Raw genomic sequence first — 112,273 nt, forward strand, 5'->3', positions numbered from 1 at the left:
CCCAATCAAAAACCTCAGATGCCCCCAGTCTCTCCCGAGCGTCTCCGCAGCTTCCACCGCGTCCCAGCACCTCAGCAGCGCCGGTGAAGGGCGTTCTAAGTATATCGCCCAGAAGCCGCAAGTGGAAAAATCAAAAAAACACAAAAAAACGCAAAAACAGTATTTTATCTTACTAAAACAAATGGTTACGAAGAGTATCCAGCCATTCAACCCGGAAGTCGCGGACACAGACCATCGCAAATCAGCGCCATGGATATGTTATTCACACTGTTACCCACAGACTCGCCTGCGAGTCAGGCTGAATCGGCTTGCCTAAACCGGATCAGGAATGATGTGACCGGCAGGCGCATGACCAGAAGGCCCAGAATAATAGCCAGGTAGACCAATGGCTCGATCTGAAACCCCTTCGCCAGCATCACATAATGAAGCGCGCCCAGAATTGCTGCTGGATAGACCAGACGATGCAATTTGCGCCAACGAGGCCCCAAACGGCGAACCGCCCAGTTGTTAGACGTGATTGCAAGCGGCAGTAACAATACAAAAGCAGCCATGCCCACCGTGATATAGGGCCGCTTGATAATGTCCGCCCAGATTTGGCTGGGAATCTGAACATCCAGAACCAGCCAGATCAACAGGTGCAATGCGACATAGGAAAATGTCAGTACACCTATCGCGCGGCGGAACTTCATCAGATTTAGGCCAGCGAAGCGACGCAAGGGCGAAATCGCGAGACCCAAAATCAGAAGCTGCAGCGCCAGTTCGCCAAACTCATGCTCGAGCGCCTCGATCGGCTCGACCCCGAGACCACCGGTCATGCCCTGATAAAACAACCAGGGCGCAGGCAGCGCGCCCAGCAGATAAACGGCCCAATTGGGAAGCCGCCGCAAGAGGTCGTTGAGCCGCCGCATCATCTCAGTAGTTCTTCGCCAGATCCATGCCTTCGTAAAGGCTGGCGACCTCATTTTCATATCCGTTGAACATCAGCGTCGGGATTCGCTTGGCAAACAGACCTCCGCCGATTTGACGTTCCGAAGCCTGCGACCAGCGGGGGTGATCCACATTGGGGTTCACATTGCTGTAGAACCCATATTCCCTAGGACCTGCCATGTTCCAACTTGTCGGAGGCTGGGTATCCGTCAAGGTAATCCGCACGATCGATTTGATCGATTTGAAGCCGTATTTCCACGGTACCACCAATCGCAAAGGCGCGCCGTTCTGGTTCGGGATGTCCCTGCCATAGATCCCAGTAGCCATAATGGTCAGCGGATGCATCGCCTCATCCAAACGCAGCCCTTCGCGATACGGCCAGTCGAGCACCGGATATGCGACACCCGGCATCTCATCGGGACGATAGGCGGTCTCAAACGCCACGTATTTCGCGCCGTCTTGAACGCCAGCCATGCCGAGTAGATCTGCCAGTTCAAACCCGTTCCAAGGTATCACCATTGACCAGGCCTCGACACAGCGGAACCGATAGATTCGCTCCTCGACCGTCATTTCAGACATGATGTCTTTGAAATCATAGTCACCGGGGCGTTCGACCAGACCGTCGATGGTGACACTCCAGGGCTCGGTCACCAGCGTGTGTGCATATTTCGCCGGATCATCCTTGCGAGTCCCGAACTCATAATAATTGTTGTAGGAAGTAATCTCTTCCCATGTATTCGGTTCAAGCGCCTCGGCCGCCGCTGGCCGCGCCAGACTCGCCAGCCCGACACCCGCCAAACCTGCCATGACCTGTCGCCGGTTCAGAAACGCCGCCCTTGGGGTGACGTCCGCATGCGTCAGTTTGTTGGTCCAGCGATGCGCCATTTGGTTCTCCGTTATCCATTAACCTCGAAACTGAGGTAAGGTCTGATAGCACAGAGCCAAGGAAACAGGCGTCACGATTGAGCGAACAGATTGTAACGAAAATTAGGTGGCTTGGGCGCGAGGATAACGGTCACCCGATGTTCAAGCCGACAACACGGTTTATTTCGCACCCAAGATTGACCGCCTGATAGGTCGGAAAGGGCAGCCGGGCCGAAGTTTCAATATCGCGCCGCACCCAGTCCTGCTCCTCTAATTGCTTGAGCGAGGACGACAATGCGCGATCCGTGATCACCCGAAGATCCGACCTGAGCCCGGAAAAGCGCCGAGGTTGGCGGGTCAGCGCCAGAATAGGAACCGTCCAGCTGCGGCGCAGTAGCTTCAATTCAGTATCATCCGGCACCAAGGCCATGATTTCTGCCGCTACTGTCGCCGCCTGAACCCCAGCTTTGGTCAAACGGAACTCAGGTCTTAAAGGGTGGCCGTGGCCCGGGTTCCGTTCAAGCAAACCAAGGCTGACCAGATGTTCAAGACTTGCCACAAATGCCGTCCGGCTTGCCCCGGTCGCGGCGAGCAATGGGGCCTGCCTGCCCGGAACCCCCTGGTGCAGCTGCGCAAGGATGTTCAGCGACCAGGCCCGGGAGGTAAGCTTGACAAGTAATTTTATGTCCATAAAATATATTTACTTTATTTTAGGACAAAAGGAAAGTTCCATGGCCCTCGTTTCCTTAGAAAACACCATCACTCTTGCCATTTCGGTCAAAGATCGCCACGCCAGCGCGCGCTGGTATAATGACAAGCTCGGGTTTGAGTTGATCCATCATATTGATGAGGCGGGTTGGAGCGAGATGCTCACCAAAACCGAAGGCGTCACCCTTGGTTTGGGCGAGCAGGCAGAACCAGCGCCCGGAAACACCGTTCCGGTCTTTGGTGTTGCTGATATCGCAAGCGCACGCGATGCTTTGGAAGGGGCCGGAGTTCGGTTTGACGGCGAAACCGAGACGATCGAGGGGATGGTCAGCACTGCCACATTTTACGACCCGGACGGCAACGCAATGATGCTGGCGCAGGATCTGACCGGGCAGGCCTGAACGCTCTTAGTCGCAATACAAGCCACCAATAAAAGACCCGCCTGGATGGCGGGTCTCTTCATTACCTGAGATTTAATGCACGACTGCATCATCCGGGCGCGGACGCTCGGACGTTCCCAGCCGGTCGCCGATGATCAAACCATCGGTTCCGGCGGTCACCGGAACGGTCTCACCATCCTTTATCTCACCGGCCAGCAGTGCTTCGGCCAACGGGTTCTGCAGGGCGCGTTGGATCACGCGTTTCAATGGGCGGGCACCGAAGACCGGATCATAGCCTTCGTTTGCCAGCCATTCCTTCGCGCCATCATCCAGTGCCAGCTCGATCTTGCGGGCGGCCAGACGTTTCTGCAGACGTGCCATCTGGATATCGACAATGCCATCCATATCGGCCCGCTTGAGCCGGTCAAAGATGATGGTCTCATCCAAACGGTTCAGGAATTCAGGCCGGAAATGAGCCCGGACCGCGTCCATGACATCCCGCCGCGCTTGCGCACTGTCAGCCCCTTCGGGCAACTGGCTGAGTGCCTGAGACCCAAGGTTCGACGTCAGGATGATCAGCGTCTGCTTGAAGTCGACGGTACGACCCTGACCATCGGTCAGGACGCCATCGTCCAGGACCTGCAGCAGCACGTTGAACACATCCGGGTGTGCCTTTTCGACCTCGTCAAACAGCACGACCTGATAGGGTCTGCGCCGCACGGCTTCGGTCAGCACACCACCTTCGTCATAGCCGACATAGCCCGGAGGGGCACCGATCAGACGGGCGACCGCATGTTTCTCCATGAACTCGGACATGTCGATGCGCACCATCGCGTTGTCGTCGTCGAACAGGAAGTTCGCCACGGCCTTGGTCAGCTCGGTCTTGCCCACGCCGGTCGGGCCGAGGAACAGGAACGAGCCCAATGGGCGGTTCTCGTCATTCAGACCGGCACGCGCACGGCGCACGGCGTTGGCAACGGCAGTGACCGCCGCATCCTGACCGATCACGCGGGAATGCAGATCGTCTTCCATCCGCAGCAGTTTCTCGCGCTCGCCTTCCAGCATTTTCGAGGTCGGGATACCGGTCCAGCGTTCGACCACCGACGCAATCTGTTCTGGGCGCACCGTTTCCTCGGCCATCATGGCGTTGCTTTCGGCGTTTTCGGCCTCGGTCAGCTTTTTCTCAAGCTCGGGGATGACGCCATAGGACAGCTCACCCGCTTTGGCGAGGTTGCCTTCGCGCTTGGCGATCTCCAGATCAGCGCGCGCCTTGTCGAGCTGTTCTTTCAGATCGCGCGCTCCGGCAAGCTTGTCACGTTCGGCCTGCCACTGGGCGGTCATCTCGGCGGATTTCTCCTGCAGATCAGCAAGGTCCTTTTGCAAGGTTTCTAGACGATCTTTTGATGCCGCATCATCCTCAAGCTTCAGCGCCTCTTCCTCGATCTGCATCTGCAGGATCTGACGATCCAGTTGATCGAGTTCCTCGGGCTTGGAATCCACCTCCATCCGCAAACGCGAAGCCGCTTCATCGACAAGGTCGATGGCTTTGTCAGGCAGGAAGCGGTCGGTGATGTAGCGATGCGACAGGGTCGCCGCCGACACGAGCGCCGAGTCCGAGATGCGCACACCGTGGTGCAGCTCGTACTTTTCCTTGATACCGCGCAGGATGCTGATCGTGTCCTCAACTGTCGGCTCAGTGACCATCACCGGCTGGAACCGGCGGGCGAGGGCTGCGTCTTTCTCGACGTATTTGCGGTACTCATCCAGCGTCGTCGCGCCGATACAATGCAACTCACCCCGGGCAAGCGCAGGCTTGATCAGGTTGGCGGCATCCATCGCACCGTCGGATTTACCTGCACCTACCAGCGTGTGCATCTCGTCGATGAACAGTATGATCTCACCGGCGGCTTCGGTCACTTCGGTCAGAACAGCCTTCAGTCGTTCTTCGAACTCACCGCGATATTTAGCACCGGCGATCAGCGCACCCATGTCGAGCGCGAGAAGCTTCTTGTCCTTCAATGATTCCGGCACATCACCATTGACGATGCGCAGGGCCATGCCCTCGGCAATCGCGGTCTTACCGACGCCGGGTTCACCAATCAGTACCGGATTGTTCTTGGTGCGGCGCGACAGAACCTGCATCGAACGGCGGATTTCCTCATCCCGCCCGATGATCGGGTCGATCTTGCCTTCGGCTGCAGCCTCGGTCAGGTCGCGCGCATATTTTTTAAGCGCGTCGTAGCCTTCTTCCGCCGATGCGGTGTCAGCAGTGCGGCCCTTGCGGATATCGTTGATCGCTTCGTTCAGTTTCTGGGCCGATACAGCACCGGCCTCCAAAGCCTCTTTGGCTTTGGATTTCACCATACACAGCGCCATCAGAACGCGTTCGACCGGCACAAAGCTGTCGCCCGCCTTGGTGGCGAGCTTCTCTGCCTCGTCCAAAACCTTGGCGGTCTGGCCGTCCATATAGATCTGGCTCGCGTCGCCGCTGACCTTCGGGATTTTGCCCATGGCCGCGTCCAACGCCTCAACCACGCGGTTCGGTGCGCCGCCAGCGCGTGTGATCAGGTTGCTGGCCAGCCCCTGATCATCGTCCATCAGTGCTTTCAAGATATGTGTGGGCTCCAGCCTTTGGTGCCCCTCGCGCAGCGCAATGGTCTGCGCGGCTTGCACGAAACCCCGTGCCCGCTCAGTGAACTTGTTCAAGTCCATAGCATTCTCCTTTTCTTAAGCGCCCCGTATTGATGCGCCCGCTTGGCGGCACGCGTCGGTCTGGGCCTCACATTCAATTTGGGAAATGTCTTTTCCCATTCAAGGGGCTAGAGCATATAAATCGGCGTCATCCGCGCGGAATAGAATAGACGGAATAACCGCCAGTTTCTCCCATCAATTCAGCGTTATACATTTCGACCAAAGATTGCTCGGCACTGCTGCCTGTGGGGCATGAAACCAGATCTGCTGTATGATCGAGGAAGTTGCCGGTATAGGCTGTTTCCCCGGTCAATTGACACCAGTCGTCTTCCGATCGGTACCCACGCACTAACAGAAGATTGTCATTGGTTGGAGCCGGCGCGACACCGGTTTCGGGCGGATCGCTTTGAGGCGCGTCTTCGCATGCGGCCAACATCAGTGCCACGCCAAGTACTATTACCTTTTTCATCATTTCTATCCCTGTTCTGAACGTCGGTACTTTAGCACATTGCGCAAAATAGTGAGTGATCTGCGTCACCTCGGGCTTCACACATGGACAGATCGCCCTGAACCCGTTAGGACGCAAACGTTTGCCAAAAAGGAGCGCCCCATGTCCGATGACCGCCTTATCGTAGCCCTCGACGTCCCAAACGCCCTGCAGGGTCTAGCCATGGCCGAGCGGCTGGGCGACTCGGTTTCGTTCTATAAGATCGGGCTGGGTATGTTGACTGGCGGCGGTCTGGCGTTGGCCAACGAGTTGAAACAGGATCACGGAAAGCGCATTTTCTTGGACATGAAGCTGTTCGATATCGGCAACACTGTAGAAAATGCAGTGCGTGGGTTGGCTCAGTTCGATCTGGACTTCTTGACGGTGCATGGTGATCCGCATGTCGTACGCGCCGCAAAGGAGGGCGCTGCAGGCAAGGACATGAAAATTCTGGCGGTAACCGTCCTAACATCACTGAACAGGGACGATCTGGATGCAAGCCTTCTGAAAGCGGGTGACGTGCAGGACCTCGTTGTAGAACGCGCGGCCAAGGCTTTCGAGGCCGGAGCTGATGGCGTAATCGCCAGCCCTCAGGAAGCCGCGCTAATCCGCGCCCTGCCCCAATCCGAAAGTCGTTTGATTGTAACCCCTGGGGTACGCCCTGCTGGTGCAGCTTTGGGCGACCAAAAGCGGGTCGCAACCCCGGCCAGTGCAATCGGCGATGGGGCCGATCATATCGTCGTGGGCCGCCCGATTTATCAGGCGGATGACCCCAAAGCCGCCGCACAAGCAGTTTTGAGCGAGTTAAATTCATTGACTCACCATTAGGCGAAAAGCCAAAAATTGCGGAAGGAACGGTGCTCAAGCAATTGACGTTAGGTCAATTTTTTGCGCCGCCGCGCCAAATCGTCCCTGTGCCCGAAAACACACATGAAAAACATGAGTTTTATGGCGTTCGGCTTGTGGCTATCGAAAAACGCCATTTTCGGCGATTCTACACACAAGACACTCCCCAACGGGCCATCTCTTCCTGAGGCTCGTTACCTCCCCCCGCAGGCGCGGGGGGTTTTCTTTCGAAGTCCCGTTCAAAGCTGCGCCGTTAAGTCCCGTTCAAAGCTGCGCCGTTTCCGACAAATAATCCCGAAGGCGATCTGCAAAATTTGGAATGGCCAACGGATTCGACAGATAATCCCGCGGACAAATCAGCCTCCACCCCTGCCCTTCGTCTCCAAAACGGATCAGGCCAACATCTTCCGGCGGGCGCAGGGCGACGTAGAACCAGCTTTGACCATATTGCCGTGACCAGACAAGATCGGTTGCGCACAGGCGCAGTCCAACCTCTTCATCTGTTTCACGCAACGCGCATTCGATCGGTGTTTCGCCTGGCTCTTTCCCGCCGCCTGGAAAATCGAGATGCCCTGGAAACGGAATATCTGATCGATCATCTCTTAGAATGACCAGCAGCTTGTGCCCCAGAAACAACGCTATTTTTGCCCGGGCGAAGTCCATCGGTCCTCTTTTTATCCTAATCCATTCGCGATACCTTTTAACCTATCGAATGTCTTGACCAATCCGCCGCTGGCCGGAAAGAAACTACATCATGCCCGCCATCTGTCGCGACTGCCTGAAGGAAACTAAGCAAGGGCCGCGCTGCCCAACTTGCAGCAGCCCGAGGGTCAAATCGCACCCAGAGCTGTTTGACCTGACGATCGCGCATATGGATTGCGATGCTTTTTATGCTTCGGTCGAAAAGCGCGACAATCCCGAACTTGTCGACAAGCCTGTGATCATTGGCGGCGGCAAGCGCGGGGTGGTTTCGACTGCCTGTTACGTGGCCCGCGTTCGCGGGGTACGTTCAGCCATGCCAATGTTCAAGGCGCTTCAACTATGCCCCGAAGCGGTGGTGATCAAACCGCGTATGTCGGTCTATGCCAGCGTCTCGCGCGAGATACGCACCATGATGGACGAGTTGACACCTGATGTTGAACCGCTGTCGTTGGATGAGGCGTTCATGGACCTATCCGGCACCGAGCGGCTGCATGGTGCACCGCCAGCGGTCATGCTTGCGCGTCTGGTCAAGAGGATGAAAGATGAGCTGGGCCTGACGGGATCGATTGGCTTGAGCCATAACAAGTTTCTGGCCAAGGTGGCCTCGGATCTCGACAAGCCTCGGGGTTTTTCAGTGATCGGCCAGGCCGAGACGGCTGATTTCCTGCATGACCGGCCGGTGCGATTAATCTGGGGAATTGGTCCGGCGGCGCAGGAATCTCTGGATCGCGCAGGGATTCGCACATTTTCTGATCTTCTGCGCTGGGATCAGGAGGCGCTGACAGCGCGGTTCGGATCAATGGGCTACCGTCTGTGGCATCTGGCGCGAGGGCAGGACAAACGGCGCGTATCGGCCCATGAGCCGATGAAGTCGATCAGTAATGAGACCACTTTTTTCGAGGATACCGCCAGTCTTGAAATTCTGGACGGGCATCTGTGGCGTATGTCTGAAAAGGTAGCCGACCGGGCCAAAGCCAAGGGATTGGCTGGGCGAGTGGTGACGCTGAAGCTGAAACAGGCCAACCACAAGATCATCACCCGGCGGATATCGCTACGCGATGCGACTCAGATAGCGGATCGGATTTATCGCACCGCTCGTGGGCTATTTGATCAGGTTGGCGATCAGGGTCCCTATCGCCTTTTGGGATGCGGCCTGTCTGACCTGTGCTCAGAGGATCAGGCCGATATCTCGGGCGACCTTCTGGATCCCGGTGCAGAACGCCGATCACAGGCCGAACGTGCGACGGACGAAATCCGGCGCCGTTTCGGCAGTGATGCAATCGTAAAAGGTCGTGCGCTGCGCTAGGTCTATTCGGCGGCAAGTGACATTGGATCGGACCCGATACTGGTGATCTGCGCGGTGACCTGCCGCAACACATCACGCAACGCCTCAAAGTTGCCGTTCGGCTGGATCGTTTCCTCGTTCATATAAAGTGACCGATCGATCTCGATTTGAACCGCATGCTGATGGCGGGCAGGTCGACCATAGGTCTGGGTGACGTAGGCCCCAGCAAAAGGCGTGTTGCGCGCCACATTCAGACCCGCGTCGGAAAAAGCGGCCTCGATCTGATCAACGATCACACCGGAAGCGGCCGCACCGAACCGATCGCCCAAAACGATTTCCGGTCGGGCCCGGCGCGAGCCGCCGGCCAGCGCCACCGCCTCGTGCGGCATCGAGTGGCAATCGATCAGAATGGCCTGCCCAAACATCTGATGCGATTCCGCCAGCAGAGATTTCAGACGAGTATGGTATGGACGCCAATAGGTATCGATCCGCAGGCGCGCCTCATCCATAGTCAGCTTGCCGCTGTAGATCGCCCTGCCGTTGGCGACCACGCGGGGAATCACCCCGAGGCCCGAAGTAACCCGCGGATTATGTCCGTGACGACGCGCACCCTGTATCAATGCGGGATCCAATTCATCAGAATTACGATTCAGGTCCAGATAGGCGCGCGGCATGGCCGCGGCGAGCAGCGGTGCACCGAATTCAGCGACTGAGGAAAAAAGCTGATCGACATACGCATCCTCAGAGGACCGAATCATATTGCGGTTCAAAACAGACCGCTTCAACAAAGACTCGGGATAGGTCCGACCGCTATGGGGCGAGGCAAATACCACGCAGGACGTACGCGTTGCGGGCATATCCAGAATATAGGCTGCATTGGTGGCGGCGTCGGGCATGGGCTCTCCGTTGTTCGCACTCAACATAGACCGTAAAATAGTTCTGCCAAACCCCTTGATCCCCCCAACGACTCCTTTTATAGACCCCGCTACCGGCGCGGGGTTCCGCGCCCCATTTCGTTATGGGGCAGGTCACGCAACGGTTTCATGGGCGGTTAGCTCAGCGGTAGAGCACTTCGTTGACATCGAAGGGGTCACAAGTTCGATCCTTGTACCGCCCACCATGAATTCATTGCTCTGGTCTTTCCGGGGCACCCGATTAACCCAGGCGCTGGCCACGTCTTTGATGAAGGCGCCGCAGATTGGAGACAGACCCATGAAGGTCAAGAACTCGCTCCGCTCGCTCAAGAACCGGCATCGTGATTGCCGGGTTGTGCGTCGCAAAGGCCGCGTCTACGTGATCAACAAGACGCAGCGCAAGTTCAAAGCTCGCCAGGGCTAAGGGCTGCACGAACCTAATTAGAAAAACCGCGCTTTCGAGCGCGGTTTTTTTATGCCCTGCTTCTAGCGCCCTTTCGTGTCGGCGGAAGTGCCGGAAATCGCTCCGAAAGTCCGGTTCTGAGATTTAGTATTGTTATGAGACGGTCTCGTGCTACGCTTTCCCTGTTTTTATGACGGGAGGTCGGGTTGGCCAACGATGATCTGGATACGCTATTAGGAACAACCCTGACCGAGATGGTGGCCGATATAGGCCGAAGCGTGGCCCAGGCCGCCGAACAACTTAGCCTGGATCAGTTGAACGCGCTGAAGAACTATCCTCAGGAACTGCGCGAGATGGGCATTCCGCCAGTCTTTTACCACATGCAGGATGTCGATGTAGAATTGAAGGTCGTCATGGAGATGACCAGCACCACAGAAGAAGGCAAACGCGGGATCATTGGCGCGTTTCTGTGTGGGCCAAAACTGACGCAAACAGATACGCTCGATGCGAGCAGCGCGTCGACCATGCGGATGCGGTTCGCGCCGGGACCGGTGGATGAAGGTGGTTCCGGTGGAGGGGTCGATGGCGACTAAAAAGGACAAGACCCCCAAAAAACATCCTATAGATGTGCGCATCACCGAACTGCCCGAGGCGTTCACCACACTGCTTCAGTCATTGGAAAACCGCCTGACCGCGCTGGAGGCGCGCGAGGTCGTGTTGCTGGAGACTATCCAAGACCTGCAAGACCAGATCGACGATCTGGAAGAAGGAGGCAGTGGCATGCTGATGGGCTCGGGTTCTCCGGTGGTGAACCCAATGGCCGGAGGCCAGAGCGGAATGGAGGTTGAAGACAAAGATACGCAGATCGTGGATGCGCAGGTTTTTTCGCAGGCCCTGGGCGAACAGATCCTTGCAGGATCCGACGGCAGCGACGATTTCACCATCGACAATGTCCAGGTCGAAGCCTTTGTTGGGCTTGGTCGGGATGGCAATAAAGCCCAGTTCGCTACAAACGCGAAGAAACAGGCGGTCAGCCAGAACGCAGCGAAGGTCTCGTTCTCGGTCAAAAGACGGTCCGCAACGAAGATTATTGATAGAGACTGAATTCACAAAGGAGATTGGAAATGAGTATCGGGCAGGAACTGCTAAACGTCCCTTTCGCGGAAATGGTTCAGAAACTGGCGATTTCCGTGGCAGAGTCGCAAACTGAATTGGATAGACATTCGACTGATATCGCCAAATACATGGCGGATCAGAAGATCCAGCTTCCCGATCTATCCAACCCCGATGGTCCCCCAAAGGAATTCAGCCTCGTGTCGATGGGTTTCCTGCCCGCGTTCTATGCGGTGCAAGAGGCCGAGATCGAGGTAAAGATGGCGATCTCGATGACCAAACAGACCGAGAAATCAGGCAGCGCATCGGTCAAAGGTGGCTGGGGCCCCGTGGCGGCGCAGGTCAACGCAAGTTATTCCTCGCGCTATGCCTATAATCAGGAAGGCGCAAGTAGGCTGTCAATCAAGCTGGCCCCAGCTGATCCGCCGGTCATGCTGCAGAAATACATGGAAGCGGTAACACAGGCGATGCTGACCAAAGAACCGGTGCTCAGCGACGATCCGGACCCCGAGCCGGCACCGTCACCCGTCCCACCGCAACCCGAAAGAAAACAAAGTAGGCGGCGTCAATCCTGAAGGGGCCGTCCGGCAAGGTAAGTTCAGCGACGCTTTGACCAACTAATTTTGTCGGATTTCCTTGCATCCCACCGAGAATCGTTTAATTGACCAAATCAGTCGGGTTAATCCCCGTCACGATTTTCAATGTTGGGACAAATGATGCTGAAATCCTCTACCTGCTTTGCCGCCACCCTGACGGCCCTGATCGCCACCTCTGCCGCAGCCGAGGGCGAGCTGAACCTGTATTCCTCGCGCCACTACGACACCGACGAACGCCTGTATTCCGACTTCGAAGAGGCCACCGGCATCACCATCAACCGCATCGAAGGCAAGGCCGACGAACTGATCGCGCGGATGGAAGCCGAAGGCGCAAACTCGCCCGCTGATATCTTGCTGACGGTCGACACTTCGCGTCTGGCGCGCGCCAAAAACGCAGGCATCCTGCAACCAGTCGAAAGTACGGTATTGGAGGAGCGTATCCCTTCGAACCTACAGGACGAAGACAATCAGTGGTACGGCTTTTCGCAGCGCGCGCGGATCATCTTCTTTGACAAAGCTGATGTCGCTAACCCGCCTGCAACTTATCTGGATCTGGCAAAGCCTGAGTATCAGGGGCTGGTTTGCATTCGCTCGTCCAGCAATACCTATAATCAGACGCTTTTGGCATCGATCATCACCAATCACGGTGTGGAAGAAGCCAGGAAATGGGCCGAAGGTATCGTTGCCAATATGGCACGCAAACCTCAGGGCGGTGACACCGACCAACTGCGCGGCATCGTATCGGGTGAGTGCGAGATTGCAGTTTCGAACTCATACTATTTCGCCCGCGCCATACGCAAAGACGTCAAAGACCTGAGCGCGGATATCGAGATGATCGGCGTGCAGTTCCCGGCACAGGACGCCGAAGGCGCGCATATGAACCTTTCGGGTGCGGGCGTCGCAGCTAACGCGCCGAACAAAGAGAACGCGATTAAGTTCCTAGAGTATCTCGCAAGCGATCAGGCACAGGTCTACTTCTCGAACGGAAACGATGAATTCCCCGCTGTCGAAGGCGTTGCGCTGGCTGAGAACGTGGCCGCTTTGGGGGAATTCAAAGCGGATAAGGTGAACCTATCAGAAGTCGCCAAAAACATCCCCGAGGCACAGAAGATCTTTAACGAAGTTGGTTGGAAGTAATCCAGTCCGATACCCGAGCAGCAAAAGGGCGCAGATTTCTGCGCCCTTTTTCTATTGTGTTTGAAGTAAAGCAAGGCAATAATCCCATATTCGTAACTGATTCCCATATGTGAGCCATGCTCGATACACTATCAAACCGCCTCGCTAAGCGTCTGAACGAGCTGCGCCAGGGTCATGGCTGGTCGCTTGAGCAGCTGGCAGACCAAAGTGGGATCAGCCGGGCGACTCTGTCGCGAATGGAAAACGGTGATGTCAGCCCTACCGCTGAAACGCTTGGCCGTTTATGCGCAGCATACGGCCTGCCCATGTCACGCCTGCTGATGATGGTCGAAGACAGTTTCGATCCCAAAGTACCTTTCGAGAAACAGCCTGAATGGCATGACCCCGAAAGCGGGTTTACCCGCCGTTCGGTTTCACCACCGGCGACTGGCCTCAGTGGGGAAGTAATGGAAGGTCATTTGCCCCCAGGTACTGTCATCACCTACGATACTCCGCCCAAGCCGGGACAGGAGCACCACCTGATCCTACTTGATGGAGGGCTAACGTTGACAGTGGACGGGATTGCCCATGCGCTCAGCGGCGGCGACTGCCTTCGCTATCACCTGTCGGGGCCAACGGAGTTCGAAACCGGGCCCAAACGCGGTGCGCGCTATCTGTTGGTGCTGATATGATTACGCGATTGCCACAGGAATATTTCGACGAAGCGCTTGAGGATCTGACCGATATCCTGCACCGCTGTGTCCATACCGGTGCCAGTATCGGGTTCATCCTGCCTTTTTCGCGGGACGATGCCCGCGCCTATTGGCGGGACCGGGTGCAGCCCGAACTCCGCGCGGAGACACTCGATCTGTTTGTCGCATATGGTGACGGACGCATTCTGGGCACGGTGCAACTGATCCCCGCCGCAATGCCAAACCAGCCACATCGCGCGGATGTGGCAAAGCTGCTGGTTCATCCGCAGGCTCGCCGTCGCGGTTTGGGTCGGTCGCTGATGGAGGCATTGCATGAGCGTGCTCGGGAATCGAAACGCACGATGCTGGTGCTGGACACCCGTAGCAGCGATCCTTCACGCTTGCTGTATCAGTCGATGGGTTTTCAGATTGCCGGAGAGATCCCGAACTATTGCCGAAACCCGTTTGAGGATCGGCTGGAGCCGACCACTTACATGTTCAAGGACGTCACCTAGCTGCCCGTCGCGCGCGCATTCGCGACAGAGCATTCGGCGATCCCCAAAGGTCCCGACATAGGTCTGCACCAAAGGCCTACAGCCGCGCGCCATCGACAGCAAAGGGCGCTCGTTGACCAAAGAATTTGATACCTCAAGCGCATCGGGATCCATCTAGAATCGAAGGAACTCCAGAGCTTCTCCGGCTGGCAGCTTCTCAGTTTCTGCCGGAATAATTACCAGACCATCGGCCTGTGCAAGAAGGGCAACGCGCCCGCTGTAAGACTCGGCCATCAGGCGCAATCGCGGTGCGCCATTCGGTGTACATCCGTCGATGCTTACCGGGCGGTACTCACGCCGCCCCGCGCGGCGTTGAAGAGGTTCTGCCAAAACCGCCTGCTCGGGGGTGCGTTTGTTCCGATGCAGACCGGCACGGCGTTCCATCATCCGCGCACCAATGATCTGCCACGTCACAAAGGCCGAAACCGGATTTCCCGGCAGGCCCACATAAAGCGCATCACCCCGACAACCGAACATGATCGGCTTGCCGGGTTTCATCGCCACTTTCATCACCTCGGTTTCGCCACCGATTTCACTGAACAGGCGCGGCATGTGGTCTTCGTCCCCGACCGAAACACCGCCCGTGGTGATGATCAGGTCCGAGCTATTACAGGCATCCCTCAAGACCTGCTTCAGCAGCACCGGATCATCTTCGACCGGGCCTCGGTCGGCTAGTTCGATCCAGGGTTTATCCAGCAAAGCCAACAGCATGTAGCGGTTCGAGTTGTAGATCTGTCCGGGGCCAAGCGCTTCACCCGGCTGGCGAAGCTCGCTACCGGTCGAGAAGATCGTGACCTTGAGCTTGCGATAAACCTTCACCTCGCCATAACCAGCCGAGGCCAACGCGGCGGCCTCACGCGCATTAATTTCACACCCGCGCCGCAGGATCGGGGCACCAGCTTTCAAATCCTCGCCCGCGCGACGGATATGCTGACCGGATTTTGGACGGCGGTTGAACCGGATGCGATCGGACTGAAACTCACAGTCTTCCTGCATTAATACCGCATCGAACTCGGACGGCACCGGCGCTCCTGTGAATATACGCAAGGCACTGCCATCCGGCGCATCGTGTGCGCCGCTATCGCCGGCGGCTATGCGACCGCCAACTAGCAGTTCGAACACAGGCCCCTCGCCCAGATCGGCGCTGCGAACGGCATAGCCGTCCATAGCCGAGTTATCGAAGGCGGGCATGTCTACCTTGCTGTCGCAATTCTCGGCCAGTATCCGGCCAATAGCCTGCACCAGCGGTAGTGTTTCGGTATCCGTGATGGGGTTGGTCACGGACAAACCGCGCCTTAGGGCGTCATCTACGGTCAGGTACATATGCGCATGGTGGTCGCAGGCACATCCATCAGCCATTTTGGGCCTCCATATACGCAAAGAGCTCTTCGAAACCGACCCGCTCGGCCTCTCCAAGTTTAGGTAGGTAGGCCTTGGCTTCTTCGAGATTCGAGCTTGGATCACCAACTACCAGCAGCATGACCATTCCATGACGCCCATGAACGCGGCAGCGGATGCCGTAGACTCCCTCTTTCTCGAAAGTCAGATCCAGTTCGGGTTTGCCCCGGATCTCGAAGACGCGCGCGCCCACGGGTATCATTCGAGGAATGGCAGTGACCGTGTGCCGCCCGGTCGAGCCTTTGAAACGCACAGTCTTCCCAGCGGGAACCTGCAGGAATTTGGGTTCGAACCGAAATGCATGCGCCGGAGTGTCGGCGTTCAGGTCGATGACCTGATGAACTACGGCAACCTCGGGGATCTCCTCGGCCAGTGCGACAGTACCAAAGGCCATTGCCCCCGTTAGAATCGCCGCGCCTAGTTTCAGCGAAATCGCCATCTATCCCTCCGGTTTCAGACCGCCCGGTGGGGGTCTCCCAACAGGTCGGCCAAAGCGCTGATCAACACCGGCCACTGGGCGCGGCGGTTCTCGTCGCGCAATCCGGCCAACAATTCGCGCCCAATGGACACCAAGGCAGGGGTGCTGTCATTGACATAGGTCACGATCCGTTGCTCAGGATTGGCCAGAAGGAAGGGTACGATGGCCGCACCTGCCTGATCCGGGGCCGTTTCAGACAAAAGCCGCATCGCCGCCTGCCGTACCGGGGCCGAGACATCGTCCAGCAAGCTGCGCGCCACATCGGCCGTCCCGTCCCAGCGGGTCAGAATCTGCATGGCGTCGATACGAAAGGCAGTATCTCCGGTTTTCAGCATTGCCCGCAATTTGCCCCGCAGCGCATCCTGCGGTGGCAGGTCAGCCCGTTGCAGCAGGTTCAGCGCCTGCAGGGACAGATTGGCATCGGTATGCGAAAGCCCCTGTGTGATCAGCTCGATCAAATGCGACTGGTTCAGTTCGGACCCGTTGCGCGCGACCGACAAGCCCAGTGCCGCCAGCGCCTGCGCAGCGATCTCGGTCTCGGGGTCCTGCGCGATCTGCGCCAGCATGATCTGCATACCTGTGACGTCGCCCAGCAGGCGGATGGCCGAAATGCGGGTCTCACGCTCCAAGGCTTCGGCATTGTCATCCAACGCCACGCGGCGGCGTTTGGGATGGCGGGTGGCCTTGACCAACAATGCCTGCTCGCGTGGCGTCAGGGGGCGCAGGTCATCATCCTCGGCCTCTTTCTTCATCTCTGCCGCGATAGCGTCATGGCCAAGGATCGCGCCGAGGCTGGAGGTAGGGCCGTTTTCACCACCGTCGGATACATCCAGCCCTGCCTCTTCCAGCGCGGCGATGTCGGTTTGCAGGGCCTCTTCCTCGTGCGCGTCTTCGACCACGCTCATCGGGGCGAGCGCGAAGGACAGCAGCAATTCGCGGCCCTGCTGCTGGTTCACATGCGGGCGGTCGGTGTCAGTAACAATCATCGCCAGCGAGGCCACGGCCTTCAGCCGCACCGACCGAAAAGGCGAGCGGCAGGCGCGCTGCAACCACTCTGCCGCCTCGAGCAAGGGCGAGGTCGCCAGCGCGTCTACGATCGCCCATTGCAGACGCTCGGCCTTGAGGTCATCGGTATCGACCGAAAACAGCGCGTTCAGCCGATCTGCCACCAGTTGCGGGGCCAACGCCGCCAGCAGGCCCAGCGCCTGCGCCGAGACCTCGGGCTGTTGTCCGGTTGCGAGGAAATCCAGCACCTGCCAGCGCAGGTCGTCTTGATCAACGATAGGCTGGCTGCGGTCCAGCCGGTCGATCAGCGCCAGTAGCACCTTGGCGCCGGGGTCGCGCATCATGCGGTCCAGCAGTTCGGGTTCGGAAAGGCCGGACTGGTTCAGCGCTGCGATGCGGATATCCTCGACCGCATCTGTCAGGGCGTGTTCGACAAGCACCGGGTCGTTCGGCATCAGCGCCTCATATGCGATCAGACGCACGGCCCCGTCCTTGTCGTTGGTGGCTTTGCGCAAGATGGCTTCGGCCTCGGGTCCTCCGATGGTGGCCAGTGTGCGCAGAGCGCGGTGACGCAGACGGCGGTTCGAGGATTGGGCGAACACACCCAAGGTCGGCACGGACGGCGTACCGATCTGGCCCAGCGCTTCGCAGGCCACATCCCCCAGTTCCTGCCCGTCTTCGTCCATCAGGGCCATGACAATGGGTTCAATCGCAGCCGCATCGCCCATGCGACCCAACGCTTTGATCGCCGCGATCTGAGTATCCAGCCAGTCGTCCCATTCATCCTGATGCAGCTCGTCCTCGTCCCACGTGATATCCTCGCCGCGTCCAGTGACGAGGGTGCGCAGGTACGGCATGGCCTCCTTGGCGTTCAGCTGTGCTAAGGCGGTGACGCAGGCCAGTTTCACCTCACCGCAGGGATCGTGGATCAAGTTTTCCAGCAGTTGCGGCGCGGCCTCCGTTACGCCCAGCGCGCCCAGCGCTTGGGCTGCGTCTTGACGGACGTCTTCGTCATCATCCAGCAGCGCCTCGACCAAGGCCGGGCTGTTGGCCGCCCCAATGGCGGCCAGAGCCTGAATGGCGCGCAGGCGGATCACGTCATAATCGGATTTTGCATAGTCGGAGAACAGGCTGGTGGCCTCGTCACGCAGGGCGGTATCGGAATGCATGTTCATATCAGGTCTGCCAGGTTTTGCGTTGGGACGGGTTGGGTGAATGTGGAAGACAGGTTTCCCAACCGAAGCCTGCCTTCCAGGTGGTCCCTTCTGCAGTGGGACCGGACCCGAGGGGCGGCATGGCGTCCGCCCCCCGGAAAAGCGTCAGGCGATATCGCGCGGCGCGAAGGACATCGTGCGGAACGAGGTCTTGTAGGGGCTCGGCCCCAGCTTGCGGACCTTGGCAACGCCCATCTTGTAGTTGTAGTTGCCGCTGATCCAGTCGACGATCCGGCCCTCAAGCGCGTTGGCGGGCTGCTGCATGTGCAGGAAGTCCATGTAAACGACGCTTTTCTTTATGGCGGGCGTGACCATTGCCACGGCTGTGATCGCCGCTTTGGTCAGTTCGATGTGCCCGTTCTCCATCAGTTTCGAGAACTGGAAGTCATCGCCTTCCACACCAAGCAGCGTGGTCTTGTTGCCCGGAACGCGTTCCGAATAGACCATCACATAGTCGCCGCTTTCGATGCCACGCTCGGCCGCATCGTCGGGGTGAATCTCGACCCAGTTCTCCGGCCAGCGTTGCACGATATACGGGCGGCGGCGGTCGTCGAAACCGGACTGCCAGCGTTCATTGATCCGACCGGATGTGGCCCACAACTCGCCTTCGTCCTTGTTGGGTTTCAGCCATTCCCAATAATCCGAGAACAGGCCCCACGGCGATTTCTGGATGTTGCACTTGCCGGTCTGGCTGTTGAAGTGCGTCAGCTTCTTGTTGAATACATCCGCACCAGCCGCACCGGTATCAGGCAGCGTGCGGGTTGTGTCATGCAGACGCTTGGTTTCAATCAGCGTGACACCGTCGGCATCCAGCATGACCGGGCATTGCACACCATCGGTGCCGAATTCTCGGACCTTCTGGTGCAGACCCTTGCCCTCTTTCTTTGCCAGACGGTGGACCGCGTGGAAGTCCTTGCGCGACCCACGCGTAAAGCGCACGGCCTCTTCGGCGACCTCGTTCGAGTTCTGCCAGTCGAACCCGTCAAAGCCCATCCGCTGTGCCAGTTGCGCAATGATCCACCAGTCGGGCTTGGCCGCACCGGGCGCATCATAGAACTTCTGGTACAGGCGCAGGCGGCGTTCGCCGTTGGCGCGCAGAAAGTCCTCTTCGCCCCAGGTCGCTGCAGGGAACACGATGTCGGCATAGCGGTTGCCGATCGGATCCTGCAGATAGATGTCCTGGTTGATGACCACCATACCGCCGCTGTCGGCGCGGGCCTTCAGCGTGTCGATCATTTCTTGCTTGTCGAAAGACGCAATCTGATGCGGGTTGCGGACGGTCAGTTCCTCGAACTTGTCAGCTAACTGTTGCGAACCACACATCGCCTGAATCCATGTGGTGCCGATCACATGGGCCATACGGGTATGACCTGCAATCAGATACCGGTCCGTATCCATGGCGCGGCGACGGCGACCCGGCAGTTTCTCGGGCGACTTGTTGCGCGGGTATTTCCCGCCCTTCACGCCGCCCCGCTGGTGACCACCGGCCCGGCCAATCACCTGACCCGGACGACCGCCACAGCCACAGATGATGCCCAGCGCGGATATCGCCTGTGTGTTGCCGGTGTTGTTCGACCAGTAGAACCCTTTCTCGATCATGACCGAGGTCTTGGGCCGGGTGCCATCCGCCTTGGGTTTGGCCAGCCATTCAGCAGCCGTATAGATCTTCTGCACGTCGATCTCGGCCATAGCGGCGGCGGTCTCAGGCGCGAATTCGTCCTGCGACAGCAGCCATTCTTTCCAATCCTCGAAGCCTTTGGTCTGGAACTTGCCCCACGTAGTGCGCCACTGCCATGGCGTGTTCCGGGTGCCCTGACCGAAGCCCGACGAGCTTTCCCACTTGTTGTTGACCCATTTCTTGATCCAGTCGCTGTCTTCCCAGCCATTTTCCACGATGACGCGGGCGATGGCGTTGACGACCAGCAGGTCGGTACCGGGCAGAACGTCGATATGCAGGCCACCCATCTTTTCAGCATGGGCCACACCGGCAGACCGGCGCGGGATCAAATAGATCTCTTTCTGACCGTTCTGCATCCCCTTCATCATCCACTGAGTATAGAGGATGGTCTTGGTCTCATAGGGGTCGGTACCGCAGACGAGCAGCGTTTCCGCATCCCGCCAGTCCTCATACGACGGGCCGAAATTGTCGAAACCCGCATCCCGGAAACCGGGGGTCGAGGTCACGTCGGACGGCGTGTCGTGGAAGGTGAAATTTGCGGTGTTGATATGGCGCAGCGCGTATTTCGAGATCGCATACGTGTTCTCGATATACTGATAGCTGAAGGTTTTTACGCCATAGGCATTGGTACCGTGCTTGGCGATCACGTGGTTGCCCACCTCAGCCGCAACATCCAGCGCCAGATCCCACGGAACCGGCATCAAGGTGCCATAGATCCGCATCAGCGGCGTCTTAAGGCGGTCGCGTGTTGGCGTCTGAGGGTTATAGCATTTCTGCGCGATACATCCGCCCCGCAAGGAACTGTCGCCGTCGGTGTTGACGTATTGCGTGTCCTTGTCAGGGATGATCACCACGTGGTGCGGCTGACCTTTGTGCAGTACGATATTGTGCTGGTTCGGCGCGACCCAGGCACCCAACGGTGCAACGGGGAAATCCTCGCCAAAGGCGTTCTCGTCCGCAGTTGGGCCACCGGGTTTGGCCGTCACGGGCCAGCGGTAGACTTTGTAACCACAAGCCACGATGCAGTAGTCGCAGGCGGTCGAGATGACCTCGGCCCCTTTGGGCGGCAGCGGGACGTTGGTTTCGGGTACGTAATACGGGGTTGCCATGATTCCGCTTCCCTTATGCAATGAGGTTGTCGTAACGGCCGTAGATCAGGCCGAACATGCCAACGGCGTAGATATCGTCACCATCCAGTTCCAAAAGGACCTGTGGCAACGATTGGTAGGCCTGCCCCGAGACGAGGATGCCGTGCCGTGTCACGTCATAGGTGGACAGGTGCAACGGGCACGGGCCCAGCACCTTATGTTCAGGCTTGTAGCTGTCATACATCGACCCGCCCTGATGGGTGCAGGTGAGGTTGAAGGCCACAACATCCTTTTGCGGACCAATGCCGCCGCCGCTTTCCACGCCGGTTTTCACAAGGATCGAGTCCGAATAGTCGCCCTCGTCCGGGTAGTAGAACTCGACCGGCACATCCTGTTCCAACTCGGAAAGTTTGCCGATCAGCTTGCGCGGATAGGTCGATACCAAAGCGGGCACCTGTTCCGCCTGGCCATGGCGGGTGGGCATGGTCACCATCACGGCAAAGGTGGTGGCACCCGAGGCGAACAGGAACTGGCGGCGGTTCACTGTGCAGGCCTTTTTGGCGTCGCCCGAACAGCTGCATCCGGTTGCGTTATGATCTTTCATGACGCTTACTCCTCTGCTGCCGCGGGAAGCGGCTGGTAATCCGGCAGATCAGGTTCTTCGACCAGAATCTCGTCACCGGACAGGGATTTCAGGAAGGCCACCAGATCCGCTTTTTCCTGATCATTCAGGCCAAGGGGTTGGATCAGCGGAGATTTATTGGCCGAGAACTCATTCTCGCCGCCGCCCTGGTTGTAGAACTCGACCACATCCTCAAGCGTCTCCAACATGCCGTTGTGCATGTAGGGTTCGGTATAGAGGGTATAGCGCAGGCTTGGCGTGCGGAACTTCCCCTTGTCGGCCTTTTCCTTGGTACGGAAATAGAAGCCGGGGTCGTCCTTGGTGTGGCGGTACATCTCTTCGGTCGAGCCTTTGGCATAAAGCTCATACCGGAAGGTGACTTGCGCCAGACCATCGTCCTGCCAACCGTCATAGGCGGGCACACCGGTGTTGTAGTATTTTTCATCCGACAGCAACGCACCGTTATGGCATTCGGAACACTGCGCCTTGCCGGTGAACAATTCCAGCCCGCGTTTCTGCTCGTCGGTCAGCGCCGCGTCATCCCCACGCAGATAATTGTCGAAGGGCGTGTCGGTCTGAACTATGGTCCGTTCAAACGCGGCGATGGCCCGCCATGCATTGCTGATACGCGGCCACTGATCGCCGAAGACATCGTTGAAGCGTTCGACATATTCGGGGACGAAGGCCAGGCGCGCCTCCATCATGTCGGCCTCACCGTTGCCGGCGACCGCACCGCCTGCGGCGGATTTGGCCTGGTTCTCAAGGCTTTTCGAGGAACCTGCCCAGAACAGCTTGCCGTAATAGGCCGAGTTCACGATGGTCTGGCTGTTGCGCCAGTGGGTCGTGCCCGGATAGCCGAACGAGATCGGTGCCTCGACGTCCCAGCCGACATCTGGCATGTGACAGGCCGAACAGGGCGTCGACGGATTCCCGCCAAGACGGGCATCAAAGAACAGCATCTTGCCCAGTTCGATCTTGGCGTCGGTTTGCGGGTTGTCCAGCGGGATCGGCGGCTCGCCCAGCGCCACCAGCGGCGAGTCTACATCGGGGTCTGCGCCACCGATGCCGGCCTCAATCTCCATGCTGGTTTCCGCAATCGCCTGTGCACCTAGGACGGCAAACAGGGCAGCGGTGGCGATTGTGCCTGAAAGGTAAGACTTTAGGTCTTTCATGGGTCCACTCCTCAGTTTGTCGCGTCTTGCCAGTTTTCGATCGGCGCATAATCCGTATCGATGTCCTCGGCGACGAAGTCCGGGCCGGTCAGCGGCTCACCAGACAGCGCCTTAAGGAAGGCCACCAGCTGTGCTTGTTCGGTCTCGCTGAGGCCAAGCGGCTTGATGCGCGGATCCTTGTTTTCATCTTCGCCACCACCGGCGTTGTAGAAGGCCACCACATCCTCGAGCGTCGCAATCGAGCCGTTATGCATAAATGGCGCGGTATAGATCAGCTCACGCAGCGTGGGGGTCATAAACGTGCCGAAGGTATCGGCGGTGTGAGTGCGGATATACGCACCGGGGTCGGCGCGCAGGTTCATGTAATTCTTGACGCCGAGGAACTTCATCATGGTCACAAAGGTGATGTGACGTTCCGGGGTCGCCCAGATATCGGGGTTGTCGCCCACGCCGATATTGTGCGGCAGATCATCCGTGAACCGCTCGCCCGAGTGGCAGGAATTGCAGCCGCTGGCATTGAACAGCTCATAGCCCGCCTTGGCGTCTTCCGACATCTCGCCGGAATCGAACGGCGCGCCGCGCGAAATTAACGTTTTCAGATATTCCGGGATGGCGTTACGGACCCCGCCGTTCGACGGCTCGCCAAATCCGGCGGCTTCGAACATCTCGACATAAACCGGATCTTGCTTGATGCGTTCCTGCATCAAACGCATATCCATGTTCATCGAGTATGTCTCGGTGATGCTTTCGCGGGTCGCGTCGTTGAGGTTGGTGCCAATGCGCCCGTCATGGAACCACGCGGCGCGCTTGGCGCTGTTAATCAGCGTCGGCACGTTGCGGAAATGCAGGCTGCCGGCATAGGCATCCGATAGGGCCTGCCCGTCGGTAAAGCCGTTTTCCGGCTGGTGGCAGCTGGCGCAGGACAGTTCGGTGTCGCCAGACAGGCGCGGGTCAAAAAACAAACGTTTGCCAAGTGCCGCCTTGGCTTGGTCGAACTCAATGGCTTCTACCGGGCCCGGCTGTTCCGCCTGGGCATGGTGAACCGGGAACGCAACACCCACCGACAGCAATGAAACTGTCGACAGTGCCGAGAACCACGTTCTGGCTTTGGTCATCATTTAAAAAGCCCTCATTATCCGCAAATCTGATCGCTCCGGTTAACCGGAGATCGACGAGGCGAATATTAGAGGGTCATGTATCGCGATGCCTTGATCGAGATTAAATCCGCAGAGAATTGGCGACGTAATCGTCGCTTATCTGAACCAAGGCCGCGACTGTCAGACGTCGATATCCAGAGCAAGCGCATGGATACGGGGGACTATATCCCCCAATGCCGTATGTACTGCGCGATGGCGGGCAACGCGGGATTGCCCCTCGAAAGCCGCCGAACGAATAAGGACGTTGAAATGACTCTCACCGCCCTCCTGATATCCAGCGTGACCACGATGGCTCTCGCTGTCGTCAACCACCTCCAGCTCACGCGGGTTAAATGCTGCCTGCAATCGTTCACGGATTTCGTCGGTCAAGCTCATTTTTATGCTCAACGGCAAATAAATTGCCGTCCCCCTCTTCTACTTTCGGCTGCTTAGATTAAACTGCTGCCTCCGAGTCGAAAAGATGCCTTCGTGAGGTTGTGCAGATGGTAAAGTCAGATCCCTTCGGATTCGATATGTCCGTGTCGAGCGCTAAGAAAAAGAAGCCGCGCGGCCGTCGGGGTATGTCAGGTGCGTCCGAAACTTCGGTGCGAATCTGTGATCATGAGGGCTGTGAAGAACCCGGTAAGTTTCGCGCGCCCAAAGCTCCGGACGTGCTGGATGATTTTTTCTGGTTCTGCCAGCAACATGTGCGCGAATATAACCAGAAGTGGAATTTCTTCGACGGCACCACCGAGGCCGAACTGAACGCGCAGCGTTCGAAGGACAAAGTGTGGGAGCGTGAGACCAAACCGATGGGCGATCCCGAGGCCCGTGCCTGGGCACGTCTGGGGATCGAGGACCCGCATCAGGTTCTAGGCGAAAACGCCACCAAAAATCCCGGCCGCGCCAATTCCGGCGGTCGACGCCTGCCGCCGACCGAGCGCCGCGCGATAGAGATCCTCGAAGCGCAAGATAGCTGGTCGAAGGCAGAGATTCGCAAAGCCTACAAGAAGCTGATCAAGGTGCTGCACCCGGATATGAACGGTGGTGACCGATCTCAGGAAGAGCAGTTGCAAGAGGTCGTCTGGGCCTGGGATCAGATCAAGGACAGCCGCAGCTTCAAGTAGTATCCAACGGATACGGGTCAGCAGCGTTCCGTCTCACGAATAGTGCTTGTTGCGGGACATCTTTCCGATTCCCGGGTTCATACTGTTCGTGGGATCGATCGACTTGTAGAAAGCTGCCAGATCGGGTTTGGCTGCATAGAGATGGCCAACATTATGTTCCGCCGGGTATTCAGCGCCGCGTTTGTCCAGCAACTTTAGCATTGCGGCCTTCAACGCGTTCGGGTCTGCGCCTTTCTTGACGATGTAATCCTGATGCAGAACATGACACATGAAGTGGCCATAGTAGAGCTTGCCGACCAGTTGATCCGCGATCTCAGCTGGCAAATCTTCGAACCAGTCGACATCATTGCGGCGCAGCGCGATATCAAGGGCGATGATATCTTCCACTTCGGCTGCATGAACCTTCATATAACGAATGGCTGCACCTGCGGCAGCAAAACGATGTAGCCCAGCGATCTTTGCCTCACGCAGGTCGCATTCAAAGAAATCCAGCTTGTCTTCGGCAGTCATGTCATTGAGTAGATCGCGCGCTTCATCGATACCGCCATCGCGCATTTTGAGTATGAGGTGATGCGGATACCGATCCCGATAGGCCCGCATCCGGCGCGGCAGGATATCGGGCCAAAGTCGCATCGCGAACTGCATGAATCGATCGGTAAAATTGCCGAGAACCGGTATGCCTTCCAAACGCGCGTCCACCGCGCCCTTCAGCGCAAAGAAAGTGGGCAAACGATCGGTGCCCAACTTGTCAATCATCACCATGGTGTCTTTGCCATAGCGGTCAGAGATATCGAATACCTCCTCATGCATGTATTCAGCGCTGACCGGCAGGGTTTTGAAGTCGGACAGGATGCGACGGCGCAATTCCGTGAATGCCTCGGTGTCATGCGCCCCGACGTAGAAAGTACGTTCTGCTTCGTTCTTGGCATATGTATCCAGCCGAACCGCAAAAACCGCCAGTTTACCCGCGCAGCCCGCTGCTTCGTATAGACGCGACTCATCAGCGTTAAAGCGTGCTGGCGTTTCAGCATCTACATTACGCACCCGACGGGCGTAATCGGTGTCAGAGGCTTTGCGATTGTCGGTCTCTATATCAGTTGCTGAGAAATCACCGTTCTGCAGTCGGGTCAGGATTTCTTCGGGTGTATCACCCAACTGCATGCCCAGATGATTGACCAACTCAAGCTCGCCGTCCTGAGTGATCCGCGCGTACAGTGACAGCTCGGTATAGGAGGGGCCGCGCTCGACCAGCGAACCGCCCGAGTTGTTGCACACCCCGCCAACGACTGAGGCACCGATGCACGAAGATCCGATCACCGAATGCGGCTGGCGCCCGATCGGGTCCAGCAGCTTTTCCAGCGCAAACAGAGTACTGCCCGGAAAGCTGATCACCTGTTTCCCGTCATTGATCAGATGCAGATCATCCATACGCCGCGTGTTGATCAGCACCACATCGCGATCATAGCTACCCTTGGGTGTGGACCCTTCGGTCAGGCCGGTATTGGCGGCCTGCATGATGACGATTTTATCGGCGGCAACACAGGCTTTCAGCACCTTCCATTGTTCCAGCAGCGTGACGGGTCGAACCACCGCCAGCGCATCGCCTTCGCCCGATCTGAATCCCCGGCGAAATCGCCGGGTGCCGCGGGCCGAAGTCAGAACGCGATGCCGCCCGCAAATGGCCTGAAGACGCTTGATCAGATCGGCATCGGTCATCCCGCACCCCCCTTTTTAATACGCAACCGAGGGCAGCCACGTGGCCAGTTGCGGCCAGAGGAAGACAAAGAACAGACCGGTCAGCTGCAAGATCACAAACGGGATGATGCCTTTGTAGATATCGGTCAGCTTGATCTCGGGTGGACAGACCCCTTTCAGATAGAAGAGCGCAAATCCAACCGGAGGTGTCAAGAACGAGGTCTGTAGGGTCACCGCCACAAGGATCACGAACCACACCAGCGCGGGTTCATCGATGACGCCAAAGCCTTCGATATCCAGGCCCAGCCCGTTCACGATGGGGCGCATCAAGGGCAGAACGATGAGCGTGATCTCGATCCAGTCCAGCACGAAGCCCAGCAGGAAGACGATGAACAGGATCATGAAGACAGTGCCATTTGGGCCGAGCCCGGTACCGTGGATCATATCCTCGATCAGCGCGTCGCCGCCCAGTTCGCGCAAGACATAGGAGAACACCGTCGCACCAAGGAAGATCGCGAAGATATAGGCGGTGGTGTTGAACGTTGCTTTCAGCACATTCACCAGCTTGGCCAGCGTCAGCTTGCGATATCCCAGCGCCAGCAGTGTGGCACCCAGCGCACCTACGCCCGAGGCTTCGGTCGGCGTGGTTAGGCCCGCAAAGATTGAGCCCAATACGGCGAGGATCAGCGCCAGTGTGGGCAAAACGGCGATCAGCACATCCTTGACTGCAGCCCAGTCGGGACGGGTTGCGCCCTCGGGCACCGGGGCCACGTCGCGTTTGATCAGGGCAACGACGAAGATATAGGTCAGATACAGCGCGCCAATGATCACGCCGGGGAAGACGGCGGCCATGAACAGATCACCGACCGACAGTGCCATCTGATCCGCCATAATCACCAACATGATCGAAGGCGGGATCAGAATGCCCAGCGTTCCGGAGGCACTAACCACACCGGCCGCCAGCGAGGGGCTGTATTTCTGCTCCATCATCGAGGGCAGAGACAACACGCCCAGCAGCACCACCGAGGCTCCGATAATGCCGGTTGAAGCGGCCAGGATGATCCCGATCATCGTCACGGTAATGGCCAGCCCGCCGCGCACCGTGCCGAACAGGCGCTGCATCGAGGTCATAAGCCGTTCAGCCACGCCGGATTCGTCCAGCATCAAACCCATGAAGATGAACATCGGCAGGGCCACAAGAACAGCGTTAGACATGGTTGCATAGACCCGGTTCACCACCGCGCCCAGCGTCAGGTAATCAAGCCCGGTCAGCGTTTCCTCAAGTCCGGTCCAGTTCATCAGGCCGTTGTCGAACAGATAGGCGAGTCCGCAATAGGCAACACCGACACCCGCCAGAGTCCACGCCACCGGGAAGCCGGTAAACAGCAACGCGATGAAGGTCAGGAACATGGCGATGACCAGCTTTTCCTCGGTCGTTTCAACGAGGAAGGTCAGCGCTGTTGCGACCACAGCGAAGCCCAGCAAGGCCCAGATGATCAGGCGCAGGCTTTTGCCCTGGCGTTCCTCATCCAAGTTCATGAACAGGGCGTGCAAGTCGTGGATCAGCCGCGCCGCTGCAGCCAATGCTAGCAATACAAAACTGGCCGGGATCACACCTTTCAAGGCCCAACGCGCGGGCAGGCCGGTGGGGCTGTCCGAGGATTCGTTGACCCTCCAGCTTTCGTAGAAATAGTCATAGCCCTGATCGATCATCAGATAGATGAACGGCACGAGCAGGGTGAAAATTCCGATGATCTCGATAATCCGCCGCGCACGCTGGCTGAGTTGCATATGCAGCAAGTCCACTCGCACATGGCTGTCGGTGACCAGCGCATACGAGATGCCGACCATCGTCACCAACCCGTAGAAATGCCACTGGATCTCGTCTAGTTTGGGATAGTTCTGGTTCAGTAGATAGCGCATCGCCACCTGTGAAACGATGGCCCCAACCAGCAACAGGTTGGCCCACATGACCACATGACCTACCGCTTTGACGCCGTTGTCGATCGCTACTGCCAGCTTTTGACGGTCGGGCTCACCATGCTCAAGGATACTTTCATAGACTTCAATCGGGTCGTCCTGATGACGCTGTGTCTCGGCCATGGTCTCCTCCTCAAGAGTTTGGCAGTGGGGACGTGAATGCGCCCGGGTCGTTGGGGAAAATAAAGAAAATCAGAAGGGTCCGAGGGCGGCGGAAGGAAGCCGCCCCCGGACAATCGCAAGTGGCAAATTTACTTGCGGGGGAGGAATGCGTTCTCTTTCCAGACCGCATAACCGTCACGGAATTCGTTCATGTCGGCCAGAACCTTGGCAAAGAATTCGTCGTTGGCGGCCTGTTCTGCGGCAACCTCTTCCCAGGTCGCGCGGAAGGTCGACAGCATCTCGTCGTTCCACTGCTTGATCTGAACACCATTGTTTTCAACGTTGTCCAGCAGCGCAGCGTGTTGGATCGCCTCACCTTCGGCAAAGCTGTCAGCCATCGAAGCCTTACAGGCATTTTCGATGATCGCTTTGTGCTGATCGCTGGCTTCGTTCCAGACGTCCTTGTTGATCATCAGTTCAAACACCGTCGCTTGCTGGTGCCAGCCGGGGAAATAGTTGTACTTGACCAACTTGTGGAAACCGAGGCGTGCGTCGATGGCAGGCATCGAGAATTCGGTCGCGTCGATCGCGCCTTTTTCCAGTGCCGGGAAGATTTCACCTCCGGGCAGGAGCGAGGTGGCCACACCCAGCTTCTGCATCACTTCGCCACCCAAACCGAAAAAGCGCATCTTCAGGCCGTTCAGGTCCTCGGGGCTGTTGATCTCATTCGCGAACCAGCCCGAGGTTTCGGGAGCGATAATGGCGCAGGGAATGACATGGACGTTGAAACCGGCCTGATCATACATCTCCTGATACAAGCTCATGCCGTTGCCATAGTAGAGCCACGCCATGTATTCGCCCGCCTCGGGGCCAAACGGAACGGCCGAGAACAACGGTGCAGCCGGGATCTTACCCGCCCAGTAGCCGGCGGTGGTATAGCCCGAATTGATCTTGCCTGAAGACACCGCATCCAGAATTTCAAACGGCGGGACCAGCTTGCCCGGTTCGTAAACCTTCATCTTCAGCGTGCCGCCGGACATTAGGTCCAGCTGTTCGGCCACGCGCGGGATCGGCGAGCCGAGGCCCGGTAGAGCGGTTGAAAACGCGATTGGGGTTTTTAGCAGCATCTTATCCGCCGCGTGGGCAACCGGGGCTGCCAGCAGCGAGGCCGCAACGGCAAGCGATGTCAGGGTGGTCTTCATGGGTTCTCCTCCAAGGTAAAGATCAGCCGGTGGTCTGGCTGTCACTCTCGCCGCGAGCACGGCTTAAGTGGTAAATATTGTTTACCTTGTAATTCAGTCAACAATTTAATTTACCAATTTGGCTACGCCGTGGTGATGTGGCTCATAACCAAGATTGACCTTTCATAACCCGGAATTTTCGAATAATTTTGCGACACTCAATAAAAACAAACGCTTATATGCGCGGCGAGCATCCGTATTTTTGGGTAGTTTTTCTTGCAATGCCAATAACTAGTGGTAAATATTATAAACAACCTCGACGATCTTTAATCTAACTACCGGACAGGAATTATGAGCACGAACAGCCTCTTTGATCCCGTTGGTCACGAATCAATTGCCGATGCGGTCGTCGCACAAATCGAGACAATGATTGTTGATGGAATCCTGAAAGAGGGCCGCAAAATCCCGTCTGAACGGGAGCTTGCGGAAGCCCTAGGCGTTTCACGCCCCAAGCTGCGCGAAGCACTCCAAATCCTCGAAAATCGCGGCTTGGTGACCGTGCGACATGGCGAGGGCACCTTTATCGCCCCACTGACCGGTCGTGCCATGTCGCCCGCCCTTCTGTCGCTCTATGCCCGGCACGGCAGTGCTTTCTACGATTATCTTGAATACCGGCGCGAGCAAGAGGCCTTTGCCAGCCGCCTCGCCGCACAGCGCGCTACACAATCCGACAAGGAACGGATTGCTGAAATCATCGATGAAATGCAGCGAGCCTGGGAGAATGATGATCAGGATGCCAGTGAAGAGGCTGATTTTCGACTGCACGCCGCCGTTGTCGATGCGAGCCAAAACACGACCCTTATCCACATGATGGCATCCATCTATGACCTCACGCGCCAAGGCGTGTTCTACAACCGCCGCTTCCTGCGCTCGATGGACGGCACGGGTGAAGCACTGCTTGATCAGCACAAGGCAATCGCGCAGGCCATCATCGATGGCGACCCGGACCGTGCAGAAACCGCCGCACGCACACATATGGATTTCGTCGAGGATTCATTTCGCGTTGGTCAAGAACAACAAGCTCGCGAGATCCGCGCAGCAAAACGGCGGCAGTTTTCGGATTGAGGTCAAAAACAGAGGCGTATTTTTTGTACCACGGAAAAGTCTCCCGCACAACGTACTAAGTCTTGGCTTTGCCTTTCTCGACCGGTTCTCGCCTCAGGCACTTTTCCAGGTCTACTTCCAATGCACTGAGGTTTATGTCTCCAGCTCGCAGAGCGTCCACCTCATTGGCTCCTTGCCTCGTCAAACCAAGGTTTTTGAGCAACGTGTTCCAGTCCGGTACGTCCCGCTTCAATCCCGCGCGCAGCAAAACCTCAATTTTTCGAATGTACCAAAGGGTCAGAGAAGACACACGAATGTCAGATGGAGTGTCAACAGGCACATGGGCGGCAATCGCAGTACTTGCGCATGCCATTGACTCGGATGCCACGTAGAAAGCCTGCGCCGCGCTGTTAGGGTTTACGTATTTGACGCCTTCATTGATCAAAGCTCCACCGGCCAAGACCAAGGCCAGGTCTTTCCCTGAGATCGAGGCCGCACTTCCAAGCGCGGCACCGCCTGCTACAGTGATCAGTGCCGCCGCTGTCAGATTCCGATTGCGCGCTGCTTCGTCGCCCAGCCTTTTGTAGGCATCTGAAAGTTGCAGCGCATAATACGACGTACGAATAGGACCGCGTTCAAGCAACAGGCTTGTGGACTGAAATGTTTTTGGTGCCGTTTCAAACGCACCCCCGATCCCTACAGCGTGCTGGATAACGTCTCCCGATGTATTCGACAGCACGGTTTGCTCGGCATTAAAGGCCCTATTCTCGTAGGCACAACCGGTGATCAAAGTCAGCGGCACCAAGGCCGGAATCAGGCGATTGAAAACGGAATTCATCAAATTTCCCCATGAAAACGCGCAATTGAATAAGTGAAACTATACAATCACAGGGTGTTTCAGGCAAATTCGGCCGCACATGTCATCGCCAACTCACAATGCCACAACCCGTTTCAAACACCCGGCGCGACGCGCATGGATGGCTTATAAATCCCGAATCCAGAATTGAAGCGGCTTTTGGGTTTCGCAATCGTCGCCTCGATCCTTCCACGAGAATAGCGCCACGACGCCAGGAACCGGCGCATATCCCCGCGCGCGCCAGAAGGCATCCAACGGGCGGTAATGATCTGGTCGCATGGGGTGGTCGTCAGGGCGTACTACACTGCAGAAGGCGCTTTTGGTGAATCCCATCGCATGGGCGTGGGCTTCGCGCAGATCAAAGAACGTATGGCCTGCGCCCTGCCCGCGATACTCAGGCAGCAGAACCGATTCTGCGCAATAGAAGATATCGCCCAGCGACAGGCCCGAGCCTTCGAACGCGGCCGCGAAATCGTCGGCGTGATCCGTCAAGGGCGCACCCGTCGAAGCACCCACCAAAGTATCACCGTCGAACGCTCCGACAACGATGGCCCTGGCGCTATCGACGTAAGACTGCAGGTATTTCCGCTCATACTTCAGATCGCCATCATAGAGATATGGCCAGGCGTGAAATACGTCGATCCGCAGGCGCGCGACTTCATCCAACGCGTCGACCAATGTCGATCCGGTCATTGCGCGGACCTGCGAAATCTCAGCCATTCGAGACCTGTTTGGTCCAGTCCGCAAGGTTGTAGAACGTGGTCACGCGGGTGATCTTCCCGTCGTTAAGGTCAAAAAACGAACCCGCAGGCAAGCGGTAAGTCTGCCCATACGCTTCTGGCAGACCTTCATCAGTTTCCAGATAGGTTCCGTTGACGATGAACTCAGCCGCAGCACGGGTACCGCCTTCGGCCTCGAAGATCACGATATCCGTCAGGTTCTCGCGGTAACAGCGGTTCATATGCGCGCAGAAGGCGGCAAATTTCTCTTTGCCGACGCGAATCTGACCTTCGTTGACATGATGGGCCACGTCATCCGACAGGCAGGCCAGCATGCCATCTACATCACCGGCATTGAAGGCATCAAAATAAGTTTTCACGGTCGGGTTCATGGTCACTCCGTCGGTTCGCCCCAGCGGTCTTTCAGATGCGCGATGATCTGATCTCGGGTTTGTCGATAATGACGTAGCTTGTCCTCGCGGGTTTCACCTAGTCCGGTAGGGTCCATAATTGGCCAATAATCGACATCGAGGTGAAAAAAACGCGTCAGTTCCAGCGCTTTTCGCTGGCTGGCGGGTGACAGGGCCACGATCAGATCAAATGAACTGAGGTCATCGCCCCATTGCTCCATTTCGTCAAAAGAACGCGAGCGGTGACGGGACAGCTCAACGCCAATCTCCTGACAGGCTGCGATGCAGAACCCATCGATCTCAAGATCGTTATGCACACCGGCGGATTGCACATAGGTGCCGGTGCCGTAAAACTTCTTCATGATGCCTTCGGCCATGGGTGACCGAACCGAATTGTGGTCGCAACAGAACAGAATGGACTGCGGCAGAGGCGTCACCCGTTAGCCTCCAAAATGAAGGACGCAGATGAGCGTAAAGAGGCGGCGGGCAGTATCAGTGTCAACCTCAGCTTTGCCTTCCAGCCTTTCCTGTAACACGCGGCTGCCTTCGTTGTGGATGCCGCGCCGAGCCATATCGATCGTTTCGATCTGGCTGGGCGGCAGTGTTTTCACCGCATCGAAATAGCTCTCGCAGATCTGAAAATAGTCTTTTACGACCTGCCGGAATGGACCAAGCGACAGATGAAACTCAGCCGCCTTCTCGCTGGCTTCGGTGGCGATATCGAAAACCAGTCGCTTGTCACGGATTGATAGCTGCACATGGTAGGGCCCGTCGGGGATCATCCGATCGTCGCGCGCTGGCAGCGTGAACGAGTTATCTTCAAGCAAATCATATATGGCGACCTTCCGCTCCTGCTCGATCTCCGGTGTCGGCGGGGGCAGATTTCGGTCGTCCAGTTCGATATGCGAAATACGGGTCATCTTAACGGTCACAATCCTTGCGTCTGCACAGACCTATAACAACGATTTTCATTGAGCAACGTACAGAAGCGCCATGCGTGCCAAGTCATTGCGTCACTTCAGCCATTCAGCCGGTTAAGGCGCGCCGAAACGGACAGGCCATGCGCTTCGAGGCTTTCGGATTGCGCAAGCGTTTCAGCCGCCGGGCCGATGGCGCGCAAAGCTTCGGGTGTCATCTGGCTGAGCGTTGTGCGTTTGAGAAAATCCATCACGCTAAGGCCAGACGAAAAGCGCGCCGAACGCGCTGTGGGCAGCACGTGATTGGGGCCGCCGACATAATCGCCAATGGCTTCGGGCGTGTACTGGCCAAGGAAAATGGCACCGGCATGGATCGTTTGCTGACTTAACGCCACCGGGTCGGCCACGCAGAGTTCCAGATGTTCGGGCGCGATGCGGTTGGACAACGCGGCAGCCTCGTCCAGATCGCGCGCAGTGATTACGGCACCAAAGTCGCGCCAGCTGGCCCGGGCGATGGCGCGGCGTTGCAGGGTCTCAAGACGTTTTTCCACCGCTTGCGTCACGGCTTGACCAAATTCTGCGTCATCCGTGATCAAAATGGATTGGGCGCTTTCGTCATGCTCGGCCTGGCTGAGCAGGTCCAGCGCGATCCAGTCGGGGTCGTTGTCCTTGTCTGCAATGACCAGAATTTCCGAGGGGCCCGCGATCATGTCGATGCCGACTTTGCCGAATACACGGCGTTTCGCGGCGGCCACGAAGGCGTTGCCCGGTCCGGTGATCTTATCGACCGGCGCAATGGTTTCGGTGCCATAAGCCAGCGCGGCCACAGCTTGCGCGCCGCCGATGCGATAAATCTCATCCACGCCCGACAGTTGTGCCGCCAGCAGGACCAGCGGGTTTGCCTGACCCTCAGGTGTGGGGACGACAATGGCCAACCGGTCTACGCCCGCCACCTTCGCAGGTATTGCGTTCATAAGAACTGACGACGGGTAGGACGCCAATCCGCCCGGCACATAAAGCCCTGCAGCCGACACCGCCGACCAGCGCCAGCCGAGTGTTGCGCCTGCCTCATCGGTCCACTGATGATCCTCGGGCATCTGCTTTTCGTGATATGCACGAATGCGTTCTGCAGCCAGTTCCAACGCGGCCCCGTCCTGGCGCGTGACCTGCGCAACGGCCTCGGCGATCTCATTGGATGAAAAGGCCATGGTCTCGGGCGTCAGCTCCAGCCGGTCGAATTTCGCGGTAAGTTCGATCACCGAAGCATCACCACGGGTCCGCACATCATCGATGATCTGCGCCACGACCGCATCCACATCGGGGCTGTCCTCGCGCTTGGCGGACAACAGCGCCTGAAATGCAGGTTCGAAATCGGCGGAGGTCGTATCGAGGAAAGCGGGCATGTGAGAGACTCCGGAAGCGTTTCAACGGGTCTTATCGCCCGGGCCGGGTGGCCTCAACCCTTAGGCCGCTGGGTGCAGCGATTTGCGCATCGGGAATTGGGGGATGCCGTGCCATTCCGTCGGGTCGCCGACATCATGCCAGCCGTGCGCCAGATAGAACGAATGTGCCGTTTTGGTCGCGTGCAGATGCGCCTCAGAGGCGCCACGTGCTTGCAGTTCCTCTTCCAACCGGTGCAGCAGCGCTGCTCCGAGCCCGCGCCCTGCGTGATCGGGATCGACATAGAGCAGAGATATCTCACCCTCGCCACTTAGACCGCCCACTGCAGTAACCACTCCCATTTGCGTAGCGACCCAAAGGATTGCTCCACTATCGATCCAGTTTCGGACCGAAGCCGGATCCTTATTGGCAGACCAGCGGGAAAGGTTTTCGGGATTATCCAGATGATCCGCCCGACAGAGGTCACGGATCGATCGGATCAGAACACGGCTGATGTCGAATACATCAAACACGGTTGCCCGCCGCACCGCGATGCCGCGTGGCGGATTCGGGAAGGCCTGAGCAATGCCACGTTTATTCTTCACTCGGGGTGATGGGGCGCTTGCCCAGAAGGCGCCTTGTAGGGACGCGTCACATCCTTGAGCGTTGCATCGATGGCCTCAACCGACAGGCGGATCGCGCCGTCGCCTGCCAAGGTCAACAGGATTTGTCCCGCACCATCCTCGCTTGGCTCGAATTCGACCGAGAGCAGAGACAGGATCATGTCCTTGTCGCTGCGGTCGATGCCCTGACTGGCTACCGACAGAACCGAGCCGAACATCAAAACGGCCTGCACCCGCTCGTAGGCGCGACCGCGCCGGGCAGCGGCATCCTTGTCTTCCCAACGAAAGCGATTGAGCAACAGCGCAAAGCGGCGCTGGCCGGGTTGCCATGTCATCTCGGTCACCGGGAAAACCGCATCCTGCGTCAGGGTCGCAATCACCTGGAGATCATCCGCATCCTCGGCTCCAAGGTTCAGCGGTGCCTCGCGGCCATCTTTGAAACTTGCGTCTGTCATTGACCCTTAATCCGTTCGATCTTTGCGCCCACGCCTTCCAGCTTGCGCACCACATGTTCATATCCGCGGTCCAGATGATAGACCCGGCTGACAACCGTCTCACCTTCCGCCGCCATTCCGGCAAGGATCAGCGAGACTGAGGCCCTCAGGTCTGTCGCCATCACCGGAGCACCTTTCAATCGTTCGACCCCGGTTACGGAGGCCGTGCCGCCATGTACCTCGATATTCGCGCCCATGCGCACCAGTTCGGGCGCATGCATAAAGCGATTCTCGAAAATACGCTCTTCAAGCACGGACACACCCTCGGCAGTGCACATCAGCGCCATCATCTGCGCCTGCAGATCGGTCGGGAAGCCGGGGAAGGGTTCGGTGACCACATCGACCGAGGTCACACGCCCGTTCTTACGAGAAACTTTCAGCCCCTTGTCGGTTTCAGAAACACTGATCCCCGCCGCATCCAGCTTGGCGGCGAAGGATTCGACCAGCGACATGCGCCCGCCCAGCAGCTCAACCTCGCCCCCGCAGATCGCCGGGGCCAGCATATAAGTGCCCAGCTCAATCCGGTCGGTCACCACCTGATGGGTCGCACCGTGCAGACGATCGACACCCTGAATTTCGATGGTCGAGGTCCCCTCACCCGAAATCTGAGCGCCCATCTTGCGCAAGCATTCGACCAGATCGACAATCTCGGGCTCGCGCGCGGCGTTTTTCAGCACCGTGGTGCCCTTGGCCAGCGTGGCGGCCATGACGATGTTCTCGGTCGCGCCCACGGATGCAAAACGCATCTCATGCACAGCACCTTTCAGCCCGCCCGACGCCTTCGCGTGCAGATAGCCATCTCTAAGCTCGATCTCGGCGCCCAGCGCCTCAAGCCCTTCGACATGCAAATCCATCGGTCGCGCGCCAATGGCACATCCACCAGGTAGCGACACCACGGCCTGCCCCAGCCGCGCCAGCATCGGCCCCAACACCAGGTTCGAAGCGCGCATTTTTCGCACGATGTCATAATCCGCCGTGTGGCTGTTCAGGTCATGGCTGGACATCGCAATGACCTGACCATCCTGCAGCGAAGACACCTCGGCCCCCAGCGACCGCAGCAGCGCCGTCATGGTCTTGATGTCACTCAAACGCGGCGCATTGGTCAACGTCAGCGGTTCTTCGCTGAGCAAGGTCGCGGGCATCAGCGTCAGACACGCATTCTTGGCCCCCGCAATGGGAATCTGCCCGTTCAGCGGGCCATTGCCCGTTACCAGAATCGAATCCATTTGCTCTTATCCCTCGTCCTTGCCGGATTTGTCCCCGGAGGTGGCCCGCGCCTTGGCCTGAGCCTTGCGCCGCGCCATATTCGCTTTTAGCGCCGCCTTTAAACGGTCTTCGCGCGTTTCCCCGGACTTGCCGTGTTTTTTAGGTGAATTTTTGTCTGCCATTGCCTTTCTCTACAGGAGTAGAAAAAAACCGTCCAGACACCCTTGCGCCGCGTTTCGTTTGAGTCTAATCACCCGCCCACAGCGCTGCTGTAGCTCAGAGGTAGAGCACTCCCTTGGTAAGGGAGAGGTCGAGAGTTCAATTCTCTCCAGCAGCACCATCTTCACGTCCGACATAATGCTTCGAGTGGTGCACGATCAGGTGGCGTCTCTGCCACTGGCATTTTCATTGAATTGGGTTGAAGTTGACGCGCGCACAAGCGCCTGATGACAGCGGGCGGTTGCATCACAACCGCCCGTGCCTAGGTTTATTCCGCAGGTGCTGTGGTCTGCTTTTGCCTCAGACCATCGCGATAAAGCGCCTTGGCGAGCGCTATGCACATCAGGCCCATGACCATCGTAAAGGGTAGCGCACCGATGATCATCGCATTTCGCAAGGCGTCCATCGGATTGTTTTCACCCGCAGCGAGGATCAGAGCGCCAATCACCGCTGTCAGGATAAGGCCCCAGACGATCTTGTGCTTGTTGCCGATGTTCTGATCTCCGCCAGACATGATGGTGTTCATCACCAGAATGCCCGAGTCCGCCGAGGTGACCAGGAAGGTCATGATCAGGATGACGCACATCACGGTGATGCCGGATAACAGCCCACCGGTGATCATCTCTTGCAAGGTGACAAACAGCTTGGCGGTGTTCGACGCCCCGATGATGGCGCCTTCGGCGGTGCCATTCAGTTCGAGATCGATCGCGGTGCCACCCAGAATGGTCATCCACGCAAAGCAGACCAGCGCAGGGGCAAAGACACAACCGATGATGAACTCACGCACAGAGCGTCCCTTGGAAATGCGCGCCAGGAACAGGCCAACGAACGGCGAAAACGCGATCCACCAAGCCCAGTAGAACGTGGTCCAGCCTGCTTGCCAGCCAAACTGCCGTCCCGGATCACCTGCAGCATAGACCGAAGCCAGGACCGATTCCGGCAGCGCGGCGGCGTCGCCTTCCAGGCCCGACTTGAACCCGTCAAACGATCCCCAAGGATTGGTCGCACCGGCATAAAGCGCATCGGCAAACGGCGCTGCTTCACTCGGCAGGGCAGCATCAAACGCCGCCGCCGATTGCGGATTGAAAGCACCAAAGCTGAGCGAAATGAAGTGCTGGATGTAATCGACAAATGCAGTTGCGTAAGTCGTCATCGCGAACAGGAACGACCCAAAGACAACAAAGACCAGCAACAGGATCAGCGACAACACCAGGTTCAGGTTAGACAGGTACTTGACGCCACGACCAACACCAGAGACAGCCGAGATTATCGAGAGGCCCATGATCACAATGAGGCCAGCCAGCAGACCAACGGTGCTGGGGGCCGGTGCGTCACCGGTCAGATCCATCATCCATTCCATACCCGAAATGGCGTATAGGCCGTCGATGAACTGCGAAACCCCGTACCCGATGGTAACTGAAACACCCAGAATGGTTGCTACCACGCCCAGCACATCCACGACGTGGCCCAGGAAGCCGTTCATCAGCTTGCCGAACAGAGGTGTCAGCGCGGTGCGAATAGTCAGGGGCATGTTGCGCGTGTAGGCGTAATAGGCCAGCGACAGGCCGGTCACCACATAGATCGCCCAGGCGTGAAACCCGTAATGCAGGAAAGTGTAGCGATATCCCGACTGCAATGCGTCTTCGCTATTGCCGACGACATCGCCCGCGATGACAACCGGGTTCGATCCCCACAGCCCTAAAGGCTCAGCGGTAGCGAACACCATGAGACCGACGCCCAAGCCCGCGCCAAACATCATCGAAAACCATGAGAAATCCGAGAATTCTGGTTTTTCGCCCTCTGGGCCCATAAGCCGCTTACCGGTTTGCGGCAGCGCCGCCACGACAAACAGGAAAAAGACAAAAATGCCGACAATAATGATATAGAAGGCGTTGAAATCTTCCAGCAGACGCGAGTTTAGGCTTCCAAGAACTCCGTTTGCATTTGCGGGCCAGACAAGCGCCCAGATAACCAGCGCGACCATGATTGACTTGCTCAGCAAGGCAATCTCAACACTGTGCCCTTCATAAAACCCGCCCGAAGATCGCTTGATCTCCAGATCGGTAAAAGGTTCCTTCATAGACATGTGTTTCCTCCCTATTCGCACGTGTCCTGATTTCCAGAAAGATCTTCATGAGCGTCCCGGAGCTTCGCCATCGAGCCCTACGTCAGCAGAGCTTCTATTTTGTCGAGGGTCGCTACACTGACAGCCACACCATCGTTCTTGGCCACCAAACGCTTTGCCTGGCGGCCGTCTCCGGGCAAATGTGCGCCGTTCTGAGATCGGATCGCTTCGACAAGATCGACAATTCTGGAAGAAAATGCGTCATCCGCAGTCGCAGAAGCGTCAATTGCAATAAAGAACTGGCCTGTTTTCGGAGGCCCACCGGCGGTTCCCGAAAAAGGTGAGGCGTGTATCCCAAGCGTGGCACCGGTCAGCGCTGCAGCCAAAACCTCGGTCATCAGGGCAACGCCAACCCCTTTGTACCCACCCGATGGGGCCATGGAACCCTTAAGCCCAACATTCGGGTCGGTCGTTGGGTTGCCATCTGCGTCCAACGCCCAGCCAACCGGGATTGGTTTGCCTTCGCGTGCGTGTTTCATGACCTCGCTTTTTGCGATGGTGCTGGCACTTTGATCAATCAGCAATGCGGGTTGGCCATCGTTTCCGGGGACTGCGATTGAGAACGGATTGGTCCCGACCACGGGCTTGGCACCTCCGGACGGCGCGATGGAGGCGGGCGCGTTGGTGAACCCAAGCCCCACAAAACCAGCCTGTGCCAGCCGGTAGGTGTGATACCCCAGCACGCCGCAGTTATAGCTGTTGCGGATCGCCAACACCGCAACGCCTTGCGTGCGCGCCGTATTGGTCAACACCTCAAATCCCGTGTCGATCGCCGTGTGGGCGAACCCGGTCGCGGCGTCGACCGTCACTACGCCGGGGCGCGGCTGGGACAGCTGAGGGGTGGCCTGCCCATCTACCTTGCCGCACTGAACATGTTCGCAATAGATCGGGATATAGGCCAGACCATGGCTCGCCACCCCGTCCGCCTCGGTTGCGGCGGTTGCAATTGCCAATGGGCGCGCGTTTTCTTCGCTGGTGCCCGCGGACACCAATGCACGGAAAGAAATATCCTCGATTTCAGCAAGGCTAAGGGTACGGGTTTCGATCATGTCGCTCTCTCATTCAGTCATTGTCGGACAGGCCAGCGCCGGCACCCAACAGTCGGGATTCTTCGGTAGCAGGCGCGTAGGTGCGATGGGCAAATCGGTTGAGGGTGTCCCAGCAAACCGGGTCCGGGGATGCGCGGGTCACGTGCGGTCGAGGGGTGGTAAGTTGGCCGCCCAGCGTGATCTGGGTGTGATCAGAAAACGATGGCCAATCCTGCCCCGCCTCCAGACGATCGCCATCCGTTGCGGCCCTGAACAGATCGCACGTATGCGTGATCACGTTATTCTGGGCGCGTGCCGCCGAGGCTACGAAGGGCAGCAGAAAAACAGGTACTGCGAGCTTCTGAATACGTATGGGACCTGCGTGCAGCAGGTCAGACCGATCAGAAAGCAACGCGCCCGTGATGATCGGGCAAAGCACGCCTTGCCCCGCCCAAGCCGACTGCATCTCAACCGGGCGGTGATTCTTGAGCGAGGCCGCCAGACCTTGCTCCAACAATTGCGCAAGGGAATTCGTGCCATCAATCCCGTGCGCGCATAGCCAACGTGTGGCTTTGCCGACCTCTTCCGCCAGTCCCCAGGGGTATCCGGCTCCGCGCGCGGCGCGTTTGGCCGTGGCTTCGACCTCATTCAGCGATACGTTCACGGTCCAAGCTCCGGATAGACCCACAGATCGGCAGTCTTGCTGCTTAACTCTTCGGGATAAGGCGCGCCAGCATACATGCAGATACGTACCCAGCGGTCTGAACGAGGATCGAAATGCGTGGCACCAAAGAACGAGAGTTTGGCACGCAGCATGTCGATCGGCAGAACATCCGCGCTGATCGTGTTGTCGCGAATTTCGCCGTAAGGCGCGACGCGGCTCATTTGCGCGCGACGGATCGTGTGGCGGTGTTCAGGGTGTTCAAGTAGGAACTCGGCGATGGGTGCACCATCCGCCCATTCCGAAAGCGCGCTTTCGGCCAGAGCCGCGTCGCGCGCCGGGGCAAGCGGCTGTTCGTAGTCTGCAATCGGTTCGTCAAACCGCTCACCCAGCCGGGGCTCGAGCTTTTCCTCGGACACATACCAAGCGCGCGCGCAGTGTTCGGGCGCGTTCCAGTCCAGATCCATTGCCCAGCCAAAGCTGGCGCGGATCAGGTCGCGCACCGCGCCAACGGTCATCGTGCCATCAATCACATGCGCCGCACCGTTGCTGTCTGCCATACAGCTGGTCAGCCCATCGACCAGTTCTCCGTAGGGTTCAAGGATCAGCGAGGCCAGCAACTCCTGCCCTTCTTCGCTGAGCGCAGCCTGAGACCACTTTATCAAGCGGTCCCAGGGCTGATTGCCCGTCAGATCGGTCTTGTCGAGATGGTCCGATATTGCGCACAAGTCAGCATTCAGCGCCGCGAGCTTTTCGATCTGGATTGGATGTTCGGACTTCCACCACGAGATCGACAATTTGCTACGGGCGAAGATGTTGCGAAACTTGGCCGCTTCTGCCTCTGTTGCGGTCTCAATGGACCGAACCCGCGAGATCGCCTCTTCCCGGACCATGATCCAGTTGTTGAACAGGATCGGGTGATTGACGATGAAAGGCGCCATACCTAGCCCGGTCGAATTGCCGATGCCCAGCCAACGCGCGATTTCCGGGTTCAACTCTGCGGTCTGGTCGCCACCCTTGGTGCGGGCCATATGTTGCACCAGATCGCGCACGAAGGTCCGCGTCAGGTAGACCGAAAGCATCTCGGCCTGAAATGGCGCGCTGACTTCGTCTCGGTCTGCAATCCTCTCACGATCTGCCGCGCCGAACTTGCCCGAGCCATACACGGCGGTTGTCCGCATCAGGTAACCGACCTTGTAAATCTGTTCGAGGTCGGGCTGCTGACCGGTGGCAAGACGATCCACGACATGTGCCCACAGACGCACCGAGCGGTTGGCCCGTGACAAGGACAGCTCGCTTTCGCTTACACGCCCGGCCTCTTGCAGAGGTACGTTTTGCGAAAGCCGCTCAATGTCTTCCGGGTCAGGAATTCCGTCAAACAACGCAAAGGTCGCGTCCCATGCCTCGGCTATCACACGATCCGAGCGTTGCTCGGGTGGCAAATCATGGGCAAACGCCACCAACGAATAAGCGCGTTCGGGACCTTGTGCGGTGTAGACCGCGTGACCGACGCCCTTTTCATCAATCTGGAAGACCGGGCGGGTGAATGTCCAGTTTTCGGCAGCCATCCGACGGGTCAATTGCCGCATAAAACTAAGACGGCATTGATGCAACGATCCCAAACGGGACAGGCGCATCACAGTGGCCGGGTCGCGGCGTGCGATATGCGGGCTTTGGTCCATCATATGCCTTGTGGCCCAAAATTATCGGCAAAGAAGCGGTACCAGTTGCCGCCCATGATCCCCGCGACCTCGTCGGAGTTCATGCCAGTGGCGCGCAAGCCGGACTCGATGTTGCCGAAGTCGCGATTGTCCCGAAACCAGCCCGGCATTGGCGGGAATCCGGGGGCCGAGGCCGAACCCTCGCCATAGTCGATCTGTTTTGTCCAGCGCCCCACGCGCATCCATTCAACCACACTGTCGGGCTGATCTTGACACAGGTCGGTGCCAATCCCCAGATGCTGGGCACCGTATTTCTCAGCCGTTCGGGCGATCATCTCACAGAAACTCTCCAACGTGCAGTCGGACTTGTCCTTGAGGTGATGAGGATAGACCGAAAAGCCCAGCATCCCACCATTTTCCGTCACCGCCCGGATCACCGCATCGCGCTTGTTGCGCAAAGCAGGTGACCATTCGTGCGGATTGGCATGGGTGATGGCAATGGGGCGCTCGGACAATTCCGCCGCTTCGATGGTCGACCGATCCGCCGAATGGCTCATGTCTACAACAAGGCCCACGCGGTTCATCTCTTTGATCACCTGCTTGCCCATGCGGGTGATGCCGGTGTCTTCGGCCTCGTAACAGCCGGTCGCCAGCAGCGACTGGTTGTTATAGGTCAGCTGCATGAAGCGGGCACCCAAATCATGCAGAATCTCGACCAGCCCGATATCGTCCTCGATGGGGCTGGGGTTCTGGAACCCGAAGAACACCGCCGTCCTCCCGGTTTTGCGCGCGATGTCGATGTCGCTGGCCCAACGGCCTTTCATGATCAGGTCCGGGTATTGCTCGAACCAGCGATTCCACTTCTCAAAGTTCAGAACGGTTTCACGGAAATTCTCATGATAAGCGATGGTGACGTGGATCGCATCCACGCCGCCTTCGCGCAGTTGGCGGAAAATCTTCTCCGACCAGTTGGCATATTGCAGCGCGTCGATACGCATCAGACGGGGCCTGCGCTGATATAGGCGGTCTTGACGGTGGTATAGAACTCTGCCGCTGCTTTGCCTTGTTCGCGCGGCCCGTACGAGCTGTCGCCGCGACCGCCAAAGGGTACGTGATAATCGGTGCCTGCCGTAGGCAGGTTCACGGTCACCACGCCGGTGCGGGCATTGCGGCGGAAGTGGGTGGCCCGTGCCAGCGATCTAGTCACAATGCCCGAGGTCAGGCCGAAATTGGTGTCGTTCACCACACTCAGCGCCTCGTCATAGCTGCCAACCTTGATGACGCTGGTCAGCGGCGCGAACATTTCCTCGCGGTTTATGCGCATGTCGTTGGTGGTGTTCAGGAACACGCCCGGCGACATGTAGAAGCCCTCATACGGCATCTCTAAGCGCTGTCCACCGTAGACCAGTTCGGCCCCTTCAGATTTACCCAGATCGACATAGGCGAGGTTCTCGCCTAGTTGCTGCTGGCTTACGACAGGGCCCATCTGAACACCCTCTTCCAGCGCGTGGCCAACTTTCATCGCCTGCGCGCCTGCGACGAGTTTCTCGACAAAAGCATCATGGATGCCTGCATGCACCACCAGCCGCGACGAGGCGGTGCATTTCTGGCCGGTGCCGCCAAACGCGCCGCCCAATGCCAGCGAAACCGCCAGATCCAAATCCGCGTCGTCCATCACGGCCAGCGCGTTCTTGGACCCCATCTCCATCTGAACTTTGGTCAGGTTCTGGATCGCCGCCGCCGCGATGCCCTTGCCGACCGGAACCGAACCGGTGAAGGAAATCGCGTTGACCTTGGGGCTTTTGACCAGACGTTGGCCAATCGAACGGCCCGAGCCCATCACCAGGCTGAACAGACCCTTGGGAATGTCCTGACGTTCGATGATCTCGGTCAGGGCCACAGCCGAGGCAGGCGTGATGTTGGCCGGTTTCCACACAACAGCGTTGCCATAGCACAGCGCGGGCGCAATCTTCCACGAAGCGGTCGCGGTGGGAAAGTTCCACGGGCTGATAATGGCGACAACACCCACCGCTTCTCGGCGCACGTCAATCTCGATGTCGGGGCGAACGGAGTCGGCGTTTTCCCCAATCTGACGAAGACATTCAGCGGCGTAGTAGGTAAAGAACTGACCCGCTCGATAGACCTCGCCCTTACCTTCGGCCAGCGGCTTGCCCTCTTCCCGGCTGAGCAACGTGCCCAGTTCCTCGGCGCGGGTCATCAGCTCGTTACCGATGGCGTTCAGAACGGCCTGCTTACGTTCCAGCCCATAGGCAGCCCATTCAGCTTGCGCGATACGCGCCTGATCCAGCGTCGCTTCAAGTTGGTCGCTGCTGGCTTGCGCGAACATACCAACCAGGTCAGTCAAATCAGAAGGGTTGCGGTTTTCGATTTCGCTTTCGCCTGCCAGCCATTCGCCAGCGATCAGGTTCAGTTTGGTCACAATGCGCCCCAGAGTCAGAATTCGTTTGTCACAGGATGGATTTTCCGATGCACATCAGTCAAACTCAAATAACTTAAACAAACTTCAAGGAAACTGAAGTTGGCAATCAAGATTGAGATGCTGCGTTGCTTTTGCACGGTGGCCCAGACCGGGAACCTGTCCGAGGCCGCCGACCGCCTTGGTCGAACGCAATCAGCCGTCTCGATGACATTGAAGCAGCTCGAAGACCATCTGGGCAAAAAGCTGTTCGAAGGCGAGCGCAAGAACCAGCTTTCCCCGCTGGGTGAGCAGGTACTCGATCTGGGCTTGCGGCAAGTGCGCCAATTCGATCAGACCGTCCAGAATATCGAGGCCGCCGCGCTGGCTGAACAGGGATTGATCCGGATCGTATCCGTCCCGTCGGTTGGCGCGTTGATCTTTCCACCACTATTGCACCACATGAGCAGCGAATCCCCCGGGGTGAAGATCGAGCTGCGCGACACCGACACGCAGCAGGTGTTGGATGCCATCGCTCAGGATCAGGCAGATATCGGAATCGCATCCGGGTATCACGCCCTGAACGGCATCCAAACCATTCCACTATTTCAGGACTCCTTTGGATTGGTCGCGGCCTCGGATCATCCTCTGATCACACGCGCAGAACCGCTGAATATCCCCGACATCGCCACCGCACCCTTTGTCCGAAACACGTTGTGCGATCTGATTCAAACGCCGGCTTTCCATACGGCAATCAAAAACGCCGAGATCACAATTCACAACACGCATTCATTGATCACGCTGGTGCGATCGGGCGAGTGGATCACGGTGCTTCCTCAAACCGTTGCCGAATTCTTGCCGGAGGCGGTGTCTTACCGCCCGATCACGGACCTTCACGACAAAAGGCAAGTGTATCTCTATGTCCGCGAGCGTTCGCGCTTCCAAGATCTGACCGAGCAGTGTTGCGCGTTCATCCTGTCCCGTGATTTCGCGTGAGGGAGGGGGTCGATTAGACCTTTCGCCTTCAACCGCCCCTGAGGCGCTGCATCAGATAAACCTCGGCACCTTCCGGAATCGGCTCGGACAGTCCGGTCGCGATGATGCGCCCGTCCAACGCCACCGAGACCCCAGCATCGATCGGTGCCTGCAGCCGGGGATGTATACGCACCAGTTCCTGCAGCAATTCGCCCGTGGTGGCGGCCTCAACCTCGACCACCTCGCGACCCCCGGTCAAAGACCGGAGGCTAGACCAGAGGTGGACCTCAACCATTGTCCTTGAGCGCGGCAAGAATGCGCGGCGGGGACATTGGCAGTTGCTTAAGGCGTACCCCGGCCGCGTTGGAGACCGCGTTGGCGATGGCGGCCAAGGGCGGCACGATGCCGGTCTCTCCCACACCACGCACACCGAACGGGTGGCCGGGGTTGGGCACTTCGACAATCACCGTGTCGATCATCGGCAGATCGCTGGCGACCGGGATGCGGTAATCGAGGAAAATCGAGTTCTGCAAGCGGCCATCCTCACCATAGATATATTCCTCGTTCAGCGCCCAGCCGATGCCCTGCGCAGCTCCGCCCTGATACTGGCCTTCGACATAGGTCGGGTGGATCGCCTTGCCCGCGTCCTGAATGACCGTGTAGCGGGTGATGCTGGTCTTGCCGGTTTCCGGGTCGACCTCGGCATCCACGATATGGGTGCCAAAGGATACACCCGCGCCTTCCGGCGTGGCCTCGAAATGGCCCGAGATCGGGCCGCCGGTCGCGCCCATATGGGCGGTGATATCGGCCAGCGGGCGCGGATCGAAGTCACCGGCATTGGGGCCTGAGGGCACGGCACAGCCGTTCTCCCATTTCACCGCATCAACCGGGATTCCCCAACTGGCCGCTGCGCGGGCGCATAGCTGCTCGACCGCGTGGCGCGCCGCCTTGATTGTCGCCAGACCCGAGGCATAGGTCACGCGACTGCCATGGCTTACATCATTGTAACCCAGCGTTGCCGTATCGGCGACGGTCACGCGGATATTCTCGTAAGGGATACCCAGAACTTCAGCTGCCATCAGAGCCATCGACGCACGTGATCCGCCGATATCCGGCGTACCGACCATGACTTGGGCCGAGCCGTCCTCGGACAGTGCTAGAGATACTGAGGTCTCACCACCATGGTTGAACCAGAACCCACAGGAAATCCCGCGCCCTTGCCCCGGCTTCAACGGGGCCGAGTAATGCGGATGCGCCTTGGCGGCCTCAAGCGTTTCGACAAGACCTATGCGCTCATAGGTCGGGCCATAGCTGGCTTTGGTGCCTTCATGCGCGGCGTTTTTTAGGCGCACATCCACCGGGTCGAGGCCGAGTTGATTGCACAGCTCATCCAACACAGATTCGACCGCAAACGCACCCATCGGAGCGCCCGGCGCGCGATAAGCGGCCTGTTTCGGGCGGTTGGCCATTACGTCATAACCGACCTGGCGAACGTTGGTCAGGTTGTAGGGCGCAAAGGCACACATGGCGGTCATGTCGCCGGGTGCACCCGGGAAGGCACCACCCTGCAGGCGGAAGATGCCTTCGGCTGCTGTGATGGTGCCGTCCTTTTTCATGCCGATCTTGATGTCCATCGACGCCGATGAGGTCGGGCCGGTCGCACGGAACACCTCGGACCGGGTCATCACGATCTTTACGGGGCGGTTGGCCTTGCGGCTGAGCGCCAACGCAACCGGTTCGATGAACACAGTGGTCTTACCACCAAAGCCGCCGCCGATCTCAGACGCGATCACACGCAGTTGTGAGGTTTCGATGCCCAGCAACGCCGCGCAGGTTTTCTGTGCGATCCAATGGCCCTGGGTGGTGCACCAAAGTTCACCTTTGCCGTCAGTACCCAGAGACCCCATGCAGGCATGAGGTTCAATGTAACCCTGATGGGTTGCCTCGGTAACGAAGCTGTCCTCAATTACCAGATCCGCCTCGGCAAATCCGGCTTCGACATCTCCGTGGCCGCTTTCGTGATAGCGCACCACGTTGGGGTGCATCCCCTCAGGCACCGAATAATCTGCCGCACCTTCGCGGATGACAGGCGCGTCCGGTGCCATCGCCTTGACCACATCTGTGACGTGGGGCAAAACTTCATATTCAACCTCGATCAGCTTCAGCGCATCGCGCGCCGCCAAGGCTGATGTCGCTGCAACTGCTGCAATCGCGTGGCCGTCATACAGAGCCTTTTCGCCCGCCATGACATTTTCCAGCACGTTCCAGAATTCGCCTTCCAGCCCCGGCTTGAAGGGGACATCGGCGAAATCGGCGCGGGTAACAACGGCTTTGACGTCTTTGTGGGCCTCGGCCTTTGAAGCATCAATCTTGACGATCCGCGCATGGGCATGGGGTGAACGCAGGATAGCGCCATGCAACATGCCGGGGGCTGAGATATCCGCACCGAACTTGGCGCGGCCCGTCACCTTGTCCAGACCGTCAGGGCGGTCAGGGCGGGTGCCGACAAACGTGAAGTCAGATTTGCGATCGTCCAGTGCCATTACGAAGCCTCCCGCATCTCAGCCGCCGTATCCATCACGGCGCGAATGATTTTGTCATAGCCGGTGCAGCGGCAGAGGTTGCCCGCCAGCCAGTACCGGGTTTCCTCTTCGGTGGGGTTGGGGTTCTTTTCCAGCAGCGACTTGGCCGCCACCAGAATGCCCGGGGTACAGATGCCGCATTGCAGGGCGGCATATTCGATCATCTTCTTCTGCAGCGGATGCAGGACGTCGCCGTCCGCGATCCCTTCAACTGTTTCGATCTGCTTGCCCTCAGCCTCGACGCCCAGCATCAGGCACGAACACACCAAACGGCCATCGACGCTGACCGAACAAGCACCGCAATCGCCGGTGCCGCAGCCCTCTTTCGCGCCGGTCAGGTTCAGCTTGTCGCGCAGACAGTCCAGCAGGGTTTCGCGCGGGTCGCAGAGGTATTCAACCGCGTCCCCATTCACGGTGGTGGATACGTGGAACTTGCTCATGCTTGTTCTCCCTTCGCGCGGGCATAGGCGATTTTCGCGGCGCGCTTGGCCAGAACGCCAGCAACTTCGGTGCGGAATGCAATAGTGCCGCGTTTGTCATCAATGGGGTTGCAGGCAGCCGAGGCCGCTGCAGCGAGCGCGTCCAGCGCCGCGTCATCCAACGCGCTGCCAATCAGCGCTTTGGCGCAGTCTTCAACCAGCAAGACGGTTGGTGCGACAGCCCCCAGTGAGACGCGCGCCTCGGTGATGGTATCGCCATCCAGTCGTAAGTTTACGCCCACACCAACCACCGCGATATCCATCTCGGTGCGCGGGATAAAGCGCAGATAGGCGTCACCGGCGTTGTCGCCACGCGCTGGAATGTTGACCGCCGAGATCAGTTCGCCTTTGGCCAGTGAGGTCTTGCCGGGTCCCGTCGGGATGTCTTCGACCGCCACCTCTCGTGTGCCGTCCGGGCCCGTCACGGTGACTGTAACGCCTGCCGCAACCATCGCTGGCACCGAGTCCGCCGCCGGAGAGCCATTGCACAGATTCCCGGTCAGCGTCGCACGCCCCTGTACCTGAGTCGATCCAATCAGATCCATCGCCTCGACCACACCCGGCCAATCGCGGCCCAACGCGGCGTGCTCGCTCATCTCGGCGCCGGTCGCGGCGACACCCAGCGTCCAGCTGCCATCGGCATTGCGGGTAATTTCGCTAACGCCATCGATCTTCTTGATGTCGATCAGCGTATCGGGCGTCACCAATTCCGAGCGCAACTGCACCAGCACATCGGTGCCGCCTGCCAGAAACCGAGTGATGCCCGTTGCATTTGCGGCCAGAGCCGACGCCTCGGCAAAGCTGGCGGGGCTGTGATAATCCATGAAAGTACCTCGCACCTGTTGATCAGGATAGACTGGGGTTCGCCGGGGACGTTAGTGCAGCAAGTCGGCGGCGTCCATGGCTGGAACGACCAATTTTTGGGATTCAAAATGTCGTTTTATCGAGAGCAATCACAGATCGATCTCGATCACCCCATCTGCCCGGGCCGCCCGGCTTTGGCACAGTATGATCGCACCTTCGCGTTGTTTGTTGGACAAAACGAAATCGCGGTGTTCGATCTCACCTGAAATCACGTCACATTTGCAGACCCCGCAGATCCCATCAGCGCATTTCACATCCACGTGAAAGCCCGCCTCATTAAGTACCTGCGCCGCATCTTTGTCAGCGGGTACAGTCAACTCCCGACCCGATTTCGCCAATTTCAGAGTGAACGGATGGTTCTCATATTCGGGCTGTTCCGGCACCGAGAAATATTCGAGATGCCGTGCACCTTCCAGAAACCCCTGCCGTTCTGCTGCGTGAATGACGCTGTCCATATAGCGGTCGGGGCCGCAGGTATAAACGTGCCATCCGTCCTGATATCCGCCCAGAACAGCCTCCAGATCGGCCCGTGTGCCCTCGTCCGAGAAGTGATAGTGCACGTGATCGGCCCATGGCACAGCCGCCAGATCATCCAGATATCCGGCACCTGCTCGTGTGCTGGCGGAATAGTGAAGCTCGAACGGTTTGCCCATCGCATGTAATCGGTGGGCAAAAGCAATCATCGGCGTGATGCCAATACCGCCGCCCATCAGAAAGGTTTTGGTTGCAGTCTCGTCCAGCTCAAAATGGTTTATCGGCTTTGAGATGAAGACCTTGCGCCCTTCGTTGAAGATGCGATGCAGCAAGGCCGAGCCGCCACGCCCCTCATCCTCGCGCAGCACGCCGATCTGATAAGTGTTGCGGTCGGAGGGATCGCCCGACATCGAGTACTGCCGCAGGAATTCGGGCGAAACCAGCACGTCCAGATGCGCGCCCGCAGTCCATTTCGGCAAGGGCGCACCGTCGAGGGTTGAGAACTCGTACTTGGTGACATCCGAGGTCATCTTGTCGACCTTGGTTAATTCCACCCGCATCACCGGGGCGTCCCCGGCGACCTTATAACGGTGGATCACAGACATATCGCCTGCCGCTTTGCGCGCTTTGTAGTCTTCAGCTGTGACCATCGCCTCATAGGCGGCAATTCCGGCTTCCCGGTCCATGTTGAAGGGATAGGGCCATGGGTGCGGAGCGAGCGGAGCGGGGTAGACAGCAAGCGTCTGATCCTCGTACTTCAAATCGAGGTCTTTTTGTAGGTCCCGCCGGTTCAATGGGTGCTGCGACGGGCGATAGGCTCCGTCGGCTTCCAGTTCGATATCCCACCACCATTTCTTGGTGTCATTCAGACCACCATTACCGACGGCGTCATCCAGTTTGGCCAATGCAGGCGCGGCCTGCGGAATATTCATCGCGGCCCATCGGAACGGGCGTTCCTTGAATATACCTTCGAGATTCCATGGGCAGGTCTTCATGCATCGTCCGCACATCGCCCCCCCGGGCGTGGTGATACGGTAAGTGGCGCATTTCTGGCTGTCGGATTTCCAGATTTCATAGCCGTTGAACATCAGCTTTGGCCCGGCAGTGATCGCGCCCGAAGGGCATTCCCGAGCGCATTTGTTGCAGCTTTCGCAAAACGTCTGAAGGCCGAAATCGATGGGCTTGTCATGCGTCATCGGCATGTCGGTTGTCACGACACCGGATTTCAGGCGCGGGCCAAGATAGGGGTTCAGGATCACCTCACCGATCCGACTGACCTCGCCCAACCCCGACAACAGCAGCAGCGGCGGTTGCAGCACCTCGCCATCCATCACCGTATGCGCCTTGGCTTTGTAGCCGAGATTTCGGATTTGCTGCGCGATCACGCCCCCCAGCAGTGAAAACCGCAGGTAGGCGCGCATAGATTGGGCCACACTGATCCAGTCATCCCCGCTGGCGCCTTCCATCGTCTCATAGCCCTGGTCGATGATCATGCTGATCGCCTGATCATGGGGCGGAACGATTTCGTCTCCGGTGGCGTCATGGGAATACCAGCTCCACTCGGGGCACCGGCTGAGCCCGACGGCGTCGACCCCAAGGAAATAGGTTGCAGCCTTGATATTCGCGGCATTTCTTTCGGTATCTGTGGGCTGTACAGCCTCGGCGCTGTCACCGTCCTGCAGCAAAACAAATGCGCCCAGCGCGCGGCGTTGGGCGAAGCTGGGGGCGGATTTGCGCACGTAATGCCCGCCCTTTGTCGCATCCTGCAGCGATTTTCCCATGTCGCCGAACTGAGCCCGCGCAAACATGTCTGCGCGTTTGGGCACCCGGGCTACGTTTTGCTCGTCGATATAGGTGGTCGGTGTGTCGACTCGTTTGAGGTTTTCAAAAGGATGTGCCCCGTCCACATAGCGCCGCTTGGCATAGGCATCCCGGTTCACAGCGTTCTTGGCGAAGCCTGCACCCAGCCACCATGCAGGTCCTTGCGTGCGGAACCACGGTTGTTCGGCCAGCGGTCGCAAGGGTCGGTCATGCGCGATCTCCATTTCGGTGGTCACAGCGGCCAATCCGAACCGCTTACCCAACCAGGGCACCACAACCGCACCATCCTCAACCGAGGCCAGACCCGCAGCAACTGCCAGCTTGCCCAGATCAACCTCAGAGGACATCGCCGTATGCGCCCGCGCATCGAAACCCAGGAGGCGGATGTAGTTGGCAATGACCACAGCATTCTCGGTGGCAAGCAAACAGGCGCGGTGATCCTGCGCATCCATGATCCAATCGGACCCGGGCTCCGAGGGGTCCGGATCGCGGTTGAACTCATAGAGAAACACGAGCGTATGGCGATGACGGTCCATCGGGCGTGGCGCGGCCTCCATGCTTTCTTTTAGATCCGCCATGATCACATCGATGCCTGAGGCCAGCGTTTTGGTTTGCCGTGTCCTTAGCGCATGTGCCAGCCGGTCGATATCCGGGTTACGCCGAGGCTCAGCCAGCATCGCCTCCGCGGGTAGCGGCCCGCAGCCCATCATCGACGCATCGTTGAAATAGCCAAACGCTTTCAGATGATTGGCACGATCTGCTGGGTTGGCAGGAATTTCCGATGCTACGGGGTTCACAAATCCATCCCGAATTGCGTCCATCATCGCCTGAAACTCGCCCATCGCATTCACGATGCTTTCGGGCTGCTCGGGCCTGCGAAAGCTAAGCGCACACATCGGTTCGACCTGCGCCAGATCAGGCATCCGACCCTGCCGCGCCAGCCGTTCCAGCGGGAACGGACCCATGTGAACAGGTCTGTTCTTGTCCGAGAAAAAGCGGATCCCCATCGCGCGCCTCCAGTTAGCTGCCCTTTCCCCTACCCCGGCATGGACACCAAATCCATTCATGAATAATCATAAATGATATGAGCAGAATTGATTTCACAGATCTGGACGGCAAGGTCCTACGGGTGTTCCTGACGATACTCGAAGAAAGCTCGGTGTCGAAAGCTGCCGACCGGTTAGGGGTGACGCAATCGGCCATCAGCCATACGCTGGGCAAGTTGCGGCAAGTGCTGGGCGATCCACTATTTGTCCGATCCGGACAGGGGCTGACCCCGACCGAACGCGCTTTGTCGTTGAAAGAGCCGGTGCAACAGGTGCTGGATAACATGCGCGCCCTGACCGAAGGTCGCCCGTTTGATCCGCTGTCCGAACAGATGGACATTCAGATCGCCACCAACGACATGCCGCGTGAGTTGATCTTTCCCGAACTTCTGCGGGCGACACGCGCCGAAGGCGTCAGGTTGCGGCTGGAGTTCATCCCGTCGGGTGTTCCCGACCCGGACTTGCTGCGCAGCGACCGGTGTCAATTGATGCTCACCCCGCTGCCACCGGACGGGCCGGATATCTTTCAGAAGCGGCTGATCACCAGCCCGTTGTTGGTATTCTATGATGCCGCTCACCGTGATCCGCCTGAGGATTGGCAATCCTATTGCAATAGCGATCATGTTGAGGTGCGATTTGCCGACGGGCGCAACGCCCGTGCCGTGATGCGTGGCGTGGATCAAAGCCAGATCAGACCGCCCGTCGTAACCCTGCCGCATTTCAACGCGATCCCGCCATTCGTGAAAGGCAGCGACCTGATCTCGACCGATACGGAGTTGATGAAATGCGGGCCGCTTGCCACGCTGGACAGTGCGCCACTGCCGTTCAAATGCGAAGCAGTGTCAATCTATATGGTCTGGCACCAACGCTCGGCCAACGACCCGGCACATCGTTGGTTACGCGACCGGATCGACGCGATTGCGGCCTCGCTTCAGACCTGAGATAGCAACCAGTCGCGCATCTGTTTCACCAGCTCCGGTTGGCGCGGTTTCTGCGGGGTGACGATGAAAAAGCTCAAATCGTCAACCAGCACCTCAGAGAGCGGCTGCACCAACCGACCCGAAGCCAGTTCCGCAGACACAAGTGGCGCATTGGCCAGCGCAAAGCCTTGCCCCGAGACAGCGGCGTCTATCGCCAGACTTGTCTGGCTAAAACTCATCATCCGCGGCTTCCCCTCGACCCCGGCGCGTTCAAGAAACAACGGCCACAGCCCATGGGAATCGCTGAGCAAAACGTGTTGCATCAGGTCGTCTGGACCTGAAATTTGCGATGCGAGGTCCGGACTGCCCACGACAACGAATTCGGTCGAGAACAAAGGTGTTGCTTGCAGATCTCGAGCAACCGGTGAACGGCTCTGGCGTACTGCAATATCGATTCCATCAGACTGGAAATCCGCCAACCGCTCGCGCGCGTCAACCTGCACCGAGATATCGGGATGGCGGGTCACAAAATCATTCAGACGCGGCACCAGCCATTTTGAGGCAAAGCTGGGCGTGACCGAGATCGTGATCTGCCGCTGATCAGCCAGCTCATCGACAGCCTCTTCAATCAGCCGAAACGCCCGACGCAGCGGCGCGTGGAACCGACGCCCCGCTTCGGTCAAGCGCAACCCACGTGGTAGTCGTTCAAAGAGTGCAGTGCCCAGCCGCGCCTCCAACCCCCGCACCTGCTGCGCAACGGCCCCTTGGGTTACGCCGATTTCTTCCGCAGCCAAGCGAAAGTTCAAGTGGCGTGCCGAGGCCTCAAAGGCGCGCATCGCATTGAGAGGTGGAAGAGCGGGCATAACTAGACTGTAGATTTTCTACAGCCTATGCGCAATAGAACTGATTGGTCAAAGTGAACGCTGCCAGCCATCTTTATACCAAACATCGCAAAGGAGCGTGAAGATGGAAAAAGTAGCTTTGATCACGGCAGGCGGCAGCGGTATGGGCGCGGATTCCGCGCGCAGATTGGCGGCGGATGGTTTCAAAGTCGGCATCCTGTCCTCGTCAGGCAAGGGTGAGGCGCTGGCGCATGAGTTGGGTGGCGTGGGCATCACGGGCTCGAACCAGTCGAATGATGACCTGCAGAAACTGGTCGATGCTGCAATGTCCCATTGGGGGCGGATCGATGTGCTGGTGAACTCAGCCGGGCACGGACCCCGCGCAGCGGTGCTGGAGCTGACCGATGAGGACTGGCACACCGGCATGGATGTCTATTTCATGAATGCCGTCCGACCGACCCGACTGGTGACCCCGATCATGCAAACGCAGGGCGGTGGATCGATCATCAACATCTCAACCTTTGCTGCGTTTGAACCGGACCCGGTTTTTCCAACTTCGGGCGTATTCCGCGCTGGGTTGGCTGCTTTCACCAAGCTGTTCTCGGACAAATACGCCGCCGAGAATATCCGCATGAACAATGTCTTGCCCGGTTTCATCGACAGCCTCCCGGAAAAGGAAGAGTTCCGCGCACGCATCCCGATGGGTCGCTACGGGCGCAGCTATGATGAGATCGCCTCGGTCGTGGCTATGCTCGCCTCCGAAGGCGGAGGCTACATAACCGGGCAGAACATCCGCGTCGATGGCGGCATCACCCGGTCTGTCTGAATTCAGAACCGCGCCTTAACAAGATGTGTCAGCGCCGCGCCGGTTTCGAAGAAAGCGCGGCGCAGACCAGTCCAGTTTTCGCTATACTCAGCCACTGACGGAACCGGCAGCAGGGACGGATCGTCCTTGAGCAGGCTTTTGGCCATCAAACGCCCGAACACGGTGCCCGGCCCGATCCCACGCCCCGAAAACCCATGCGCTGCTAACGCATTTGGACCGATCAGAATGATTTTGGGAATATGATCCGAAGTCATGGCAATCCGCCCATGCCAGCCCTCAATCAACGGCTGATCCGCCAATTGCGGATAAAGTGCAGCCAGTTTGCGCTTGATCCAGGATTTGTGTGCAAATCCTCCGGCGCTGCATAGGTCGCCCATACCGCCAATGATAAACCGTCCTGCCCGATCCAAACGGAAGGATGTCATGATCAGGCCGGTATCCCAGCATCCCTCTGCTTTGGGCAATATGCTGGCCCGCAGGTTATGGGACAGCGGCGCGGTGGCGTATTGGAAGTAGTAGACCGGCACATAGTCTGGTGCCGTATCGGCGATGCCCAGATGATACGCGTTGGTCGCCTGAATAACCGATCTTGCGCGTACGGTTCCACCATCCCCCTGCAGCACCCAAACCCCGGCTTCCTGCCGCAAAGATCGAACCGGGCTTTGCGTATATATCTGCGCCCCCGCATTCTGTGCGGCGCGGGCCAGTCCCACCGCATAGCTCAGCGGCTGAATTGTACCCGCGCGGGGGTCAAACAATGCGCCGTGGACAGCCGGACTGCCCGTCCGCTGGCGCGACGCGTCAGGATCGAGCAATTCGACCGGCGCACCAGAAGCGCTCAGCTGTGCGTGGCGTGTACGTAGATCACCAAAGCCCGAGGCCGAATGAGCACAATGCAACGTGCCTTGCCGCTCAGGCTCGCAGTCAATCCCGTGCGCTTCAATCAACTCGAACACGTCTGACGGCGCGTTAGCCAGCAGATCGATCAACCGATCCCCCGCCATTTGCCCCAGATGCGACCGAATTTGATCGGGTGGCAGCCAAAGCCCTGCGTTGACGAGACCGACATTCCGCCCCGATCCACCATGGCCGATCTGATGCGCTTCGAGCAGGCACACCGAAGCCCCCGCTTTTGCTGCGGTCAAGGCCGCAGAACACCCGGTGTAACCACCGCCGATCACGGCAAGATCAACGCTTACGTCATCAGAAAGCTTTTGCGTGTCGATACGCTCGCGACAGGTGTGCCGCCATAACGATTGATCATAGTCGCGCATGCCCGGGCCTCGCCAAAGTTTCGCTGATCATCAGGCTGGTCTCAGTTGGTTGCAAGGGCGCGCTGGTCAGCCCGCCCCATGGCGATGAGGAATGGATCCGCCTCCTGATGCGACTGGAATGACGCCTTATCTGTCATGCCCCGCCAGCGCCCCAGTGTCAGTGACTGCGCCACCGCGCCGCTCAGCGTTGCACCGGGGCCGGTGACGATGAACAGATCGGGCGCGAACTCGCGTGCGGCCGTCTGGATCGCATGGGTGAAGTCATAGGTCTCGGTCACCTGATGGCCCAGGGTGTAGTCCCACAACTCACTCGTGTCAGTTGCGCCGGGCCACCAGATTTTGCCACGCCCGTCAATCATCGGGAACTTGGGCTGAGCAAAAAGATCAGAACTCAATTGCGCCCGACCTTCCGCCGCCACCGGGGCCTGCAGCGCCGTATGAAAGGCGGCGTGATTGGCCAGCCGTAGGGGGAACCGATCCTGCACGGTAGGGTGTGCCGCCTCAAACGCCGTCAGACCCGCCTCATTGCCAGCAAGCACTAGCATCCCACCCAGATCAATGGAAAGCGCCAGAGAATGATCGCGCAACGCATCGATCCTCGCCACCTCATCCAGCAATGCGGCTTTGCGGGCAGGATCATTCGCCCATGTCTCATCGACGAATGGGTAAACCAGTTGACCGCCGATCAGGTGCTTCTGCATCAGCGTGCCCATCGTATTGACCACGCGAAACCCGTTCCCAGGGGTCAATGCCCCTGCGGTGGCTAGCGCAATATACCAGCCCATCGAGTTACCAGTGACGGCGACGACTTCAATATCGTTGGCCAATGCCTGCGCATCGGCCAACGCGGCAGCATAGATCAGGGGTGAGGCCACATCGCCGCGCGAGTACTTCCCTACGCTAAAGCGATCAGCCCCATCCAAGGCAGTAATCGCATCCTGTCCGGTTCCGGCGCGAATGGCGTCGAAGCTGCGTAACAAGTCCATACGATCCGAATGATGTTGGTGCAGATAGCCCAGCTCAGGCTTGTTATAAGTGCCCCGGCCCGGGCAGATCACAACGGCGGTGCGGGTCATGAGGCTGCTCCTGTCAAAGCCAGCGCTGCGGCAACGATACCGTCTTTCGAAGGAAGAGGCGCGGCATAGGCCGGGCCGGTTGCGATAAAGCAATCCTCGGCCACAACGCGGGCAGTTCGGGTAGAAGAACTTTGTTCGGCGAAGAAAGTCATCAGCGCCTCGGACTGGCTGCCGGTCTTGCGGCATTCGTCGACGATCAAAACATGCGCGCATGTTTTGGTGGCTTCGCGCAAAGCCTCAACCGGCAGAGGAGCTAGCCAACGCATATCGATAATCCGGGTTTTCAGACCTGCCGCCTCAATTTCGGGCAGGGCCTGTTGCGACAGGTAATGCCCGTTGCCATAGGTCACGATGGCGAGATCGGTGCCGTCCCCGTGTACTCCCACATCGCCCAGCGCAATTTTCTGATCCCGCGCAGGATAGGTGGTCATCCACCCGCCATCCTGCGCCGCATGCAGATCGCGCATCGGGTAGAGTGCGATCGGTTCAAGAAACACCACGACCCGCTGCTCTTCGCGCGCCAACCGCACGCATTCGCGCAGCATCAGTGCTGCATCGGCCCCGGTCGACGGGCAGGCGATGATGACACCAGGGATATCCCGCAAAACGGCCAGAGAGTTGTCGTTATGGAAATGTCCGCCAAAGCCCTTCTGATATCCTAGCCCCGCAATTCGCAGCACCATTGGGTTGGTAAACTGCCCGTTCGAGAAGAACGGCAAAGTTGCGGCTTCGCCCCGAATCTGGTCCTCGGCATTGTGCAGATAGGCCAGAAACTGGATCTCGGGGATCGGGATGAAACCGTTATGGCCCATACCGATCGCGAGACCCAGAATGGATTGTTCATCCAGCAGCGTATCAATCACGCGGTCCGGACCAAAGCGTTGCTGCAGCTTTTGTGTGACGCCATAAACGCCACCTTTGCGGCCCACATCTTCGCCCATGCAAACGATCTCGGCATGTTCCAACATCAGATCGGTCAGCGCCCAGTTGATCAGGCGGCTGAGCGGCTGCGGCTCATCCATCGCGCGCATATCTGCGCCAAAGGTCTTCGCACGCGCCTCAGCGCTCGGGCCGTTGGTCGGTATGCAAGAGCGCTTAGGTGGGATCAGGCTTGCCATCACTTCGGTCGCATTGGCAAGATGGGGACGGCTGGCAGCCTCTGTAGCCACACGATCCGTTCGGGTGCAGGTATCGCTGTAGATTTTTAACGCCTGATCCGGCGACAATGCACCCGCCTGATCCAGCAGTCGTACGGTGTGCAAAAGCGGATCATTGGCCTCATCCGCCTCAACCTCAGTTTTCGGCAGATAGGTCGTGGGCACATCCGCCCCGGCATGGCCATAAAGCCGCACGGTTCTGAGATGCAGGAAGGCCGGTTTCCTGCGCTTGCGGACATAATCTGCAGCCTCTTTCGCGACCGCATGGGTTTCATAAATGTCCAACCCATTGGCCTGAAAATACTTGATCCCCGGACGATGCTCCATCGACGCCTGAATCCAGCCCTTGGGCGTTTTGACCGAAATCCCGATCCCGTTGTCTTCACACACGAACAGCAGCGGCAGCGGTGTCGATTGCACACTGGTCCAGCCTGACGTGTTGATCGCCCCCTGCGCGGTGGAGTGATTGGCCGAGGCATCCCCAAATGAACACATCGCAATCCCGTCTTCCGGCAACACGCGATGTTCGGGCGCATGTCGCCGGGCTGCCCCCAGCGCATAAGCCGCACCAACGGCTTTGGGCAAATGGCTGGCGATGGTCGAGGTCTGCGGCGGGATCATCAGCGCCCTTGATCCCAACACCTTGTGCCGCCCGCCCGAGGTCGGGTCCTCTTTCGAGCACGCAAAGCTGAGCAGCATATCCCACGCGATCTGCTGGCCCGGCACCTGTTCGGCGCGCGCGATCTGAAACGCAGCATCCCGGTAATGCAGAAAGGCAATATCGCTTGGGCGCAATGCGTGCGCGACGGCGGCCATCCCTTCGTGGCCAGATGAGCCGATGGTGTAGAACCCCTGCCCTGCCTTCTGCATCGCCCGGCTGGTCCGATCCAACGCGCGGCTGAGAACTTGCGACCGGAATAGCGAAACGGCTTCAGAATCGCCCAGACCGACGCGCGGCGGGGCTCCGTCGGGAAAATCACGATTTGCGACACGGGTCAGGAAATTCTCATGTACGATCTGGGCGCGGTCCATGTCTCTCGCTTTTGTCTTGTTGGTGTCATCGGCCTTGGGGAACCTCTGCGCGGGCGCGACCCGCTTGCTGATTTGTCCCGCGCTCCGACGTGAATTTCAAGATCGCGGATGGTACGGCACCCGCTCGACCACAAAAGTGATGTGGCGCACCACTCATCGCTCTGGCGGTAGGAAAAAACCAGTGCTATTGCGTTCAATAGGTATGAGGAATTGTCATATGATTGCACCCCGCCGTTTCTTGCCTTCAATCTCGTCCTTGCTTGCGCTTGAAGCCGTAGATCGGCTGGGCAGCGCATCTGCTGCTGCGGCTGAGCTGTCCTTGACACAAAGCGCGATCAGCCGGCAATTGAAGACGATGGAGGATCAGCTGGGCGTGCAATTGATTGAGCGCAGCCAGATGCGATTGCACTTGACGCCAGCAGCCAAAGACTATGTGCAAACCGCAAGGTTTGCTGTTCAGGATCTGGCGCAGGCCGCACTGAAACTCAAAGCCAACCCGGCGGGTGGGTCACTTGATCTATCGATCCTTCCCGCGTTCGGCATGCATTGGCTGGCACCCCGCCTTCAGGATTTTGCGCGACGGCACCCTGAGGTCACCGTCAATCTGGGGACCCGCCTCAAACCGTTTGATTTCATGTCTGAACCATTTGATGCCGCGATCCATTTCGGTCAGCAAGACTGGGCGGGCGTTCAGTATTTACCGATCATGCGGGAAGAAGTCCTGCCCGTCTGCGCCCCTGCCCTTACCGCTGTCAATTTCAATAGCTTGGGTGCTCTCCGCGCCGCGCCACTGCTGCATCTGGAGTCGCGTCCGGATGCCTGGGAGCGCTGGTTTGAGATACAGGGCCAGCCCGTCACCGGCCTACGGGGAATGCTGTTCGATCAGTTTTCGACCATGATTCAGGCCACGATTCATGGGTTGGGCCTGGCTCTGTTACCGTCATATCTGGTGCAGGATGATTTGCGCACCGGGCGGCTTGTCCAGGCATGGGACGGGCCGCGCGTGAGCCTTGGCAGCTATTATCTGGTCTGGCCGAATGACCGCTCGATGCCCGAGCCGTTACGGTCTTTCCAAGCCTGGATCAGTGAACAGATTTGGGCAGACGCCCACGCCTAACGCAACCTCAGAACTTACCGTTGTCATTTTTCCATTCGCTGCGTGGTGCAATGGACTCAACCGTATCCCAGTGTTCAACGATCATTCCATCTGCAACGCGGAACAGATCATAGAATGCGCTGTGTTTGCCCTGATACGCTCCTTCGCATACGGTCAGTACAAAATCCCCTTCCGCCAATACCCGATGCAGATGCTGATAGTTTAGGGCGTTCCTATCGGCCAATGCGGTCCTCAAGGCAGTCAAATCATCAGAGAACTGCGGACTGTGTTCTACGTAAGCGGAAGTGTTGATACAGGCCTCTATCTGGTCGAGGTTCCCGGCAATCAACGCGGTTTCGACGAAGGCGCGAACAAAGGCCCGGTTCTCCTCGGTTTTCTCGACATCCCGAACTTCGGTCGGACCATCCACCATACTGTGATCCGAGCCGTTTGGCCCCATCCGTTTCTGGATATTGTCCCAGTGCTCTACCGCTTGCCCGTCTTCGAACCGGAACACTTCGAAGCCGATATTCCGCCGTGAGAAATCATATTCCGTATGCGCGAAGACAAAATCGCCGTCTTCAAAGGCGCGTACGATATTCACGTGCGGTGAGGTCTGGGACAGCCGTTTGAATAGGGATGCAAGCCCTTCGCTGCCTTCATGGGTTTGCGGATTGTGCTGGATGTATCGTGCTTCATTTACCACTGAAACCGGACCCGGATCGCCCGTTTCGATGCTTTTGAGCAGGGCAGATATGCGATCTTTGTTGGACTTCTCCATACCGGGTTCCCTTCAGGTCTGACTACTCCGTGATCACAATGGCAGGCGAAGTGTCAGGCATCAACGCCAGCAACAGCCAAACCCTGCGCGGCCTTCGGCCTTGCGTCCTGCGGACGGCAGGGGGCCAGGCAAGCGCGGGCTGCGCCCGCGCTTGCCTGGCCCAACGGGAGGAGACGTTCCGCTAGGAATGTCGAAGACGGGCGGGAGTGTTTTGGTTCAGACGTCCAGCGAACGGGCGATGAGTTCTTTCATGACTTCATTCGTCCCGCCATAGATCATCTGGACCCGCGCATCCGCATAGAGCCGCGCGATCGGGTACTCCATCATGAACCCATAACCGCCGAACAGTTGCAGGCATTCGTGCATCACTTCGTTCTGCACCTCAGAGCCCCAGTATTTCACCATCGAGGCCGTCGCAGCATCCAATTCACCGGCCTCCAGTTTTCCAATGCAGTCATTGACGAAACTGCGCAGTACCTCGGCCTTGGTTTTACACTCGGCCAACTTGAAACGTGTGTTCTGGAAGTCCATCACCCGTTGTCCGAACGCCTTGCGCTCCTGCACGTAGTCCACCGTCTGCGATATGGCGAAATCGATCGCGCCCAGCGCCATGATCCCGATGGTCAGCCGCTCCCACGGCAACTGCTTCATCAGTTGATAGAACCCCTGCCCCTCTTCCGGGCCCAGCAGGTTGGTCATTGGCACCTTAACGTCTTCAAAGAACAGCTCAGCCGTATCGTTGCCCTTCATTCCCAGTTTCTTGAGGTTCCGCCCCCTCCGGAATCCGTCAGCCCCGTCGGTTTCGACCACAATCAGAGAGACACCCTTCGCCCCTAACGACTTGTCAGTTTTGGCAGCCACAATAACCAGATCAGCCGATTGCCCGTTGGTGATAAATATCTTGGACCCGTTGAGCCGATAAGAATTGCCATCCTTCTCAGCGGTCGTCTTCACCGCTTGCACATCCGATCCCGTGCCCGGCTCGGTCATGGCCAGCGCGCCGATCATCTCACCCGAGGCCAGTTTCGGCAGCCACTTCTGTTTCTGATCCTCACTGCCATAAGCGGTGATGTAGTGGGTCACGATAGACTGGATGCCATATCCCCATCCTGCGTCCCCGCGCGCAGTCTGCTCATACAAAGTAACGGAATCGAAACCCATCCCGCCGCCGACGCCACCATATTCCTCAGCAATCGAACCGGCCATCAGACCCGTCTCTCCCGCCTGCAACCAAAAGGTACGATCAACCGCCCCGTTCTCGGCCCATTTCTCGGTATTGGGTACCAAGGCATCATCCATGAACCGGCCCGCCATTTCAGCAAACATTCGGTGTTCGTCAGTAACCCAGGCGGCGGTGCTGGTAAAAAGCGACATCAAATAGCTCTCCAGATCAGGTGTTTGCCCAAAACTAGCCGGGTGTGTGATTCCTTCCAATCCATGTGACGTGGCGTCCAGGACAGATACTACGCAACGTCCTTGGCACCGTTGCCGAATTTGGGGCCAAACGTTCACATCTGTGTTCCCACGCCTGACAGAGCAGGCCATCATCGACCATATTGCGCATACGCCCCGGACGACCCAGGAGACAGCATAATGCCCCGCGCCTTTTCTGAACTGACCTTCACACCTGCCGTTCGCGCCCATCAAGAGCGGATGGGATCCGCCGCGACCTATGCGAAATTCCTGAGCCGAGGACCAAAACAGGGCCATCAAATCGGACCGACCGAAGAGGCGTTCATTCGCGCCCGCGACGGGTTCTATCAGGCCACCGTCTCAGAAACCGGCTGGCCTTATGTGCAGTTTCGCGGTGGGCCGATAGGGTTTCTGAAAGTGCTGGACCCGCACACCATCGGCTATGCGGACCTGTCTGGTAACAAACAATATATCTCGCGCGGCAACCTGGATGGGAATGACCGCGTGGCACTGATATTAATGGACTACGCGAGCCAGCGCCGCCTCAAGATACTTGGGCGGATGACATTCAAGGAAGGTGCCGCGGCAGCAACTGATCTTTACATCAAAGGCTCCGAGACCGAGGCAGAACGGGCCGCGATCATCAAAGTTGAAGCGTTTGACTGGAATTGCCCCCGCCACATCACGCCGCGCTTTACCGAGGCCGAGCTTCGGCCACATCTGAATGATCTGGGTCAGCAACTGGCTGTTCTGCAAGCAGAAAACCAGCGTTTGCTGCGGGAATTGGCTGAGCTCAAAGCTGCTGGCGATATACGAAGCTGAAATCCGCGCCAGTTCAGATGTGAAACGAATGGCGCGCGATCCCTATGGATCTGGGCAGCAAATTGTGACGCAGGGTTGCCCTTTGGCCCAAGCTTTGCTTTGTCCTTTCTAAACACCACGACCTGCCGTCCGCTCGAGGCAGGAGCGGATAACAGAGAGGATCATCACATGGCAAAAGTTGCGTTCCTTGGCCTAGGCGTCATGGGCTACCCGATGGCCGGGCATCTTCAGGCTGCCGGCCACGAAGTCACCGTCTACAACCGCACCGCATCCAAGGCCGAGGCTTGGGTCGCCCAGCATGGCGGCGCGATGGCACTGACACCGCGGCAAGCCGCAGAAGGGGCCGAATTCGTGATGGCCTGCGTTGGCAATGACGACGATCTGCGTATGGTTTGCACAGGTGAAGATGGCGCCTTTCACGGAATGGCCAAGGGTGCGGTATTTGTTGATCACACCACCGTCTCGGCCAAGGTCACGCGCGAGTTGTACGAGGCTGGCAAGACACAGGGGGTTGCTTTTTTGGACGCCCCGATCTCGGGCGGTCAGGCGGGAGCCGAAAATGGTGTGCTATCGATCATGTGCGGCGGTGACATGGACGCTTATCGTGCTGCTGAGCCGGTGATGCAGGTCTATTCCAAAATCTGCCGCCGCATTGGAGACAGCGGCGCGGGTCAAATGACCAAAATGTGCAACCAGATCGCGATTGCCGGGCTGGTGCAGGGCCTGAGCGAAGCATTACATTTTGCCGAGAAGGCCGGGCTGGATGGCCGAGCTGTGGTCGAAGTGATCAGTCAGGGCGCGGCTGGCAGCTGGCAGATGGCCAACCGGTATGAAACCATGCTAGATGACCATTTTGAGCATGGCTTTGCAGTCGACTGGATGCGCAAGGATCTGGGAATCTGTCTGGATACCGCCAATGAGACCGGGGCTTCACTGCCAGTGACGGCGCTCGTCGACCAGTTCTACAAAGACGTGCAGAAACTTGGCGGGGGCCGGTGGGATACGTCCTCGTTGTTCAAAAGGTTGCGAGCACTGGACTGAGCAAAGGGGGGCTGTCTGCCCCATCGCGCCAGGGCGCGACTCCGCCCGAAGACATTTTTGGCCAGATGAAGAGGATCACCGTGGCAGTTGCAAGAGATAGCGCATGAGCGACTTGAACACTTTCTGGGCTGGTCGCCTGCGTGAACACTGGGGTCTGGACGCCCGTCTGACGCGTCTGGATGGGGAGTACGACCTCAACTTTGTGGTCAAAGCCACCAACGGGCAGGATTATGTGCTCAAGGTGATGCGCGCGGGGTGCGATGCAGCATTGGTCGATCTGCAGATCAAGGCGCTGGAACATCTCAGCGCAGCAGCGCCCGGATTGCCCTTTCCTGCTGTTTATCCCGATTTGAACGGGATGATGTTGCCCGAGATTGCCGACGCACATGGGCAACCGCGACTGGTCTGGCTGCAGGAACGACTGCCGGGTGCATGCTATGCAAGCAGCGCGCCCAAGACCGAAGACCTGATACTAAAACTGGGCCGTGTTCTGGGCGCAACCGACAGGGCGCTGGAGGGGTTCACCCACGAGGGCTTGCATCGCGCCGATTTCAAATGGGATTTGACGCGGGCGAGTTGGATCGTCGACCAACTAGAGGCCATCTCTGATCCGGCACGACGCGCGCGCGTTCAACAAATCGCTGCGGATTTTGAGGCGATCTCTGATCAACTGGGTGCATTGCCAAAGCAGGCGATTCACAATGATGCCAATGATTACAATATCCTTGTTGAAGGCAATCTGGGCGAGCGACGCAGCATCTCGGGTCTGATCGATCTTGGCGACATGTGCGCGGCGCCGCGCGTTTGCGATCTGGCTATTGCCGGGGCCTATGTCGTTCTGGACCACCCTAAACCCGAGCGCGCATTGGCTGCGCTGGTACGCGGGTATCACGCCGCCAATCGGTTACGCCCAGATGAGATCGACCTGATCTGGCCTTTGTTGCAAGCACGGTTGGCGGTGTCCGTGGTGAATTCGACGCTGATGGCGATTGAGAACCCGGATGATCCGTATGTCACGATCAGCCAGGCCCCAGCGTGGCGATTGATTGAAAATGAGGCAATCAATGGCGCACTCATGCCCGCCCGATTGCGCGCCGCGTGTGGCTTGCCCGTTGTGGATGGGGCCGAGCGCATCCATGCCTATCTGTCCAACCATCGTGGACATTTCGCGCAGATGTTCGGGCAGGATCTGAGCGACACGCCAATGGGCTCACTGTCGGTGGTAAACTCAACCTGGCCGCAAAACCCATTCCACATGCCGTTGGACGAGGCGGCGCGGGTTGGTGAGGAGTTTGGGGAAGGTCCCTGGCTTGGGTATTACAGCGAGCCTCGCCTGATCTATGCTGAGCCGGGGTTTCGCAAGGGACCGTGGAAAGCGTCGGATCGGCGCACAGTGCATCTGGCCGTGGATGTGTTTGCACCCGCCGGAACAGTGCTGCATGCACCTCTCAGCGGTCGGGTCGAAGCGGTTGAAAACAGGGACGCGCATCTCGACTATGGCGGGGTTGTGATCCTGCACCACGAAACGCCCGAAGGGGATGCATTCTACACGCTTTATGGCCATCTGGACCCTGAGGTGAGTGAGCGTTTGAAACCGGGTGACCCGGTGGCTCAGGGTGCAGCTTTTGCCCGTCTGGGCGATGCCAGTCAGAATGGCGGATGGGCCCCGCATGTGCATTTCCAACTGGCGCTGACGACCGACGGTATGCAGGCCGACTGGCCGGGCGTAGCGGATCCTGATGAGCTCGAGCTTTGGCGCGCGGTCTGCCCCAACCCCGCAGCACTGTTGAACTTGCCTGATGAAAAGGTTTTCTATCGACCAACCGACAAGCAGGCGATCCTACAGGACAGGCGCGAACACTTCGGCGGCAATCTCAGCCTGACATACGACGACCCGGTCATGCTGGTGCGTGGCTGGAGGCATCACCTGTTCGATGAATGGGGGCGACCCTATCTGGATGCCTACAACAACGTTCCGCATGTAGGCCATGCGCATCCGCGTATTCAGGCGGTTGCAGCGGATCAGCTGAAGCGCATGAATTCGAACACACGCTATCTGCACCCGGCGCAAACCGCTTTTGCCGACAAGGTATTGTCGAAACTGCCGGATCACCTTGAAGTCTGTTTCTTCGTCAACTCAGGGACAGAGGCCAACGAATTGGCTCTGCGTCTGGCGCGCGCGCACACCGGGGCAAAAGGGATCGTGACGCCCGATCACGGCTATCACGGCAACACAAACGCTGCGGTGGCGATCTCGGCCTACAAATTCAACAAACCTGGCGGTATTGGGCAGGCAGATTGGGTGGAACTGATTGAGGTCGCGGATGACTATCGCGGCTCGTTCCGGCGTGATGACCCCGAGCGCGCACGGAAGTTTGCTGACCTGATTGATCCGGCGATTTCGGCATTACAGGCAAAAGGGCAAGGCCTAGCTGGGTTCATCGCTGAAACATTCCCCTCGGTCGGGGGACAGATCATTCCACCAAAAGGCTATCTGTCTGCGGTCTATGAAAAAATCCGCGCCGCCGGAGGGGTCTGCATTGCCGATGAAGTCCAGACCGGCCTCGGGCGCCTGGGCGACTATTACTTCGGCTTTGAACATCAGGGCGCGCTGCCTGATATAGTGGTAATGGGGAAGCCCATCGGCAACGGCCACCCGCTGGGTGTGCTGGTCACTACCAAAGAGATCGCCGAAAGCTTCGACAACGGGATCGAGTTTTTCTCGACCTTCGGCGGCTCAACCCTGTCCTGCAGAATCGGGAAAGAGGTGTTGGACATCGTCGATGATGAAGGTTTGCAAGAGAACGCCCGTGTGATGGGGGCTCACCTGCTGGATGGCCTCAAACAGATCGAAGCTGACTTTGGCTATGTCGGCGATGTGCGCGGTATCGGCCTCTTCTTGGGTGTGGAACTGATTAACCCGGATGGCTCGGAAAGCGGTGAGGTTTGCAGCTACGTCAAGAATCGGATGCGCGATCATCGCATTCTGATCGGTAGCGAGGGACCCAAGGACAATATCCTGAAAATCCGGCCACCGCTAACCATCGAAGCAGAGGACGTCGACATGATTCTTTGGGCGATGCGGGAGGTTCTTGGCGAAGTGGGTGACTACAGCCCTGCCCCCATGTGCGATCACGATCATCATCATGCGGGCTGCGGCTGCTGCTAAGAAACACAAAACCCCAGCGAAATTGCTGGGGTTTTGTCGCCGTCGATCAGTGGAGCACTGAATGTGGGGGGTGGTGCCCGGTCGTCGGCAAAGGGATCGAAACGGTCATCCGGCGTAACGCCAAGCCCAGTTCCTCGGACAACGAGGCCAGTGCCGGGGCGAAATCGGGCCGTACGATCAGCGAGGCCATCATCATTGCATCTTCACGCGCCCCTTCAGAGGCGGCACCGATCATCTGGGCAAAACAATTCTCATCAGCGCCCAGACATGCACATCCCAGCCCATGACGCACCAGCGGACGGCGACCGTGATGTGCACAAAGTGAACACAGCCGGTCCAGCGTCAGCATCGTGGCGCGTCCCTGATCTGCACCCAGCGCGATGTCAAAATCGCTTGCGGCATTTGCCCGGCCTTCGACCCCATCACCCCAAAGCCGCAGATATATGACGGCTCCGGCCTCAATGGGGTTCAGGTCAGCCAGACGGCCAATAGCCGCCCCGCCACGCGAAGAAGGTCCGCTCATTTTGTCAGGATCAGTTTGCCTGCGCGGGTGATACGCAGCGTATAAAGCTGATCGCCCAGCTCGATATGGGCCAAATTGCCGCCATTGGTGAGGTCTTCCGCCTTGTGGGCCGGAAGCATCGAAACAGCATAGCTAAGGGTCGAGGTAGGGGTTTGCGCGTTCATTGGGGCATCTCCAGAGCATCTGTGGCACTTGGCCTTGTCTGTCTTCGTTTCGCTTGATCTGGCTGACCCTGTTTTGGGCTGGCTATCTGTTCGTGTGATTAATCTGATAAAAATAGTAAGGTTTGTCAAGCTGCTGTTTTTTCAATCGCTCCCACGGGTCTCTGTTGCGCCGTCGCACAGCACGACCTAGGCATTGGACATCAACAAACAAAGGCGGATTCGCAGATGGCAGCAGTTGTCGTATTTGATCTGGATGGCACCCTGATAGACAGCCTTGCCGACCTTGCAGCTGCGGTAAACCGAATGCTGCACGATCAGGGGCACCCCGCCTTGCCTCAGGATACGATCCGGGGATTCGTCGGGAACGGACTACCCAAGCTGGTCGAGCGCGCGATGACGCATTGCGGGCTGGAGCCAACGCTTCACAAGGACCTGACACAGCTTACCCTGAAGCACTACAATGCAGGCGCCTGCGATCAGACCGTAGTTTATCCCGGCGTGATCCAGGCGCTGGATGAGCTTCGCGATATGGGCTGTGCGCTTGGGGTCTGCACCAACAAACCCGAAGCCCCTGCCCGGCATGTGCTGGGCGAACTTGGCCTGCTACCCTATTTCAACACGGTCTTTGGTGGAGACACGCTGGATATACGCAAACCCGATCCAGAGCACTTGCACGCCTGTTTCAAGACCCTTCAAGCCGCAGGCCCACTGATCTTCGTTGGCGACAGTGAGGTTGATGCCGAAACTGCGCAACGGGCTCAGGTCCCGTTTTTGCTGTTTGAACAGGGATATCGAAAGTCGCCGGTTTCGGACATGCCGCACACGCTCAGCTATGATAACAGTACCGCACTGCCTGCACTTGTTCGGAAAATCCTGACGCAGGCATAGACCCCAAAAAAGGTCGAGGGGCCGGCCAAGGGGGTAAGAAGCCAGCCCCTCATCGGGGGAAATTAGTGAAAGTGGATTGGGCGCACTGGCCCGGTAGTTAATGAAAAGTTAACGCACCTGCGCGGATCGCGAAATTGGGGGATTCCCGTAGTGCTGCGATTTTTTTCCCAATCCCCCAATTTATTTAGCGCGCAGAAGCCTAAAAACTGGGATTTATACGGCTTTCTCAGCCGCGGCACGCGCGATAACCAGTTCCTCGTTCGTCGGAATGACCATCAGTTTAACACGTGACAGGTCGGTCGAGATGACGCGCAGATTGTCCGCGTTTGCATCGTGGTCCAGTTCAAGACCCAACCACCCCATGTCAGTGCAGATACGATCGCGGATATAGGTCGAGTTCTCACCGATCCCGCCGGTAAACACGACGGCGTCCAGACCTCCCAACACAGCGGCCAAAGCGCCCAGCTCACGGCGTATCCGGAACGTGTAGTAGTTGATGGCATTGCGTGCACCCGGCGTATTCGACGCCTCAAGCGTACGCATATCATTGGTCATCCCGGAAAGGCCAAGCAGCCCGGATTTACGGTACAGAAGGTCCGAGATCTCATCCGCATTCATGCCTTGCTGATCCATCAGATACAGCACAACGCCCGGATCCAGCTGGCCACAACGCGTTCCCATCGGCAAACCATCCATGGCCGAGAACCCCATGCTTGAACCGACCGACCGACCTCCGATCATGGCGCACATTGAGGCACCGTTGCCAAGATGCGCCACAACCACCCGTCCGCCATGTATCAGCGGAGCAGTCTTGGCCAGATGGTCCGAGATGTAATCATAGCTCAGACCGTGGAAGCCATAGCGGCGAACGCCCATATCGTAATACTCGGTCGGCAATGCGAAGGTGTCATTGACCCAAGGGTGGTGGCGGTGAAAAGCGGTATCGAAACAGGCAACCTGCTTGGCATTGGGGAACCTGTCCATCGCAGTACGTGCGCCCTGCAGATTGTAAGGTTGGTGCAGAGGCGCAAAAGGCTCGAGTTTTTCCAGCATCTGCAAGCTTTCGGGGGTCAGCAGAATGGGCCTGTCATTATCCGGGCCGCCATGCACGATGCGGTGTCCAACCGCGGTCACGCCCGCCGACGGGAACTGCCGTTCCAGCAAATCCAAAATATAGTCCAAGGCGCTGGCCTGATCGCACAGCGCTTCAGAAGCGGTATCGGCAAGCACGCGGCCATCCGTGGTCTCTGCTTTGATGCGCGCCGCGCGGCTGCCGATGCGTTCCACCTCTCCCGAACAGACAAGGATCGGATCTGCTTCGCCCGCGGAGAACAACCCAAACTTCAGCGAGGACGAGCCTGAATTCAGTGTGATGATATGGTCCATCAGATCTTACCCGACATCCGCGCCGCATGCAGGGCCGCGACGGCACAGGAAACCAGCCGCGCCTTTTCGCCATCTGCGCGACTGGTCAGAATAATCGGTACGCGCGCGCCCAGCACCACCCCGGCAGCCTCGGCGTGCGCGATATACGTCAGTTGCTTGGCTAGCATGTTGCCTGCGTCCAGATTGGGTACGACAAGAATGTCTGCCCGTCCGGCCACCTCGGACACGATCCCTTTGGTGCGCGCCGCGGCCAGGCTGACCGCGTTGTCCATGGCAAGCGGCCCATCGACCAAGCCACCCCTGATCTGTCCCCGCTCGGCCATCTTCGACAGCAATGCGGCATCAATCGACGACCGGATTGCTGGATTCACCGTCTCGACCGCCGACAGAACACCCACTTTCGGAGCGCCAATTCCGATTGAGATTGCCAGATCGATCGCGTTCTGCGTGATGTCGATCTTGGTTTCCAGATCCGGCTCGATATTGATGGCCGCATCGGTCACCAGCAAGGGATGCGGCTGGCCGGGTATATCCATGACGAAGACATGCGTAAATCGGCGCCCTGCGCGAAGTCCACGATCCCGCCGCAACGCCGCCCGTAGCAGTTCGTCCGTATGAAGATGCCCCTTCATCAATGCTTCGGCATGTCCTTCGACAACCAGATCAACCGCTTTGTTGGCGGCGTTCAGATGGTCCTTAACAGGAACGATCTCAACGTCACCCAAGGGCAACTCAATCTCACGCGCTGCTGCAGCAATCTTGTCGGGGTCACCTATCAGGACCGGCTTGATGATGGTTTCACGCGCCGCCAATAAGGCCCCCCCCAGCGAGTTGGGCTCTTCTGGGGCGACAACTGCCGTGGGGATCGGAGGCAGCGGGCGCGAGCGATCGAGCAGTGCATCAAAATGCCGGTGCCGCTCGACGACCAGACCAGGCACTTCAATCTCATTGAATGACAGTTCTTTCTCCGGAGCGATCACGACCGCGATGCCAGACACGATCAGCGCCTCATCTCTAGGGCGCATCACCTGAGTTTCCAGAACTACCTCGCGGTTATCGCGTTTTTCGATAACCGTAACTCTGGCCAGCAGTTCTTCACCCGCATATGCCCGGGCGCTAAAATCCAAGCTTTGCGACTTATACAGCGTACCCGCGCCCGGCAGGATATTCCCCAAAACGGCCGAGATCAGAGCCCCAAGAAACATCTCGGGCGCGATCGCCTCGTTTACGTTATCACCGTCCCCATCTTCGTCGGCCAGGTTCAAAGGGTTATGGTTGCCGGAATTCGATGCGAAGGCATAAAAATCATCCTCTGTGCAGAACCGGGTCAACTCGGCGGTGTCTCCGATCTGAAGCTGATCAAAGGGCTTGTTGTGATACTGCATTGAAACTCTCGGCGGCTGTTTTGCACCGATCATTATGAGATTTCAGGTAAATTTCCAATGACGTTCGGTGGGTTTTGTCGTGTCATGATGCATCGATTTTTGATCGCATTGCATGCTTCACGACATGGAGAACAGAGTTTTGATCTGGTTAGTCTTTTCTGACCGAGCATCGCGCAGATTGCGGGTCTGAAACTCCTCTTTCCGAAGCCGCATGGAAAACCCCAAGTCGACGAAAGGCGTATGTCGCGCGGAATGATTTTCATCAACCGCAATGATTTGCGCTGGCGTAACGCTTGTGCGGCCTATAGCCCACACAAGACGCTATGCAGTCGATGAAAGCGCTGGAGCGAGAGGGGCAATGACCGCTGCCCAAGGGCCTGTCTCGCAGCCTTCGCTCTCGGGGCTATCGTCATCTAACGGTTATGAAGCTTGACCCTACGTCGCCGGTTGTTATTGCAATCATGGATTTCGACCAAACAGACAAAGTCCATGACAGGCCCGCGCTGATTGCCTAGAAATGCCTATTAGATTTGCTTTTGGAACCAGGTGATCCCAGTGGAGCAATTGGCGTTTACATACGAAATGGGTGTGGTCTCGGCGCTTTTGGCCTTCACGGTGTTCTTGTTTGTGTCCGAGATTGTCAGGATCGATCTTTCGGCCATCCTGGTGTTGGTCATTGTGGGTCTGTTGAGTTATGCACCGGGTCTCGAAAATCTGGCAAATGTTCCTCATCTGTTTGACGGGTTTGCGTCCAATGCCGTGATTTCGATCATTGCGGTCATGATCGTAGGGGCGGGTTTGGATAAAACGGGCCTAATGAACAAGGTCGCGTCCGTCATTTTGAAATATGGTGGTAAGTCTGAAAACCGAGTGCTGCCGATCGTTTCGGGCACAGTCGGTGTTATCTCATCATTCATGCAAAATGTCGGGGCGGCGGCGTTGTTCCTACCGGTGGTTAGCCGTATCTCATCGCGATCGGGTATTCCGTTGTCACGTTTGCTTATGCCCATGGGGTTTTGTGCCATTCTGGGGGGGACAATGACGATGGTCGGGTCCTCGCCGCTTATTCTGTTGAATGACCTGATCCAAACTGCAAACGAAGGACTTCCCGAAGCTCAGAAGATGGAACCCTTTGGATTGTTTTCCGTTACCCCCATCGGTGCAGTGCTGATCTTAACGGGGATCGCATATTTCCTGCTGCTGGGACGTTGGGTGCTGCCGGGTGATTCAGGGTCGGAGAGTACGGGCACCGGGCGCGGGACTCAGGAATATCTTCAGCGGGTCTACGGGCTGAAGGCCGATGTGTTCGAGGTTGTGGTTCCGGCCGACAGCCCGCTGGTTGGGCAGATTCTGGCAGATATCAACTTTGAAAATCACCTCTATATCATCTCGACCTTTTATCGTGGCAAGACCTCGATGGTTCAGGTGTTAACAGCCGAGATTGCCGCACCCTGTCGATTAGCGATTGTGGGTCGGCGCTGGGTTGTCGAAGAGTTTGCCGAAAAGTACGGGCTGACGGTGCTGCCTGATCTGGATGTGTTTGTCGAAGAGTTCGCACCCACGAATGCTGGGGTCGCAGAGGTGGTCGTGACGCCTGACAGCAAACTGATCGGCAAATGCCCTCGCGAATTGCTATTCCGCAAAACCTACGGAATGTCTTTGCTCGCCATCCACAGGGGTGAAGAGACGCTGAGTCATGTCGAGACTGAGACGCATGAATCCACCCAGATCGGGCTTGAGAAGTTCAAGGCTGGCGACATGTTGGTTGCTCATACCCGCTGGGACAACCTGATGCGGATAAAGCGTGATCCGGATTTTGTTGTGGTCACCTCGGACTTCCCGCAGGATGAATTGCGCCCGCAAAAGGTAGGCTGGGCGCTCTTGTTCTTCTTGATCTCATTGTCGCTGATCCTGTTCACGGATGTGCGGTTGTCGCTCTGCTTGCTGACCGGAGCCGCAGGAATGATGTTGACCCGGGTGCTCAGTGTTGACGAGGCGTATCGAGCAGTTGGATGGAACACGGTCTTTCTGCTGGCGTGTCTGATCCCGTTGGGTCAGGCGGTGCAGAATACCGGGACTGCGGCATGGATTGCGCAACAGATCATGATCATCTTGGATGGATGGCCGAATTGGGCGCTACAGGCGGGCGTCGCCATTCTGGCGACGGCATTTTCTCTGGTCATGTCAAACGTCGGCGCGACGGTTCTGTTGGTGCCCCTTGCGGTTTCAATTGCGGTTGCGGCGGGTGCCAACCCGGCGGTCTTTGCATTAACCGTCGCGATTTCGACCTCGAACAGTTTCATTATCCCGACCCATCAGGTGAATGCGCTGATCATGGGGCCAGCTGGGTACAAAGTGACCGATTTCGTCCGTTCGGGCGGGATCATGACGATCATTTTCTTGATCGTCTCACTGTTGATGCTGAATGTGATTTTCTGACCCTGTTAATCACCCAGCTAGGCTGATCGTTTGGCCCTGCTCTGACGCCTGTTGTGCGGCAAGGCCGATACGCACGGCCCAAATCCCATCACGCAGTGAGACCTCGGGTTTGGCGCGCTCGCCCCTGACCAGCTCCAGAAAGCCTTTGTGCTGGTAATAAGTCGAGCCATTGTGGTCGCCAGCCGCCAGCAACTCGGGATCAACGGGGATGCCGCGCTGGATTGGGCCTTTCGGTGCACGAGGGCTGATGATCAGCTGTGGTACAGGCGCGTCGCCCAAATGTTCGGGCCAGAAGCGGCCCGGGCCGGGCACAAGCGCTTCAATCTTGGCATCGCGCCCAATGGCCGAGATTTCTTCTTGATACCGCGAACCCTCGGCAAACATGCAAAGCTCGAGCATCGCGCGTGTGCCCGAAGCAAAATCGACAATGACATAGCCGTGGTCCAGAATATCTGGAGTATCGCCGTCATAAACTTCGTCCAAATGATTGACGGCTTGGCCTCCGCTTGCGGAAACACGAACCGGGTCTGATTGCAGGATCAGGCGCATGAGGTCGAAGAAGTGGCAACATTTTTCGACGAATGTACCGCCAGTGTTACGGTTGAACCGGTTCCAATTGCCGACCTTTTCGAGGAACGGAAAACGGTGTTCGCGGATCGTGAGCATCTTGATCCCACCACCGGCGGTCGCTGCTTCATCGATCAGCGCCGTGATCGGGGGCATATAGCGATATTCCATCGCGACCCAGATCGGGTGCGGATAACTGTGCTCTAACTGCTCAAGCCGTGCAAGATCGGCAGGATCAGTGAACAATGGTTTCTCGATCAACAGGGGCAGGGGGCGGGTTTCCGCAATCTCGGCCAGTTGATCAACATGCAGGTGGTTGGGGCTGGCGATGACCAGACAGTCCAGATCATTGACTGCCAGAAGGTCCTGAAGGGAAGACATCATCTGCGCGTCGGGTGCAATCGCCTGCGCCTTATACGCCATCTCCGGGTCGGGTTCGAAGATTGCGGCGACTCGTGTGCCCTCAAGCAGAGCAATGTTGTGCAGGTGTTCCTGCCCCATCATGCCGCATCCGATCAGCCCGTAATTGGTGGTCCGGGTCATGCGCAGTTCCTTTTATTTCAGGCGTTGAACGTATGTGGCTCGATCTGGATCAAACCATGTTTTTGAAAACTCGATAGGTTCAGCTTTCTCAGACCAACTGAACCGTTCGATATACCCTGCGGCTTGGCCCGCAGGTTTGGTGAAGCCTTCAGGAGTCCAGTCGGGCAGGGCACTGACAGAAACGCGATCCTCTGCCCGTGTGATCCAGAAGCCAAGTTGTTGCTGGTAATAGCGATAAAGCGAGTCGGACAGCAGGTTCTGGTCGATGGTCCCGGCTGATTCGTCCAGCCAGATTTCTTCGACCGCGATGATTGTGTCATTCAGATAACGCATCCGACGTACACGCGAACCGCTATCAGACAGGCCGAACTTCGGCAGTTTCGCAGGCTTCTTGAGATGATCAACCGACAGGATGTCGGCACGCGGCAACCCGCCGCCTTCGGGCAGTTCCAGCCGGAACATAGCATAGACGCTGTTCTGCGTTCCGGTCTCGCGGATGTAGTTGCCCGAACCCTGAATACGCTCCAACATGCCTTTTTTCTCAAGCTCGGCGAGGGATTTTCGCAAGGTCCCGACCGAGACATTTAGGTTCGAAGCCATGTCCCGTTCAGGTGGAAGACGCTCACCATCAATCAGACGGCCCGCAGCAATATCGCGGATCAGAAGCTCTGAGATCTGGACATAGATCGGCAGGGCATTTGGATTGCGGCTGTTGGCGGACATTGAGGGCGCTTCACTCGGTCGCAGGAAAAATTGATACACTATTGATCTACATCAATGCGCTTGCTACGCAAGAGGAAAGTCAAAGATGTACGGAGCGTGAATCAAATGACCATCGTCCCCATCACATCCCCCGACCTGGATGCGGCCGAGGTTTCGTGGTTTGCAGCGCTTTGCTCGGATGACTACCAGTTTCTGGGTGTGCCCGATGGTGATCTGCGATCCAGTTGGGAGCATTGTTCAGGCATCGTGAAAGAGGCCGAGGCGCAAGGCTTTCGCAACATCCTGTGTCCGTCATCGTACCAGGTCGGTCAGGATACGTTGAGCTTTGTTGCAGGCTGCGCCCCGATCACTGAAAAGATCAACCTGCTGGCCGCCGTGCGCTGTGGCGAAATGCAGCCCATCATGCTGGCCCGTACCATCGCGACGCTGGACCACATGCTAAAGGGGCGGCTGACGGTTAACATCATCTCGTCCGATTTCCCGGGCGAGAAAGCCGACAGTGCGTACCGCTATCAGCGTTCGCGCGAAGTGGTCGAGATCCTGAAACAGGCCTGGACGCAGGACGAAATCAACCATGCGGGCGAGGTCTATAACTTTTCAGGCCTGACCACTGACCCGGCTCGGCCTTACCAGACCGGTGGCCCACTGCTGTATTTCGGCGGCTACTCGCCGTCTGCTTTGGACCTGTGCGGCGAGCATTGCGATGTCTACCTGATGTGGCCGGAAACAAAGGATCAGTTGGCCGAGCGGATGAAAGCCGTTCATGCGGTTGCCGAGAATTACAATCGTACTCTGGATTACGGCCTGCGCGTACACATGATTGTTCGCGATACCGAGGCTGAGGCACAGGAATACGCCGACTACATCGTCTCGAAACTGGATGACGAATATGGTCGTGCGATCCGCGAGCGGGCACTGGACGCGACATCCTTGGGCGTGGCGCATCAATCCAAGAACCGCGATCTGGCCGACGAATATGGCTATGTCGAACCCGGCCTTTGGACCGGCGTCGGACGCGCACGGTCGGGCTGTGGTGCTGCGCTGGTCGGTTCGACCGATCAAGTTATGTCTAAAATCGAAGAGTATCAGAAGATGGGCATCCGCGCCTTCATCTTCTCGGGCTACCCGCACATGGACGAGGCCAAGCATTTTGGCGCCCGTGTGATGCCCAACCTGAAAACCTGCTCGCTTCCCGAAGCCTACGGGCGCGTGCCAGCAACCACCCCGGCAACCCCGCTGGGCAACGGAGTTCGTCGCTGATGCAACGTGTGAAACTATCTGACACGCTGGAAATGAGCCGTCTTGTCTATGGCATGTGGCGCTTGGGTGATGACAGTGACACCTCGACTGCGCATGTTGAGGCCAAGATTCAGGCCTGTCTGGATCAGGGCATCACCACCTTCGATCAGGCCGACATTTATGGCGGATACGCGGCCGAAGCCGTTCTGGGCAATGCCTTGCGCACCAATCCCAGCCTGCGCCAGAAAATGGAGATCGTCACCAAATGTGACATCGTCGCGCCGATGGGGCGTTATGCCGAGGCCAAGGTCAAATATTACGACACGTCGCGTGCGCATATTCTGAAATCGGTCGATACATCTCTGTCGGAAATGGCGATCGACCACATCGACTTGCTTCTGATCCACCGCCCGGATCCAATGATGGATCACCATGAAACCGGTGCGGCGCTGGATGAGGTGGTTGCCAGTGGCAAGGTCGGCGCGGTTGGTGTGTCCAACTTCCGCCCTTGGGACTGGTCTTTGCTGCAGTCGGCGATGAAAACCCAATTGGTCACCAATCAGGTCGAGATATCTCTGGGCGAGATCAGCCCGTTCACCAACGGTGATCTGGCGTTCCATCAACAGCATGGTCACCCGCTTATGGCGTGGTCTCCACTGGGTGGAGGCCTTTTGATGGCCGGGAATCCACCGGTCGGCGTTGTAGCGGATGAGATCGCCGCAGAATTCGGGGTGGATCGCGCCGCTGTGGCCGTTGCCTTCCTGCTCGCGCATCCAGCAAGCATACTGCCTGTTCTGGGCACAAATAATCTGGGCCGTATCAAACGCGCCTCGGATGCGTTGAAGGTCAAGCTGGATCGTGAAAGCTGGTACCGCCTGTATGAGGCGGCGCTGGGGCATGAGGTGCCATGATGAACGCAATCTCGCGCGATATGAACCACACATTCGTCCCGCATAAGGACGACACGCGAACCCTGCGCGATGCTTTTGGCCGTTTTGCCACCGGAGTTACTGTCGTGACCTGCGACAGTGAGGATGGACCAATCTGCATTACCGCCAACAGCTTTTCGTCCCTGTCGCTGGATCCGCCGCTGGTGATGTGGGCGGGCGACCGCAATTCGCGCAGGTTTCGTTATTTTCACGCGGCGCGTCATTTCAGTGTGCATGTTCTGTCTGCTGAACAGGCCGAGCTGTGCTTTGGCTGTTCAAAAGACGCCCATGCGCTGCGTGATATCGAACATGACCGTTGTGAAAACGGCACCCCGTTGTTGCCGGGTAGTCTTGCCCGGTTCGAATGCGAGCAGCACGCCTATCACGATGCAGGCGATCACGTGATCGTGGTGGGCAAAGTTCTGAAAGTCAGCATGGCGGATGGAGACGCGTTGACTTTCTTTGCCGGAAAACTCGGCCAATTCGCGAAAACCTAAGCGCGATATGACGATCGCGGGGCAAACCCGCGGCTGACAGTGGGAGGATCCGCATGGGCGGACTGGCATCGGCGTTGACGCCGATTGCATTCGTGAACGAAACCGTGCTGCGTCTGGGCCGCGCGGTCGGTGTTGTTGCGATTGCAGTTATGGTGATCGCGATCCTGATTCAGGTGTTCTTCCGATATGTCTTGGGTAACGCACTGCCATGGCCGGATGAGGCTGCGCGGTTCTGCATGCTCTGGATGACGGGCCTGATGGCCCCCACAGCTTTCCGTCGCGGAGGGTTCGTCGCCATCGATATGCTTGCGCGCTTCCTGCCGCGCGTGCTTGGCCTTTCGCTCAATTTGTTCCTGCTGCTGATCTCGCTGGCCGTGCTGCTTGTTGCGGTCAATATCGGCTGGTCTGAGGTTACGGGCTTTGGTGGCCGGTTCGCCACTGCGGCGTTGTACCTGCCTACCTCTTTCGGGTTCGATGAATGGTACCGTATTCCGCGCAGTTGGATGATGGCCTCGCTGCTGGTTGGGATCATCTTGCTGATCTCGGTCAATATCGAACTGATCTTGCGGTCGATAGTAACCATGTTGGGCGGAGCACATCTTTTGCCTGAAATTCCCGAAACTGCGGTGGGGGCTGAATAAATGCTGATTTGGTTCCTGCCCACCTTCCTGATTTTCCTGCTGATCGGCCTGCCGGTCTTTTTCGCACTGCTGGCAGCGCCCGGCATTCTGCTATGGCTCAGCGGTCAGACCAACGACATTACGCTGCTCTATCGCAATGTCTATAACGGTATGGATAGCTTCCCGCTGATGGCGATCCCTTTCTTCATGCTGGCCGGAGAACTGATGAACCGGGGCGGCATTACCATCCGACTTGTGGAGTTCAGCCAGGCCCTGATGGGCCACCTGCGGGGCGGCCTTGCGCATGTGAACGTCCTCAGCTCGATCCTGTTCGCGGGCCTTTCAGGATCCGCTGTCGCCGATACTTCGGCGCTTGGGTCAATGCTGATCCCGGCGATGGAGAAGCAAGGCTATACCCGCAAATTTGCCGCCGCGATCACGGCAGCCAGTTCGGTGATCGGGCCGATCATCCCGCCCTCGGGCATCATGATCATCTATGCCTATGTCATGGGTGAAAGTGTGGCTGCACTCTTTCTCGCTGGCATCGTGCCTGGGGTCATGGTCGGTGTCGGTTTGATGCTCATGATCAAGCTTATGGCGGATCGATACGACTTCCCGGTCGCCAGCCGTAAATATACTTGGCCAGAACGCCGTCAGGCCAGCCTAAAAGCGTTCTTCCCACTGATGACCCCTGTGATCATCTTGGGCGGAATACTGGGTGGCATCTTTACCCCGACCGAAGCGGCCGCTGTCGCCGTAGGGTATGCCTTTATCATCGGTTTCTTCGTCCTGCGCACATTGACGTGGAAAGAAGTCCCCGAGGTGCTCAGCAATGCAGGTATGACCTCAGCTGTCGTCCTGTTGTTGGTCGGGGCAGCAATGGCCTTCAAGACGGTCGTTAGTCTTAGCCATGCGCCGGAGCAGCTGGCCTCGCTAATCCTCAGCCTGTCGGAAAACCCGCTGATCCTGCTGTTCCTGATCAACCTGCTGCTGTTCATCGTCGGAATGTTCCTGGATGCAGGCCCCGCTATTATCATCCTTGGCCCGATCCTCGGTCCGATCTTCACCAGCCTCGGTGTAGACCCGATCCATTTTGCCATTATCATGAGCGTCAACCTGACCGTCGGTCTGGCCACCCCGCCCATGGGGCTGGTGCTGTTCGTAGCCGCCGCCGTGTCTCGGGAACGGGTTGAAACCATCGCCAAGGCAATCCTGCCGTTTCTGGCGGTCGAAATCATCGTGATCTTCTTGATCACCTATATCCCCGCACTATCCATGACGATCCCGAGGATAACGGGATTTGCAAACTGAACTGAGTATCACAGGGAGGAAACGCATGCTCAGAAGATTTATCAAAACCGCAGCGGTGGCCACGTCGCTAGTGGCCGCGTCTGCGATTGCCGCGGCAGCCGCCGACTACACGCTACGCGCCACAGCAAACTCGAATGAAAACGACGAAGACTATGACGGTCTGGTCGTTTTCAAGAACTACGTTGAGGCGGCCTCGAACGGCGCCATTGAGGTTGAGCTGTTCATCGGCACGCAGCTCTGCTCGAACGGTGCCGAGTGTCTTCAGGGTGTGGCAGACGGTACGATCGACATCTACATCTCAACCTCTGGAGGGGCCTCGGGCATCTTCCCTTACGTGCAGGTTCTGGACCTGCCTTACCTGATGGCCGATGACCGCATTGCCGAACATGTCCTATCCGGTGATTTCACCCGGCAGATGCGCGACATGGCGCTGGAGGATTCCGGCGGTGCGATCCGTCTGATGACAATCGGCAATACAGGTGGCTGGCGCAACTTTGCCAATACGCAACGCCGTGTTGCTGAGCCGGCTGACATGGAAGGTCTGAAAATCCGCACCGTGGTTGCCGACCTGCCGCAGGAGCTGGTCAAAGCACTGGGTGCATCACCGACCCCGATCCCGTGGCCAGAACTGTTCACCAGCTTCCAGACCGGCGTGGTTGAGGGCTCGAAAAACGGCATCACTGACATCATGGGTATGAAGTTCCCTGATGCAGGCCTGCAATATGTCACGCTGGATGGGCATGCCTACATGGGTGCGCTGTGGTGGATGAACAACGCCAAGTTCCAGGAGATGCCAGAAGATATGCGCCGCGTGGTAGTTGACGGTTTCTATGCTCTCCAGCAGGCAACCTTTGCCTCACCCAAGCGCAAGTCGATCCAGGCGTATGAGGATTTCGTTGCCGGCGGTGGTGACCTTTATGTCCTGACACCCGACCAGAAAGCTGCTTTCAAAGAAGCCGCAACCCCGGTCTATGACTGGTTCCAGTCCAATGTGGCACGTGGTGATGAGATCTTTGTAGCGTTGACTGACGCTGTGGCAGCAGCCGAGGCGGATGTTAATGCCTCACGTGATGCTGATCTGAACTGAATTGCTGGGCCGGGCCCTGGGGTCCGGCCCTCACCGAAACGGGTACATCCACCCTTTGTAGTCGTTGACCAGAACATGCGCCTTCTCGATCTGCTCCGGCGACATTTTTTTGACCACTTCTTCAAGGCTGATCGCCGCATCGGGGTCGCCGCCAATGGCGCTGAGCGTGTACCACATGTACGCTCGAACCAGATCAGGCGCGGGCATGCCCAGACCCAACTCGTAGTACCAACCGATACCAGATTGCGCCCCGGGATGACCTTTCATCGAGGCGCGCAAGTACCATTCAAACGCGCGTTCATAGTCCTGTTCGACTCCAAGTCCCAACCCGTACATCACACCGATCAATTCCTCGGCTTCGGCATTGCCGGACCGCGCTGCCGGCAGCAATTCCTCACGCGCGGCTTCAAACTCTCCGGCCTCCATCAGATCGCGTGCTTTTTCCAGTTCAGCCAGCGCTGGGGTCGCGAGAAGGCACAGGGCAAATACAAACTGGCGCATGGGGTTGCTTTCCTTTTGGCAGGGGCTGCGGCAGCTCAGGATCTGCCGCGCCCGCTGACGGATGACGATTTCATCCCCTTTGATATGGAACAGGCCGCTATCGGTCATCAACTGTTTTACGATCCCATATTATCGGGAAACCGGAACATAAGCTGCGCCCATTGCCATCACCCGGATTTCGGCACCTCGGACGGGTTGTCGCTGGGCATTGGCGAGGGCGGGCAGGGGCTTGGCCCAGATCGCACGCCGGGCACCGGAGCGGACAAAATCCGCAAGCGTATTCCCCGCAATTCGCCGGGGCTTTGGAACCTTGGGGCAAAGGACCTTCACACGGTCTTCCATGACGGTCGCCTAAGTATCTCTGACGTCTACGGTAACGGCTTCAATTCGCCCGCGCAGGAATGGCTGCCGGAGGGGTTGAATTCACTGCTGGCCGCGCAGGCACTTTTCCCGCTGACCTCGCAATTCGAGATGGCCGGAAATGTGGCCGAAAATCAAGTCACCGGCGCGGTGCATGACCGCATCGACAAGGGCTGGCCGATCCTCGCCAAACGCGTGCGCACTGATCCGCGCTATGGGCCTGCCATGGTCAAGGCATTCGATGACATCGACACGACCGAGGACATCACGATCACCCAAGTAGCCAACGCGCTGGCGGCATTCATGGCGCTGGAATGGCGCAGCATGGACAGCCCGTTCGATCAATATCTGGCCGGAGATAACACCGCCCTGACGCCTCGGCAAAAGGACGGCATGACCCTGTTTTATGGTGAGGCAGGTTGCGCAAGCTGCCACTCGGGCCCGTTGCTATCGGATCAAAAATTCCACGCGCTGAGCCTGCCGCCATTTGGACCGGGCAAGACCCGCCAATGGGACCCCTATGCCCGCGACGTGGGTCATATGGGTGAAAGCAACCGTCTTGAGGACGCCTATCGTTTCCGCACACCGATGCTGCGCAATGTGACAGAGACGGCGCCCTATGGTCACAACGGTGCCTTTCCCGATCTGGAAGGCATTATTCGCCACCACTTGAACCCATCTCAGAGCCTCGCTGCCTGGACCCCTGATTTGGCCGGGCTGCCCAACGTGCCGTGGCTTGAGAATGTTGATTTCATCGTCTGGCAGGACCGGTTTGAGATGGAGCGTCATCGCCAGAAAATTGACATCGAACCGCTGGAACTGACCGATGCCCAGGTCGCAGATCTGGTGGCTTTCATGGGTGCATTGACCGGGACCACACTGGATGCGCCACTGTTCGGTGTGCCAGATGGGTTTGAGCCCTAGAGCCAAGTCTCATAGCGTGAAAACAACTAATGCGCCAAGTGCGATTGTTGCGAGAAAGAATACCAGGCTTCGGTCATATCGGTTCTCTACGCGTCGCCAATCCTTCAGGCTGCCGAATATGAACTCGATCCGATTACGGCGTTTGTAGCGACGCTTATCGTACACCACCGGTCTCTTTCTCTGTTGCCAATCTGGAATACACGCGCGTAAACGCGGTAACTGCCGTCCGACTCTGACATTCGGACGGACGGTTTGCCACCAAGGAGGTAAGCATCTATTTTCTTTGAAAAAAGTGGTGAGCCGTGCAGGATTCGAACCTGCGACCCACTGATTAAAAGTCAGTTGCTCTACCAACTGAGCTAACGGCCCACTCTTTTTAGGATCTCTTCGATCCGCAGCACTCTGTAAGGTAAATACCCGACCGGGTTCAAGACCTTATTTCGTACTTCAGTTCGCCGTCATTCGTATGAGTTCGGCGCCCCGATAGGCGGCCTAATTAGGCAGGTGGAACTGGGGGGTCAACCCCTTTTTTCAGGAATCTACGCGACAGGGTGGATTCATGTCCGGACCGGCGTTATATGCCCGCCATGCAACAGATACTCGACACCGGTTTGGCCTTTATGAAGATGCACGGGTTGGGCAACGACTTTGTCGTTGTCGATGCGCGCGCGCATGCCGTGCCGGTCACCCCGGCCCTTGCCAGGGGAATCGGGCACCGGCAGTTCGGCGTGGGATTCGATCAGTTGGCGGTGATCGAACGCGGCGAAGCGGATGCGCATCTGGTGTTCTACAATGTCGACGGGTCGACTTCGGCTGCGTGTGGCAACGCCACGCGCTGTATCGCTCGGTTTCTGATGGACGAGACGGGCAAATCCGAACTCACGCTCACAACTGAACGCGGCACACTGCAGGCCCGCGACGCTGGCGATGGACTGACGTCGGTGAATATGGGGCACCCCCAACTTCTTTGGAACGAGATTCCCCTGGCGGAAGAGATGGACACGCTGGAACTGCCGATAGAAGGTGGCCCAACGGCGACTGGCATGGGCAACCCGCACTGCACTTTCTTTGTCGACAACGCCGAGGCCATTCCGATGGAAGAGTTCGGCGCGCGTTACGAATACCATCCACTCTATCCCGAACGCACCAATGTTCAGGTCGCACAGATAGTCGCACCCGACCACATCCGCATGCGGGTATGGGAGCGAGGAGTGGGGATCACTCTGTCCTCGGGGTCATCATCTTGCGCCACGGCTGTTGCTGCCTCACGTCGAGGCCTCACTGGGCGTAAGGTGCAAGTGGATCTGGACGGCGGCACAATCTGGATCGACTGGCGCGAGGATGGGGTCTGGATGACGGGGCCCACAGCCCATGTGTTTTCGGGCACGCTGACGCCAGAATACCTGAGGTCACTGGAATGAACCCACCCAAGTTCAGCACTTTGGGCTGCCGCCTGAACGCCTATGAAACCGAGGCAATGAAAGAGCTGTCGCAGCAGGCGGGGCTAACGGATGCTGTGATCGTGAACACTTGCGCGGTTACGGCCCAGGCCGTCCGCAAGGCGCGGCAGGAGATTCGCAAGCTGCGCCGCGAAAACCCCTCGGCACGTCTGATCGTCACCGGGTGCGCGGCGCAAACCGAGCCGCAGACCTTTGCTGCTATGGACGAAGTAGACGCGGTCATCGGCAACACCGAAAAGATGCAACCGGATACCTGGAAAGGCATGGCCGCCGATTTCATCGGTCAGACCGAGGCGATTCAGGTTGACGACATCATGTCTGTCACGGAAACCGCCGGGCATCTGATTGATGGCTTCGGAACCCGCTCACGCGCCTATGTACAGGTTCAGAATGGCTGCGATCATCGCTGCACCTTCTGTATTATCCCTTACGGCCGGGGCAATTCTCGCAGCGTCCCTGCGGGCGTTGTGGTGGATCAGATCAAACGATTGGTCGATAGGGGCTACAACGAAGTTGTTCTGACCGGGGTCGATCTGACCTCATGGGGCGCGGATCTGCCCGCTCAGCCGAAACTGGGCGATCTCGTGATGCGCATCCTTAAACTGGTGCCCGATCTGTCTCGCCTGCGCATCAGCTCAATCGACTCGATCGAAGTCGACGAGAACCTGATGCATGCCATCGCGACCGAGCCGCGCCTGATGCCCCATTTACATCTGTCCTTGCAGCATGGCGACGATCTGATCCTGAAGCGCATGAAACGCCGCCACCTGCGCGAAGATGCGATTCGTTTCACTGAAGACGCCATCAAACTACGACCCGACATGACTTTTGGCGCGGACATCATCGCTGGCTTCCCGACCGAGTCCGAGACTCATTTCGAGAATTCCCTCAAGCTCGTCACCGAGTGCAACCTGACCTGGCTGCATGTATTCCCCTATTCCAAACGCGAAGGCACTCCGGCAGCCCGCATACCGCAACAGATCAACGGCAATGTCATCAAACAACGCGCCGCGCGCCTACGCGCCGCCGGCGATGCACAAGTCATCAAGCATCTGACGGCACAGATCGGCAAAACCCACAATATCCTGATGGAAAATCCCACAATGGGCCGCACCGAACAATTCACCGAAGTAACCTTCGGCAACGCCCAACCCGAAGGCGAGATCGTAATCGCGACGATCCGGGGGCACAGCAAAGCTCAATTACAAGTGTGATCCGTTCTTCATCTGGCCCAAAATACCTCGGGGATGAATTGGCCGCAGGCCAAGAAGGGGCTGGCCCCTTCCACACCATCGCAACAAAAAAACCCCCGTCACCGTGATGGCGCGGGGGTTTAGTTTTAGTTATACGTCGACCTTAGTCCAGACGTTTGCCCTTTATCGGTGCCCACAGGCGCTTGTTCACAAGGTACAGCAGAACAGACAGAACTGTCAGGAACAGAACACCGACGAAACCGGCATTTTTGCGCTCCATCATCTTTGGTTCGGCGGTCCACATCAGGAACGCTGAAACGTCTTCAGACATTGCCTCAACCGTAGCTGGATGTCCGTCTGCAAATTCAACCTGATCTTCCGACAGCGGTGGAGCCATGGAAATCCAACCGCCGGGGAAGGCCTTGTTCTCATAGAGAATAGTACCGGCCTCTTCTTTCTCTTCACCGGTATAGCCATCCAGAAGCGAGGCAATGTACTCCGCGCCACCCATGCCTTTGACCAGCTGGTTGATGCCCAGACCGTAAGGACCATGGAAACCGGCGCGGGCCTTCGCCATCAGGCTCAGGTCAGGCGCACCGACACCGGTATTGGCCGGGAAGTGGTCGGTCGGGATTGCCGGGCGGAAATCGTCCAGCTCGGGATCGAACACCTCGAAGTTGTCGGCCGCGTAGGTGATGACCTGCTCTTCCGAGTACCCCAGATCTTCAAGGGTCCGAAGTGGCACATATTGCAGACCATGGCAGGCCGCGCAGACCTCGGTATAGATCTGCAGGCCGCGCTGGAGCTGGTTCTGATCCCAGGTTCCGAAGGGGCCTTCAAACGAGAAGTGGAAGTCTTCGATGTGCTGCTCACCGCCACCTGCCGCAAAGGTCGAGGCGGGCGCAAGGGCCAGAGCGAACGCGGCACCGATTGCAAGTTTCTTGAACATGTTTCCGGTCCCTCTTCTTACTCGGCCGGCGTGGCTTCGGCGTCAGCCTTGCCATAATGCGCGTTGAAGTCTTCTTCGATGGTTTCCGGCTGCGCCTCAGGCTTTTCAATGACACCCAGGATCGGCAGGATTACGAAGAAATAGGCGAACCAGTAGGCGGACGCGATCAGCGAGAAGGTCGCATAGGGCTCTTCCGCAGGCATCGCACCCAGCCACATCAGGGCAAAGAAGTCGATGACCAGCAGATAGAACCACCATTTGAACATCGGGCGATACTTGCCCGAACGCACGGTCGAGGTGTCCAGCCAGGGCGCCAGTGCCATCGCCAGGATCGCACCGAACATCGCCAGAACACCAAAGAACTTGGCGTCGATGATGCCACCGGTGATGAAACTGGCGAATTGCACAACCCAGACCTCACCGGTGAAAGCCCGCAGGATCGCGTAGAACGGCAGGAAGTACCATTCAGGAACGATATGCGCAGGTGTAACCAGCGGGTTGGCTTCGATGTAGTTATCCGGGTGGCCCAGATAGTTCGGCATGTAGCCCACGATGGCCCAGAACACGACCAGAATGACTGCCAGAGCGAACAGATCCTTGATCACGAAGTAGGGCCAGAACGGCAGAGTGTCTTTCTCGGCCTCGGCTTTAGAACCGCGACGAACCTCAACACCCGTGGGGTTGTTGTTGCCGGTGGTGTGGAAGGCCCAGATATGCACGATCACCAGCGCTGCAATGACAAACGGCAGCAGGTAGTGCAGCGAGAAGAAGCGGTTCAGCGTGGCGTTATCCACCGCAGGTCCGCCCAGCAGCCAGGTCTGGATCGCCTCACCCACAAACGGGATCGCGCCAAACAGGCCGGTGATCACGGTCGCACCCCAGAAAGACATCTGACCCCAGGGCAGAACGTAGCCCATGAAGGCGGTGCCCATCATCATCAGGTAAATCAGCATCCCGATGATCCACGTGATCTCACGCGGGGCTTTGTACGAGCCGTAGAACAGGCCGCGGAAGATGTGGATGTAGACCGCGACAAAGAACAGCGACGCGCCATTCATGTGCAGATACCGCAGCATATAGCCGCCGTTCACGTTGCGCATGATGTGTTCGATGCTGGCAAAGGCCAGATCAACATGCGGGGTGTAGTGCATCACCAGAACGATACCGGTGACAATCTGCAGCGCCAGGCAGAACGCCAGGACGATGCCCCAGATCCACCACCAGTTCAGGTTCTTGGGGGTTGGGATCATCAGGGTGTCATAAAGCAGGCCGACGATGGGCAGACGGCTGTTCAGCCACTTCTCGCCATTTGTCTTCGGCTCGTAATGATCGTGGGGAATTCCGGACATAAGTTAGGTCTCCCTTAGCCGAGCTTGATGGTAGTGGCGTCTACCCATTCAACGGGCGGAATGGGCAGGTTTTCAGGCGCGGGGCCTTTGCGGATACGACCGGCAAGATCGTAGTGCGAGCCGTGGCAGGGGCAGAACCAACCGCCAAAATCGCCAGCATCGCCAAGCGGCACACAACCCAAGTGTGTACAAACACCCATCTGAACGATCCACGCCCCTTCTCCTTCGCCTTCGGGCGAAGGCATGACGCGATTGGCGTCGGTCGCTGGTGCGTCGGCGTTCAAATTGAAGTTGCGAGCCAGCGGGTCAGGCAGCGCGTCGACACCTTCAGCGTCCTGCTCCTGAGCTTCCTGAATCTCGGCACCTGTGCGGTGACGGATGAAAACAGGTTTACCCAACCACTTTGCAGTCAGCTGCGTGCCCGGCTCTACCCCGCTTACATCCACACGGATCGAGGACAGCGCCTGGACGTCTGCCGATGGGTTCATTTGATTTACCAGGGGCCAAACGGCAGCCCCGGTGGCAACGACACCTGCGCCGCCAGCGACGTAGTAGAGGAAATCTCTGCGGGTGCCTTCGTGGTCTTCAGCTTGGGACACGAGGTTATCTCCGATTATCTGGCGCCCGCGAACGGGCATAAAGCTCGCGCACCGCACAAGTGCGGCGTCTTAAACGGGGTATCTATCGGGGAGAATAGAGTTCGTCCAGCGCTCTTAAACGCGCAATACGCCGCATCTAAGCATTCATGTCACGGTGAAAGGGCAAAATTTCAATCTCAAATGCAGATTTTAACCCTCAGAGCGGCGAATTGGCGCCAGGCAGGCGGGACGTGATTCGGCATCGACCCGCGCTGGTAGATCCCCAAATTGAAATCTCCTCACCCTATGCGAACGCCGCCGATTTCACGCGCAGCTCTACCTTAGGAACACTGTATTACTTCTATTTTAGCGCGATACGACTTCTCTTAAATTATTAATATAAAATAGATATTTCAAACACGTGATTATCTACCAGAATTCGATTGCACTCTAAACGGGAATGCGTGAAAGGCCACAGGCGCAATATTCCCAGCCGGAGATGTTCAATGCTCAAGATAGCAGCAACCGTAGTTTTTGTTTCGCTTCTGACTTCAGTACAGGCGATCGCAGCCGGCGATCCGGCGAAAGGCGAACAGCTCTATAACAGATGCTCTTCGTGCCATGCGATTATCAAAAATGGCGAGGTTCTGGTCAAAGGCGGCATCACCGGGCCGAATCTCTTTGGCGTAGTTGGCCGCACCGCCGGAACTGAGAACGATTATCTTTATGGAAGTGAACGTTTGCCCATCGGGATGTTCACCGACGACATGATCCGCGCCGGGCAAGAAGGGCTTGTGTGGACTGAAGAAAACATCGCCGCCTATTCTCGGGATCCGATCGGGTTCATCAAGGAATATCTGGATGATGACACCGCCCGCCCGAACATGAGCGTCAAGCTGAAAAAAGGCGCAGATGACATCGCTGCTTATCTCGCCACATTCAGCGCTCAATGAATGGAAGGCGAGAACGCGTGCCTCAGGCCTTGCGCATCAACGAGGCCAAGCGCGCCACCTCGCTGCCAAGTCCTGCTGAGTGCACGTGATCAGCCGCGCGATGTCGCGCCTCATCGGGTTTGTTCTGATTCAGCTTCCAAGTGCCGTCGATATCCGAGATCATGAGTCGGCAGGGAACGATCATGCGCATCATTCTATCCAGCGCGTCTGGTGTCATCTTGGACGCCAACCATGGCGGCTTTGGCAGCAGGCGATTTTCAAAGTCTGCCGCCTGCCGGTCGAGCAGATTTCGCAGGTCGTCCGTTGGCCGCATCTCAAGCACACCAGTTAGATGCACCGCTACATAGTTCCAGGTCGGCACCTGATCATCGACTTCGTACCAGTCAGGCGAGATATACCCATCCGGCCCCAACACAGCGATCTTCGCAGGTTGCGGCTGTTTCAGCGCCCTAACAATCGGATTTGACCGGACCAGATGCAGGTCAGCCGATGAAGCATCCTCGTTCAGAAGAAAGGGAACGTGGCTTAACAACGGTACATCCGATGTCGACACCGCCAGAACACCAAAGGCGCGGTCACGCGCAAACTCGATGTGACGCTCGCGCGTCTCGGCGCGAAAGGTGGGATTGGGATGCATATTCGTCCTCCTGCCAATTTCTCTTGCAGAAGCGATATCTCCTTGGCAAGGTCCCACTCGTTCTCAGGGCGGGGCGAAATTCCCCACCGGCGGTATGCGGGCATGACCCGTAAGCCCGCGAGCGGCCCCGGTCTCCGGGGTGTCAGCAGATCTGGTGAGAAGCCAGAGCCGACGGTTACAGTCCGGATGAAAGAGAACGTGCAGCACGCCGGTAATGCGGTGTGCCTGCTCGTGATCGCCTTGGGTGACGTGTCTGTTACGAAAGGAGATCATGATGACACACACCCGCTATGCTTTTGTCAAAGCCAACTGGCATTCAGATATCGTGGATCGCGCGCTGGATGGGTTTCTCGAACTAATTCCGGCCGATCAGGTTGATGTATTCGACGTTCCGGGCGCTTTCGAGATGCCCCTGCTGGCCCGTGACCTGGCGCAAACGGGGCGCTACGCCGCCGTAGCCTGCGCTGCCTTTGTAGTGGATGGCGGCATCTACCGGCATGACTTCGTCGCACAAGCAGTTGTCGATGGCTTGATGCGGGCCGGGCTCGATTCAGGTGTTCCGGTCCTGTCGGTTTCGCTGACACCGCATCAGTATCAGGAAACGGATCACCACAACGCCATCTATCGCGCGCATTTCATCGAAAAAGGGCGCGAGGCAGCTCATGCAGCGCTCAAGATCAACGCAACCCGCGCCATGGTGGCTCAAGCCGCCTGATTTATTCCAATCGCGCCGCCCACAGGGCGGCGCTTGCTTCTCTGCAAATGCAAATCCGCTTGAGGACCAAGGCACTCCCCGCTAATCACGTCGCTCAAAGGAGCATGCCCCATGTCGATGAACAGTTTTGGCCACCTCTTCCGCGTTACCACCTGGGGTGAAAGCCACGGGCCCGCCTTGGGGGCCACGGTCGACGGCTGCCCCCCGGGCGTTGAGATTAATGAAGCGATGATCCAGCACTGGCTGGATAAGCGCAAACCGGGTCAGAACAAATTCACCACCCAACGGCGTGAGCCCGATCAGGTGAAGATCCTGTCTGGCGTATTCGAAGGCCAGACAACCGGTACACCTGTGCAGCTGATAATCGAGAACACCGATCAACGCTCAAAAGACTACGGCGACATCATGGACAAGTTCCGTCCGGGACACGCCGACATCACATATTGGCAGAAATACGGGATCCGAGACTATCGCGGCGGCGGGCGCAGCTCCGCACGGGAAACGGCATCACGTGTAGCCGCAGGTGGACTGGCTCGCGAGGCGATCAAGCAGATTGCTCCGAATGTTCAGATCACTGGTTACATGACGCAGATCGGTCCGCACAAAATCAGTCGTGCCAATTTCGACTGGTCGCAGATCGAACAGAATCCATTCTGGACGCCCGACGCCAAAGCAGCCGAAGATTGGGCCGCTTATCTGGACGGCCTGCGCAAATCCGGCAACTCGGTCGGCGCAGTGGTCGAGGTCGTCGCGCGCGGCGTTCCGGCGGGGCTCGGCGCGCCGGTTTATGCCAAGTTAGACACTGATCTGGCTGCAGCCATGATGTCGATAAACGCCGTTAAAGGGGTCGAAATCGGTGAAGGCATGGCCGCCGCCGAACTGACCGGCGAGGCCAATGCTGACGAGATATTCATGGGACAGGACGGCCCTCAATACAGCTCGAACCACGCAGGCGGTATTCTGGGCGGCATTTCGACCGGCCAGGATGTTGTGGTGCGCTTTGCGGTCAAGCCGACCTCGTCCATTCTGACCACCCGCAAGACCATCACCAAATCCGGCGAAGAGACCGAGATCATTACCAAAGGCCGCCACGACCCCTGCGTCGGCATCCGCGCCGTTCCGGTAGGTGAGGCAATGATGGCTTGCGTGATCCTTGATCACCTGCTCCTGCACCGTGGTCAAATCGGCAAGAACCGTGGACGGATTGGCTGATCTGCGCGCTTCGCTGCGCGCGGTCGTCAGGCAACGGATGCAGACGGATCCGGCGCATGATCTGGCGCACCTGGATCGGGTTTGGGTGAATGCGCAGGCGATTGCGGATGATCAAGCCAACCCGCGTGTCTTGCTGGCGGCGTGTTATCTGCATGATCTGATCAACCTGTCAAAAGATGATCCGGATCGGCATCTGGCCTCGATGCGATCCGCCGCTGAATCAGAGCCTATTCTTGAAGAATTCGGCTATTCCACCACTGAAATTGGAGCCGTGCAGCACGCGATTGCCGCCCATAGCTTTTCGGCTAACATCCCGCCCGAAACACTCGAAGCGCGAATACTACGGGATGCCGATCGTCTGGATGCGTTGGGTGCTATCGGTATCGCCCGCAACTTTTCAGTATCGGGCGCCCTGGGACGCACCCTTTATGACCCGTCAGATCCGTTTGCCGAAAACCGTTTGCCGAATGACCTGATTTTTTCAATCGATCACTGGCAAATAAAACTGCTGCGCTTACCCAATGATATGCTGACCGAAAAAGGCAGGGCTATCGCGCAGGACCGAGCCGCGCGGATGATGAGGTTTCTAAAGGACCTGTCAGAGGAAATCGGAGCTCCGCTTCCACTAGACTGGTCCAATCTCTGATACGTCAACTTTGGCCAGTTGATCTTTCCGCCTCAAAGGCGCAGGTTCGCGACCATGGCGAAATCCTTAACATCACATCGTCCGGCATTGGCCGTGGCGCTCAAGCTCAGTGCGCTCGTGCTGTTCACGACGATGTCTGCATTGGTCAAGGCTTTGTCAGATGATTTCCCGCCGGGAGAGATGGTGTTTTTCCGCTCGCTTTTCGCGATTCCGGTTATCATCGCCTGGCTTGTCTGGCGAGGAGAGCTGGTGCACGGCTTTGTCGTCAAGAAGCCGATGGGCCATTTCTGGCGCGGGGTTCTGGGAACCTCGGCCATGGGGCTGACCTTTACTGGTCTTAGCCTGTTGCCGCTGCCCGAGGTAACCGCCATCGGATATGCAACCCCGATCTTCACGCTGATTCTGGCTGCAATCATGTTGGGCGAGCGGATACGAATGATTCGTATCGGGGCCGTCGCGCTTGGCCTTGTCGGCGTTCTGATCATGATCTGGCCCCGGCTGGGTTCAGGCACTGCCGAAACCGCCGCAACAATAGGTGCGCTTTGCGTGCTGGCTGCAACCGTTGCCCGTGCCTTTGTGCAGATACATATTCGACAACTGGTACAGGTGGATCATCCCGCCGCAATCGTGTTCTATTTCTCTCTCACAGCGACCTTGCTTTCGGGTCTCACAGTGTTTTGGGGCTGGGTTATCCCGACATGGGAGCAAGCCGCATTGCTGGTGACAATCGGCCTGATCGGCGGAGTGGCGCAGATTCTGGTGACCTCGTCCTACAAGTTTGGACAAGCGTCAATGCTGGCACCTTATGACTACACCACAATGCTGTTCGCCATTGTCATTGGTTATTTCTGGTTCGATGAGTTGCCAACCCTGGTGATGCTGGGCGGCGCGGCGTTGGTGATTGCAGGCAACGTCGTGGTGATCCTGCGTGAACGACAACTTGGCCTTGATCGGACCAAAGCGCGATCAGCAACGGATCCCAAAGCCTGACTTTACCTTTCGCAATCTTTCCCTAGGTTGGGTCGCGATATACCTATGAGGTTTCCCGATGAGCGACGCACAGAACCACAAAGAAAAGATGCAAGAGGTGCAAGCCAAGCACCGCAAGAAAGTCTCGGAAGCGGTCGATCCCGGCCGGGGACTGGTGCTGATCAATACAGGTAAGGGCAAGGGAAAATCCTCGGCTGCGTTTGGCGTGGTGATCCGGGCATTGGGCTGGGGCCAGAAAGTGGCTGTGGTTCAGTTCATCAAGGGCAAGTGGAAAACCGGTGAGCGCAGGTTCTTTGAGGGACGCGATCTGGTCACCTGGCACACGATGGGCGAAGGGTTTACCTGGGATACGCAGGACCGCGAGCGCGACATCGCGGCAGCGACTTCGGCCTTCAACAAGGCCTGTGATCTGATGAAAAGCGGCGACTACGATCTGGTTGTCCTCGACGAGATCAATATCGCCCTGCGCTACGAATACCTTTCAGTAGACACTGTTATTGAAGGGCTTCAGACCCGATCAGACAAAACCAGCGTGTTCCTGACTGGCCGGGATGCCCCGCAAGCCCTCAGGGACTATGCGGATCTGGTAACCGAGATGACCGAAGAAAAACACCCGTTCCAAGCCGGCATCAAAGCCCAACGTGGTGTGGATTTCTAGGCCCGCGCACCACCCTCATTCAGCGCGCGCATCGAATCGCGCCTGACTGCGTACATCGTTGCGGCTGAGCGTTCTTCGAGCGCCCGGCAGCGCTCGGCGTTGCAGGTCTTGTGATCGAGATAGGCCGCGACTTCTGAGGTTAGCGCGTCGCAATCACACGATGCACAGCAGGGATCGGCCATCAGTTCTTCAAATCGATCACGCAATCGCGGGCTCCTTTGGTCGTTCCCGGGGCGATGGCGGGCTTTCACATCTGCTTTTGCTGAGCCCACAGATCGCCCCGGAACCAGTTGCTTGATGGTGTCATCTGGCGTTGCGCTATATCTGATGGTTTTTGTCGGAAAATTCAAGCCTGAAAATCTGATGCAACAGGGGCGACCCATTGGGCAAATTTGGCCTTATTAGTGTCTAAAACAAAAAAAGGCCATCCGGATGCCCGCATGGCCCAGCTGATCGCTACGGTTCTGACTCACTTCAAGCAATAGCGCTCTGTTCGGGCGCGCTGAGCGAGATCACCACAACGACTGCGGCCCCGTTCACCCAGTAGAACAACGCATCAAGCCCAGAAAATCCAAACAGGCTGGGCGCAAACAGGAACGTGACGCCGACAAGCAGATCAACAGCCAAGTGGAACTTGTATGGCAGAACCCGCCAAATCCCAAGGTGATGGTCTGTCAGAACGGTCAGCACGAATGCTGCAATGCCGGTCACAACGGACAGCCAAAGTGCCAGCGGGTTGGACTGGCCCAACCCCAGTACAAAAGGCAAAACCATCAGCGCAATCGCAACCGGGTAGTCAAGATAGGCATGGACAGAACGGGTGACAAAACGCAGGGACATGTGAACTTCCTTTCTTCAATCAGTGATGATCAAAGATTAGGGGCGCGCGATTGAACGCAACATCTCAGTTCGTTTTACATTTATTGCAGATCGTTCAAATGATTTGTACGATTAGTGCATCGCACGGTACGCGGCGGGCGACAGTCCGACCTGCTTCTTGAACACGCGTGAAAACGCAGCCTCGGACGCGTATCCCACTTCTGCTGCGGCATCCGCAACGTTCCAGCGATTTTCGGTCAACCCATGGCACGCGATCTGCATCCGCCAGTCCGTCAGGTACTGCATCGGGGTAGTCCCCATCTTTTGTGAGAAAAGCTGCGCAAATGCGGTGCGTGACATTGCTGCTTCTCGCGCGAGCATCGCAACGCTCCACTCCTGCGCCGGAGACTGGTGAAATGCTGTCAGCGCCCGCGAGATGCGCGGATCGGCAAATCCGGCAAGCGCGGCATCATGAGGACTTTGATGTTCAAGGTATGCCCGGATCGCTTGCGCAAACAGCACTTCGGACAGTTTCAGCGCGATCAGGTCACCGCCGATGCGAGCACCGGACACTTCAGACCCGATCATGCGCAATGTCGCCTCGATCCAGGCACCCGCTTCTTCACCGTAATTCTCGATCAGTATAAAAGGTGGCAATCGGTCGATCAGCATATGACCGGTTCCGTTTCGCCCGGCTGGCCCGGTGAATGAGAAATGTCCGCAAATCAGTTGCGTATCGCGCTCATCTTCCTCACCGCCATAAACTAGGACACCATCGCCTTTGTAGCCTGACAGCTCTAACACCTGCTCAAGGGGCAAGGCATCATAGGGTTTGACTTCATTACACAGCAGCGCATGCGGCGCACCGTGGGGAATAAGAATCAGATCACCCTGCCGCAACCGCAAGGTCTCGCCGGTTGTTGGCAGGTGCACCTTCAATTCACCGCGTTGCACAAAGTGAAACCGGGCCACGTTCTCGAAGCCCGGCACCTGTATCCCAAACGGCGGAGTAAAGGATGTGCGGAAATAAAATGTGCCACGCAGAGACAGGCGTGTAAGGATATCGCTGAGAAGATCTAACATGAGCCAACGATACGGCTTGGCCCGGCAGCGTCCATACCTTCGAACGATCTGCATGCATATTTGCATGATCTGCAATCAAAACCCCCGCCTGAGCGGGGGTTCAATACGGTGTTAACTTACGCGCGGACCAATTTCTCGTAATCTTCGGCGATTTCGCGGGTCAGATCGCCAACCTCGAAGGTATAATCGCCGATCTGCCCGACAGGTGTAACTTCGGCTGCAGTGCCAGTCAGCCAGCATTGCTCGAAATCGGCCATCTCCTCGGGACGGATCCGACGTTCATGAACAGTGATGCCCTTGTCTTTCAGCATCTGGATCACCGTCTGACGAGTGATGCCGTTGAGGAAGCAATCGGCCAGCGGGGTGTGCACTTCGCCATCCTTAACGAAGAAGACATTTGCCCCCGTCGCCTCGGCGACATTGCCATTATAATCCATGAACAAAGCGTCCGAGCAGCCTTTGGCCTCAGCTTTGTGTTTGGAAATGGTGCAGATCATGTAAAGACCTGCTGCCTTGGCATGGACTGGAATGGTTTCCGGACTGGGTCGTTTCCACTCGGCGATGTCCAACTTGGCGCCTTGCATCTTAGCGTCACCGTAATAGGCACCCCAAGGCCAAACAGCGATGGCCATCCGAACCGGATTCTTGGCGGACGCCACACCCATATCCTCGCCCGAGCCACGCCAGACCAGCGCACGTACATACGCATCTTGAAGACCACTGGCTTTGAGCGCTTCTTCCTTGGCGGCCTCGATCTCATCGACCGAGTATGGCATCGGCATATCCAGCGCCTCTGCCGACGCGATCAGGCGTTCGGAATGCTCGCGGCTTTTGAAGATCTTGCCGTTGTAAGCGCGCTCACCCTCGAACACCGAAGACGCATAATGCATCGCGTGGGACAGGATGTGCACATTGGCCTCACGCCAGGGCACCAATTCGCCATCCATCCAGATGACACCGTCGCGATCGTCATATCCAGCCATGCGAAACCTCCTGAACCGGTCGATATTTCCGAATGTTGCGCCGTTTAGGTCCGTATCGGACACAATGTTGCGCAAAAACTGCGATTCGATACCTGTGCGCTCTTGGAATGTCAATAAGGCTGACATAAAGTCAGATTATATTGCGAATGAGGCCCAACATGACCGACATCCGTCCCGCCCCGGTCTTTGGCGGAGAAAGCCTGTTGTTTCTGACAGATGAACAACTGAGGCAGGGCATCGAGGCCATGTTTTTTGCCTATCGCGGCTTTACCGCTGATCCGGACCGTATCCTGACTGAATTGGCCTACGGCCGTGCTCATCATCGGGCCATCCACTTCATCAATCGTGCACCCGGGACAACGGTCAACAACCTGCTGGCCATATTGGGTGTTACGAAACAATCACTGAACCGCGTCTTGCGCAGCCTGATCGAAGATGGGTTGGTCGAAAGCCGGGTCGGAACAGTGGACAAACGCGAACGCCACCTATTTTTGACGGATAAGGGAAAGGCGTTAGAGGCCAAACTCTCCGACGCCCAGCGCGCCCGGATGCGCGCGGCCTACAAGGATGCGGGCCCCGAAGCGGTGGCCGGGTTTCGCAAAGTGCTTGAAGCAATGATGGATGCTGATATGCGTCGTGCATATACGAAACTGCGGGATACGACTTCATGAGCGAAATGGACGCCCATCTTCTGATCGTCGACGATGACGAGCGCATTCGCGATTTGCTCAAGAAATTCCTGATGCGCAGCGGGTTTCTGGTGACCTCAGCGCGGGATGCAGCCCATGCGCGGCGGGTTTTGTCGGGACTGGATTTCGATCTGATCGTGCTGGATGTGATGATGCCCGGTGAGGACGGTGTGAGCCTGACCCGATCTCTGCGCGACACCCATTCCACCCCGATCCTGCTTTTGACGGCCAAGGGCGAGACCGAGCATCGGATTGCCGGGCTTGAGGCGGGTGCGGATGACTATCTGGCCAAGCCATTCGAGCCGAAAGAGTTGCTGCTGAGGATCAACGCCATTCTGCGTCGGATGCCAGAGACACCTGCACAGGACACGGCGGCGAAGATTCTACATCTTGGGCCCATTCGCTATGATATCGAACGCGGTGAGATGTGGCAGGGCGAAGACCCGGTGCGCCTAACCGCGACCGAAAGCCAGTTGATGAAAATATTCTCGGCTCAACCCGGCGAACCGATCAGCCGAGCCAAGCTGGTCGAAGATCTGGGGCGTGACAAAGGTCAGGCACAGGAGCGCGCTGTGGACGTACAGATCACCCGCTTGCGTCGGAAGCTTGAGCAAGATCCGAAGCAACCCCGGTATCTGCAGACCGTACGGGGTGCAGGGTATATGTTGGCACCGGATTGATTTTGCCGCTGCGCGGCGATCTTAGGCCTTCGGCGAAGGTATTTTTAGCCAGATGAAGATGGGATCCTGATGAAAACCGCCCTTTTGACCCATGCAGATTGTTTGCACCATGTGACACCTGAGGGACATCCGGAACGGGTGGCGCGGTTAGAGCATATCCTACATGCGCTTGAGGGGCTGGATCTTCAGCGTGTGACGGCGCCGTTGGCGGCGGATGATGATCTGCTAAGGGTGCATCCGCAGAACCATATCAGCGATATTCTCGACCACAGGCCCCCGGATGGGTTCAAACAGATTGATGGGGATACGTTCATGTCTCCGGGATCTGTTGATGCAGCCTATCGTGCGGCGGGTGCCGCCGTGCGGGCCGTTGATATAGTTCTGGCCGGCGAAGCGCCGAACGCGTTTTGCGCTATTCGGCCTCCGGGGCATCATGCCGAGACCGAGACGGCCATGGGGTTCTGCCTGTTTGGGAATGCCGCGCTGGCTGCAAAGCACGCGTTGGATCATCACGGGTTGAACCGCGTGGCAGTGGTGGATTTCGACGTGCATCATGGCAATGGCACGCAAGACCTGCTGTGGGATGAGAAACGCGCTTTGGTGATTACCAGCCAGCAGATGCCCTTATGGCCCGGCTCGGGCCGCCCGGATGAGACCGGTGCTTATGAAACCGTTTTGAACATACCATTGGCTCCGGGCACGGGTGGGGCCGAGATGCGGGCAGCCTATGAAGCGCAAGCCTTTCCGCGTCTGCGGGCGTTTAGGCCGGAACTGATCATTATTTCCGCTGGGTTTGATGCGCATCAGGATGATCCGTTGGCCAATCTCAATTGGTCCACTGGCGATTTCGCCTGGATCACGGCGGAGCTGTGCAAGATTGCCGATGACGTGTGTGATGGCCGTATCGTCTCGACTCTGGAAGGCGGTTATGATCTGAACGCATTGGCCGAGGCGACACGCGCCCATGTGGAAGAACTGATAAAGGCAGCACGATGACCGATACCCCAGTTGAACAGATGACGTTCGAACAAGCGATGAAAGAGCTTGAGGCCGTGGTTGGCCAGTTGGAACGTGGTGATGTGGCGCTGGATCAATCGATTGCGCTGTACGAACGTGGCGCCGCATTGAAGAAGCGCTGCGAGGATGAGTTGAAGCGTGCTGAGGAAAAAGTGGCCGCGATCACTCTGGACGCAGATGGCCAGCCAACCGGGACGACGCCTGTCGAAGGTCAGTAAATGTTTCGTGAAAAGCTGGCACAGGATGCCGCGCTGATTCAGAGCCATTTCGATCTGGTTCTGAGCGCGCTGGATGATCTGGATGTGACACGGGCCATGGCCTATGCCACCGAGGGCGGCAAGCGTCTGCGAGGGTTTCTGGTATTGGAAAGCGCGCGGTTGCTTGGCGTCGATACAGCTCGGGCAATCTGGCCAGCGACAGGTATCGAAGCGCTGCATGCATACTCTCTGGTCCATGACGACCTGCCTTGCATGGATGATGACGACCTGAGGCGTGGACGCCCGACGGTGCACGTGAAATGGGATGAGGGCACCGCCGTTCTGGCCGGGGATGCGCTGCAGACACTTGCGTTTGAGCTTTGCGCTCGACCAGAGGTTGGAAACGCTGAAATACGCGCTGAACTGGCTCTAACGCTGGCAAAAGCGAGCGGCGCACAGGGTATGGTTCTGGGTCAGGCGCTGGATATCGCCGCTGAGACGGCGGCGGAGCCGCTGACACTGGATGAGATTACACATCTGCAAGCGGGCAAGACCGGTGCGTTGATCGAATGGTCCGCCTGCGCGGGTGCGCGATTGGCGCAGGCCGATCCCACCCCCTTGCGCCAATATGCCCAGGCGCTTGGGCTTGCCTTTCAGATCGCGGATGACATTTTGGATGTCGAAGGAGATGCCGAAAAGGCCGGAAAGCGGCTGCAGAAAGACGCCGAGGCGGGCAAAGCGACCTTTGTCTCGCTACTGGGTCTGGACGCCGCCAGATCCCGTGCAATTGAGCTTGTGGATCAGGCTTGTGCTGCGCTGGACGAACATGGCCCCGCTGCAGAAACCTTGAAGCAGGCTGCCCGCTTCGTTATTGCCCGGGACAGCTAAGCCAGGAACGCCAAATGTCTGACCGCCCGAATACGCCCTTGTTGGACCTTGTGAGCCGCCCAGCGGATCTGAAGCAGTTTTCAGATGCGCAGTTGCATCAGGTCGCACATGAGTTGCGGGCCGAGACGATTTCAGCAGTTTCGGTGACCGGAGGGCATCTGGGCGCGGGTCTGGGTGTCGTCGAGCTGACCACGGCGCTGCACGCGGTATTCGACACGCCACGAGACAAGATCATCTGGGACGTAGGTCACCAGTGTTATCCGCACAAGATTCTGACAGAACGCCGGGACCGAATTCGCACCCTGCGCACAAAAGACGGCCTAAGCGGATTCACCAAGCGCAGTGAAAGCGCCTATGATCCATTTGGCGCTGCACATTCCAGTACCTCGATCAGTGCCGCGCTAGGCTTTGCTGTCGCGCGTGATCTGGGCGGCGTTACGCCTGAAGGGCTGGGCGATGCGATCGCTGTGATCGGCGATGGCTCTATGTCCGCCGGCATGGCCTTTGAGGCGATGAATAATGCAGGCCATCTGAAGAAACGCTTGATCGTAATTCTCAATGACAATGAGATGAGCATTGCACCGCCGGTGGGTGCCCTATCGAATTATCTATCGCGCATTTATGCCGAAGAACCGTTTCACGATCTGAAAGCTGCTGCCAAAGGTGCGGTGTCGTTGCTGCCGGAACCCTTCCGCGAAGGGGCAAAGCGCGCCAAGGATATGCTGAAGGGCATGGCCATGGGCGGGACGCTATTTGAAGAGCTCGGCTTTTCCTATCTCGGCCCCATCGACGGGCATGATCTGGACCAGTTGCTGCCGGTTCTGCGTGCGGTCAAGGCGAAGGCAAGCGGACCGATCCTGATCCATGTGCTGACCAAGAAAGGCAAGGGGTATGCCCCCGCCGAACAGGCCCGCGACAAGGGCCACGCGACCGCCAAGTTCGACGTGGTGACGGGCGAGCAGAAAAAGGCGCCCTCCAACGCGCCTTCCTATACCTCGGTCTTTGGCAAGACACTGGTCGATGAAGCAGCGCGGGATGACAAGATCGTCGCGGTTACAGCCGCGATGCCGGACGGGACCGGGCTGAACCTGTTTGCCGAGCGCTATCCGTCGCGCTGTTTCGACGTAGCGATTGCCGAACAGCATGGCGTGACCTTCTCGGCTGCGTTGGCCGCCGGGGGGATGAAGCCTTTCTGTGCGATGTATTCAACCTTCCTGCAGCGTGGTTACGATCAGGTTGTGCATGATGTGGCGATCCAACGCCTGCCGGTGCGATTTGCCATCGACCGTGCGGGTCTGGTTGGGGCAGACGGTGCGACCCATGCGGGGTCGTTTGATATTGCTTACATGGCCAACCTTCCGGGTATGGTTGTCATGGCGGCCGCAGATGAGGCCGAATTGATGCACATGGTCGCCACTGCGGTGGCACATGACGATGGCCCGATCGCTTTCCGGTATCCTCGCGGCGAAGGAGCGGGCGTTGATCTGCCCGAGCGCGGAGAAGTATTGGAGATCGGCAAGGGCCGGTTGATCCAGAAAGGTGCCCGGGTGGCGCTGCTGTCTTTCGGTACGCGGCTGGCCGAAGTGCAGAAAGCAGCAGAGGCGCTATCGGCGCGCGGGATCAAGCCCACCATCGCCGATGCACGCTTTGCCAAACCGCTGGATCGGGACCTGATCCTTGATCTGGCTGCCAATCACGAGGCACTGATCACCATCGAGGAAGGTGCCATCGGCGGCTTTGGCAGCCATGTTGCGCAATTGCTTGCGGATGAGGGCGTGTTTGACGAAGGGTTGAAGTATCGCTCGATGGTGCTGCCGGATATCTTCATCGATCAGGCGAGCCCGGCGGATATGTACGCCGTCGCAGGAATGAACGCAGAACAGATCGAGGCAAAGGTGCTTTCGGTTCTTGGCGTTGCTACAATCGGTGAGAAACGCGCCTGATATTCGGGTGTTGCCGCCCCTGGATGCTGAAAAAATAAGCAGTTCAAAAATGATCTAGGTCAATTCCTTACACGCTGTGCTACGCTAACACCCGAGTCAGGCAGGCCAACCCCTGTCGATCACTCAAAGGTCGCGAGCGAATGAACAAGCTAGCCAGCCGACGCGCATTCCTGAAAGGGAAAGTGCTGCGCGAGGATACATCAGCCATCCACCCACCGGGTGCGGTGACCGAGTTTCTTGAGCTTTGCACTCAATGCGACGAATGCCGCGAGGCCTGCCCTGAAGATATCATCCGTTTCGACGCGCAAGGCTGGCCTGTTGTGCAATTGGACGCAGGCCCCTGCACTTTTTGCGGTGATTGCGCCAACGCTTGCCCGACCGGGGCGCTGAATCCTGAACACGTGGCTGATTGGCCTTGGCGCGCTGCGGTGTCGGCCTCTTGCCTGTCGATGAATGGTGTCAGCTGTCGGGTTTGTCAGGATGTGTGCGACCAAAACGCGATCCGCTTTCGGCTGCAAACCGGTGGTCGTGCTGAACCCCAACTCGACACCGATATTTGTACCGGCTGTGGCGCTTGTGCCAGCGCCTGTCCTGCCGGTTCTGTCAGCTTCGAACGCCACACCCCGCCCGCTCAGGAGGTAGCCTTATGAATATCTGTGGATGCCTCGTCCATGTAACACCCGAAACCACGCAGAGTGCACAGGCCGCGATTGCAAGTACAAACGGGGCAGAAGTTCACGCGGCATCCGAGGATGGCCGCATTGTTGTTGTGGTCGAGGATACGCCGGAAAAAATGGCGTCCGAGACGATCATGGATCTGCATCAGATCCCGGGTGTGATCTCTCTGACCCTGACCTACCACCATTTCGAAGACCTCGCGGAGACCCGTCCGCACCTTAATGCTTCTCGCCAGATCTAAAGCCGGAGACCCATGTCATGACCATCTCTGAATCCCGCCGGACCTTCTTGAAATCAACCGCCGCTGCTGCGACAGCATCAGCCGCAGGACTTCCCCTTGCGACCGGACAAGCCAGCGCTCAGGTCGGCAACCCTGATATCCGTTGGGACAAAGCCGCCTGCCGGTTCTGCGGCACCGGATGCTCGGTTCTGGTTGGCACCAAAGACGGGCGCGTGGTCGCCACGCAAGGCGACCCGGATGCGCCGGTGAACCGCGGTCTGAACTGTATCAAGGGCTATTTCCTGTCCAAGATCATGTACGGCAAAGACCGCCTGACCACGCCGATGCTGCGCAAAACCAACGGCGAATATGACAAGAACGGTGAATTCGAACCCGTCAGCTGGGACGAAGCCTTCGACGTCATGGCTGCCAAGTGGAAAGAGGCCCTTGCCAAGAAAGGCCCGACCAGCGTTGGCATGTTCGGTTCGGGCCAGTGGACCGTTTGGGAAGGCTACGCCGCTGCCAAACTGATGAAGGCTGGTTTCCGGTCCAACAACATCGACCCGAACGCGCGCCACTGTATGGCCTCGGCGGTTGTCGGCTTCATGCGCACTTTCGGCATTGATGAACCAATGGGCTGCTATGACGATTTCGAGCACGCAGACACATTCGTGCTCTGGGGCTCGAACATGGCCGAGATGCACCCGATTCTGTGGTCACGCCTGACCGACACACGTCTGACCAAACCAGGATCCGAAGTGCATGTACTGTCGACCTATGAACACCGCTCGTTCGAGTTGGCCGACAATGGAATGGTCTTTGCGCCGCAGACCGATCTGGCGATCCTGAACTATATCGCCAACTACATTATCCAGAACGGCGCGGTGAACGAAGAGTTCGTCAACAAACACGTCAACATCACCAAGACCGCCACCGATATTGGCTATGGACTGCGCGATAACAACCCGCTGCAGGAAGAGGCAGAGAATCCAAACTCTGGCAAGATGGAGCCGATCAGCTTCGAAGAATATGCCGAAGCGGTATCGGAATACACGCTGGAATACACATCGGAACTCTCAGGTGTTCCTGCCGCTCAGCTTGAGCGTCTGGCCCAGCAATATGCCGACCCCAACCGCAAAGTGATGAGCCTGTGGACCATGGGCTTCAACCAGCACACTCGCGGATCGTGGGTGAACTCGCTGATGTACAATGTGCACCTGCTGGTGGGTAAGATTTCCGAACCCGGAAACTCGCCCTTCTCGCTCACCGGTCAACCTTCGGCCTGTGGTACGGCACGTGAGGTCGGAACCTTCGCTCACCGTCTGCCGGCTGATATGGTTGTGGCAAACGACAAACACCGCGAGATTTGCGAGACCGCGTGGAAAATTCCTGCGGGCACCATCCCACCCAAACCCGGATTCCACGCCGTTTTGCAGCACCGCAAGCTGAAGGACGGCGATCTGAATGCCTATTGGGTGCAGTGCACCAACAACATGCAGGCCGCGCCCAATATCAACGAAGAAGGCTATCCCGGCTATCGCAACCCGGAGAACTTCATTGCCGTCTCCGATCCCTATCCTACTGTAACAGCCCTGTCGGCTGACCTGATCCTGCCTACCGCCATGTGGGTCGAGAAGGAAGGCGCCTATGGCAACGCCGAGCGTCGCACCCAATTCTGGCGGCAACAGGTCAAAGCTCCGGGCGAAGCGAAATCCGATCTGTGGCAGTTGATGGAGTTCTCCAAACGCTTCACCGTTGAAGAGGTTTGGGGTGAGGAACTGCTGGCCACCATGCCAGAACATCGTGGTAAGACCATGTATGACGTGCTGTTCGCCAATGGCACGATCGACAAGTTCCCGCTGTCAGAGACCGCAGAGGGTTTCGACAACGACGAGTCCGAGCACTTTGGCTACTACGTGCAAAAGGGCCTGTTCGAGGAATATGCCGAGTTTGGGCGCGGCCACGCGCACGATCTGGCCCCATTCGAAACCTACCACCAGGCGCGTGGCCTGCGCTGGCCAGTCGTGGATGGCAAGGAAACACTGTACCGCTTCCGAGAAGGCTATGATCCGTATGTGCCTGAAGGCGAAGACGTGAAATTCTATGGCCATAAGGACGGCAAGGCCAAGATCATCTTCGCGCCATACGAACCCGCCCCCGAGGTGCCGGATGAGGAATTCAACCTGTGGCTCTGCACCGGGCGTGTGCTGGAACATTGGCATTCAGGTTCGATGACCCGCCGCGTGCCCGAACTGCACCGCTCCTATCCCGCCGCCGTTGTCTACATGCACCCGGATGATGCGCGCGACCGCGGTCTGCGCCGCGGGCAGGAGATCGTTCTTTCCACCCGCCGCGGCGAAGTTAACAGCCGGGTCGAAACCCGAGGCCGGAACAAAGTGCCGCGTGGCCTGGTGTTCATGCCATGGTTTGACGAAGGCCAGTTGACAAACAAGCTGACGTTGGACGCGACCTGCCCGCTCTCGAAAGAGACCGACTTCAAGAAATGCGCCTGTAAGGTCGAGCGCGCGTAAAAGGCTGGCAAGGCAAAGGTCGTCCCCATGTCTCGTATTGGCACACCCCTTTCGCCGCAGCGGCGCCGGTTCCTGCAGGACTCGGCGCGCGCAGCGGGCGGCTGCGTAGCAGCCGGGTCCTTGCTGGCCTGGCTGGCGCGGGACGCGCGGGCGTTGCCGGCCGAGGCATTGCGCCCCCCCGGTGCCTTGCCCGAAAAAGACTTTCTGTCAGCCTGCATCCGCTGTGGTCTGTGCGTGCGAGAGTGTCCCTATGACACGCTGAAACTGGCCGAGCTGGGTGTCGATGCGATGGCCACCGGCACGCCGTATTTCACCGCGCGTGATATCCCTTGCGAAATGTGTGACGACATCCCCTGCGTCGCTGCCTGTCCGACCGGGGCGCTGGACCCCGGACTGGACAATATCGACGACGCCAAGATGGGTGTCGCCGTTCTGGTCGATCAGGAAAACTGCCTGAACTTCTTCGGCCTGCGCTGCGATGTCTGTTACCGCGTCTGCCCCGTCATCGACGAGGCCATTACGCTGGAGACCGAACACAACGCCCGCTCGGGCAGTCATGCAATCTTCATTCCAACCGTTCACGCCGATCATTGCACCGGCTGCGGCGTTTGCGAGAAAAGCTGCGTTCTGCCCGAAGCGGCGATCAAAGTTCTTCCCGCCCGATTGGCTCGGGGCAGCAGCGCCGATCACTACCGCAAGGGCTGGGAAGAGAAAGAAGCCAAAGGCGCGCCCGTCGTCGAAGGTATCATCGATTTGCCTGATCGCCTGCCGGGGCCGGGCACCGATAACCTTGTCGCACCGGGCGGGTATGAGCCCAGCTTCAAATTGCCGGAGGTCACTCAATGACCGTCCGCACAAACATGCCGCTGGGGCATGAAGCTATCGCCGCCAAAGGTTGGCTGAGTGCCCATAAATACCTGCTGCTGCGCCGCGCCAGCCAGGTGTTCTTCCTGGTACTGTTCCTGTTGGGCCCGTGGTTCGGCCTCTGGATCGTGCAGGGCACTCTGGCCGGGTCGCTGACCCTAGGCGTACTGCCCCTGACCGATCCGTTTGTCTTTCTGCAAAGTCTGATCGCAGGGCACTGGCCCGAGCTGACCGCCGCCATTGGTGCCGTCATCGTTCTGGTTACCTACGCGCTGGTCGGAGGCCGCGTCTATTGCTCGTGGGTCTGCCCGATCAACCCTGTAACCGACGGCGCGCACTGGCTGCACCGCAAGCTGGGCCTGCAAAAAGGCTGGCAGCCCAAACGCGGAACGCGGCTGTGGATCATGGCCACCGTGCTGGTCGTGTCCGGCCTGACCGGCGCAATTGCATGGGAACTGGTCAACCCGATCACCATGCTGCATCGCGGACTGATCTTTGGCATGGGCTTCGTCTGGGCGATGGTCGCCGCGATCTTCCTGTTTGACTTGCTTGTCTCGCGCCATGGATGGTGCGGCCATGTCTGCCCCGTAGGCGCATTCTACGGACTGGTGGGCAGCAAGGCGATGCTGCGGGTCAGCGCCGCCAATCGCAACGCCTGTGACGATTGCATGGACTGCTACGCGGTTTGCCCGGAAAACCATGTGATCTCTCCGGCGCTGAAAGGCAAAGACAACCCGCTGATCCTGTCGCCCGACTGCACCAATTGCGGTCGCTGCATCGATGTCTGCGCTGAAGACGTTTTCAAATTCACCCATCGGTTCGACGCCCTGACCGTCGCGCCACCGGAATCAACCGCCGCGCCCCAGCCGCGCGCCTCAAGACCTTTTTGAAGGAGTGAGAAGATGAAAAAGCCGATCCTAGTGGGCCTTGCCCTGATCCCGCCGCTGCTCCTCGGTGGCCTGGCCCTCGCGCAGTCTGCCGGAGTTAACAGCCTACGCGGTGCCGAAGTCGATGAGCCCGCCGTTCTGGATCAGGTGCATCGGACAGTCGAAGGCCGAATGCAGCGTAATTATCGCCAGCAGCCGCCGCTGATCCCACATTCGATCGAACAGTACCAGATTGACCTGCGCACCAATCAGTGCCTCTCCTGCCATGACTGGACCAAGGCTGGTGAGCGCAACGCTCCGACGTTGTCGATGACTCACTATCTGGACCGCGAAGGGCGAGAGTTGGATCAGATCGCCGGCACACGGTATTTCTGCAATCAGTGCCACGTGCCGCAGGCCGATGCGCTGCCGCTGGTCGACAACACTTTTGAACCTTCCTCCGGAAACTAAACTCAGGTCGAAAAGGAGAGCGTGACATGTCCGACTCCCAAGAAAAACAAGGGCTCATCCGGCGCCTCTGGACCTGGTTCTGGAGCCCGATCGCCGTCCTCAGCGTTGGCTTCACCCTGCTTGCCGGATTTCTGGCAGGCATCCTGTTCTGGGGTGGGTTCCACTGGACGCTGGAACTGACGAATACAGAAGAGTTCTGCACCTCGTGTCACACGATGGAGGTCAATCTCGGCGAATACCGTGAGACGATCCACTACAACAACCATTCGGGCGTGCGGGCGATCTGTTCGGATTGCCACGTCCCGGACGAGTGGAACCATAAGATCAAAGCCAAGATCATGGCCGTGAAGGATGTCTACCACGAACTGGCAGGCACGATCAGCACGCCCGAGAAGTATGAGGATCATCGTCTCGCCATGGCGACGGCCGTTTGGAAGAAGATGAAAGCATCCGACAGCCGGGAATGCCGTAACTGTCACAACTTCGACTATATGGACTTCACGATTCAGGAAACCCGGGCCGCCAATGAACACCAGCGCGCGATCGATAACGGCATGACCTGTATCGACTGCCATCAGGGTATCGCGCACAGCCTCCCACCCAACTATCTGGAAACGTATGAAAAGATTGCGAAAGAGATAGACGGCGAGGTTCTGCAGGAACACGCAGCCGCTTCAGGGGACGACATCCGCGCGTTCCTGAACAAAAGCTCGGATTAAGGTGGGGACAGAGATGTTAGAGTTACTTGGAACCATCGGCGGTAACGTATTGGGCCTGCCCGGCATTCTTGGTCTGGCACTGGGCATGATGACACGCCAATTATGGCTGGGAGCCCTTTTGGGCGGTCTGGTTGGTCTGATCGCACCGCTGCTTTTTGCAGGGTGGCAGTTTTCCCATGTCGGGACCATGGCGCTGGTCATCGCCATCATCGTCGGTGTCTGTGCCGGTAGCCTTGGCACCGCCATTCGCCGCAAGGGCGCGACGGTCTGAACAGGTCAACCCGGCGGCAGTGCCGGGTTACCGCCCCCAGTTTTCCGCCGGATCGCTTTCGGCATAATCCCGCAATTTGCCGATATCCGAAATCTCGGCGTGGTTGCGGTTTATCTTTACCCCGACCGCCTTGAGCCGCGAAAACGCCCGGCTCAGGCTTTCGGGCTTCATCCCTAGACGACCCGCGATCAGCATCTTGTCATAAGGCAGCGATACTTCGCACTCACCCGCATCAGTGTCACAGAGGTTCAGCAAAAACTCGGCG

At 58.0% G+C, this 112,273-nt stretch carries 111 protein-coding genes, 3 tRNA genes, 1 pseudogene and 1 riboswitch (1 of these 116 cut by a window edge); of the genes and pseudogenes, 53 read left to right on the top strand and 62 right to left on the bottom strand.

Annotated elements, in window-relative coordinates:
* Positions 1-293 precede the first annotated feature (293 nt).
* The 3 genes from msrQ to ACR0AU_RS17020 form a co-directional block, all read right to left on the bottom strand.
* On the bottom strand, positions 294-908 hold the full coding sequence (msrQ, locus tag ACR0AU_RS17010) for a protein-methionine-sulfoxide reductase heme-binding subunit MsrQ (RefSeq protein ID WP_170425736.1): 615 nt from the start codon (positions 906-908) through the stop codon (positions 294-296).
* A 4-nt stretch (positions 909-912) separates the two neighbouring features.
* Positions 913-1,812: a protein-methionine-sulfoxide reductase catalytic subunit MsrP gene (gene msrP / locus ACR0AU_RS17015; RefSeq protein WP_170733880.1), complete on the bottom strand. Its 900-nt coding sequence runs from the start codon at positions 1,810-1,812 to the stop codon at positions 913-915.
* Between the two features lie 130 nt (positions 1,813-1,942).
* A complete protein-coding gene (locus tag ACR0AU_RS17020) occupies positions 1,943-2,482 on the bottom strand; it encodes a winged helix-turn-helix transcriptional regulator (RefSeq protein WP_480795994.1) in 540 nt (179 codons plus the stop codon).
* 40 nt (positions 2,483-2,522) lie between these two features.
* On the opposite strand from ACR0AU_RS17020, the gene ACR0AU_RS17025 reads away from it, so the two are divergent.
* Positions 2,523-2,900: a VOC family protein gene (locus ACR0AU_RS17025; RefSeq protein WP_480593117.1), complete on the top strand. Its 378-nt coding sequence runs from the start codon at positions 2,523-2,525 to the stop codon at positions 2,898-2,900.
* 72 nt (positions 2,901-2,972) lie between these two features.
* Here the strand turns inward: ACR0AU_RS17025 and clpB are convergent, their stop codons facing one another.
* Together clpB and ACR0AU_RS17035 are read right to left on the bottom strand one after the other, a co-directional pair.
* Entirely contained in the window at positions 2,973-5,591 is a 2,619-nt protein-coding gene (gene clpB / locus ACR0AU_RS17030) for an ATP-dependent chaperone ClpB (protein ID WP_170733878.1), read from the bottom strand.
* A gap of 127 nt (positions 5,592-5,718) precedes the next feature.
* Positions 5,719-6,039, bottom strand: coding sequence for a hypothetical protein (locus ACR0AU_RS17035; protein WP_170636920.1), 321 nt, complete (start codon positions 6,037-6,039; stop codon positions 5,719-5,721).
* A 141-nt stretch (positions 6,040-6,180) separates the two neighbouring features.
* On the opposite strand from ACR0AU_RS17035, the gene pyrF reads away from it, so the two are divergent.
* Entirely contained in the window at positions 6,181-6,885 is a 705-nt protein-coding gene (gene pyrF, locus ACR0AU_RS17040; protein ID WP_170636919.1) for an orotidine-5'-phosphate decarboxylase, read from the top strand.
* Between the two features lie 282 nt (positions 6,886-7,167).
* On the opposite strand, the gene ACR0AU_RS17045 is transcribed toward pyrF, so the two are convergent.
* Complete coding sequence (locus ACR0AU_RS17045) at positions 7,168-7,566, bottom strand: NUDIX domain-containing protein (RefSeq protein ID WP_480737645.1); 399 nt, start codon at positions 7,564-7,566, stop codon at positions 7,168-7,170.
* A 91-nt stretch (positions 7,567-7,657) separates the two neighbouring features.
* Between ACR0AU_RS17045 and ACR0AU_RS17050 the strand changes: the two genes are divergently transcribed.
* Positions 7,658-8,911 carry a DNA polymerase IV gene (locus tag ACR0AU_RS17050; RefSeq protein WP_480795995.1) on the top strand — a complete coding sequence of 418 codons (1,254 nt, stop codon included), beginning with the start codon at positions 7,658-7,660 and terminating at the stop codon, positions 8,909-8,911.
* A gap of 2 nt (positions 8,912-8,913) precedes the next feature.
* Here the strand turns inward: ACR0AU_RS17050 and ACR0AU_RS17055 are convergent, their stop codons facing one another.
* A complete protein-coding gene (locus ACR0AU_RS17055; RefSeq protein WP_170408238.1) occupies positions 8,914-9,786 on the bottom strand; it encodes an N-formylglutamate amidohydrolase in 873 nt (290 codons plus the stop codon).
* A 149-nt stretch (positions 9,787-9,935) separates the two neighbouring features.
* On the opposite strand from ACR0AU_RS17055, the gene ACR0AU_RS17060 reads away from it, so the two are divergent.
* The 8 genes from ACR0AU_RS17060 (at position 9,936) to ACR0AU_RS17095 (ending at position 14,239) form a co-directional block, all read left to right on the top strand.
* Positions 9,936-10,010: transfer RNA gene (locus tag ACR0AU_RS17060), tRNA-Val, on the top strand.
* A gap of 92 nt (positions 10,011-10,102) precedes the next feature.
* Positions 10,103-10,228 carry a type B 50S ribosomal protein L36 gene (ykgO, locus tag ACR0AU_RS17065; protein ID WP_005648635.1) on the top strand — a complete coding sequence of 42 codons (126 nt, stop codon included), beginning with the start codon at positions 10,103-10,105 and terminating at the stop codon, positions 10,226-10,228.
* A 185-nt stretch (positions 10,229-10,413) separates the two neighbouring features.
* Positions 10,414-10,800 (top strand): hypothetical protein, encoded by a 387-nt coding sequence (locus ACR0AU_RS17070; RefSeq protein WP_170398504.1) that lies wholly within the window; start codon positions 10,414-10,416, stop codon positions 10,798-10,800.
* Complete coding sequence (locus ACR0AU_RS17075; protein ID WP_170733875.1) at positions 10,790-11,311, top strand: hypothetical protein; 522 nt, start codon at positions 10,790-10,792, stop codon at positions 11,309-11,311. Before ACR0AU_RS17070 ends, ACR0AU_RS17075 begins: the two co-directional genes overlap by 11 nt.
* A gap of 20 nt (positions 11,312-11,331) precedes the next feature.
* Positions 11,332-11,895, top strand: coding sequence for a hypothetical protein (locus tag ACR0AU_RS17080; protein ID WP_170398500.1), 564 nt, complete (start codon positions 11,332-11,334; stop codon positions 11,893-11,895).
* A gap of 141 nt (positions 11,896-12,036) precedes the next feature.
* On the top strand, positions 12,037-13,053 hold the full coding sequence (locus ACR0AU_RS17085; RefSeq protein ID WP_170566792.1) for a Fe(3+) ABC transporter substrate-binding protein: 1,017 nt from the start codon (positions 12,037-12,039) through the stop codon (positions 13,051-13,053).
* Positions 13,054-13,169: 116 nt separating this feature from the next.
* Positions 13,170-13,724 (top strand): helix-turn-helix transcriptional regulator, encoded by a 555-nt coding sequence (locus ACR0AU_RS17090; protein ID WP_170648435.1) that lies wholly within the window; start codon positions 13,170-13,172, stop codon positions 13,722-13,724.
* Positions 13,721-14,239, top strand: coding sequence for a GNAT family N-acetyltransferase (locus ACR0AU_RS17095; protein WP_170733872.1), 519 nt, complete (start codon positions 13,721-13,723; stop codon positions 14,237-14,239). The genes ACR0AU_RS17090 and ACR0AU_RS17095 overlap by 4 nt, the downstream gene beginning before the upstream one ends.
* A gap of 153 nt (positions 14,240-14,392) precedes the next feature.
* On the opposite strand, the gene ACR0AU_RS17100 is transcribed toward ACR0AU_RS17095, so the two are convergent.
* The 8 genes from ACR0AU_RS17100 to ACR0AU_RS17135 all read right to left on the bottom strand — a co-directional run bounded on the left by ACR0AU_RS17100 (position 14,393) and on the right by ACR0AU_RS17135 (position 24,465).
* Entirely contained in the window at positions 14,393-15,637 is a 1,245-nt protein-coding gene (locus ACR0AU_RS17100) for a molybdopterin molybdotransferase MoeA (protein WP_170733871.1), read from the bottom strand.
* Positions 15,630-16,115, bottom strand: a complete 486-nt coding sequence (locus ACR0AU_RS17105) for a plastocyanin/azurin family copper-binding protein (protein ID WP_170625469.1) — start codon at positions 16,113-16,115, stop codon at positions 15,630-15,632. Before ACR0AU_RS17105 ends, ACR0AU_RS17100 begins: the two co-directional genes overlap by 8 nt.
* Positions 16,116-16,129: 14 nt before the next feature.
* Positions 16,130-18,334 (bottom strand): HEAT repeat domain-containing protein, encoded by a 2,205-nt coding sequence (locus tag ACR0AU_RS17110; RefSeq protein WP_480795996.1) that lies wholly within the window; start codon positions 18,332-18,334, stop codon positions 16,130-16,132.
* A gap of 144 nt (positions 18,335-18,478) precedes the next feature.
* Entirely contained in the window at positions 18,479-21,160 is a 2,682-nt protein-coding gene (locus tag ACR0AU_RS17115; protein WP_170733869.1) for an arsenate reductase (azurin) large subunit, read from the bottom strand.
* Positions 21,161-21,173: 13 nt separating this feature from the next.
* Positions 21,174-21,743 (bottom strand): arsenate reductase (azurin) small subunit, encoded by a 570-nt coding sequence (locus tag ACR0AU_RS17120; RefSeq protein ID WP_170733868.1) that lies wholly within the window; start codon positions 21,741-21,743, stop codon positions 21,174-21,176.
* Between the two features lie 5 nt (positions 21,744-21,748).
* Positions 21,749-22,933, bottom strand: coding sequence for a cytochrome-c peroxidase (locus ACR0AU_RS17125; RefSeq protein ID WP_480439567.1), 1,185 nt, complete (start codon positions 22,931-22,933; stop codon positions 21,749-21,751).
* 11 nt (positions 22,934-22,944) lie between these two features.
* Entirely contained in the window at positions 22,945-24,051 is a 1,107-nt protein-coding gene (locus ACR0AU_RS17130) for a cytochrome-c peroxidase (protein WP_480795997.1), read from the bottom strand.
* 159 nt (positions 24,052-24,210) lie between these two features.
* On the bottom strand, positions 24,211-24,465 hold the full coding sequence (locus tag ACR0AU_RS17135) for a BolA family protein (RefSeq protein WP_480795998.1): 255 nt from the start codon (positions 24,463-24,465) through the stop codon (positions 24,211-24,213).
* A 107-nt stretch (positions 24,466-24,572) separates the two neighbouring features.
* On the opposite strand from ACR0AU_RS17135, the gene ACR0AU_RS17140 reads away from it, so the two are divergent.
* On the top strand, positions 24,573-25,196 hold the full coding sequence (locus ACR0AU_RS17140; protein WP_170398478.1) for a DnaJ domain-containing protein: 624 nt from the start codon (positions 24,573-24,575) through the stop codon (positions 25,194-25,196).
* A gap of 33 nt (positions 25,197-25,229) precedes the next feature.
* Here ACR0AU_RS17140 and dld read toward each other — a convergent pair whose 3' ends face one another.
* From dld to ACR0AU_RS17155, 3 genes are all read right to left on the bottom strand, one after another.
* Positions 25,230-26,912 (bottom strand): D-lactate dehydrogenase, encoded by a 1,683-nt coding sequence (gene dld / locus ACR0AU_RS17145; RefSeq protein ID WP_480795999.1) that lies wholly within the window; start codon positions 26,910-26,912, stop codon positions 25,230-25,232.
* 15 nt (positions 26,913-26,927) lie between these two features.
* Positions 26,928-28,994, bottom strand: a complete 2,067-nt coding sequence (locus ACR0AU_RS17150) for a TRAP transporter large permease subunit (protein ID WP_480796000.1) — start codon at positions 28,992-28,994, stop codon at positions 26,928-26,930.
* 128 nt (positions 28,995-29,122) lie between these two features.
* Complete coding sequence (locus ACR0AU_RS17155) at positions 29,123-30,175, bottom strand: TRAP transporter substrate-binding protein (RefSeq protein WP_170398473.1); 1,053 nt, start codon at positions 30,173-30,175, stop codon at positions 29,123-29,125.
* A 330-nt stretch (positions 30,176-30,505) separates the two neighbouring features.
* On the opposite strand from ACR0AU_RS17155, the gene ACR0AU_RS17160 reads away from it, so the two are divergent.
* Complete coding sequence (locus ACR0AU_RS17160) at positions 30,506-31,279, top strand: FadR/GntR family transcriptional regulator (RefSeq protein ID WP_170408227.1); 774 nt, start codon at positions 30,506-30,508, stop codon at positions 31,277-31,279.
* A 55-nt stretch (positions 31,280-31,334) separates the two neighbouring features.
* On the opposite strand, the gene ACR0AU_RS17165 is transcribed toward ACR0AU_RS17160, so the two are convergent.
* From ACR0AU_RS17165 to ACR0AU_RS17210, 10 genes are all read right to left on the bottom strand, one after another.
* On the bottom strand, positions 31,335-32,096 hold the full coding sequence (locus ACR0AU_RS17165; protein ID WP_480796001.1) for a hypothetical protein: 762 nt from the start codon (positions 32,094-32,096) through the stop codon (positions 31,335-31,337).
* Positions 32,097-32,240: 144 nt separating this feature from the next.
* On the bottom strand, positions 32,241-32,834 hold the full coding sequence (locus tag ACR0AU_RS17170; RefSeq protein ID WP_480796002.1) for a GNAT family N-acetyltransferase: 594 nt from the start codon (positions 32,832-32,834) through the stop codon (positions 32,241-32,243).
* Positions 32,827-33,225 (bottom strand): ketosteroid isomerase-related protein, encoded by a 399-nt coding sequence (locus tag ACR0AU_RS17175; protein ID WP_170398462.1) that lies wholly within the window; start codon positions 33,223-33,225, stop codon positions 32,827-32,829. Before ACR0AU_RS17175 ends, ACR0AU_RS17170 begins: the two co-directional genes overlap by 8 nt.
* A 2-nt stretch (positions 33,226-33,227) precedes the next feature.
* A complete protein-coding gene (locus ACR0AU_RS17180) occupies positions 33,228-33,680 on the bottom strand; it encodes an arsenate-mycothiol transferase ArsC (RefSeq protein WP_170398460.1) in 453 nt (150 codons plus the stop codon).
* A 3-nt stretch (positions 33,681-33,683) separates the two neighbouring features.
* The gene (locus ACR0AU_RS17185; RefSeq protein WP_170398457.1) at positions 33,684-34,163 is read right to left on the bottom strand and encodes a UPF0262 family protein; all 480 of its coding nucleotides are present in this window, start codon (positions 34,161-34,163) and stop codon (positions 33,684-33,686) included.
* Between the two features lie 98 nt (positions 34,164-34,261).
* On the bottom strand, positions 34,262-35,563 hold the full coding sequence (gene hisD / locus ACR0AU_RS17190; protein WP_480796003.1) for a histidinol dehydrogenase: 1,302 nt from the start codon (positions 35,561-35,563) through the stop codon (positions 34,262-34,264).
* A 60-nt stretch (positions 35,564-35,623) separates the two neighbouring features.
* Entirely contained in the window at positions 35,624-36,145 is a 522-nt protein-coding gene (locus tag ACR0AU_RS17195; RefSeq protein WP_480796004.1) for a GNAT family N-acetyltransferase, read from the bottom strand.
* Positions 36,142-36,618, bottom strand: coding sequence for a DUF2948 family protein (locus ACR0AU_RS17200; RefSeq protein WP_170408222.1), 477 nt, complete (start codon positions 36,616-36,618; stop codon positions 36,142-36,144). The genes ACR0AU_RS17195 and ACR0AU_RS17200 overlap by 4 nt, the downstream gene beginning before the upstream one ends.
* Complete coding sequence (gene murA, locus ACR0AU_RS17205; RefSeq protein WP_480796005.1) at positions 36,615-37,883, bottom strand: UDP-N-acetylglucosamine 1-carboxyvinyltransferase; 1,269 nt, start codon at positions 37,881-37,883, stop codon at positions 36,615-36,617. Before murA ends, ACR0AU_RS17200 begins: the two co-directional genes overlap by 4 nt.
* Before the next feature lie 6 nt (positions 37,884-37,889).
* Entirely contained in the window at positions 37,890-38,045 is a 156-nt protein-coding gene (locus tag ACR0AU_RS17210) for a hypothetical protein (protein WP_170802542.1), read from the bottom strand.
* An 83-nt stretch (positions 38,046-38,128) separates the two neighbouring features.
* On the opposite strand from ACR0AU_RS17210, the gene ACR0AU_RS17215 reads away from it, so the two are divergent.
* Positions 38,129-38,203 (top strand) — tRNA-Thr (locus ACR0AU_RS17215).
* A 147-nt stretch (positions 38,204-38,350) separates the two neighbouring features.
* Here the strand turns inward: ACR0AU_RS17215 and ACR0AU_RS17220 are convergent.
* The 6 genes from ACR0AU_RS17220 to ACR0AU_RS17245 all read right to left on the bottom strand — a co-directional run bounded on the left by ACR0AU_RS17220 (position 38,351) and on the right by ACR0AU_RS17245 (position 45,997).
* Positions 38,351-40,168, bottom strand: a complete 1,818-nt coding sequence (locus tag ACR0AU_RS17220) for a BCCT family transporter (RefSeq protein WP_170566739.1) — start codon at positions 40,166-40,168, stop codon at positions 38,351-38,353.
* Positions 40,169-40,245: 77 nt separating this feature from the next.
* Positions 40,246-41,256 carry an Ldh family oxidoreductase gene (locus ACR0AU_RS17225; RefSeq protein ID WP_170733856.1) on the bottom strand — a complete coding sequence of 337 codons (1,011 nt, stop codon included), beginning with the start codon at positions 41,254-41,256 and terminating at the stop codon, positions 40,246-40,248.
* Between the two features lie 13 nt (positions 41,257-41,269).
* Positions 41,270-41,899, bottom strand: coding sequence for a DUF3726 domain-containing protein (locus ACR0AU_RS17230; protein ID WP_170514563.1), 630 nt, complete (start codon positions 41,897-41,899; stop codon positions 41,270-41,272).
* Positions 41,896-43,578, bottom strand: coding sequence for a hypothetical protein (locus tag ACR0AU_RS17235; protein WP_480439562.1), 1,683 nt, complete (start codon positions 43,576-43,578; stop codon positions 41,896-41,898). The genes ACR0AU_RS17230 and ACR0AU_RS17235 overlap by 4 nt, the downstream gene beginning before the upstream one ends.
* The gene (locus tag ACR0AU_RS17240) at positions 43,578-44,555 is read right to left on the bottom strand and encodes a membrane dipeptidase (RefSeq protein WP_480796006.1); all 978 of its coding nucleotides are present in this window, start codon (positions 44,553-44,555) and stop codon (positions 43,578-43,580) included. The genes ACR0AU_RS17235 and ACR0AU_RS17240 overlap by 1 nt, the downstream gene beginning before the upstream one ends.
* Complete coding sequence (locus ACR0AU_RS17245; RefSeq protein WP_170733852.1) at positions 44,555-45,997, bottom strand: aldehyde dehydrogenase family protein; 1,443 nt, start codon at positions 45,995-45,997, stop codon at positions 44,555-44,557. Before ACR0AU_RS17245 ends, ACR0AU_RS17240 begins: the two co-directional genes overlap by 1 nt.
* A 99-nt stretch (positions 45,998-46,096) precedes the next feature.
* On the opposite strand from ACR0AU_RS17245, the gene ACR0AU_RS17250 reads away from it, so the two are divergent.
* The gene (locus tag ACR0AU_RS17250) at positions 46,097-46,969 is read left to right on the top strand and encodes a LysR family transcriptional regulator (RefSeq protein ID WP_170733851.1); all 873 of its coding nucleotides are present in this window, start codon (positions 46,097-46,099) and stop codon (positions 46,967-46,969) included.
* A 28-nt stretch (positions 46,970-46,997) separates the two neighbouring features.
* On the opposite strand, the gene ACR0AU_RS17255 is transcribed toward ACR0AU_RS17250, so the two are convergent.
* From ACR0AU_RS17255 to ACR0AU_RS17275, 5 genes are all read right to left on the bottom strand, one after another.
* Positions 46,998-47,243 (bottom strand): MoaD/ThiS family protein, encoded by a 246-nt coding sequence (locus ACR0AU_RS17255; RefSeq protein WP_170408213.1) that lies wholly within the window; start codon positions 47,241-47,243, stop codon positions 46,998-47,000.
* Positions 47,236-49,491, bottom strand: a complete 2,256-nt coding sequence (locus ACR0AU_RS17260; protein ID WP_480796007.1) for a xanthine dehydrogenase family protein molybdopterin-binding subunit — start codon at positions 49,489-49,491, stop codon at positions 47,236-47,238. The genes ACR0AU_RS17255 and ACR0AU_RS17260 overlap by 8 nt, the downstream gene beginning before the upstream one ends.
* Positions 49,491-49,970 carry a (2Fe-2S)-binding protein gene (locus ACR0AU_RS17265; RefSeq protein ID WP_170408211.1) on the bottom strand — a complete coding sequence of 160 codons (480 nt, stop codon included), beginning with the start codon at positions 49,968-49,970 and terminating at the stop codon, positions 49,491-49,493. The genes ACR0AU_RS17260 and ACR0AU_RS17265 overlap by 1 nt, the downstream gene beginning before the upstream one ends.
* Positions 49,967-50,833, bottom strand: coding sequence for an FAD binding domain-containing protein (locus ACR0AU_RS17270; protein WP_480796008.1), 867 nt, complete (start codon positions 50,831-50,833; stop codon positions 49,967-49,969). Before ACR0AU_RS17270 ends, ACR0AU_RS17265 begins: the two co-directional genes overlap by 4 nt.
* Before the next feature lie 129 nt (positions 50,834-50,962).
* Positions 50,963-54,175 carry a reductive dehalogenase gene (locus ACR0AU_RS17275; protein ID WP_480796009.1) on the bottom strand — a complete coding sequence of 1,071 codons (3,213 nt, stop codon included), beginning with the start codon at positions 54,173-54,175 and terminating at the stop codon, positions 50,963-50,965.
* A 77-nt stretch (positions 54,176-54,252) separates the two neighbouring features.
* Between ACR0AU_RS17275 and ACR0AU_RS17280 the strand changes: the two genes are divergently transcribed.
* Entirely contained in the window at positions 54,253-55,155 is a 903-nt protein-coding gene (locus tag ACR0AU_RS17280) for a LysR family transcriptional regulator (RefSeq protein WP_170398397.1), read from the top strand.
* Here the strand turns inward: ACR0AU_RS17280 and ACR0AU_RS17285 are convergent.
* Positions 55,146-55,997, bottom strand: a complete 852-nt coding sequence (locus ACR0AU_RS17285; RefSeq protein ID WP_170398394.1) for a LysR substrate-binding domain-containing protein — start codon at positions 55,995-55,997, stop codon at positions 55,146-55,148. The two genes, ACR0AU_RS17280 and ACR0AU_RS17285, sit on opposite strands and share 10 nt — an antisense overlap.
* A gap of 103 nt (positions 55,998-56,100) precedes the next feature.
* Between ACR0AU_RS17285 and ACR0AU_RS17290 the strand changes: the two genes are divergently transcribed.
* Entirely contained in the window at positions 56,101-56,802 is a 702-nt protein-coding gene (locus ACR0AU_RS17290; RefSeq protein ID WP_223117393.1) for an SDR family oxidoreductase, read from the top strand.
* A 2-nt stretch (positions 56,803-56,804) separates the two neighbouring features.
* Here the strand turns inward: ACR0AU_RS17290 and ACR0AU_RS17295 are convergent, their stop codons facing one another.
* The 3 genes from ACR0AU_RS17295 to ACR0AU_RS17305 are packed head-to-tail and all read right to left on the bottom strand — an operon-like array spanning position 56,805 to position 61,341.
* Positions 56,805-58,076 (bottom strand): NAD(P)/FAD-dependent oxidoreductase, encoded by a 1,272-nt coding sequence (locus tag ACR0AU_RS17295; RefSeq protein ID WP_480796010.1) that lies wholly within the window; start codon positions 58,074-58,076, stop codon positions 56,805-56,807.
* A 41-nt stretch (positions 58,077-58,117) separates the two neighbouring features.
* On the bottom strand, positions 58,118-59,152 hold the full coding sequence (locus ACR0AU_RS17300) for an ACP S-malonyltransferase (RefSeq protein WP_170664152.1): 1,035 nt from the start codon (positions 59,150-59,152) through the stop codon (positions 58,118-58,120).
* Positions 59,149-61,341 (bottom strand): dehydrogenase E1 component subunit alpha/beta, encoded by a 2,193-nt coding sequence (locus ACR0AU_RS17305; protein WP_480796011.1) that lies wholly within the window; start codon positions 61,339-61,341, stop codon positions 59,149-59,151. The genes ACR0AU_RS17300 and ACR0AU_RS17305 overlap by 4 nt, the downstream gene beginning before the upstream one ends.
* A gap of 217 nt (positions 61,342-61,558) precedes the next feature.
* Between ACR0AU_RS17305 and ACR0AU_RS17310 the strand changes: the two genes are divergently transcribed.
* On the top strand, positions 61,559-62,458 hold the full coding sequence (locus ACR0AU_RS17310) for a LysR substrate-binding domain-containing protein (RefSeq protein ID WP_480796012.1): 900 nt from the start codon (positions 61,559-61,561) through the stop codon (positions 62,456-62,458).
* A gap of 7 nt (positions 62,459-62,465) precedes the next feature.
* Here ACR0AU_RS17310 and ACR0AU_RS17315 read toward each other — a convergent pair whose 3' ends face one another.
* Positions 62,466-63,218, bottom strand: coding sequence for a nuclear transport factor 2 family protein (locus ACR0AU_RS17315; protein ID WP_170398377.1), 753 nt, complete (start codon positions 63,216-63,218; stop codon positions 62,466-62,468).
* A 216-nt stretch (positions 63,219-63,434) separates the two neighbouring features.
* Entirely contained in the window at positions 63,435-64,592 is a 1,158-nt protein-coding gene (locus tag ACR0AU_RS17320) for an acyl-CoA dehydrogenase family protein (RefSeq protein WP_170398374.1), read from the bottom strand.
* Between the two features lie 219 nt (positions 64,593-64,811).
* Here ACR0AU_RS17320 and ACR0AU_RS17325 point away from each other — a divergent pair, with 219 nt between their 5' ends.
* The 3 genes from ACR0AU_RS17325 (at position 64,812) to ACR0AU_RS17335 (ending at position 69,663) form a co-directional block, all read left to right on the top strand.
* Entirely contained in the window at positions 64,812-65,453 is a 642-nt protein-coding gene (locus tag ACR0AU_RS17325) for a pyridoxamine 5'-phosphate oxidase family protein (protein ID WP_170733840.1), read from the top strand.
* Positions 65,454-65,552: 99 nt separating this feature from the next.
* On the top strand, positions 65,553-66,494 hold the full coding sequence (locus ACR0AU_RS17330; RefSeq protein ID WP_480796035.1) for an NAD(P)-dependent oxidoreductase: 942 nt from the start codon (positions 65,553-65,555) through the stop codon (positions 66,492-66,494).
* A gap of 103 nt (positions 66,495-66,597) precedes the next feature.
* The gene (locus ACR0AU_RS17335) at positions 66,598-69,663 is read left to right on the top strand and encodes an aminotransferase class III-fold pyridoxal phosphate-dependent enzyme (protein ID WP_170733838.1); all 3,066 of its coding nucleotides are present in this window, start codon (positions 66,598-66,600) and stop codon (positions 69,661-69,663) included.
* 46 nt (positions 69,664-69,709) lie between these two features.
* On the opposite strand, the gene ACR0AU_RS17340 is transcribed toward ACR0AU_RS17335, so the two are convergent.
* Positions 69,710-70,186: a hypothetical protein gene (locus ACR0AU_RS17340; protein WP_480796013.1), complete on the bottom strand. Its 477-nt coding sequence runs from the start codon at positions 70,184-70,186 to the stop codon at positions 69,710-69,712.
* Positions 70,183-70,350 carry a hemin uptake protein HemP gene (hemP, locus tag ACR0AU_RS17345; protein WP_170398358.1) on the bottom strand — a complete coding sequence of 56 codons (168 nt, stop codon included), beginning with the start codon at positions 70,348-70,350 and terminating at the stop codon, positions 70,183-70,185. Before hemP ends, ACR0AU_RS17340 begins: the two co-directional genes overlap by 4 nt.
* Before the next feature lie 225 nt (positions 70,351-70,575).
* Here hemP and gph point away from each other — a divergent pair, with 225 nt between their 5' ends.
* Positions 70,576-71,238, top strand: coding sequence for a phosphoglycolate phosphatase (gph, locus tag ACR0AU_RS17350; RefSeq protein WP_170408196.1), 663 nt, complete (start codon positions 70,576-70,578; stop codon positions 71,236-71,238).
* Between the two features lie 213 nt (positions 71,239-71,451).
* Here the strand turns inward: gph and ACR0AU_RS17355 are convergent, their stop codons facing one another.
* A complete protein-coding gene (locus tag ACR0AU_RS17355) occupies positions 71,452-72,624 on the bottom strand; it encodes an acetate/propionate family kinase (protein ID WP_170408190.1) in 1,173 nt (390 codons plus the stop codon).
* Positions 72,624-74,009, bottom strand: coding sequence for a bifunctional enoyl-CoA hydratase/phosphate acetyltransferase (locus tag ACR0AU_RS17360; protein WP_480796014.1), 1,386 nt, complete (start codon positions 74,007-74,009; stop codon positions 72,624-72,626). The genes ACR0AU_RS17355 and ACR0AU_RS17360 overlap by 1 nt, the downstream gene beginning before the upstream one ends.
* 168 nt (positions 74,010-74,177) lie before the next feature.
* Between ACR0AU_RS17360 and ACR0AU_RS17365 the strand changes: the two are divergent.
* A pseudogene (locus ACR0AU_RS17365) lies at positions 74,178-74,342 on the top strand (IS5/IS1182 family transposase); the annotation flags it as partial.
* Positions 74,343-74,591: 249 nt separating this feature from the next.
* A complete protein-coding gene (locus ACR0AU_RS17370; RefSeq protein WP_170398548.1) occupies positions 74,592-76,448 on the top strand; it encodes an SLC13 family permease in 1,857 nt (618 codons plus the stop codon).
* A 9-nt stretch (positions 76,449-76,457) separates the two neighbouring features.
* Here ACR0AU_RS17370 and ACR0AU_RS17375 read toward each other — a convergent pair whose 3' ends face one another.
* Entirely contained in the window at positions 76,458-77,558 is a 1,101-nt protein-coding gene (locus ACR0AU_RS17375) for a Gfo/Idh/MocA family protein (protein ID WP_170733836.1), read from the bottom strand.
* A gap of 12 nt (positions 77,559-77,570) precedes the next feature.
* Positions 77,571-78,281: a GntR family transcriptional regulator gene (locus ACR0AU_RS17380; protein WP_170398311.1), complete on the bottom strand. Its 711-nt coding sequence runs from the start codon at positions 78,279-78,281 to the stop codon at positions 77,571-77,573.
* Positions 78,282-78,386: 105 nt separating this feature from the next.
* On the opposite strand from ACR0AU_RS17380, the gene ACR0AU_RS17385 reads away from it, so the two are divergent.
* From ACR0AU_RS17385 to ACR0AU_RS17410, 6 genes are read left to right on the top strand one after another with little or no spacing between them, the layout of a single operon-like run.
* Positions 78,387-79,541, top strand: a complete 1,155-nt coding sequence (locus ACR0AU_RS17385) for an LLM class flavin-dependent oxidoreductase (RefSeq protein WP_170513705.1) — start codon at positions 78,387-78,389, stop codon at positions 79,539-79,541.
* Positions 79,541-80,431, top strand: coding sequence for an aldo/keto reductase (locus ACR0AU_RS17390; protein WP_170648364.1), 891 nt, complete (start codon positions 79,541-79,543; stop codon positions 80,429-80,431). The genes ACR0AU_RS17385 and ACR0AU_RS17390 overlap by 1 nt, the downstream gene beginning before the upstream one ends.
* Positions 80,431-80,946 carry a flavin reductase family protein gene (locus ACR0AU_RS17395; protein ID WP_480796036.1) on the top strand — a complete coding sequence of 172 codons (516 nt, stop codon included), beginning with the start codon at positions 80,431-80,433 and terminating at the stop codon, positions 80,944-80,946. The genes ACR0AU_RS17390 and ACR0AU_RS17395 overlap by 1 nt, the downstream gene beginning before the upstream one ends.
* Before the next feature lie 53 nt (positions 80,947-80,999).
* On the top strand, positions 81,000-81,587 hold the full coding sequence (locus ACR0AU_RS17400) for a TRAP transporter small permease (protein WP_480796015.1): 588 nt from the start codon (positions 81,000-81,002) through the stop codon (positions 81,585-81,587).
* The gene (locus tag ACR0AU_RS17405) at positions 81,588-82,877 is read left to right on the top strand and encodes a TRAP transporter large permease (RefSeq protein ID WP_170398321.1); all 1,290 of its coding nucleotides are present in this window, start codon (positions 81,588-81,590) and stop codon (positions 82,875-82,877) included.
* Positions 82,878-82,902: 25 nt separating this feature from the next.
* Positions 82,903-83,964, top strand: a complete 1,062-nt coding sequence (locus ACR0AU_RS17410; protein ID WP_170408182.1) for a TRAP transporter substrate-binding protein — start codon at positions 82,903-82,905, stop codon at positions 83,962-83,964.
* A 30-nt stretch (positions 83,965-83,994) separates the two neighbouring features.
* Here ACR0AU_RS17410 and ACR0AU_RS17415 read toward each other — a convergent pair whose 3' ends face one another.
* Positions 83,995-84,465 (bottom strand): tetratricopeptide repeat protein, encoded by a 471-nt coding sequence (locus ACR0AU_RS17415; protein ID WP_170595133.1) that lies wholly within the window; start codon positions 84,463-84,465, stop codon positions 83,995-83,997.
* Between the two features lie 15 nt (positions 84,466-84,480).
* Here ACR0AU_RS17415 and ACR0AU_RS17420 point away from each other — a divergent pair, with 15 nt between their 5' ends.
* Positions 84,481-85,749 carry a cytochrome-c peroxidase gene (locus ACR0AU_RS17420; RefSeq protein WP_480796016.1) on the top strand — a complete coding sequence of 423 codons (1,269 nt, stop codon included), beginning with the start codon at positions 84,481-84,483 and terminating at the stop codon, positions 85,747-85,749.
* Positions 85,750-86,042: 293 nt separating this feature from the next.
* Here ACR0AU_RS17420 and ACR0AU_RS17425 read toward each other — a convergent pair.
* Positions 86,043-86,118 (bottom strand) — tRNA-Lys (locus tag ACR0AU_RS17425).
* A 209-nt stretch (positions 86,119-86,327) separates the two neighbouring features.
* Between ACR0AU_RS17425 and dapF the strand changes: the two genes are divergently transcribed.
* Both dapF and mtaB read left to right on the top strand, forming a co-directional pair.
* Positions 86,328-87,170: a diaminopimelate epimerase gene (gene dapF / locus ACR0AU_RS17430; RefSeq protein WP_480796017.1), complete on the top strand. Its 843-nt coding sequence runs from the start codon at positions 86,328-86,330 to the stop codon at positions 87,168-87,170.
* Positions 87,167-88,423: a tRNA (N(6)-L-threonylcarbamoyladenosine(37)-C(2))-methylthiotransferase MtaB gene (gene mtaB / locus ACR0AU_RS17435; RefSeq protein WP_480796018.1), complete on the top strand. Its 1,257-nt coding sequence runs from the start codon at positions 87,167-87,169 to the stop codon at positions 88,421-88,423. Before dapF ends, mtaB begins: the two co-directional genes overlap by 4 nt.
* 142 nt (positions 88,424-88,565) lie before the next feature.
* Here mtaB and ACR0AU_RS17440 read toward each other — a convergent pair whose 3' ends face one another.
* Genes ACR0AU_RS17440 through petA form a run of 3 tightly spaced genes read right to left on the bottom strand, consistent with a single transcriptional unit; the run spans position 88,566 to position 91,299 of the window.
* Complete coding sequence (locus tag ACR0AU_RS17440) at positions 88,566-89,351, bottom strand: cytochrome c1 (RefSeq protein WP_170514470.1); 786 nt, start codon at positions 89,349-89,351, stop codon at positions 88,566-88,568.
* 17 nt (positions 89,352-89,368) lie between these two features.
* Positions 89,369-90,700, bottom strand: coding sequence for a cytochrome b (gene petB, locus ACR0AU_RS17445; protein WP_170514468.1), 1,332 nt, complete (start codon positions 90,698-90,700; stop codon positions 89,369-89,371).
* Between the two features lie 14 nt (positions 90,701-90,714).
* Positions 90,715-91,299, bottom strand: a complete 585-nt coding sequence (petA, locus tag ACR0AU_RS17450) for a ubiquinol-cytochrome c reductase iron-sulfur subunit (protein WP_170398293.1) — start codon at positions 91,297-91,299, stop codon at positions 90,715-90,717.
* 485 nt (positions 91,300-91,784) lie between these two features.
* Here petA and ACR0AU_RS17455 point away from each other — a divergent pair, with 485 nt between their 5' ends.
* The gene (locus ACR0AU_RS17455) at positions 91,785-92,231 is read left to right on the top strand and encodes a cytochrome c family protein (RefSeq protein WP_170513659.1); all 447 of its coding nucleotides are present in this window, start codon (positions 91,785-91,787) and stop codon (positions 92,229-92,231) included.
* Positions 92,232-92,253: 22 nt separating this feature from the next.
* Here the strand turns inward: ACR0AU_RS17455 and ACR0AU_RS17460 are convergent, their stop codons facing one another.
* Entirely contained in the window at positions 92,254-92,868 is a 615-nt protein-coding gene (locus tag ACR0AU_RS17460) for an FMN-binding negative transcriptional regulator (protein WP_170398286.1), read from the bottom strand.
* 55 nt (positions 92,869-92,923) lie between these two features.
* Positions 92,924-93,070: riboswitch (FMN riboswitch) on the top strand.
* 72 nt (positions 93,071-93,142) lie between these two features.
* On the opposite strand from ACR0AU_RS17460, the gene ACR0AU_RS17465 reads away from it, so the two are divergent.
* The 5 genes from ACR0AU_RS17465 (at position 93,143) to cobO (ending at position 97,089) form a co-directional block, all read left to right on the top strand.
* A complete protein-coding gene (locus tag ACR0AU_RS17465; protein WP_170733830.1) occupies positions 93,143-93,583 on the top strand; it encodes a 6,7-dimethyl-8-ribityllumazine synthase in 441 nt (146 codons plus the stop codon).
* 111 nt (positions 93,584-93,694) lie between these two features.
* Complete coding sequence (aroC, locus tag ACR0AU_RS17470) at positions 93,695-94,795, top strand: chorismate synthase (RefSeq protein ID WP_170733829.1); 1,101 nt, start codon at positions 93,695-93,697, stop codon at positions 94,793-94,795.
* Positions 94,779-95,441, top strand: coding sequence for an HD domain-containing protein (locus tag ACR0AU_RS17475; protein ID WP_170733884.1), 663 nt, complete (start codon positions 94,779-94,781; stop codon positions 95,439-95,441). Before aroC ends, ACR0AU_RS17475 begins: the two co-directional genes overlap by 17 nt.
* Before the next feature lie 54 nt (positions 95,442-95,495).
* Positions 95,496-96,431 carry a DMT family transporter gene (locus tag ACR0AU_RS17480; protein WP_170398226.1) on the top strand — a complete coding sequence of 312 codons (936 nt, stop codon included), beginning with the start codon at positions 95,496-95,498 and terminating at the stop codon, positions 96,429-96,431.
* Between the two features lie 58 nt (positions 96,432-96,489).
* Positions 96,490-97,089 carry a cob(I)yrinic acid a,c-diamide adenosyltransferase gene (gene cobO / locus ACR0AU_RS17485; protein WP_170625409.1) on the top strand — a complete coding sequence of 200 codons (600 nt, stop codon included), beginning with the start codon at positions 96,490-96,492 and terminating at the stop codon, positions 97,087-97,089.
* On the opposite strand, the gene ACR0AU_RS17490 is transcribed toward cobO, so the two are convergent.
* The 4 genes from ACR0AU_RS17490 to ACR0AU_RS17505 all read right to left on the bottom strand — a co-directional run bounded on the left by ACR0AU_RS17490 (position 97,086) and on the right by ACR0AU_RS17505 (position 99,974).
* Positions 97,086-97,295, bottom strand: coding sequence for a hypothetical protein (locus ACR0AU_RS17490; protein ID WP_170398221.1), 210 nt, complete (start codon positions 97,293-97,295; stop codon positions 97,086-97,088). The two genes, cobO and ACR0AU_RS17490, sit on opposite strands and share 4 nt — an antisense overlap.
* 268 nt (positions 97,296-97,563) lie before the next feature.
* On the bottom strand, positions 97,564-97,929 hold the full coding sequence (locus ACR0AU_RS17495; protein ID WP_170664135.1) for an SPW repeat domain-containing protein: 366 nt from the start codon (positions 97,927-97,929) through the stop codon (positions 97,564-97,566).
* Positions 97,930-98,040: 111 nt separating this feature from the next.
* Positions 98,041-98,991, bottom strand: a complete 951-nt coding sequence (locus ACR0AU_RS17500) for an AraC family transcriptional regulator (protein WP_170613144.1) — start codon at positions 98,989-98,991, stop codon at positions 98,041-98,043.
* 116 nt (positions 98,992-99,107) lie between these two features.
* The gene (locus ACR0AU_RS17505) at positions 99,108-99,974 is read right to left on the bottom strand and encodes a branched-chain amino acid aminotransferase (protein ID WP_170398212.1); all 867 of its coding nucleotides are present in this window, start codon (positions 99,972-99,974) and stop codon (positions 99,108-99,110) included.
* A 158-nt stretch (positions 99,975-100,132) separates the two neighbouring features.
* Here ACR0AU_RS17505 and ACR0AU_RS17510 point away from each other — a divergent pair, with 158 nt between their 5' ends.
* The 14 genes from ACR0AU_RS17510 (at position 100,133) to ACR0AU_RS17575 (ending at position 112,008) form a co-directional block, all read left to right on the top strand.
* Positions 100,133-100,645, top strand: a complete 513-nt coding sequence (locus ACR0AU_RS17510) for a MarR family winged helix-turn-helix transcriptional regulator (protein WP_170398209.1) — start codon at positions 100,133-100,135, stop codon at positions 100,643-100,645.
* On the top strand, positions 100,642-101,343 hold the full coding sequence (locus ACR0AU_RS17515; protein WP_170398206.1) for a response regulator: 702 nt from the start codon (positions 100,642-100,644) through the stop codon (positions 101,341-101,343). Before ACR0AU_RS17510 ends, ACR0AU_RS17515 begins: the two co-directional genes overlap by 4 nt.
* A 69-nt stretch (positions 101,344-101,412) precedes the next feature.
* A complete protein-coding gene (locus ACR0AU_RS17520) occupies positions 101,413-102,339 on the top strand; it encodes a histone deacetylase family protein (protein ID WP_170595083.1) in 927 nt (308 codons plus the stop codon).
* Positions 102,336-102,578: an exodeoxyribonuclease VII small subunit gene (locus ACR0AU_RS17525; protein ID WP_010443127.1), complete on the top strand. Its 243-nt coding sequence runs from the start codon at positions 102,336-102,338 to the stop codon at positions 102,576-102,578. Before ACR0AU_RS17520 ends, ACR0AU_RS17525 begins: the two co-directional genes overlap by 4 nt.
* The gene (locus ACR0AU_RS17530) at positions 102,579-103,445 is read left to right on the top strand and encodes a polyprenyl synthetase family protein (RefSeq protein ID WP_170425564.1); all 867 of its coding nucleotides are present in this window, start codon (positions 102,579-102,581) and stop codon (positions 103,443-103,445) included. It abuts the gene before it with no gap.
* Positions 103,446-103,459: 14 nt separating this feature from the next.
* Entirely contained in the window at positions 103,460-105,388 is a 1,929-nt protein-coding gene (gene dxs / locus ACR0AU_RS17535; RefSeq protein WP_170819095.1) for a 1-deoxy-D-xylulose-5-phosphate synthase, read from the top strand.
* A gap of 140 nt (positions 105,389-105,528) precedes the next feature.
* Positions 105,529-106,038 (top strand): ferredoxin-type protein NapF, encoded by a 510-nt coding sequence (gene napF, locus ACR0AU_RS17540; protein WP_170566668.1) that lies wholly within the window; start codon positions 105,529-105,531, stop codon positions 106,036-106,038.
* The gene (locus ACR0AU_RS17545; protein WP_170566666.1) at positions 106,035-106,307 is read left to right on the top strand and encodes a chaperone NapD; all 273 of its coding nucleotides are present in this window, start codon (positions 106,035-106,037) and stop codon (positions 106,305-106,307) included. The genes napF and ACR0AU_RS17545 overlap by 4 nt, the downstream gene beginning before the upstream one ends.
* Positions 106,308-106,324: 17 nt before the next feature.
* On the top strand, positions 106,325-108,817 hold the full coding sequence (napA, locus tag ACR0AU_RS17550; protein ID WP_170625402.1) for a nitrate reductase catalytic subunit NapA: 2,493 nt from the start codon (positions 106,325-106,327) through the stop codon (positions 108,815-108,817).
* 27 nt (positions 108,818-108,844) lie between these two features.
* On the top strand, positions 108,845-109,663 hold the full coding sequence (napG, locus tag ACR0AU_RS17555; RefSeq protein ID WP_480796019.1) for a ferredoxin-type protein NapG: 819 nt from the start codon (positions 108,845-108,847) through the stop codon (positions 109,661-109,663).
* Positions 109,660-110,571, top strand: coding sequence for a quinol dehydrogenase ferredoxin subunit NapH (gene napH, locus ACR0AU_RS17560; protein ID WP_170566662.1), 912 nt, complete (start codon positions 109,660-109,662; stop codon positions 110,569-110,571). Before napG ends, napH begins: the two co-directional genes overlap by 4 nt.
* A gap of 12 nt (positions 110,572-110,583) precedes the next feature.
* A complete protein-coding gene (locus tag ACR0AU_RS17565; RefSeq protein ID WP_170398181.1) occupies positions 110,584-111,018 on the top strand; it encodes a nitrate reductase cytochrome c-type subunit in 435 nt (144 codons plus the stop codon).
* Between the two features lie 26 nt (positions 111,019-111,044).
* The gene (locus ACR0AU_RS17570; RefSeq protein ID WP_170471354.1) at positions 111,045-111,737 is read left to right on the top strand and encodes a NapC/NirT family cytochrome c; all 693 of its coding nucleotides are present in this window, start codon (positions 111,045-111,047) and stop codon (positions 111,735-111,737) included.
* 13 nt (positions 111,738-111,750) lie between these two features.
* Positions 111,751-112,008, top strand: coding sequence for a hypothetical protein (locus tag ACR0AU_RS17575; RefSeq protein ID WP_170566660.1), 258 nt, complete (start codon positions 111,751-111,753; stop codon positions 112,006-112,008).
* A 27-nt stretch (positions 112,009-112,035) separates the two neighbouring features.
* Here ACR0AU_RS17575 and ACR0AU_RS17580 read toward each other — a convergent pair whose 3' ends face one another.
* Positions 112,036-112,273, bottom strand: the end of a protein-coding gene (locus tag ACR0AU_RS17580; RefSeq protein WP_170566658.1) for a Crp/Fnr family transcriptional regulator. The gene runs 464 nt beyond the window's last position; the window shows 238 of its 702 coding nt (coding positions 465-702); its start codon lies beyond the right edge, outside the window; it ends in the stop codon at positions 112,036-112,038.

The organism is Ruegeria sp. CG1 (assembly GCF_056537265.1).

Excerpts from the sequence above, each read along its gene's own strand:
- ACR0AU_RS17565 (WP_170398181.1), top strand. The coding sequence starts at position 110,584 with ATGAAAAAGCCGATCCTAGTGGGCCTTGCCCTGATCCCGCCGCTGCTC.
- pyrF (WP_170636919.1), top strand. The coding sequence starts at position 6,181 with ATGTCCGATGACCGCCTTATCGTAGCCCTCGACGTCCCAAACGCCCTG.
- ACR0AU_RS17220 (WP_170566739.1), bottom strand. The coding sequence starts at position 40,168 with ATGTCTATGAAGGAACCTTTTACCGATCTGGAGATCAAGCGATCTTCG.
- ACR0AU_RS17300 (WP_170664152.1), bottom strand. The coding sequence starts at position 59,152 with ATGACCCGCACCGCCGTTGTGATCTGCCCGGGCCGGGGCACTTATAAC.
- ACR0AU_RS17400 (WP_480796015.1), top strand. The coding sequence starts at position 81,000 with ATGGGCGGACTGGCATCGGCGTTGACGCCGATTGCATTCGTGAACGAA.
- ACR0AU_RS17440 (WP_170514470.1), bottom strand. The coding sequence starts at position 89,351 with ATGTTCAAGAAACTTGCAATCGGTGCCGCGTTCGCTCTGGCCCTTGCG.
- ACR0AU_RS17170 (WP_480796002.1), bottom strand. The coding sequence starts at position 32,834 with ATGGCTGAGATTTCGCAGGTCCGCGCAATGACCGGATCGACATTGGTC.
- hemP (WP_170398358.1), bottom strand. The coding sequence starts at position 70,350 with ATGAACGCGCAAACCCCTACCTCGACCCTTAGCTATGCTGTTTCGATG.
- ACR0AU_RS17035 (WP_170636920.1), bottom strand. The coding sequence starts at position 6,039 with ATGAAAAAGGTAATAGTACTTGGCGTGGCACTGATGTTGGCCGCATGC.
- ACR0AU_RS17045 (WP_480737645.1), bottom strand. The coding sequence starts at position 7,566 with ATGGACTTCGCCCGGGCAAAAATAGCGTTGTTTCTGGGGCACAAGCTG.
- ACR0AU_RS17225 (WP_170733856.1), bottom strand. The coding sequence starts at position 41,256 with ATGATCGAAACCCGTACCCTTAGCCTTGCTGAAATCGAGGATATTTCT.
- ACR0AU_RS17355 (WP_170408190.1), bottom strand. The coding sequence starts at position 72,624 with ATGGACCATATCATCACACTGAATTCAGGCTCGTCCTCGCTGAAGTTT.
- ACR0AU_RS17455 (WP_170513659.1), top strand. The coding sequence starts at position 91,785 with ATGCTCAAGATAGCAGCAACCGTAGTTTTTGTTTCGCTTCTGACTTCA.
- ACR0AU_RS17120 (WP_170733868.1), bottom strand. The coding sequence starts at position 21,743 with ATGAAAGATCATAACGCAACCGGATGCAGCTGTTCGGGCGACGCCAAA.
- ACR0AU_RS17360 (WP_480796014.1), bottom strand. The coding sequence starts at position 74,009 with ATGCAGTATCACAACAAGCCCTTTGATCAGCTTCAGATCGGAGACACC.
- ACR0AU_RS17405 (WP_170398321.1), top strand. The coding sequence starts at position 81,588 with ATGCTGATTTGGTTCCTGCCCACCTTCCTGATTTTCCTGCTGATCGGC.
- ACR0AU_RS17110 (WP_480795996.1), bottom strand. The coding sequence starts at position 18,334 with ATGAACATGCATTCCGATACCGCCCTGCGTGACGAGGCCACCAGCCTG.
- ACR0AU_RS17465 (WP_170733830.1), top strand. The coding sequence starts at position 93,143 with ATGACACACACCCGCTATGCTTTTGTCAAAGCCAACTGGCATTCAGAT.
- ACR0AU_RS17270 (WP_480796008.1), bottom strand. The coding sequence starts at position 50,833 with ATGGATTATCACAGCCCCGCCAGCTTTGCCGAGGCGTCGGCTCTGGCC.
- ACR0AU_RS17510 (WP_170398209.1), top strand. The coding sequence starts at position 100,133 with ATGACCGACATCCGTCCCGCCCCGGTCTTTGGCGGAGAAAGCCTGTTG.
- ACR0AU_RS17415 (WP_170595133.1), bottom strand. The coding sequence starts at position 84,465 with ATGCGCCAGTTTGTATTTGCCCTGTGCCTTCTCGCGACCCCAGCGCTG.
- ACR0AU_RS17320 (WP_170398374.1), bottom strand. The coding sequence starts at position 64,592 with ATGTCGCTTTTTACCAGCACCGCCGCCTGGGTTACTGACGAACACCGA.
- ACR0AU_RS17100 (WP_170733871.1), bottom strand. The coding sequence starts at position 15,637 with ATGGCTGATGGATGTGCCTGCGACCACCATGCGCATATGTACCTGACC.
- ACR0AU_RS17305 (WP_480796011.1), bottom strand. The coding sequence starts at position 61,341 with ATGGACCGCGCCCAGATCGTACATGAGAATTTCCTGACCCGTGTCGCA.
- ACR0AU_RS17380 (WP_170398311.1), bottom strand. The coding sequence starts at position 78,281 with ATGTCCGCCAACAGCCGCAATCCAAATGCCCTGCCGATCTATGTCCAG.
- ACR0AU_RS17240 (WP_480796006.1), bottom strand. The coding sequence starts at position 44,555 with ATGCGTATCGACGCGCTGCAATATGCCAACTGGTCGGAGAAGATTTTC.
- ACR0AU_RS17085 (WP_170566792.1), top strand. The coding sequence starts at position 12,037 with ATGCTGAAATCCTCTACCTGCTTTGCCGCCACCCTGACGGCCCTGATC.
- ACR0AU_RS17545 (WP_170566666.1), top strand. The coding sequence starts at position 106,035 with ATGAATATCTGTGGATGCCTCGTCCATGTAACACCCGAAACCACGCAG.
- ACR0AU_RS17165 (WP_480796001.1), bottom strand. The coding sequence starts at position 32,096 with ATGAATTCCGTTTTCAATCGCCTGATTCCGGCCTTGGTGCCGCTGACT.
- ACR0AU_RS17275 (WP_480796009.1), bottom strand. The coding sequence starts at position 54,175 with ATGGGGATCCGCTTTTTCTCGGACAAGAACAGACCTGTTCACATGGGT.
- ACR0AU_RS17265 (WP_170408211.1), bottom strand. The coding sequence starts at position 49,970 with ATGAGCAAGTTCCACGTATCCACCACCGTGAATGGGGACGCGGTTGAA.
- ACR0AU_RS17130 (WP_480795997.1), bottom strand. The coding sequence starts at position 24,051 with ATGATGACCAAAGCCAGAACGTGGTTCTCGGCACTGTCGACAGTTTCA.
- ACR0AU_RS17395 (WP_480796036.1), top strand. The coding sequence starts at position 80,431 with ATGAACGCAATCTCGCGCGATATGAACCACACATTCGTCCCGCATAAG.
- ACR0AU_RS17290 (WP_223117393.1), top strand. The coding sequence starts at position 56,101 with ATGGAAAAAGTAGCTTTGATCACGGCAGGCGGCAGCGGTATGGGCGCG.
- ACR0AU_RS17140 (WP_170398478.1), top strand. The coding sequence starts at position 24,573 with ATGGTAAAGTCAGATCCCTTCGGATTCGATATGTCCGTGTCGAGCGCT.
- ACR0AU_RS17025 (WP_480593117.1), top strand. The coding sequence starts at position 2,523 with ATGGCCCTCGTTTCCTTAGAAAACACCATCACTCTTGCCATTTCGGTC.
- ACR0AU_RS17210 (WP_170802542.1), bottom strand. The coding sequence starts at position 38,045 with ATGGCAGACAAAAATTCACCTAAAAAACACGGCAAGTCCGGGGAAACG.
- napG (WP_480796019.1), top strand. The coding sequence starts at position 108,845 with ATGTCTCGTATTGGCACACCCCTTTCGCCGCAGCGGCGCCGGTTCCTG.
- ACR0AU_RS17520 (WP_170595083.1), top strand. The coding sequence starts at position 101,413 with ATGAAAACCGCCCTTTTGACCCATGCAGATTGTTTGCACCATGTGACA.
- ACR0AU_RS17280 (WP_170398397.1), top strand. The coding sequence starts at position 54,253 with ATGAGCAGAATTGATTTCACAGATCTGGACGGCAAGGTCCTACGGGTG.
- ACR0AU_RS17050 (WP_480795995.1), top strand. The coding sequence starts at position 7,658 with ATGCCCGCCATCTGTCGCGACTGCCTGAAGGAAACTAAGCAAGGGCCG.
- napH (WP_170566662.1), top strand. The coding sequence starts at position 109,660 with ATGACCGTCCGCACAAACATGCCGCTGGGGCATGAAGCTATCGCCGCC.
- ACR0AU_RS17090 (WP_170648435.1), top strand. The coding sequence starts at position 13,170 with ATGCTCGATACACTATCAAACCGCCTCGCTAAGCGTCTGAACGAGCTG.
- ACR0AU_RS17155 (WP_170398473.1), bottom strand. The coding sequence starts at position 30,175 with ATGAAGACCACCCTGACATCGCTTGCCGTTGCGGCCTCGCTGCTGGCA.
- dxs (WP_170819095.1), top strand. The coding sequence starts at position 103,460 with ATGTCTGACCGCCCGAATACGCCCTTGTTGGACCTTGTGAGCCGCCCA.
- ACR0AU_RS17495 (WP_170664135.1), bottom strand. The coding sequence starts at position 97,929 with ATGTCCCTGCGTTTTGTCACCCGTTCTGTCCATGCCTATCTTGACTAC.
- ACR0AU_RS17375 (WP_170733836.1), bottom strand. The coding sequence starts at position 77,558 with ATGACCCGGACCACCAATTACGGGCTGATCGGATGCGGCATGATGGGG.
- ACR0AU_RS17385 (WP_170513705.1), top strand. The coding sequence starts at position 78,387 with ATGACCATCGTCCCCATCACATCCCCCGACCTGGATGCGGCCGAGGTT.
- ACR0AU_RS17255 (WP_170408213.1), bottom strand. The coding sequence starts at position 47,243 with ATGGTTGAGGTCCACCTCTGGTCTAGCCTCCGGTCTTTGACCGGGGGT.
- ACR0AU_RS17500 (WP_170613144.1), bottom strand. The coding sequence starts at position 98,991 with ATGTTAGATCTTCTCAGCGATATCCTTACACGCCTGTCTCTGCGTGGC.
- ACR0AU_RS17480 (WP_170398226.1), top strand. The coding sequence starts at position 95,496 with ATGGCGAAATCCTTAACATCACATCGTCCGGCATTGGCCGTGGCGCTC.
- ACR0AU_RS17525 (WP_010443127.1), top strand. The coding sequence starts at position 102,336 with ATGACCGATACCCCAGTTGAACAGATGACGTTCGAACAAGCGATGAAA.
- mtaB (WP_480796018.1), top strand. The coding sequence starts at position 87,167 with ATGAACCCACCCAAGTTCAGCACTTTGGGCTGCCGCCTGAACGCCTAT.
- ACR0AU_RS17295 (WP_480796010.1), bottom strand. The coding sequence starts at position 58,076 with ATGCGCGACTATGATCAATCGTTATGGCGGCACACCTGTCGCGAGCGT.
- aroC (WP_170733829.1), top strand. The coding sequence starts at position 93,695 with ATGTCGATGAACAGTTTTGGCCACCTCTTCCGCGTTACCACCTGGGGT.
- ACR0AU_RS17260 (WP_480796007.1), bottom strand. The coding sequence starts at position 49,491 with ATGGCACTGGACGATCGCAAATCTGACTTCACGTTTGTCGGCACCCGC.
- ACR0AU_RS17150 (WP_480796000.1), bottom strand. The coding sequence starts at position 28,994 with ATGGCCGAGACACAGCGTCATCAGGACGACCCGATTGAAGTCTATGAA.
- ACR0AU_RS17310 (WP_480796012.1), top strand. The coding sequence starts at position 61,559 with ATGATTGCACCCCGCCGTTTCTTGCCTTCAATCTCGTCCTTGCTTGCG.
- ACR0AU_RS17505 (WP_170398212.1), bottom strand. The coding sequence starts at position 99,974 with ATGGCTGGATATGACGATCGCGACGGTGTCATCTGGATGGATGGCGAA.
- ACR0AU_RS17105 (WP_170625469.1), bottom strand. The coding sequence starts at position 16,115 with ATGGCGATTTCGCTGAAACTAGGCGCGGCGATTCTAACGGGGGCAATG.
- ACR0AU_RS17325 (WP_170733840.1), top strand. The coding sequence starts at position 64,812 with ATGCCCCGCGCCTTTTCTGAACTGACCTTCACACCTGCCGTTCGCGCC.
- ACR0AU_RS17185 (WP_170398457.1), bottom strand. The coding sequence starts at position 34,163 with ATGACCCGTATTTCGCATATCGAACTGGACGACCGAAATCTGCCCCCG.
- hisD (WP_480796003.1), bottom strand. The coding sequence starts at position 35,563 with ATGCCCGCTTTCCTCGATACGACCTCCGCCGATTTCGAACCTGCATTT.
- ACR0AU_RS17080 (WP_170398500.1), top strand. The coding sequence starts at position 11,332 with ATGAGTATCGGGCAGGAACTGCTAAACGTCCCTTTCGCGGAAATGGTT.
- clpB (WP_170733878.1), bottom strand. The coding sequence starts at position 5,591 with ATGGACTTGAACAAGTTCACTGAGCGGGCACGGGGTTTCGTGCAAGCC.
- msrP (WP_170733880.1), bottom strand. The coding sequence starts at position 1,812 with ATGGCGCATCGCTGGACCAACAAACTGACGCATGCGGACGTCACCCCA.
- napA (WP_170625402.1), top strand. The coding sequence starts at position 106,325 with ATGACCATCTCTGAATCCCGCCGGACCTTCTTGAAATCAACCGCCGCT.
- ACR0AU_RS17175 (WP_170398462.1), bottom strand. The coding sequence starts at position 33,225 with ATGAACCCGACCGTGAAAACTTATTTTGATGCCTTCAATGCCGGTGAT.
- cobO (WP_170625409.1), top strand. The coding sequence starts at position 96,490 with ATGAGCGACGCACAGAACCACAAAGAAAAGATGCAAGAGGTGCAAGCC.
- ykgO (WP_005648635.1), top strand. The coding sequence starts at position 10,103 with ATGAAGGTCAAGAACTCGCTCCGCTCGCTCAAGAACCGGCATCGTGAT.
- ACR0AU_RS17055 (WP_170408238.1), bottom strand. The coding sequence starts at position 9,786 with ATGCCCGACGCCGCCACCAATGCAGCCTATATTCTGGATATGCCCGCA.
- dapF (WP_480796017.1), top strand. The coding sequence starts at position 86,328 with ATGCCCGCCATGCAACAGATACTCGACACCGGTTTGGCCTTTATGAAG.
- ACR0AU_RS17020 (WP_480795994.1), bottom strand. The coding sequence starts at position 2,482 with ATGGACATAAAATTACTTGTCAAGCTTACCTCCCGGGCCTGGTCGCTG.
- ACR0AU_RS17410 (WP_170408182.1), top strand. The coding sequence starts at position 82,903 with ATGCTCAGAAGATTTATCAAAACCGCAGCGGTGGCCACGTCGCTAGTG.
- ACR0AU_RS17235 (WP_480439562.1), bottom strand. The coding sequence starts at position 43,578 with ATGGACCAAAGCCCGCATATCGCACGCCGCGACCCGGCCACTGTGATG.
- ACR0AU_RS17125 (WP_480439567.1), bottom strand. The coding sequence starts at position 22,933 with ATGAAAGACCTAAAGTCTTACCTTTCAGGCACAATCGCCACCGCTGCC.
- ACR0AU_RS17460 (WP_170398286.1), bottom strand. The coding sequence starts at position 92,868 with ATGCATCCCAATCCCACCTTTCGCGCCGAGACGCGCGAGCGTCACATC.
- ACR0AU_RS17095 (WP_170733872.1), top strand. The coding sequence starts at position 13,721 with ATGATTACGCGATTGCCACAGGAATATTTCGACGAAGCGCTTGAGGAT.
- napF (WP_170566668.1), top strand. The coding sequence starts at position 105,529 with ATGAACAAGCTAGCCAGCCGACGCGCATTCCTGAAAGGGAAAGTGCTG.
- ACR0AU_RS17570 (WP_170471354.1), top strand. The coding sequence starts at position 111,045 with ATGTCCGACTCCCAAGAAAAACAAGGGCTCATCCGGCGCCTCTGGACC.
- ACR0AU_RS17340 (WP_480796013.1), bottom strand. The coding sequence starts at position 70,186 with ATGAGCGGACCTTCTTCGCGTGGCGGGGCGGCTATTGGCCGTCTGGCT.
- ACR0AU_RS17115 (WP_170733869.1), bottom strand. The coding sequence starts at position 21,160 with ATGGCAACCCCGTATTACGTACCCGAAACCAACGTCCCGCTGCCGCCC.
- ACR0AU_RS17285 (WP_170398394.1), bottom strand. The coding sequence starts at position 55,997 with ATGCCCGCTCTTCCACCTCTCAATGCGATGCGCGCCTTTGAGGCCTCG.
- dld (WP_480795999.1), bottom strand. The coding sequence starts at position 26,912 with ATGACCGATGCCGATCTGATCAAGCGTCTTCAGGCCATTTGCGGGCGG.
- ACR0AU_RS17530 (WP_170425564.1), top strand. The coding sequence starts at position 102,579 with ATGTTTCGTGAAAAGCTGGCACAGGATGCCGCGCTGATTCAGAGCCAT.
- ACR0AU_RS17515 (WP_170398206.1), top strand. The coding sequence starts at position 100,642 with ATGAGCGAAATGGACGCCCATCTTCTGATCGTCGACGATGACGAGCGC.
- ACR0AU_RS17200 (WP_170408222.1), bottom strand. The coding sequence starts at position 36,618 with ATGACAGACGCAAGTTTCAAAGATGGCCGCGAGGCACCGCTGAACCTT.
- ACR0AU_RS17160 (WP_170408227.1), top strand. The coding sequence starts at position 30,506 with ATGAGCACGAACAGCCTCTTTGATCCCGTTGGTCACGAATCAATTGCC.
- ACR0AU_RS17390 (WP_170648364.1), top strand. The coding sequence starts at position 79,541 with ATGCAACGTGTGAAACTATCTGACACGCTGGAAATGAGCCGTCTTGTC.
- gph (WP_170408196.1), top strand. The coding sequence starts at position 70,576 with ATGGCAGCAGTTGTCGTATTTGATCTGGATGGCACCCTGATAGACAGC.
- petB (WP_170514468.1), bottom strand. The coding sequence starts at position 90,700 with ATGTCCGGAATTCCCCACGATCATTACGAGCCGAAGACAAATGGCGAG.
- murA (WP_480796005.1), bottom strand. The coding sequence starts at position 37,883 with ATGGATTCGATTCTGGTAACGGGCAATGGCCCGCTGAACGGGCAGATT.
- ACR0AU_RS17315 (WP_170398377.1), bottom strand. The coding sequence starts at position 63,218 with ATGGAGAAGTCCAACAAAGATCGCATATCTGCCCTGCTCAAAAGCATC.
- ACR0AU_RS17335 (WP_170733838.1), top strand. The coding sequence starts at position 66,598 with ATGAGCGACTTGAACACTTTCTGGGCTGGTCGCCTGCGTGAACACTGG.
- ACR0AU_RS17075 (WP_170733875.1), top strand. The coding sequence starts at position 10,790 with ATGGCGACTAAAAAGGACAAGACCCCCAAAAAACATCCTATAGATGTG.
- ACR0AU_RS17370 (WP_170398548.1), top strand. The coding sequence starts at position 74,592 with ATGGGTGTGGTCTCGGCGCTTTTGGCCTTCACGGTGTTCTTGTTTGTG.
- msrQ (WP_170425736.1), bottom strand. The coding sequence starts at position 908 with ATGCGGCGGCTCAACGACCTCTTGCGGCGGCTTCCCAATTGGGCCGTT.
- ACR0AU_RS17135 (WP_480795998.1), bottom strand. The coding sequence starts at position 24,465 with ATGAGCTTGACCGACGAAATCCGTGAACGATTGCAGGCAGCATTTAAC.
- ACR0AU_RS17575 (WP_170566660.1), top strand. The coding sequence starts at position 111,751 with ATGTTAGAGTTACTTGGAACCATCGGCGGTAACGTATTGGGCCTGCCC.